Genomic DNA, 113,390 nt, shown 5'->3' with positions numbered 1-113,390 from the left:
GTTTTGGCATTGGATAACGGCTTCTTTATTCATAGCGCAAGGCCTCTGCGGGTTGGGTTTTGGATGCGCGCCAGCTGGGCAGCAGGGTGGCCACGAAGGAGAGGCCGAGGGAAATAGCAACAATCGCCAGCACGTCGGACAGCTTCACTTGCGAGGGCATGTAATCGATGAAATAGATGGCGGAAGTAACCAGCTTGCGGCCGGCCATTTGCTCGATGGCGGAAACGATAGCGCCCACGTTCAGCGCTACGGTTACGCCCAGCACTACGCCGATGGCGGTACCGACTACGCCCAAGAGCGTACCCTGTACCAGGAAAATCTTCATAATACCGCGTGGAGGCAGGCCGAGGGTGCGCAAAATGGCAATGGCGGCCTGCTTTTCGGTTACGGTCATGATGAGGGTGGAAATCAGGTTGATGGAGGCGACAAGGCTGATGAAGAACATGATGACGAACATCATCTTTTTCTCGACTTCCACGGCTTGGAAGTAGTCGCGGTTTTGGTAGGTCCAATCGAAGGCAGCGATACGGTTGCGCTGCTCGGCGGGCACGATGGTGGCGGTTACGTCGGGTGCGGTTTCCGGCTGAGAAAGGCGCAGCTGAATGCTAACATCGCCATCCCCGGCGCGATACAGGGTTTTGGCGTCTTCAATATGGATGATAGACAAGCTGTTATCTACAGCAAAAATGCCGGTGGAAACGGTGGAAGCCACAGTGAATTGCTTCATGCGCGGCACCATGCCCACCGGCGTAACGTTGCCTTCGGGCGAAATCAGAGTAACTTTTTCGCCCGGCTGCACGCCTAAGCGGTCGGCAATATCTTTGCCTAAAATCATTTCAAACTGGCCGGGTTTGAGCTGCTGATACAGCTCATTGGGCAGCTTTTCGCCGTATTCTGACACTTTCGGTTCTTCAGCCGGGTCGATCCCCTTTACCTGCACGCCCTGCACCTCGCCGGAATTGGCCAGCAGCGCCTGCCCGCTCACATAAGGTGCTACACCCAGCACGCGCGGGTTGGCTTGGGCGATTTTGGCCAGGCCCTGCCAAGTGTCACCCGGATCGGCCTGTAGATAGCTCATCTGCATGTGGGGGGTAACTTGCAGCAGCTGGCCGCGAATTTCTTTTTGAAAACCATTCATTACGGAAAGCACCACAATCAGCGCGGTTACGCCGGTGGCAATGCCGAGAATCGAGATGATGCTGATAACAGACATCAACCCGTTGCGTTTTTTGGCGCGCATATAGCGCAGGCCGATCCAAGTTTCTAAGGAAAGCATAGTGGAATGGGCTCCGCAGTCTGCCGAAGCAGGCTGCAATCGTGGGATTGGCGGGGTTTCAGGTAGCCTTTATCCGGCTAAAAATCACTTCATGCAGCATCAGTTCGCTTCATTTGCAAAATATGCTTCAGCAGTGTATTTGATACGGCAGCAAGGCACATACTACGCAAACTTGGGCAAGCATTAGATTTGCAAAAAGCGGCGCACAGTATACAGGCTCTTTGCCGGGCAGGGCATTGGTATTACGCGCATTTGCCCTATTTAACGGCAGATGTGCCCTTAGTGGGGCAGATATAGAAAACTGCATTCTCTGCCAAGCAGAAAATGCAGTCTGGGTAGAAAGTGTGGCTGAAGGATTATTTCAGCTTGGTTTCTTTGTAAACCACGTGCTTGCGGGCAACCGGATCGAATTTTTTGATTTCGAATTTGCCGGGGGTAGTCCGCTTGTTTTTGGTGGTAGTGTAGAAATGGCCGGTGCCGGCGCTGGATTCCAGCTTGATTTTATCGCGCATGACTCTAATTCCTTAAATAATGTGATTAGGCTTCGCCGCGTGCGCGCAGATCGGCCAGAACGGCATCAATGCCAACTTTGTCAATCAGACGCAAAGCCGCGTTGGAAACGCGCAAGCGCACCCAGCGGTTTTCGCTCTCAACCCAAAAACGGCGCGATTGCAGGTTCGGCAAAAAACGGCGCTTGGTTTTGTTGTTGGCGTGCGATACGTTGTTACCGGACATCGGCCGCTTTCCGGTTACTTTGCAAACTCGTGCCATGGTTAATTCTCCAAACTTCAAAAAATATTAGATAGAAACGAAACTTGCTTTATACCATAGAAAGCATTTCCGGTTCAAGTTTTATCGCGATGAAATTGGCGGATGTGCTGCTGGATACAACATCTTGCGGGCACCCCATCCTAAAGAGGTATAGTTAATCCTTCAGTTTATTGTTTCAAAAAACATTTGCTTTTGCTCGGTACGTTAATTTTCAGGTAGCCTTAATCGTGGGGCAATTATTTATCTTATGCAGTGGACGGCACTGGGCGCAACCCAGCCGGTATTGACACCAAAATAACGGTTGTAGTGATTAGGTTTACCACGCCATCTGACCAGCGTCCAGTTTTTACCATGATCATCGGGGCTGCGTTCAAACAGGGTAACATTTAGGTTAGCAGGCAGACTGCCTAAAATACGGCCGCCAGGCGTTTCACGTACTGGGGCAGCAGCGGCAATGCGGCAGCTTTCTGCATGGGTGGCAGCGGAAACTAGCGCAAACAGAACGAACAAGCTAAGGTGTTTCATTTTGAATCTCCCATGGTCAAGGACAATTAGGATACCTGAAAAATAGCCTATCTGGGTAGGTAATTAGTTAGATGCCCTGTTGTAACAAAGCAGAATTGAGGTAACTCTTGTTTTTCGCGGACGCAGCTTTGCAGATGCAGACGATCGTCTAATATTTCACTTTTCAATCATATAACTATAACGAAATTATAATTGAATTGGCTTGACATAAGGCCGAAAGGTAACCGTACTGAAGTAAAGCAAGACAACTCAATGCTGTAGCTGAATCTAAGTTAATTCGCTATAACACATACTTAAGACTCAACCAAACACTAAATTTAAAGGCAACACAATGGACAAATCAACTGCCGGCGTGAGCAAATTCCTCAGTTATATCCTGCGCCACCATCCCGAAGCCATCGGTTTGACGCTGGATGGTGAAGGCTGGGCAGATGTGGATGAGCTATTAACCCAGGCGGCGGCACACGGGCGCAATATCAGCCTGCCGCTATTGCATGAGGTGGTGGCTACCAATAATAAAAAACGGTTTACGCTGTCTGCCGATGGCGGCAAAATCCGTGCCGAGCAAGGGCATTCCACGGCACAAGTGGATATTGCCTACACCGAAACCGAGCCGCCGGAAATCCTGTATCACGGCACGGCGCAGCGTTTTGCCGAAGCTATTGAAGAGCAAGGCTTGTTGCCGGGCAGCCGGCATTATGTGCACTTGTCGGGCGATGTGGAGACGGCTGTGTCGGTGGGTAGCCGCCACGGCAAGCCGTTGGTGTTGGAAGTTCAGGCCGGGCTGATGCGTCAGCAGGGTTTTGTGTTTTATTTAACAGCCAATAAAGTGTGGCTGATTAAAGAAGTGCCGTCACAGTTTTTACGGCGAATGTAAGAGGCTACCTGAAAAATTTCTACTGCTCAGGCAGGCTTTCAGGTAGCCTGTTAGCTATGGATTAACAGGGCTCCCTGAAGGTACAAACTTTAACCTAGAGCAAACATTTGGCCGACAATATTCTTGAATAATCTAAGGCGTGCCATTTCGCTGTTGAGTAAAACCTTTGTTAAAATCCGCCATTTCCGCCGCACGAGCAAACAATCTACTTGCCACTTACGCCTTGTGGCTTTACAGTTCAGCCTGTGCGAAATGGCACGTTTTTCCGGAGTAACCCATGCAACAAATAAAAAACCAAGAATGGCTGCTGGTAGACGGCGGCAATCTTGAAGTGAGTGTAACCCGCGAAGCAGATGCCGTGGAAGAAGCGCAGCGCTTACGTTTCGACATCTTTGGCCGTGAGATGGGCGCCGGTATACACGGTGAAGACGGCCGCGATATCGACCGTTATGATGAATTCTGCCGCCATCTGATTGTGCGCGACAAAACCAGCGGCCGCATCATCGGCACCTACCGCTTGATCACCGAAGAAGCGGCCCAAGCTGCCGGCGGCTGGTATTCCGATTCGGAATTCGACCTCTCCCGCATTCGCCATATCCTGCCCAAAACTGTGGAGCTGGGGCGTGCCTGCGTACACAAAGACTACCGTACTGGTGGCACGATTTCGCTGCTGTGGATGGGTTTGATCAGTTTCATGCAAGCACATGGTCTGGAATACATGATCGGCTGTGGTAGCGTGCATGTGGACGACGGCGGACACTATGCCGCCAGTCTGTTTAACCAGCTCAAACAAACCCATTACTCGCCCGAGGAATATCGCGTATTCCCGAAAGTGCCGCTGCCGTTGAATGAACTGCGGCAGGATTTGGAAGTGGAAGCACCGCCTCTGATGAAGGGCTATCTGCGCGCCGGCGTATGGATTTGCGGCGAGCCGCATTGGGATAAGGATTTCGGCAGTGCCGATATGCTGGTGATGATGCCGATGGCCAATATCCATCCGCGTTATGCCAAACATTTTGTTAAATAAATCAGAAGACAAGGTTAGCTGATGCGTAGGCTCAGACTGATTGTCAGGCTATTTGGGGTGGCTGCCGTTTTGTTGTGGGGCTGCCTTCAGGTAGCCTTGTTTTTCGGCCGTGAAGATAAGGCCAAACGCCAATGGCGGATTCAACGCTGGTCGCGCCAGTGCATGAAAGTGTTTGGTACCAAGCTGACCGTGCACGGAGCGGAACGTTTTTTCGCCGAAGGTGGCCAGTTTATGGTGGGCAACCACATCTCCTGGCTGGATATTTTTCTCATCAACTCCGTGCAGGCTGTACGCTTTGTAGCCAAGCAAGAAGTGCGCGACTGGCCGGTAATCGGCTGGCTGGTGGCGCGAGTCGATACAGTATTCATCAAACGCGGCAACCGCCAATCATCACAGCAGGTGATGGATGTGCTGTTGCAGATTTTGTCGGAAAAGGATTACGCGGTTGTATTCCCCGAAGGAACAAGCACCGACGGGCGGGGCATCAAGCCATTTAAGAGCGGGCTATTCGATACCGCCATCATCGGCCAATATCCGGTGTGGCCGGTGTTGGTGTACTATCCAAATGAAGACGGCAGTCCGAACACGGATATGGCCTATTGCGGCGAAATCAGCTTGTGGGAATCGTTCTGCCGCATCCTGCCGCAAAAGCGCAGCGAAGGCGTGCTGTATTTTCTGGAACCGATTTCGCCGGAAGGCAAAACGCGGCAAGAGCTATGCGCCGCCGCCCAGGCGCAAATTGCGGCCAAGATGGGCGAACTGCGCGGCCTGCCACCCGAGAGCGTGGTGGAAGAAAAGGGTGCCGTGTTTGAGCGGACTTAATCTGTTGTGATGATTGTTGAGCCGTCCCGTTTGTTGGGACGGCTTTTTGTTTGATGGGTGGATTTGATTGGTGGCGGTATCCATTGTTTTGCATACTAGCTGGTGAGAGCTGTAGGCAGTACAGAAATATGGCGAGATGAGTTTCTATTGGAATGGCGATAAAACCTTTTCAGGTAGCCTTGGTAAGGCGATATGGAGGCTACCTGAAAACGGATGCAAGCCAAATACGAACCGGCTGCCTGACGAGTTCGGGCAGCCGGTGTTTATGTGTGGATTACTTGAAGAAGTTGTCCATGCCGGGGGGTAGGCCGAGGCCTTGGGTGAATTGCGACATATGCTGTTGGGCGGCGGCTTCTACTTTGCGGGTAGCATCGTTGAAGGCGGCGGCAATCAGGTCTTCCAGCATTTCTTTGTCGGAAGCGGCATCGGCGGCGAGGCTGTCGTCGATGTGCACGCGTTTAACGGCGTGGTGGCAGCTGAGGGTGATTTTCACCATGCCGCCGCCGGCTTCGCCTTCCACGGTGATGTTGGCCAATTCGGCCTGTGCCTGTTTCATTTTTTCCTGCATTTTTTGTGCCTGTTGCATCAGGTTGCCGAGGCCGGCTTTGTTGAACATGAGTGTGCTCCTATTTAAAGAGTGGGTGGGAATAAAAAAGTGCGGGAGCAGCCTTAGGTTTGGCTGTTTCCCTGCAATACAAGGCTTTCAGGCAGCCAGCGGGCGCCGAATAGATTGAGGATATCTTGCGCGGCGGAGTCTTGCTCCAGCAGGCTTTGTGCTTGATCGCGGGCAGCCTGGCGCAGGCGCTGTTGGCGCATGGCGGGAGTTTCGGCGGCGTTGCCGTCGGCCGGCCAATCGATGGTGCGGATGCTGACGGGATGGCCATAGGCGGCAGCCAGGTGCTGCTCAATGCGCTGGATGTGTTCGCGGCTGATGCTGACTTGCCCGGCTTCGGCCACGGCAAGGGTGAGCAGGTGTTGCTGCGGGTCGTAGCCGAGGCAGGCGGTGTGCTGGGCGCTCATTTGGGCGGCACCGATTTTGGGGGCGATGGCGGCGACGATGTGCGGCCAGGTGTCGGCATCGGGCAGGGGCAGGGCAGCCGTGCCGGTGTGTTCCGGGGTTTCGGCAGCGGCCGATTGGGCTTCGGTTTGCCCGTTTGGGCTCTGTAAAAATCCGCTTTGTTCGGTTTCAGGTAGTCTTTCGCTGCCTAATCCGGATTCGTTTCGGGATGCGGCATCATGTTTGTGCTGGGGCAGGCTGTCATTTTGGTTTCGGCTATGCGGAAACTCGTTTGCGGGGTTTTGGCTGGGCTCGGTTTCAGCTAGCCCTGAGCTTGGGGGGCTGTCGGGCTGCCGGGTTTCAAAACCGGCGGGCGGCGGGGCATCGTCCCACGGCGGGTTGCTTTCGAAGGCGGTAGGGACGGCTTCTGTCTGAGTAGGTTGCGGCTCGCTAGGGTAGGGGCGGCCGGGTTCGGCCAAACCGGGCGCAGGGTTGCCGGATGCGTTTGGGTTGGGCGAAAGCTCGTGCCGGCTGTTTGGACTGCCTGAAATATTTTCAGGTAGCCTTTCGGTATGGCGGGCAGCGGTGGCAGTTGCTTGCGGCAGGGGGTTGTTTTGCGAAAGCCTGCCGTTGTTGTTTGGGCTACCTGAAAAGCTGCCGTGTTCATTTTGGCTGTTATGCCCGCTTTCAGGTAGCCTTGGTTCGGCTTGGGCGGGAGGGGCTTCTGCTATATGGTTTTCAGCCAGTCTGGGGGGCTTATCCGGCTGCGGTGTGGCAGCCGGACGGGGCTTTGGGGCGGGGTCGTGCAGTTCGCTGCCGCTGATTTGGCTGCCTTCGGGCAGTTCGGCTGCGGCCAGGGGGGCGAATGCGAGCAGGCGCAGCAGGGTCATAACGAAGCCGGCGTATTCGTCGGGCGCGAGCGGCAGGTCTTGCTTGCCGTGGATAACACATTGGTAATACAGCTGGATTTGTTCGTCGCCCAGTTGGCCGGCGAGCTGTTGCAGGGTATCGCGCTCGGGGTCGTCTGCGGGCACGGCGGCGGGGATGGTTTTGATGAGGGCGAGCTTTTGCAACAGGAGGGCGAGCTCGCTCAAGGCGCTGTCGAAACCGATGGCGCGGCCGGCCATTTCCTGTGCGGTGGCGAGCAGGACGGCGCCGTCTTGGTTGGCGGCGGCTTGCAGTAGGGAATAAAGGTAGTGTTGGTCGACGGCGCCGATCATTTGGCGCACGTCGGCTTCGGTTACGCTGCCAGAACCCATGGCGATGGCTTGGTCGAGCAGGCTGAGCGCGTCGCGCATGGAGCCGGCGGCGGCACGGCCGAGCAGGGCGAGGGCGGGGGCTTCGTAGGGGATTTGTTCGCTGGTCAGAACGTGCGCAAGGTGCTGCGATACCTGCTGGGCGGTCATGTTGCGCAGCACGAATTGCAGGCAGCGGCTGAGCACGGTAACGGGCACTTTGTGCGGGTCGGTGGTGGCCAGGATGAATTTGACGTGTTCGGGCGGCTCTTCCAGCGTTTTGAGCATGGCGTTGAACGCGCTTTTGGAGAGCATGTGCACTTCGTCGATGATATAGACTTTGTATTTGCCGGCGGTGGGAGCGTATTGGGCGTTTTCCAGCACTTCGCGGATGTTGTCGATGCCGGTGTTGGAGGCGGCGTCGATTTCCAGCAGATCCACAAACCGCCCGGCGTCGATGTCGCGGCAGGATTGGCATTGTCCGCAAGGCTCGCCTTCGTGCGGGGTTTCGCAGTTGAGGCTTTTGGCGAGGATGCGGGCGATGGTAGTTTTGCCCACGCCCCTCGTGCCGGTAAGCAGATAGGCGTGGTGCAGGCGGCCTTTGCCCAGGGCGTTTTGCAGGGCTTTGACAACGTGTTCCTGCCCGACTAAATCGGCAAAGGTTTTGGGGCGCCACTTGCGGGCGAGAACTTGGTAGGCCATGTGGGATGCTTTGATGGGGTTGTTCGGGCGCACGGATGCGCGGGGGCGCGCATGGTGGTGCTAAAGGTGGTATTTTAGCATTATCGCCGCTATTCTTGGGGGAGGGAAAAAGCAAACAGGCTACCTGAAAACTGGATTTCAGGTAGCCTGCCTGTTTGGCCGGGCGGGGCTTATTTGTTGTTGGCGCGGTAGTATGCCCATTCCTCCACTTCTTTGCCGTCTGGCAGGATGCACACGCCGTATTCGCTGCCGTCTTGGTTTTTGCGGATTTCAGACTTGCCGCCTTGCTGCACGCAGTATGCGCTGGCGGGGTTGGGCGTGCCGATGGCGGGCGCTTGGGCGTCGGCTTGGGCGGAAGTGGTGTGGCTGCCGGCGCAGGCGGCCAAGCCGAGGGCGGCCATCAGGGGGAAGAAACGTTTCATGGGTTATCCTTTTTGGGTGTGGTGAATAAATTTTCAGGTAGCCTTTATCCGGTTTTATAGTGAATTAACAAAAACCAGTACAGCGTTGGCTCGCCTTGCCGTACTATTTGTACTGTCTGCGGCTCGCCGCCTTGTCCTGATTTAAATTTAATCCACTATAGCTTGCTCTGATAAAGGTTACCTGAAAGATAACAGACAAACGGGAGGTAGAACGTTAATCCGAGTTCGGTCAGGTAAAAGCGCGGTGTGTTACAGCTTAACCTTGCGCACGGCGCGGCAGCACTGGCGATACCAGCGTTTTTGCGCGGCTTTCGGGGGCAGGCCGTCATCGGCGTAGTTCCAGCGTTCGTATTGCGCCAGCAGGCTTTCCAGCTCGGGGCTGAGGCATTCCTGCTCACGCAGGATGTTGGCGGTTTCGGCGGGGCCGAGGGCGGCGGGGTCGATGCCTTCCACGTCGAGCAGGCGTTCTTTGATGCGGGCAAAGCCTTCTTCCAACAGGTTGGCATAGCGCCGGCTGCTGCGCCGCCACCACAGCCACAGCGGAATCAGGGCTAGGGTGCCGCCGATGAGCAGGAATACGAGCAGGCTCAATAGGTTGAAGCCGCCCAAGCCCAGGCTGCGGAACAGGCTTTGCTGCGAGCTGCTGTCGTAGTTCACCACCCATTCCTGCCAGTAAAACTGGCCTTCGGCGCTAAGTTTGCTCCACCACTGCCAATTGCCGCTGCCGGCCACCAGCTCTTGCTCGCCGCCCTCCAGCGCGGAGGAGAGACCCTGTTCAATGCGGTTGCTGCTCACGGCGGCGGTGGGATCGACGCGCAGCCAGGCTTCTTCTTCGGGCAGCCACACTTCGGCCCAGGCATGGGCATCTTTGCCGCGCACCTGCCAGAAGCCGCCATCAGGATTGTATTCGCCGCCCTGATAGCCGGTAACCACGCGGGCGGGCACGCCGGCGGCGCGCATGATGACCACAAAGCTTTCGGCGTAGTGTTCGCAGAAGCCGCGGCGGCTGTCGAACACGAAGTTGTCGATGCGGTCGGGGCTGCGGTCGAGCGGGGGATTGAGGGTGTAGGCGAAGGATTGGTTGCGGTAGTAGGCCAGGGTGCGGTTGACGAAATCGACGGTGTTGGCAGATTGGCCGCGCAGTTGGCGGGCGAGCGAGCGGATGCGCTGGTTGCTGTAGCCGGGCAGGCGGCTCAGCTGGCGCTGGCGAGAGGGGGAAAGTTTTTCAGGTAGCCTGTTGCCGATGGCAGCCTGCAAGGAAAATCGGCGTAAACCATCATGGCTGCGTACGCGCACGGTGTGGCCTTGAGCAAAATGCATTTTGCTGCGCGAATTGGCAGCACTGGAATTGATGAATGGATAATCCAACGCGGGGATACGGCCTCGTTCATCGCGCATAATAATGCTGTAGGACACGATGGATTGGGTAAGCTCGGTGGTGGCGTTGCTTTCAATAAAATCATCATCGGCACGCCATTGTTCGCCGTCAAATTGGCTCATGGTGATGGCACGCCAATAGAGGTCGGCTGGATTTGGGGTGTAGCCCTCGTCGAAAGTAGCATTGAAAGCCAGCTCGTTGCTTTGCACCAAATTGCTGATGCTGCCCGGCTGCATGGTATCGGACAGACCGGTTTGGGCTTGGCCCGGCTTTGGCGGCTGCGGAATGCGCCACAGCGGTTCGCTCATGCGCGGCACAGCGATAAATAATACGGCGGCCAGCGGCAGGGTGAGCAGCAGGGCGGTAACGGCGTGGCGGGCGGCCAGGCGCAGCGGCATATTGAAGAGGGCGATGCAGGTGGCGGTGCCGAACAGGCCGGCCAACAGCCACAGGCCGATGAACATGCCTTGGTTGAGCAGCACAGTGGCACCCATCAGGAACACCATGGCGGTAAGCAGCATATGCCAATCGCGCAATACGCGGCTTTCATAGGTTTTCAGCAGCACCAGCAGCAGAAGCAGCGCGCTGCCGCCCTCGCTGCCGAGAAACGTGCCCAACTGCGAAAACACGAAGCCAAACACGGCCAGGCCGCCGATGGCAGTGGCCCAAGCGGGCAGGCCGCGGCTGCCGATAAGTGTGAGCCCGAGTTGGATCAGCCACAGCACGCCGAAGACGATAATGACACCCACAGGCAGGGCAAAAGCCAGCGGCAGGGTGATCCATAGCAGCAGCAATAGAACGCCCAAACGCGGCAGGCGTTCGGGCGGTCGGTCGATGTATTCGGGGTTGAAAACGAGCATGGTGGTTGGGGTTGGATGGCGGCTTGGTTGTTTGATTTGCAGAAACTTGGTTTGCTTGGGCAAACTTCGTTTCAGGTAGCCTTTTTATCAGATGGTGTGTTTTGTGCGCCTGTAGCCGCCAGCCTGTGTTCAACCGGTAATCAGATTGGGCAGGCTGTGGCTCAGTTGCAGCGAATTGCCGATTATACCCAAATCCGCATCGGCAAAGCAGGCGTTTTCCAAAATCAGCCCGCCCTCAGGGCGCGAGGCGTGCAGGCTCATGCGCATTTGCGCGGGGGTGAAGGGTAATCCGTGTTTGCGGGCGTATTCGGCAGCGCGGCGGTTGGCGGTTTGCAGCATCGGAATCAGCGTGATGTCTAAATGAAACACGCGCACGCCCAACACCAAAATACGGGCGGCAAACCAATCGGCTTCTTCCGTGAACACTTCCGGGCTGTGTTGCTCAAAATTGTGCCGCTCGGCAGCAATCAGGCAGGCCAGGGAGCGGATTTGCGGCAGCAGGGCTTCGCACAGCATGAAATCTTGCTGCTGCGGCGTATCGGCCTGCAAATCGGCACGGTGCTGGTTGCCGTCCACGGCCAAATACCAGCGCTGCAGCTCGGTGCGGGGCTGGGCGGGGGGAAGCTGGCGGAGTTGGCGGGCTAGGGCAGACATTTTATGTTCCTGTTCGGCTTGGCGGTTCATGGGAGGGGTTTCCGTGGGTGAGCGGCCTTGCCGGAGCAAATAAAAAACCGCTCGGGGTTTCCGGGCGGTAGCTTTTCTTTCGGCTGGTGTGGCGCAAATTAGGCGCGCAGCAAAAGATACCGCTCGGCTGGGCGGTACCAATAAAACGGGGCGAAAGAGAAGTTTTGCGTATTCATGGAGAGGGAGTGTAAATGGAGTAGAGTAGGCTGTCAAGTGCCCGATGGTGGCGGGATTGGCGTTTTCAGGTAGCCTTGCTACTTGGGAACCGCTGGTTTGAAAACTGTAAAAATAATATTGAAGACAGTATGTTGGAGTAAAACCGGGTTAAACGGTTTCGAAATTGCTTGTTCCGCTGCTATCATGCCCAGCTTTGTGGATACCGCACGGGCATTCCGAATTCTGTTCCAAATCAGCCGGGCTTGATCAGGTTTGGCTGGCTGTAGGAGAAAAAAGTTGAAATATTCAAATTTATTGTGGCTGCTGCCGCTTTTGGCGCTGGCCGGTTGCGTTTCGCCGGAAGCGGCGGGTATCCGCCGGCAACAGTCGAATATCAATTATGATGACGATGTGAAAATCGGCAGTTCGCGCATGGCCTACGGCTTCCGCAGCCAGCCTACACGCGGCAGGCCGGAGGTGGAAGTGCAGAGCAACAAAGCGCCGGGCGAGGCAGCGCAATGCCTGCAACAACAGCTGCAAACCCGTTTGCGTTTACCGGAAAACTTTATCCAAGTGCGCAGCTACACTAATTCGGCCTACACTGTGGCGCTGCACAACCCTTTCACGAATAAAGATGGCGTGGTGATGGATGTGCGCCAACGCGGCGTGAGAAGCTCGGAGATTAAACTGTATGCCAACGGCACCACGCTTTCGCGCGTTTGGCGCAGCATACCGACGGCGTGCAAGTAGCCGAGCGTTTGCCAAGACATTATAATGGCAACGTTTTAATCCGACTAATCACACAGGCAGACGAAACATGAAAAAATATTTACTGGCTTTGCTGCTGGCCTTGAGCAGCACCGCTTGGGCGTACCGCTTCCCTATCGACAGCATGGAAGTGGCCGTGCTGAAATCTGCTTCTTTCCCGCAGGTTACGCTCACTACCGACGGCTTTTCCTGGCTGCGCACCCTGACTTTGGGCTGGCTGGATGATGGCGCGAAAACTGTGGACATGGTGCAGGGAGTGCGTATTAAAGACGAGAATAACCGCTTCATTACCCATGGCCAGCTGCAAAACTACACCGGCCGCATCGTGGCTCTGCGCCGCAACGGGGTGGGCAATATCGTGGAAATGTGGATACTGACCCCGCAGGAAAACGAAGCATTCAAAGAACGTGCTGCCTTACTGCAAAACCAGCAGCGTTAAGGCTGGATGAAAAATGAAACCTCCTGCTGCCCGAATGGGGCGGCGGGAGGTTTTGGTTTGAATGGAGTTGAGATTTTGCTTTCAGGTAGCCTTTGGGAAGAGGCTACTTGAAAAATTGAAGGCATTGTTTTTGCTTGTTCAGGTTTCGTATTTCAGGCGTTTGATAGATAACTTCTCCACTATGATTTATGATGTTACGAAATTTAGGTAAAAGGGAAAATGATGGCTGCACTGGGAATGTTGCTTGTATTGTTTGGTGTGTTTTGTTTGGTTTGTATCGCACTTGGTGTTGTAATCGGTTGCTTGTACGGTATTTTTGAATGCTTGTGGATGATGGGATGGTTACCTAAGAGTTGGTGGGGTTTAAAACGCGGTAATCACCCTTGAGTTGTTGAGGAGGCAGCCCGTCTAAAACTTAGACGGGCTGTTTCTTGCTGAATCGGTAAATGCTATGTTTGGCAACTGCCACTCCCGTTATACACATCAAACCGGGTTGATTTGCCCGTGTATTGGTAATCTGGCTTGCGGCCGCACAGGAAATCGCCCAGACGCGGGCGTTTGACCACCACGCGGGCAGTGGCTGTGGCGAGGGCGGCATCGAGCAGGGCAGCATCGTTTTGCGCGGTGCCGACCAGCTCGTGGAAAAAAGCCATTTCTTTTTTTACCGCTGCCGATTTGCGCCGTTCGGGGTACATCGGATCGAGATACACCACTTGCGGGCGGCCGATTTCGGCTGCCAGGCGCGGCATATATTCGGCAGCATCGGCGTGGTGCAGGGTAAGGCGGGAAGCGGTTTCGGCAGTATCGGGGTGGAGCAGAGCTCGTGCGAGGCCGTCGGCCAAGAAGCAGTATACGGCGGGATGCCGCTCGAAAATATGCACGTTCAGCCCCAAACCGGCCAAAACAAAACTATCGCGGCCGAGCCCGCCGGTGGCATCCCATACAGTGGGCTGTTTGCTGCGGCCGACGGCTTTGGCCAGCAATTCGCCGCCGCCGTGCAGCCGCCTGTGCTGCGCCGCGCCGGCAGTGAAATCTACCCAAACGCTGCCTTTGTTGCCCGCGCGGTGCAATACGATGCCGTGTTCTTCAGCGGCCAGGTAGAGGCCGGAAGCAGGTGGGGTATTGGAGACAGTCAATGCGGGATGGCGGGCGTAGTCGGGCAGGGTGTGTGGGGTGTGGGTGATGAGTGGGATGGGGTGCATGGTGGCTTATTGTCTTGTGTGAGGAGGTAAGAGTTTCAGTTGTAGCGGTGAGTGTGTTTGTTAGAACAATGAGGCAAAACAGGCAAGCGCAAAACCTACTCCTGTCATCAGAAACCCTCGCCAAAATGCGCCTTTATTGCTGCCTTCCCAATCATGCTGGGTGATCAACAGCCAGAAAAAGCCGAGAGACCAGGCACACATCCCGATAAGATAAATAAACAGCGCGTCTGTGTTGGATTGCAGGAATACCCACCATAGCGCCATATTGGCACTGAGTGAAATGCCTGAGGTCAGATAGGGTTTGAATTCTTTCCATTTGAGGCCGAACACGTACACAACTAGCGTGGGCAGCATCAATAAGAGAAACAGGCTCAAACCATACCAATCGGCATAAACCATAAACAATACCAGCATCGGCACATAGAACAGTGCGGCGAGCAAGCCGTCCAGTGTGCGAGGATTCGGTTTTTTCCACATTGGCTTCTCCTTGTGTCTGGATTTTGACTTTCAGGTAGCCTTATCTGCAGGCTGGTGATTGCCTAAAAAGATAGCGGTTATTTTACTCCTTTGGATTGGAGCCTGAATGGGAACGAGTACTGGGAGCTTCGAAGGTTCGGTTATAAATATGTTTTTATATTTATGTGGATAAACTTTCAGGTAGCCTCAAAGGCTACCTGAAAGTTTATTGCTTCATTTCAGTCAAGTTATGCGGCTACTCGATTTCCAAGCGTTCCATCCGGTAGCGCATGGATCGGAAGCTGATGCCGAGCAGTTTGGCGGCCTGGGTGCGGTTGTAGCGGGTTTTTTGCAGGGCTTGCTCGATAATCAGCCGCTCTACGTCGTCTAGATAGTCCTGCACTTGGGTGCGGCCGAGGACGAAACCGGGCAGGTTGTCGAGCTGGCCGCTGTTTTCTGGAGCGGTTGTTTCGGCGGTGTCGGCGCTGCTGCTGTTTTGGCTGACGGCGGCGATGGCGCTGCCCCAGTCATCGTCTTCATCCAATAGCGGGGAGCTGGAGAGCTGGAGGTCGGCGGCATCGATGGTGTTGTTGGCGGCCAGGGCGACGGCGCGTTCGAGGATGTTTTCCAGCTCGCGGAAATTGCCGGGATAGCTGTATTGCAAGAGGGCTTGTTTGGCGGGCTGGGTGAGGGTGTAGTCGCCGCCTTGGCGGTGTTTGCGCAAGAGCTGGGTGATGAGCTGGGGCAGGTCTTCGCGCATTTCGCGCAGGGGCGGCATAGTGAGGGAGACGACGTTTAGGCGGTAGAACAAGTCTTGCCGGAATGCGCCCTTGGCCACGAGGCCGGCGAGGTCTTTATGCGTGGCGGAGATGATGCGCACGTCTACTTTCACTTCTTGCGCGTCGCCGATGCGGCGCACGGCTTTTTCCTGAATGGCGCGCAGGAGCTTCACCTGCATATGCAGGGGCAGGTCGGCCACTTCGTCGAGGAAGAGGGTACCGCCGTGGGCATGTTGGAAGAAGCCGAGGCGGTCTTGGTCGGCGCCGGTGAAGCTGCCTTTTTTGTAGCCGAAGAATTCGCTTTCCATCAGGTTTTCGGGGATAGCACCGCAGTTTACAGCCACAAAGGGGCGGTCGCGCCGCTCGGAGAGCTCGTGGATACTGCGCGCGGCCTGTTCCTTACCGGAACCGGATTCGCCGGCGATATACACGGGCACGGTGGTGCGGGCGAGTTTGCGGATCATCTGCCGGGCTTCTTCGATTTGCGGGGAGCGGCCGATGAGGCGGGGGATGTCTTCGGGATTGGCGGCAGGCTGTTTGTCGGCTGTAGGCTGGAGCTTGCGGCCGGCGGCTTTGCTCTCTTCCTGCGGCTCTTCGTTTTCAGGTAGCCCTTCGTCTGCGCCGTCTGCTTGGGGCGGAGGTTCTTCTTTGGCCGGTGCGGGGGCGGGGAGGCTGTCTTCTTCGTGGATTTTGATGGCGGATTTCACCAAGGTGCGCAGTTGCGCCAGGGTGATGGGCTTTTGCAGGTAGTCGAAGGCGCCGGTTTTGATGGCTTGTACGGCTTGGTCGGCATTGCCGAAGGCGGTGATCACGGCCACGGGCACGTCGAGCTCTTTTTCGTTGATGTATTCCACCACTTCGAGCCCCGAACCGTCGGGCATGCGCATATCGGTAAGCACGAGGGAGAATTTTTTGCTGTCGAGCCACTTTTTGGCGGCATTGACGCCCTCGGCGGTTTCCACCGACAAGCCCATTTTCATCAGGGTCATTTCCATCAGGTCGCGGATGTCTTGTTCGTCGTCCACAACCAACACTGGTTTTTGCAGGCTTTGTTTACTCATTGATATCTTTCGGCATGATTAGTTCGAATCCCTTGACTTCGGGATGATAGTGAAGCTGGCCGGAGTTGGCGTGAGCCAATTCGCGTGCCACATACAGCCCCAGTCCGGTGCCTTCGGAGCGGGTGGTGAAAAACGGTTCGAACAGGCGTGGCTGGTTTTCTGGCGAAACCCCGGGGCCGTCGTCCATCACGGTAAGCGATACGGATACGTTGTCGTCGGTGGGCTTCACCAAAACGGTGATGGAATCGGCCTGCTTACTGCCATGCTGCCAGGCGTTGTTGATGAGGTTCCATATAATCTGCTGCAGGTGCATTTTGTCGAAATACACTTTCAGCGCACCGCCCTGCATATAAAGGTGCACGGCGTTTTTGGCTTCGGGTCGGGTGAGCAGGAATTCCTGCTTGAAATCGAGCCAGAATTTCATCAGGTTGATGGATTGGGCATCGAGCCGGTCGCTCTTGTTCAGGCTGCTCACTTCTTCCAGCATTTTATCGATGCGCTGGATGTTGTTGTCGATGATGCCGCGCAGCTTGGTGGTCATCGGATCTTCGTCTTCCTCAGCCAACAGGCCGTTGGATTGGCGGATGGCGGAGAGCGGGTTTCGGATTTCGTGCGCCAGATTGGCAGTGAGCTGGCCGAGCGCGGCCAGTTTGGTGGCCATGGCTTCCATGGCCACTTCCTGGTCGGAGCGGATAAACAGCATCAGCAGCGATTCGTCTTCGCGCACCAGCGGGCGGGCGCGCACCTGCACGCCTTGCCCGCCCAGCTCGGCATGGGTGATGAAGTTGCGTGTAGGCGCGCGCTGCCAGCGCTTCACCAAAAGGGTGAACATTTCTTCATGTCGGTCGAGCTTTACATAAGGAAAATAGAGGCCGGCTTGGCGGTTCATCAGCCAGATACGGCAGCCGGTGTCCACCACCACCACGGCCTCGGCCACATGGTTGAGCACCAGTTCGTTTAGACCTTTGAGGCGGTCGAAAGCGCGGCGGTGTTTGCTCAGGGTGTTGGCGGCGCGGTTGAGGAAGGAGGCATAAAACGAGGTGAGCAGTGCAACCAGATAGCCCACTGCCGAGAGCACGATAGTGTGGATAATCGCATTGCTGCCGGCCTGGCTGTTGGCTTCAAACGGCCAATAGTTTAGCCAAGTACCGATCAATAGCAAGAGGGCAACATAGGAGGCATACAAGAGCGGATAACGGCCGTGGCTGAGCAGGCAGGACACGCCGATAAAAGGCAAGATTAGGATGCCGAAGCCGGAAGAAATGCCGCCGGCCAGGTGCATCAGTATCACCATCATGGTGATATCGACCACCGCGCTGATGTTGGGCAGGTTGTTTTTCTGTTGTTGCCAGTTGGGAAAAACCATACTGAACACAATCAACCCGCCATACACCGCCGCCCAGATATAGAAGCGACTACCGAAAATGGGCATCGAAGCCAACTTGGCCATGCCCACATTCGAGCCGTAGGCGTTTACCAACACGTGGAAGGTGAGCAGCGAGAGCAAGAGGCTCACGCGGGCGATGTTCATCAGCGAAGGCAAGCGGTCGAGTTGGCTATCCCATTCGTTGGGGGTATACGATTTCGGCAGCTGGATCATGCTTCGCCCTCCTGCGTGCTGCTCAGGCTGATGAGGCTACCTGAAACATCCAACATCCGGCCTTTGCGGCCGCGTTTGCCTTCAATGTCCTGCACGCGTAAGCGTTCGCGGTGTGCCGCACCGCGTTTGCCGCGGCTGCACACCCAGAAATCGGGGGTGGATACCAAGGCGGTCAGTTGCAGCGTGTCGTTGCCACGTAAAGACATCAGTTGCAGGCCGCGCCCTTTGGCCATCACTTTCAATTCGCCGATCGGGAAGGCGAGCAGGTGTTTTTCCGCGCTGGCCAGCACCAAGCGGCAATCGGGGTTGATCAGCGCAGACTGGTGCACCGGCTGCGGCATCAGCAGGGTTTCGCCCGCTTCTAATTTCACCACTTCCTTGCCCGCCTTCACGCGGCCGACCAAATCGCCCAGTTTGGCGATGAAGCCGTAACCGCCGCTGCCGGCGAGCAGGTAGTGCTCTTGCGGCTGCCCGGCCAGCATGGCGAGCACCGACGCGCCCGGCTGCAATTCCAAGAGCGAGGCCAGCGGCACACCGTCGCCGCGCCCGCCGGGGATTTCGGCCGGATCGATGGTGTAGCTGCGGCCGAGCGTGTCGAGCACCACCACCGGGTCGACAGTGCGCGTTTCCAGCGTTTGCTGCAATTCGTCGCCTTCTTTAAACGCGGTGGCCGACAAATCCAGCCCGTGCCCGGCCCGGCTGCGAATCCAGCCCTGGCGCGACAGGATGAGCGTTACTGGCTCGTCGGCCGTGGTGTGGGTGAGCGCGGCGCGTTCGGCTTCGGCCACCAGTGTGCGGCGCGGGTCGCCAAATTGCTTGGCATCGGCCTGCATCTCTTTGATGATGAGTTTTTTCTTCGCGCCCTCGTCGGCCAATAAGTTTTTCAGGTAGCCTTCTTCCTCGCGCAAATCGGCCAATTCCTGCTCCAGTTTGAAACCTTCCAAACGGGCGAGCTGGCGCAGGCGGATTTCCAAAATATCTTCGGCTTGGATTTCGGAGAGGCCGAAGGCGGCCATCAGTTCGGGCTTGGGCTCGTCGGCTTCGCGGATAACGCGGATAACCTCGTCGATGTGCAAAAAGGCGGTCATGCGCCCGTCGAGGATATGGATGCGTTTGAGCACCTGTTCCAAGCGGTGTTGCAGGCGGCGGGTTACGGTGGATACGCGGAAATCGAGCCATTCCTGCAGGATGGTTTTCAGGTTTTTCTGCGCGGGGCGGTTGTCGAGCCCGATCATCACCAGATTGGCCGGCACATTGCCTTCCAGCCCGGTTTGTGCCATTAGGGTGTTGATGAAGTTATCCGGCTCGATGCGGCTGGATTTGGGTTCGAACACGAGGCGCACGGGGTGTTCGCCGTCACTCTCGTCGCGCACTTTGTCGATGAGCTCGAGCATCAGCTTTTTGGTGTTGAGCTGGTCTTGGTTGAGCTGTTTTTTGCCGGATTTGGGCTTGGGGTTGGTTTGCTCTTCGATTTCGGCCAGGATTTTCTGCGCACTGGTGTTGGGCGGCAGCTCGGTGATGACGAGGCGCCATTGGCCGCGTGCCAGTTTTTCGATTTCGTAGCGGGCGCGCACGCGGATGCTGCCTTTGCCGGTTTCGTAGAGCTGGAGCAGGTCTTTGGCCGGGGTGATGATGTGGCCGCCGCCGGCGAAATCGGGGGCGGGAGTGTGCTCCATCAGCTCGGCGGTGGTGAGCGTGGGCTTTTTGAGCAGGGCTACAGCGGCGGCGGTAACTTCGCCCAGGTTGTGCGGCGGGATTTCGGTGGCCATGCCCACGGCAATGCCGGAGGCGCCGTTGAGCAGCACCATGGGCAGGCGGGCGGGCAGGGCAACGGGCTCTTCAAACGCGCCGTCGTAATTCGGCACAAAATCCACCGTGCCTTGATGCAGCTCGGAAAGCAGCAGTTCGGCAATCGGGGTGAGGCGGGCTTCGGTGTAGCGCATGGCGGCCGCGCCGTCGCCGTCGCGCGAGCCGAAGTTGCCGATGCCGTCGATTAAGGGATAGCGCAGGGTGAAGTCTTGCGCCATGCGTACCATGGCGTCGTAGGCGGAAGCGTCGCCGTGCGGGTGGTATTTGCCCAGAATTTCGCCCACCACGCGCGCAGATTTCACCGGCTTGGAATTGGCGGCCAGCCCCATTTCCTTCATGGCAAACAGGATGCGCCGCTGCACGGGCTTTTGGCCGTCGCCCACGTCGGGCAGAGCGCGGCCTTTTACCACGCTCATGGCGTATTCGAGGTAGGCGCGTTCGGCGTAGGGGGCGAGCAGCAGGATGTCGCTGTGTTCGGCGGATGCGGTGTTTTCTGGCATGGTGTGGCTGGTGTTTCGGTTGCTAAACGCCGTAATTGTAAAGCAAGCAAGGGTTTTCAGGTAGCCTGCGGGGCGGTGGGGCTGACTGAAACCATCGCGGGAGAACAGGTTAAGTTTTGTAGTGTGCCTTGCGGACGGCGGGGGAGGGAGTTTTATAATTGCACGCTTTCAGCCAGCATGAATACAGGCTACCTGAAACCGGGAAGCCGGCGCATACCGGCATGAAACGCCTGACTCACTCTTTATTAAAGAGGCAAATAATGAACGAAAAGCAAATCCGCATTCTGGCCGTGGTGGCCACTGTGATGGCCGTGGGCATGTATGTGGCCTATATCCCGCAGATTGCCAACAACCTGGCCGGGCATAAAGGTAGCCCGATCCAGCCTTTGGTGGCCGCCGTAAACTGTACGTTGTGAGTCCTCTACGGCCTGTTTAAGAAACCGCGCGACCTCCCCGTGGCGCTGGCCAACGCGCCCGGCATCGTGTTCGGGCTGGTAGCCTTCATCACCGCGCTGTAAGCCTTTTTACCATCGCAGCAGCCAAGTTTTCAGGTAGCCTTTTGCCAACACGGCAGGCTACCTGAAAACATTGCACGGTTCCTGCCCAATGCCATCCAACCCCAAGCCCATGCTCTATCTGCACGCCTTCCCCTCGCCCTTGGGCAATATCCTTGCCGCCGCCAGCGAACGCGGCCTGTGCCTACTCGAGTTTGCCGGCAGCCGGCGCATCGACGATGAATTGCGCGATCTCCAGCGCCTGATCGGCTGTCAAACCAAACAAGGCGAAAACAAACACACCCGACTGGTGAAAACCCAGCTGGGCGAATATTTCCAAGGTACGCGCCGCGAGTTTAGCGTGCCGCTGCATGCCCCCGGCAGCCCGTTTCAGCGGCAGGTGTGGAACGCGCTGCAAACCATCCCCTACGGCGAAACCACCCATTATCAGGCGCTGGCCGAACAGCTCGGCAACCCTGCCGCCGTGCGCGCCGTGGCCGCCGCCAACGGTGCCAACCGCCTCTCCATCCTCATTCCCTGCCACCGCGTCATCGGCAAAGACGGCAGCCTCACCGGCTACGGCGGCGGCCTGCAGCGCAAACAATGGCTGCTCGACCACGAACAGGGCAGGCATCAGGTGCAGCCCGATTTGCTGGGCTAAATAGATAGAGACATTTCAGGTAGCCTGCCCGTGCGCTAAAGGCTACCTGAAATTCCATCCGCTTCATTTTTCACGTATCATCCCTTCCCCTACACCAATCGACAACACCATGACCACTTTCACCCACCAACACACCGCCCACTGCGAAAGCGGTGTGATGTCCACCCTTCTTACCCACCACGGCTGCGCCATGAACGAAGCCATGGTGTTCGGGCTGGCTCATGCGCTCACCTTTGTGTATTTGCCCGTGGTCAAACTCAACGGTATGCCCCTGATTTCCTACCGCATCGCCCCGCGCGGTATCATCAAAAACGTTTGCCGCGCCCTCGGTGTGAAGCTGGATATGCGCAAATTCGCCCAAGCCGAGCGTGGTGCGGCTGCGCTGGATGAGGCGCTGTTGCGCGGGCAGATTGCCGGTTTGCAAACCTCTGTGTATTGGCTGCCTTATTTTCCGCCCGAAATGCGCTTTCATTTCAATGCCCACAACCTTTTGGTGTATGGCCGCGAAGGCGAGGATTATTTAATCAGCGACCCTGTGTTTGAAACGCCCCAGCGCTGCGCCGCCGCCGATTTGCAGCGTGCCCGCTTTGCCAAGGGCGCCTTGGCCGGCAAAGGCCTGATGTACACGCTCGATACCGCCAGCCTGCCACAAAAGCAGCAGCTGGCCGAACGCCTGCCAGCCCTGCTGTATGCCGCCATCCGCAAAAACGCCAAACAAATGCTCGCCCCCGTGTTTTTCGTGGGCGTGCGCGGCATCCGCACCGTGGCCAAGAAAATCGAACGCCTGCCGCAAGAGCCGGAAAAATACCAAAAGCTGTGGCTAGGCCATCTCGTTCGCATGCAGGAAGAAATCGGCACCGGCGGCGCCGGCTTCCGCTATCTTTACGCCTATTTTTTGGAACAGGCCGCCGATATTTGCGCCAACCCAGCCCTGCAAACCGCCTCGCAGGAAATGACCGCCATCGGCGACCAATGGCGGCAGCTGGCCAGCCAGTGCGTGAAACAATGCCGCCGCCCGAGCGAACAAGGCTGCGCCCAAATCGCCGCCTTCCTGCGTGAAATTGCGGATAGGGAAGAAAAACTGTGGCGCGGCTTGCTGCATATTGCGAAATAAGATAGAGGGAAAGATGAAAGGCTACCTGAAACTTCAGGTAGCCTTTTATTTTCAGGTAGCCTTTCTGGCATTTCAAGCAACCTGTTAAAGGCTACCTGAAACTTATCTGCATTATTTAGCCTGTTGTGCGGCCAGTTTTTGCGAGAAAGCGGCCACTTCTTCGCGTTTGGCACGGGCTTTGCTGCTGTCGATGGCTTCGCGTGCCATGTCAACGCCTTCGTCGAGCGTGGCGGCCACGTTGCCGGCATAGAGGGTGGCGCCAGCGTTGAGCAGCACGATGTCGCGGTGGGCGCCGGCTTCGCCTGCGAGCACGCGATCCATCATGGCGAGCGATTCGGCGGCGGAGGCTACTTTGATGTCGTTGAGGTTGGCGCGTACGGGCAGTCCGAATTGTTCGGGGTGGATGTCGTATTCGGCAATCAGGCCGTCTTTGAGCTCGGCCACGCGGGTGGGGCCGGTGAGGGTAATTTCGTCGAGCCCGTCGCTGCCGTGCACCACGAGGGCGTGTTTGTTGCCCAGCTGCTGGAACACACGGGAGAGGATGCCCACCAAATCAATGTGGAATACGCCGATGAGCTGGTTGGCGGCGCCGGCGGGGTTGGTGAGCGGGCCCAATATGTTGAACATGGTACGCACGCCCAGCGCGCGGCGCACGGGGGCAACGTATTTCATGCTGCTGTGGTGGTTGGGGGCAAACATAAAGCCGGCGCCGCATTGGTCGATGCATTGCCCCACTTGTTCTGGCGAAAGGGCGAGGGAGATGCCGGCCAGCTCCATTATGTCGGCCGAGCCGCTGGAGGAGGACACGCTGCGGTTGCCGTGTTTGGCCACTTTGGCGCCGGCAGCGGCGGCCACGAACATGGCGGTGCTGGAAATATTGAAGGTGTGCGCGCCGTCGCCGCCGGTGCCGACCACGTCGACGAGTTTATTTGGCTCGGACACGGGCACTTGGGAGGCAAATTCGCGCATCACTTGGGCGGCGGCGCTGATTTCAGACACGGTTTCCACTTTGATGCGCAGGCCGATGAGGATGGCGGCAATCAGCTCGGGGGCTACTTCGCCGCGCATGATTTGGCGCATGAGGTCGGTCATTTCATCGTGGAAGAGTTCGTTGTTGCTGAGCAGGCGCTGCAGGGCTTGTTGGGGAGTAAACATCGGGTTTCCTTGTGTGATGGTTCGGGTGATTTCAGGTAGCCTTTGCGGGGGAAAGAAAGGCTACCTGAAAAAGGGGGGTGGTTAATATCGGTATGTGGGTTTTTCCAAGGCAATCGGCTCGGGGTTGCGGCACACCCAAAGGGTGGCCAGCTCGCACAGACGGCTGCTGCCGGTGCCGTCGTCTTCCAACATGTGTTTGGAGATGTGGGCTACTTCGGCCAGTTGGCTTGCCGACAGGGCGTTGCCTTGTTGCAAATAACCGCCGAGGGCGGTGAGCATTTTGCGGTATTCCTTATCCCAGTTGCCCATGGCGTTGCGCAGGAGTTCGTCGTTGATCTTGCCCGCGATGCGTACGGCTTCGCCCTGCATGGTGCCGGCCTGGCCGCTGCCAGGTACGAGCAGCACCCAAGCTTGTTCGTAGCGTTGTTCCCAGGTATCGCCAGCGAGCATGATGGGGGATTGGCCGTCGTGTTGGATGCGTTTGGGCACGGGCGGCACGGCAAACAGGCGGTAGAGCTGTTGCAGGCCGGCTTCGGTTTCGGCCAGGAATTCGGGGTTGAAGCCGGCGCGGTGGAATTCGAAATCTTCGCCGATACGGACAACCTGCTCTTTAGCCAGCTTGGTGGGCTTGTAGCCCGCCTGCAAATACACTGCGGCGGCTTGGGCGGCACGGGCGATTTCGCCGCTGCTCAGTCGGCTGAGCATACGTTCCACCACGTCGTGCCTCCTGTCGCCTTTGGCTTTGATGTCGGCACCGTGTTCGATTAACAGGCGGGCGGCATCGGCATGATATTCGGCAAAATGCAGCGGGGTGTTGCCGTAGGTGTCTTGGGCGTGAATGTCTGCACCTTGTGCCAACAAGAAGGCGAGCTGCGCCGTGTTGTTCACTTGGGCGTGATAGTGGAGCGGGGTGCGGCCGTATTCGTCTTTTACATTGATGTCGGCACCTTGTTCCAACAACCAGGCCATCAGCTCCACGGGAATGTCGTAGAAGGAGAGGGCGGGTTTGTTAAATGCATAGCGATCGTAGGCATTGGGCTCGCATTGGCTAAGCGCGGCTTTGAGGGTGTTTAAGTCGTTGGCGGCTAGCAGTTCGGTGAAATCTTTGGGCAGGGTTTTCTTTTTCTTGGCCATGGCGTGATGGGGTGAATATGCAGTACTGCGTTTCAGGTAGCCTTTGCGGGGAAAAGAAAGGCTACCTGAAAGCTGTCGGCATGTTCAGGTAGCCTGTTGTGTCTTATTTCTGCAGGGCAGCTTTGAGTAGGCGGCTCACGTCGCTCATGTCGGCCTGGCCGGCAAGGCGTTTTTTTAGCACGCCCATGGCTTTGCCCATATCGGCCATGCCGGATGCGCCGGTTTGGGCGATGGCTTCGGCCACGGCGCATTGGATTTCGGCTTCGGAAAGCATTTCGGGCAGGTAGCGCTGGAGGATGGCTACTTCGGCCAGCTCTTTGTCGGCCAGGTCTTGGCGGCCGGCTTCGTGGTAGATGGCGGCGCTTTCTTTGCGCTGCTTAATCATTTTGCTGAGCATGGCGGTGATTTTGGCATCGTCGGCTTCGGTGCGCTCGTCCACTTCGTAGCGTTTGATTTCGGCGTTGGCCAGGCGGATGGTGGATAGGGCGAGCGTGTCTTTGGCGCGCATGGCGGTTTTCATGTCTTCGGTGAGGCGGGCTTTCAGGCTCATGGTGTTCTCCTTATTTATTTGAGGTTTGAATTTTGGGTTTCAGGTAGCCTTTATTGTTGCAACGAGGCGAGCCGACGCGAGAATGAAAGTTCGGCTCACTGGCTACGTACGGGCAGCGTGCTCTTTGAGGAAGTTGGCCAGCATATCGTGGCCATGTTCGGTGAGCAGGGCTTCGGGGTGGAATTGTACGCCTTCCACGGCGTGTTGTTTATGGCGCACGCCCATGATTTCGCCGTCTGCCGTCCAGGCGGTGATGTCGAGGCATTCGGGCAGGCTGGTACGGTCGATGGCGAGGCTGTGGTAGCGGGTGCAGTTTACGGGGTTGGGCAGGCCGGCGAATACGCCGCTGTTGGTGTGGTGCACGGGCGATACTTTGCCGTGCATCAGCTCTTGCGCGCGCACGATGCGGCCGCCGAAGGCTTCGCCGATGGCCTGGTGGCCGAGGCACACACCCAAAATGGGAATCTGCCCGGCAAAACGGCGCAGGGCGGGCACGGAAATGCCGGCTTCTTTGGGCGAGCAGGGGCCGGGGCCAATCACGAGGTATTGGGGTTGGAGTTCGGCAATTTCGTCCAAGGTGATGTCGTCATTACGGCGCACGCTGATTTTTTGGCCGAGCTCGGCGAAATATTGGACGATGTTGTAGGTGAATGAATCGTAGTTGTCGATAAATAACAGCATGATACAGTTTCTTTACAAGGCTACCTGAAAACAGAGGTTGCTTGGCAACAATCGGTTTGGTTCGTTTCAGGTAGCCTTTGGTTTGGCTAGGCTTGTTCGTTTTTCACGATAAAGGCTTTGTTGATGCGGATGCGTTCGCCGCGCCCGGCTTTTTTGATTTCCACCCAGTCGCTGTAGATGGAGTGGATGAGGTCGCGGCCGTTGGCGCAGCCGTATTGGATGGGATCGATGGCGGCGGGGAGCTGTTTGACTACGTCGCCCAGCCGCGCCCAGCCGTCGGGGTCGGCGGTGGCTTGGATGGCCTGCTGCACGGCGGGGATGAGCTTGGTGAAGGAGGGTTTGGCGGCTTTGGCCGGGCTGCTTTCGGCTTTGGCGGGGCGCTGGCTGCGTTTGGCGGGTTTGCTGTCGGCAGGCGGGTTGTTTGGCTGGCGCGGCTCGTTTGGGGTGGAGCGGGCTTCGTTTCGTTCATTTTGGCTTTGGCGAGCCTCGCGTTGCTCGGTTTGATTTTCAGGTAGCCTTTCGGGGCGGGATTCGGTTTTGCGGCGCACTTGGAGTTGGTTGTTGTCGGTGCGGTGTTCGAAGATGTCGAAGGATTTGATGAGGTCGGAGAGTTTGCCGTAGCCGTAGAGGCGGGAGTCGAAGTCGGGGTTGGTGTTGTTGATGTAGCTGCCGATGGGGCCGAGGTTGGCCCAGCCGAGGTCGTCGGCGTTTTCGCGCACGGCGCGTTTGAGCAGGGGCAGGGCGTCGGGGGTGTTGTTGCCCTCATCGGCGGCGTGGGCGGGGGTTTTTCCGTTGCCGCGCTCTTTGTGGGCGCGTTGTTTTTCGGGCAGGAAGATTTCGGTGTAGATGAATTTGTCGCAGGCTTTGCGGAAGGCGGTGGGGGTTTTCTTTTCGCCGAAGCCGTATACGGTGAGCCCGCTTTCGCGCAGGCGGCTGGCGAGGCGGGTGAAGTCGGAATCGCTGGATACGATGCAGAAGCCGTCGAAATTGCCGCTGTAGAGCAAGTCCATCGCGTCAATCACTAGGGCCATATCGGTGGCGTTTTTGCCTTTGGTGTAGGCAAATTGCTGCACGGGGATGATGGCGTGCGGCAGGAGGGCGGCTTTCCATTTGGAGAGGCCGTGGCTCCAGTCGCCATAAATGCGTTTCACGCTGGCGATGCCGTATTTGGCGATTTCTTCGAGCAGACGGTCGATGATGTCGGCGGGGGCGTTGTCGGCGTCGATGAGGACGGCGAGGCGGGCTTGTTGGTCGTTTTTCTGCATGGTGTTTGGTTTCTGGGTTGGGGCTACCTGAAAAACAGTTTTCAGGTAGCCTTTGGTGTTAAGGCTGTTGGTTTAACAGGGTTTTGAGGTCTTCTGCCAGTTGGGTGGCGGTTTGGCCGAAGGCTTCCATCACCACGGGGCGGCCTTGGCGGTTGATGAGGAAGGTGGCGCTGCTGTGGTCTACGCTGTAAAAGCCGTTGGGCTGCGGCGGCTGTTTTACGGCGGTGGCGCCGTAGAGCTTCATCACGGCTTGGGTTTCAGCTTCGCTACCATCGGCGCTGGTGAGCCCGATAAAGCTGGGATTGAAGGCGGGCACATAGCGCGCCAAGAGCTCGGGGCGGTCGCGCGCGGGGTCGATGGAAACGAACAAGAGCTGTACCGCTTCGGCCTGCTCGGGCGGCAACTGGGCAATGGCCTGGGCATAGGTGAGCAGGTGGGTGGGGCACACGTCTGGACAGTGGGTGTAGCCGAACACGAGCACCACTATTTTGCCGCGAAAATCGCTTAAGGATACGGGGCGGCCGTTGTGGCTGGTGAGGGTGAAATCGCCGCCGATAGGATCTTGGCTGATGTCTGTGCCGTGAAATTGGTTGGTAACGGCAGAGGTGGCGGAAGCCGAAGATGCCGACGCCTCAGGCGTGGCAGGCGGTTCGGAAGGGCAGCCGGCCAATAGCAGGAGGGCTGCGGAAAGGAGGATTGTTGTGCGCATGCGGCGATTATATATAGTGGATTCACTTTAAACCAGTAGCGCATAGGTTTGCCTTGCCATATAGGCTGCACTTTGTGGCTTATTAAACTGTCCTGATTTCAAGCCAATCCGCTATAATGTGCACAAATTCAAACTCCGCCAGCGCACAACAGGAGGCTTTGACCAGCCAAAAGGTAATATGGTGGAGCAGGGCTGTGGTTTTATTGCCATTGAAAACACGGTTTTAAACGGCAAAGCGGCAGATATGCAGGTAAAAAACTTTACAAACGTGGAAAAATGCCTATAATGCCGTTTCTTCATCACCTGCCCAGGTGGCGAAATTGGTAGACGCAGGGGACTCAAAATCCCCCGCCGCAAGGTGTGTCGGTTCGAGTCCGACCCTGGGCACCAAATAATACAGCAGCCTGAAATGTTTAGCGTTTCAGGCTGTTCTTCGTTAGCTGCTAAGTTTCAGGTAGCCTTTGCTATATGCCGCTGCAGGCTACCTGAAAATGTCCACACACACATCGCATAAATCGAAGGGGAGCCGGAATTGCATAAGCCATCAGATGTTTATATCAAACGCGCTGCTGCGTTTCTGCCGAATCCGCCGGTGAGCAATGAGCAGATGGAAGCCGTGCTCGGTATGACGGGGGATACGCCTTCACGCGTACGCAAGATGATTTTGCGCTCCAACGCCATTACTTCCCGCTACTACGCCATCGATCCGTACACCCGCCGTGCCACCCATAGCAACACGGAGCTGGCTGCGCTGGCGGTGTGCGGTTTGTTGGAGCAGGGTTTGCGTGCGGGCGAAATAGGCAGTCTTGCCTGCGGCACGTCTTACCCGGACCAGATTTTGCCCGGCCATGCGGTGATGGTGCATGGGCTGCTGCCGCAGATTCCGCCCTGCGAGGTGGTGAGCACGGCTGGCGTGTGTGTGGCGGGGATGGCAGCGATGAAGCAGGCCGAACGCGCGGTGCGCACCGGGGAATGTCGCGAAGCGGTGGCAGCGGCTTCGGAAACGGCTTCGGTGGTATTGCGCGGCGAGCGTTTCCGTTGTGAAACCGACAGCCTGCGCCTGCAGGATGCCAAGCCGGAAATTGCGTTTGAAAAGGATTTTTTGCGCTGGATGCTGTCGGACGGTGCCGGTGCGGTGCAGCTGGGCAGTGAGCCGCTGGCCGGGCAGTTGAATTTCAAAATCCATTGGATTGATTTGCTGTCGTATGCCAACGAGATGCCGGTGTGCATGTATGCCGGCGGCGAAGTGGGGCAGGGCGGGGAATGGCTGAGCTGGAAAGACGTTGATGCCGATGAGTGCGCCAAGCGCAGCCTGATGGCGGTGAAGCAGGATGTGAAGCTGCTGAACGAAAATATCGTGGCTTATACAGTGGAAAAGCCGCTGCGCCGCTTGATTGCTAAATATGGCCTGCAAGCCGACGAGATTGATTGGTTTCTGCCGCATTATTCCTCCGGTTTCTTCCGCAGCAAACTGGCCAACGGCCTTGCCGCAGCGGGGCTGCCGATCGCTGAAGAAAAATGGTTTACCAACCTGCACTATAAAGGCAACACCGGCTCGGCAGCGATTTACATTATTTTGGAAGAGTTTATGCGCCGTGAGGATGTTAGGCACGGACAGAAAATCCTGTGCTACATTCCCGAAAGCGGCCGCTTTTCCACTTGTTTTATGCTGTTGGAAGCGGTGTATGCCTGAGGCTACCTGAAAACCGCCTATCTGTTCTTGGCAAGGCTACCTGAAAACCAAATTCTGCTTGTTTGGAACTATTCAGCATGGATATCAACGACATTCCGCAAGACGACAGCCCCAGTTATCGAGGGCATCAAAAAATTATCTACGGTACGCACAATGGCCGCTACCAGGCTGCCACCAGCACCGGCTGGCAAGATGAGTCCTACGCCACCGTGCAGGCTGTGGCCGAGCTGGAGGAGCAGACTGAAGCCGCCAAGCAGGCCGTGGAACGCGGCGAACGCTCCGCTTTGTATTACCACATGTTCCGCAGCCGTCACGACGAAACCAGCCTGGCCATGGCCGCCGGCGTGTGGCGCTGGCAGCTGCGCCGACATTTGCAACCGGCCGTGTTTAAGAGGCTGCCTGAAAAAACTTTGGCCAAATATGCTCAAGCTTTGGGCATCAGTCTGAGTGAATTGCAGCAGCCGTTTTAAAGAGAGAGATTTGTAAAAACGGGTGTTGAAAATTAGTTTCTTACGTTAATGGCTTAAAAAGCTTGCTTGTCTAAATGATAAGCAAGCTTTTTTATGGCTTATTCAGTTGTATTGGATTGTGTGCGCAGGATTATGCAGCATCCTGTGTGTGTAGGCTTGTGTGGTGCCGTGATGGAACTTTTACTGCATAGGGTGATAAAGGCTACCTGAAAACTAGGTAAGTAGAACAATCAATACAATATTTTGATTGATTTTTTATTTCATGTAGTAGAGGGTTTGAGAACGGATATTGCTGTTAGGCTACACTGGGTAAATTAAACTGGAAATAACTTGCAATTTACCTAGTGAGGCTACTCAATAGAAGCTGAAATTTCATTTGGATGACAGAATGCGGGAGTGTTCTATAGTTTGATTTTCAGGTAGTCTGAATTGTTAAGTGATTGTATATAAGAAAACTTGAAAGTATTTTTGTTGTTTAAGATTGGGTGAGAAGCGCAGCTGGTATAGCTTCTACAGAAAAATGTGTTGCAAAATAGTTGTAAACTTTTGTAATGGAATACAACCAATCGATAAGCGGCTAGGATGATGCGTTAATTAGCTGTATCATCCAACCTCAATTTGCCCGCAGGTTTTAGAATACGTAGTCAATTGAATTTATTTGAATAAAGTAAATTCGCTCTGCAAGAATAATTTAATAATTTAAGTTTTGTGTAATTTGGCAAGCGTAGGAAGAAATAGATAGCGAGATTGATGTAAATCAACCTATGGGCTCTATTCCACTATTTTTTTGATTTTTTTTGAAAGTTAGGGAGCTGAGTATATGAACAAAGTTTACCGTACTGTATGGAATGAACATACCAACACTTGGGTGGCTGTGCAAGAAACAGCCAAGGCGCATGGCAAGTCCGGGCGCAGCAGCATGGTTGCTGCTGTGGTGGACGGCATTTTTCTGAATAAGAAAGTATTGGCGATTTCTGCTTCTGTCGCCGCTGCCTTTATGTCGCAGACCGCAATGGCGGATAATGCTCGCATTGAGAATGGATCTGCTCAATGGACGATTGCTATTAGCCCGAGCGACAGTACTGCGGGGAATGGTGGTGCTAAAGCTACAGGCAAAACTTCTATCGCAGCTGGTTGGGATGCTAAGGCCGACGGAGAAAATTCAATTGCGGTGGGTTACGGTGCATCAACAGAGACTAACTCGGCAACTTACTACCGAATACAAAATGTTCCTGATAAGACAATGAATAATATCGCGATTGGTAAGCAAGCCAGATCGGGCGGGTTGCAGACGATTGCATTTGGTGCTGAGTCCGTAGCTTCTAAATCACAGTCTATTGCTTTTGGCTTTGATGCTCAGGCAACAGGTGATCAGTCTGTGGCGCTTGGTGCGAATACCCGTTCAATGGGAGATTCTTCGGTTGCAATTGGTGGTGATGATTTGGATTCGGTCGCTTCCACGGTATATCGCGCAACTTCTCCATCTGCGGATAATAATGCATATAACGATACTCCACTGGCACAAAAATATCGAGATTTAACGGGCCACAACTTGGTTGATTTTACGCCTGGTAATCGCTATATCGGCACATCTACCGGCCAGGCTGGGGTTGCTGTGGGTGTTTCTGCTAAAGCGGCAGATTTGGCAACAGCAGTGGGTACGAAATCGCATGCTACGGGTGATTATTCGGTTGCATTCGGTGTAGGGGCAAATGCTGAGTTGGCAAATGCCGTTGCTTTAGGTGCAGGTAGTACAACGAAAACTAATGCTACTGATGTAGCGTCTGCTACGATTGGTTCTATCACCTATGGCAGTACGGCTAGCCCGTTTGCAGGTAGTGGCAAGGTGGGTGCCGGTGACCAAGTTTCTGTTGGTGCGGCAGGTTTCGAGCGCCAAATTAAACATGTTGCTCCAGGTGCTATTACTGATGCGAGTACGGATGCCATTAACGGTAGCCAGTTGTTCTATGTGGCCAAGGGGCTACAAGATCAGATGGGTGCTGCGGCTACGCATTATTACAGCGTAAAAGGCAGTGGTGCTACTGATGGTAACTACAATAACGATGGTGCAACCGGTACGCATGCCTTGGCCGCTGGTGTAGGAGCAAGTGCTTCTGGAGAGCATGCTGTTGCTGTAGGTTCTGATACTAATGCGGCAGCAAAAGGTGCGATTGCGATTGGTAATACAGCTAACGCACAAGGCCAAGATGCTATGGCAATTGGTAAAGCTAGCTCTGCGGCTGAGAAAGATGCAACAGCTGTAGGTAATACCGCTACAGCCAGCAAGGAAGCGGCTACTGCAGTAGGTACCAATGCTCAGGCATCAGCACATCATGATACTGCTGTTGGTACCGGTGCTAAAGCTTCAGGTGGCGCAAGCTCTGCCTTTGGTAATGATGCCAAAGCTGGCGGATGGGCGTCTGTGGCCAATGGTCGTGCTGCTAATGCAGCCGGCGCATCTGCGGTTGCCATTGGCGAGGAAGCCTCTGCTCCAACTAGCAATTCTATTGCAATCGGTGCCAAGGCTTCTGTTGATGTGGGTACAGCTACCGCTACTGCCGATTCCGGTACAGTTACTGGTGTTGGTTCTGTGGCTGTAGGTGCAAGTAGCTCTGCTAAAGGTACTAATGCCGCTGCATTTGGTCAAAAAGCTGAAGCTTTTGGTCAAAACTCTCTGGCTGCTGGCCAAGATTCCCATGCAACTGGTAAATCTTCTGTTGCTTTGGGTGATGGTGCCAGAGGCAGTAAAGATTCTGCAACGGCAGTTGGTGTATATACCAAGGCGAGCGGCGTTGGTGCTACGGCAATTGGTAGCAGTGCTGAAGCCAAGACTTGGGGTGCAACGGCATTGGGTTTAGGTGCTAAAGCAATTACCAATAGCAGCACTACGGCAATTGGCCATGCAGCCAAAGCAACTGGTTCTTCTGCTACAGCTGTTGGTGCAGCGGCAGCGGCAGAAGGTAATAATTCGGTTGCTGTGGGTAATGATAGTAAGGCAGCTGGAGCCAGTTCTTTTGCTGCAGGGCATGGCGCTGAGGCTGGTGCTGTGAATAGTGTATCTATTGGTCTTAATGCAGGTAAGGGTGCGAGCAATAATATTCGCACTATTGCGATTGGCGATTCTGCAGCAATCAATAGCAATGGTAACAACAATGTTGCAGTAGGCACCCAAGCCATGAATGGCTATGTAGGTAATGCCAGTATTGGTATTGGCGAACAAGCTGGTTTGGAATCGAAGGGTCAGCATAATACCGTGATTGGTTGGACTGCTGCACGCCACTTGGATGGTGATGACAATATTGCTATCGGTACCCGTGCCAATGATGCTACTGCTGCAACTCCTCGGACAGTTGCTAAGACTGTAGCTTTAGGTTCGGACACCAAAGCAACCGTAAATGGTGCTGTTGCTGTGGGTAATAAGTCCGTTGCTTCTACCGCTGCTGGTGTGGAAGGAGTTGATCCGCTGAATGCAGTTACAGCTAAAAATAACGCTACTTGGACTTCTACTGAAGCAGCAGTATCTGTAGGCGATGTTGCAAATAATATTACTCGCCAGATTACGGGGGTAGCTGCAGGTAAGGAAGATACTGATGTAGTAAACGTTGCTCAGTTGAAAGCTGTGGCGAGTCAAATTACTACGCAAGCCGTAGCCACTACACCGTTGAAAGTAGGTGATGGTAACAACGGTAACCCTGCCGGTAAGGTGATTACTCCGACTGGTGCAGATGCCAATAAACTGGCCACTGCCGGCGACATTGCCAATGCCATCAACAACAGCGGCTTCAACATTGATGCCGGCGGTAATGTAGTAGGTAGTCATACTGTTACTACTGCCAAACCCGGCAGCACCCTGACCCTGAAGGCAGGTGATGGTTTGACCGTAAAACAGGAGTTGGACGGTAATGGCAACCAGAGCTACACCTACGCTTTGGATGCCCAAACCGTGGTACAGAACGCCCAAACCCCGGTGGTATACACCAAAGCTGACGGTACGAAGGTGTACAAACGACCTGACGGCAAGTTCTATGATGCGCCGACAGGTGGTAACGAAGTTGCTGCTGGTGACGTGATTGCCAGCATGCAGGATGCAGACGGCAGCACTACCGCCCCGACCACCTTGGCCAATGTGAAGAGCAACCTGGCTAATACTGCTACTGCTACAGGTAACCCGAACGGCAACGATCGTGCTACCTTGGCTGCTGGTAACAAAGGCAACAACGCTGCCACCGTTAATGACGTATTGAACGCCGGTTTCACCGTACAGGGTAACGGTCAAGACAAAGACTTCGTGACCCACGGCGACACCATCAACTTTGTGAATGGTCAAGGCACCGTAGCCAAAGTCAACACCACCAACGGCGTAACCGAAGTTAAATTCGATACTCCGATGACTTACGTTAACAATGCAGGAGTCCCCACCAGCGACCCGAGCAACAAAGTGAATTTGGTAGGCGATGCTGCAGGTGGTCCAGTTACCTTGGGTAATGTTGCCCCCGGTACGCTGAGTGCCACTAGCACGGAGGCTGTAAACGGTAGCCAACTGCATGCCACCAACCAAAATGTGGCCAAAGGCATTAACTTCGGTGGTACTACCGGTAGCAACAACTACCAGCTGGGCGACACCATCAATGTGAAAGGTGACAACAACATTACCAGCACTACTGTAACTGGCGGTGCACAATTGGCGTTGAATCCGAACCTGAGCGTAACCAGCGTTACCACCACTGATGCAGCCGGTAACCAAACCGTCACCAACGGCGGAGGAGTAACCATTACTCCGGCAGGCGGCGGCAACCCCGTAAGCCTCACCACCGGCGGCTTGAATAACGGCGGCAACAAGATTACCAACGTAGCGGCCGGTACGGATCCGAACGATGCAGTCAACCTCAGCCAGTTGCAGGCGATGGGTAGTGCAGCTAAAACGCACTACTATAGTGTCAACAGCAACCAGCAAGCTGCGGGCAGCAACTACAACAACGACGGTGCCACAGGAACGGACGCACTAGCCGCTGGCGTCAAAGCCCAAGCGGCACAACGCAACTCCATAGCCATTGGTAATGAGGCGAAAGTAGAGAATTCGCCGGCCAATCCATCTAGTAGCTCGATTGCCATTGGCGATAAAGCCAAAGCACAAGGCGATTTGGCGTTGGCTATTGGCCCGGGTGCCACAGTAAGCGGCGAAAGCGCAGCGGGAGGCATTGCCATCGGCTCGGCTGCCACATCGAACAACGGTGGTATGGCGGTGGGTAGCGGTGCCAATGCCGGCAACGGCACCCCCATGATCCCCGGTCTGCCCGTGCGCTTGAACAACAACGTTGCCTTGGGTGACAGCGCACTGGTCAAAGATGACACCAACTTCCGCGTTGCCCTTGGGTCCTTTTCCATTGCTGGCGAATCAGACCTTACCGCCGCGCCCTATAAACCAACGGCAAGCGCCAACGTTGCCGGCATTGCTGGATCCGGTGTAGAGCTGGGCGAAGTATCGGTTGGTGGCGACAATACGGCCGGGATGGGGAAAACCCTTTACCGCCGCATCACCAATGTAGCGGCCGGTGCGGCCGACACCGACGCAGTGAACGTAAGCCAGCTGAAAGCTGCTCAAGCTGCTGCTACCAGCAAGGTAGCAGCCGGCAACGGTATTAGCGTTACACCGACCGTAGATACGACTACCGGCAGCACTACTTATACTGTAGCGGCAGATACTACTGCACTGAATGTAGGTGACGGTAACAACGGTAACCCTGCCGGTAAGGTGATTACTCCGACTGGTGCAGATGCCAATAAACTGGCCACTGCCGGCGACATTGCCAATGCCATCAACAACAGCGGCTTCAACATTGATGCCGGCGGTAATGTAGTAGGTAGTCATACTGCTACTACTGCCAAACCCGGCAGCACCCTGACCCTGAAGGCAGGTGATGGTTTGACCGTAAAACAGGAGTTGGACGGTAATGGCAACCAGAGCTACACCTACGCTTTGGATGCCCAAACCGTGGTACAGAACGCCCAAACCCCGGTGGTATACACCAAAGCTGACGGTACGAAGGTGTACAAACGACCTGACGGCAAGTTCTATGATGCGCCGACAGGTGGTAACGAAGTTGCTGCTGGTGACGTGATTGCCAGCATGCAGGATGCAGACGGCAGCACTACCGCCCCGACCACCTTGGCCAATGTGAAGAGCAACCTGGCTAATACTGCTACTGCTACAGGTAACCCGAACGGCAACGATCGTGCTACCTTGGCTGCTGGTAACAAAGGCAACAACGCTGCCACCGTTAATGACGTATTGAACGCCGGTTTCACCGTACAGGGTAACGGTCAAGACAAAGACTTCGTGACCCACGGCGACACCATCAACTTTGTGAATGGTCAAGGCACCGTAGCCAAAGTCAACACCACCAACGGCGTAACCGAAGTTAAATTCGATACTCCGATGACTTACGTTAACAATGCAGGAGTCCCCACCAGCGACCCGAGCAACAAAGTGAATTTGGTAGGCGATGCTGCAGGTGGTCCAGTTACCTTGGGTAATGTTGCCCCCGGTACGCTGAGTGCCACTAGCACGGAGGCTGTAAACGGTAGCCAACTGCATGCCACCAACCAAAATGTGGCCAAAGGCATTAACTTCGGTGGTACTACCGGTAGCAACAACTACCAGCTGGGCGACACCATCAATGTGAAAGGTGACAACAACATTACCAGCACTACTGTAACTGGCGGTGCACAATTGGCGTTGAATCCGAACCTGAGCGTAACCAGCGTTACCACCACTGATGCAGCCGGTAACCAAACCGTCACCAACGGCGGAGGAGTAACCATTACTCCGGCAGGCGGCGGCAACCCCGTAAGCCTCACCACCGGCGGCTTGAATAACGGCGGCAACAAGATTACCAACGTAGCGGCCGGTACGGATCCGAACGATGCAGTCAACCTCAGCCAGTTGCAGGCGATGGGTAGTGCAGCTAAAACGCACTACTATAGTGTCAACAGCAACCAGCAAGCTGCGGGCAGCAACTACAACAACGACGGTGCCACAGGAACGGACGCACTAGCCGCTGGCGTCAAAGCCCAAGCGGCACAACGCAACTCCATAGCCATTGGTAATGAGGCGAAAGTAGAGAATTCGCCGGCCAATCCATCTAGTAGCTCGATTGCCATTGGCGATAAAGCCAAAGCACAAGGCGATTTGGCGTTGGCTATTGGCCCGGGTGCCACAGTAAGCGGCGAAAGCGCAGCGGGAGGCATTGCCATCGGCTCGGCTGCCACATCGAACAACGGTGGTATGGCGGTGGGTAGCGGTGCCAATGCCGGCAACGGCACCCCCATGATCCCCGGTCTGCCCGTGCGCTTGAACAACAACGTTGCCTTGGGTGACAGCGCACTGGTCAAAGATGACACCAACTTCCGCGTTGCCCTTGGGTCCTTTTCCATTGCTGGCGAATCAGACCTTACCGCCGCGCCCTATAAACCAACGGCAAGCGCCAACGTTGCCGGCATTGCTGGATCCGGTGTAGAGCTGGGCGAAGTATCGGTTGGTGGCGACAATACGGCCGGGATGGGGAAAACCCTTTACCGCCGCATCACCAATGTAGCGGCCGGTGCGGCCGACACCGACGCAGTGAACGTAAGCCAGCTGAAAGCTGCTCAAGCTGCTGCTACCAGCAAGGTAGCAGCCGGCAACGGTATTAGCGTTACACCGACCGTAGATACGACTACCGGCAGCACTACTTATACTGTAGCGGCAGATACTACTGCACTGAATGTAGGTGACGGTAACAACGGTAACCCTGCCGGTAAGGTGATTACTCCGACTGGTGCAGATGCCAATAAACTGGCCACTGCCGGCGACATTGCCAATGCCATCAACAACAGCGGCTTCAACATTGATGCCGGCGGTAATGTAGTAGGTAGTCATACTGCTACTACTGCCAAACCCGGCAGCACCCTGACCCTGAAGGCAGGTGATGGTTTGACCGTAAAACAGGAGTTGGACGGTAATGGCAACCAGAGCTACACCTACGCTTTGGATGCCCAAACCGTGGTACAGAACGCCCAAACCCCGGTGGTATACACCAAAGCTGACGGTACGAAGGTGTACAAACGACCTGACGGCAAGTTCTATGATGCGCCGACAGGTGGTAACGAAGTTGCTGCTGGTGACGTGATTGCCAGCATGCAGGATGCAGACGGCAGCACTACCGCCCCGACCACCTTGGCCAATGTGAAGAGCAACCTGGCTAATACTGCTACTGCTACAGGTAACCCGAACGGCAACGATCGTGCTACCTTGGCTGCTGGTAACAAAGGCAACAACGCTGCCACCGTTAATGACGTATTGAACGCCGGTTTCACCGTACAGGGTAACGGTCAAGACAAAGACTTCGTGACCCACGGCGACACCATCAACTTTGTGAATGGTCAAGGCACCGTAGCCAAAGTCAACACCACCAACGGCGTAACCGAAGTTAAATTCGATACTCCGATGACTTACGTTAACAATGCAGGAGTCCCCACCAGCGACCCGAGCAACAAAGTGAACCTGGTAGGTGGTGATACAAACAAACCGGTTACCTTGGGTAACGTAGCGGACGGTAACATTGCTGCAGGCAGCAAAGAAGCCATAAACGGCGGCCAACTGCACGACCTGAAAGAAAACGGCTTCAAGATTGCTGCCGACAACGGCACAGCTGATACCGTTAAACTGACCGAGACCGTAACTTACAAAGGCGACAGCAACATTGTTACCACCGTAACCGACAACCAAATCGGCTTCAAGCTGGCCGACAGCATCACCGTAGGCCCGGCCACCGGTGGCAACCCGGTTAAGATTGACGGTACTAACGGCACTGTAACTGGTTTGACTAACAAGACCTGGGATCCGAACAACATCACCAGCGGTCGTGGTGCAACTGAAGATCAGCTGAAAGCTGCTCAAGCTGCTGCTACCAGCAAGGTAGCAGCCGGCAACGGTATTAGCGTTACACCGACCGTAGATACGACTACCGGCAGCACTACTTATACTGTAGCGGCAGATACTACTGCACTGAATGTAGGTGACGGTAACAACGGTAACCCTGCCGGTAAGGTGATTACTCCGACTGGTGCAGATGCCAATAAACTGGCCACTGCCGGCGACATTGCCAATGCCATCAACAACAGCGGCTTCAACATTGATGCCGGCGGTAATGTAGTAGGTAGTCATACTGCTACTACTGCCAAACCCGGCAGCACCCTGACCCTGAAGGCAGGTGATGGTTTGACCGTAAAACAGGAGTTGGACGGTAATGGCAACCAGAGCTACACCTACGCTTTGGATGCCCAAACCGTGGTACAGAACGCCCAAACCCCGGTGGTATACACCAAAGCTGACGGTACGAAGGTGTACAAACGACCTGACGGCAAGTTCTATGATGCGCCGACAGGTGGTAACGAAGTTGCTGCTGGTGACGTGATTGCCAGCATGCAGGATGCAGACGGCAGCACTACCGCCCCGACCACCTTGGCCAATGTGAAGAGCAACCTGGCTAATACTGCTACTGCTACAGGTAACCCGAACGGCAACGATCGTGCTACCTTGGCTGCTGGTAACAAAGGCAACAACGCTGCCACCGTTAATGACGTATTGAACGCCGGTTTCACCGTACAGGGTAACGGTCAAGACAAAGACTTCGTGACCCACGGCGACACCATCAACTTTGTGAATGGTCAAGGCACCGTAGCCAAAGTCAACACCACCAACGGCGTAACCGAAGTTAAATTCGATACTCCGATGACTTACGTTAACAATGCAGGAGTCCCCACCAGCGACCCGAGCAACAAAGTGAACCTGGTAGGTGGTGATACAAACAAACCGGTTACCTTGGGTAACGTAGCGGACGGTAACATTGCTGCAGGCAGCAAAGAAGCCATAAACGGCGGCCAACTGCACGACCTGAAAGAAAACGGCTTCAAGATTGCTGCCGACAACGGCACAGCTGATACCGTTAAACTGACCGAGACCGTAACTTACAAAGGCGACAGCAACATTGTTACCACCGTAACCGACAACCAAATCGGCTTCAAGCTGGCCGACAGCATCACCGTAGGCCCGGCCACCGGTGGCAACCCGGTTAAGATTGACGGTACTAACGGCACTGTAACTGGTTTGACTAACAAGACCTGGGATCCGAACAACATCACCAGCGGTCGTGGTGCAACTGAAGATCAGCTGAAAGCTGCTCAAGCTGCTGCTACCAGCAAGGTAGCAGCCGGCAACGGTATTAGCGTTACACCGACCGTAGATACGACTACCGGCAGCACTACTTATACTGTAGCGGCAGATACTACTGCACTGAATGTAGGTGACGGTAACAACGGTAACCCTGCCGGTAAGGTGATTACTCCGACTGGTGCAGATGCCAATAAACTGGCCACTGCCGGCGACATTGCCAATGCCATCAACAACAGCGGCTTCAACATTGATGCCGGCGGTAATGTAGTAGGTAGTCATACTGCTACTACTGCCAAACCCGGCAGCACCCTGACCCTGAAGGCAGGTGATGGTTTGACCGTAAAACAGGAGTTGGACGGTAATGGCAACCAGAGCTACACCTACGCTTTGGATGCCCAAACCGTGGTACAGAACGCCCAAACCCCGGTGGTATACACCAAAGCTGACGGTACGAAGGTGTACAAACGACCTGACGGCAAGTTCTATGATGCGCCGACAGGTGGTAACGAAGTTGCTGCTGGTGACGTGATTGCCAGCATGCAGGATGCAGACGGCAGCACTACCGCCCCGACCACCTTGGCCAATGTGAAGAGCAACCTGGCTAATACTGCTACTGCTACAGGTAACCCGAACGGCAACGATCGTGCTACCTTGGCTGCTGGTAACAAAGGCAACAACGCTGCCACCGTTAATGACGTATTGAACGCCGGTTTCACCGTACAGGGTAACGGTCAAGACAAAGACTTCGTGACCCACGGCGACACCATCAACTTTGTGAATGGTCAAGGCACCGTAGCCAAAGTCAACACCACCAACGGCGTAACCGAAGTTAAATTCGATACTCCGATGACTTACGTTAACAATGCAGGAGTCCCCACCAGCGACCCGAGCAACAAAGTGAATTTGGTAGGCGATGCTGCAGGTGGTCCAGTTACCTTGGGTAATGTTGCCCCCGGTACGCTGAGTGCCACTAGCACGGAGGCTGTAAACGGTAGCCAACTGCATGCCACCAACCAAAATGTGGCCAAAGGCATTAACTTCGGTGGTACTACCGGTAGCAACAACTACCAGCTGGGCGACACCATCAATGTGAAAGGTGACAACAACATTACCAGCACTACTGTAACTGGCGGTGCACAATTGGCGTTGAATCCGAACCTGAGCGTAACCAGCGTTACCACCACTGATGCAGCCGGTAACCAAACCGTCACCAACGGCGGAGGAGTAACCATTACTCCGGCAGGCGGCGGCAACCCCGTAAGCCTCACCACCGGCGGCTTGAATAACGGCGGTAACAAGATTACCAACGTTGCCGATGGTACAGCCGGTACAGATGCAGTGAACGTGGGCCAGTTGAACGCAGCCTTGGGTGCGATTAACAGTGCCGGCAATGCTAATATCGCTGCTTTGGATGCCAAGATTAACGATGTGGCCGATACCGCTAATGCCGGTGTAGCCCAAGCCATTGCTACTGCTGGCTTGCCGCAGGCTTATCTGCCTGGTAAGAACATGGTGGCTGTGGGTGGCGGCTACTACAAAGGCGAAACCGGTTATGCAGTCGGCTTCTCCACTATCTCCGACAGCGGTAACTGGATTATCAAAGCCACCGGCAGCGGTAATTCACGTGGTAACTTCGGTGCCTCTATCGGTGCCGGCTATCAGTGGTAAGCTAAAAGAGGCTACCTGAAAATCTAGATATAGAGTTTTCAGGTAGCCTTACCGGGTTCTCCAAAATAAACCAATTCAAAGGAAAAATTATGAAATTGTCTCAAGTAGCTCGTCGTACAGCAGTTGTGGCCGCTGCCGCGGTGGCATTGTCTGCCTGCTCCTCATTAACAAAAGTAAGCTCAAGTGGCACTACTGATCAGCCGGTATGGCCGAAGTGGGATCGGGTAACACTCAATAAAACCCGTGGTACCTTCCCCGATCTGGGTAGTCTGAGACAGGTGAGAGCTGGTCTGACCAAAGACGATTTGTACTACTTGATTGGCCGCCCGCACTACGGCGAAATGTGGCGTCCGCGCGAATGGAACTACCTGTTCCACTTCCATACTCCCGGCCAAGGTACGAACGGCGTAACCACTTGCCAATTTAAAGTACTGTTCGACAAAAACATGTTCAGCAACGAAACCTACTGGCACGCAGTTGATCCTGAAAACGCCACTTGCCCGCCGCAGCAGCCGGCTCCTGCCGAACCTATGCAACAGCAACATCATCGCTACACGCTGAGCGCAGACGTACTGTTTGCGTTCGATCGCAGCAGCGAACAAGATTTGCAACCGCGTGGCCGTGAAGAGCTGACTGAACTGGCCGCTCAGTTGAGAAACTTTGAACAGCTCAATAGCATTACCGTAATTGGTCATACTGATTACCTTGGTTCAGATGCCTACAATCAAAACCTGTCACAGCAGCGCGCCGAAACCGTGCGCCGTTATTTGGCAGCCCAAGGCTTGCCGGCTGACAAAATCCGCGCAGTTGGCATGGGTGAATCCCAGCCGGTTAAACAGTGCGACAACCACGGTGGCCGCAGTCAGCTGATTGCCTGCCTGCAGCCCAATCGTCGTGTGGAAATCCAAGTAGACGGCTACGGCCGCCGCTAAACCTGTGAGTGCCGGTAGTTTTGCCGGTATTCTTGCCGGTAATCAATAAACCTTTCTGTTTCGGCAGAAAGGTTTATTTACGTCAGAAGAGGAAGCTGGCATAATACTTGCTAGGAAGAAATAGGAAGATTATTACAAATTTGTTTTCCATGCTGCCGCAGTTATGGTTGGCAGGTTTTCGGTTATATGAAGGTTGCCACCAGGCAAGGGAGTTAAATGCCGGGTGCAATCAATTTTTTGTTTACTTGATGAGGGATACGCTATGCCTTTTGTATACTGGACTTCCGATTTGGATACTGGATTCGACGATATCGATGCACAACACAAGCAGCTAGTTGATTATATTAATAAACTGTATGATGCTAGAGAAGCTAACGATAAAGAAGCTGTCGAGCAGGAATTCCAACACCTGATTGACTACACCGTAGAACACTTCAGCTACGAAGAAATGATGCTGGAAGAGGCGCAATACCGCCTCGTAGAGCAGCACAGAAAAGTGCATCAGAACTTTGTAAACCGAATGACTACCCTGCAAGCCCGTTATCACAACGGCGATGCTGAAGCTTTAAATGAAGTAATCGATTTGTGCGAAGGCTGGCTGTTCCGTCATATCCGCATTAATGATCACGGCTACATCGACAGCGTGAAAGCATCTGGTATCCGTTCTTAATTCGAGCAGATTTTGCCTCTACAGGCTACCTGAAACTATTTTCAGGTAGCCTGTTTGTATGTATGGAGTAGATTCCAACAGAATGCAGAAATGATTTGCCGCGCTGGTATATAATGAACCTTATTGATTTCTGCATCAATTTGCGGCTCCACCCACAACTATCGAAGGAAACTTTCATGAATCTACTCAATGAAATAATTGATCACAACAAGCGCTTCGTTGAAAGCGGCAAATACGTAGAATTTTTTAGCGATAAATATCCTGAAAAGAAACTGGCCATCCTGTCCTGCATGGATACGCGCATTCTTGAGCTGCTGTATGCCGCCTTGGGCTTGAAAAACGGCGATGCCAAAGTGATCCGCAATGCTGGCGCGGTAGTGCTGCACCCCTGGGGCTCGGTCATGCGCAGCCTCTTGGTGGGCGTGTTTGATTTGCATGTGGAAGAAATCATGGTGGTGGCACACCACGACTGCGGCATGTGTGGCTTTTCCCCTGAACGCCTGCTGAACAAAGCCCGGGCTGCCGGCATCCCAGAAGCCAATATCAACACCTTGCGCCATGCCGGTATTGACTTGGACGGCTGGCTCACCGGCTTCGATAATGCCGATGACAGCGTGCGCCATACCGTGAATCTCATCAAACAACACCCGCTGATGCCCGCGCACATTGCCGTACATGGTTTGGTGATCCATCCCACCACCGGCAAGCTCACCGTGGTGGTGGACGGCAATAAAAAAACTGCTGAGTAAACCTGGTTTCAGCTAACAGCTTGCGCCTTGTATCCAGCGCTTCAGTTTTCAGGTAGCCTTACGTTTAATGGGCTACCTGAAAACCTTTGGCATAAACGTTCATATTAGACAGCCGGGTAGGTGGCTCAACCATCTCGCCATTTCAATTTTCAGGTAGCCTTTCCACCGCTGATACAGGATTCCCATGCCCACCCAATTCAACTCCCAACCCGTACTGACCACTGCGCTGGCTCATCGCTCTATCCGCAAATTCACTGCCGAGCCCGTTGCGCCGGAGCAGCTTGCCGCTGTGCTCGAGGCTGGTCACGCCGCTTCTTCGTCCAGCTTCATGCAGTGCATCCATATCATCCGCGTTACCGACCCTGCCGTGCGCGAGCAGCTGTATCAAATTGCCGCCCAACAAGAATATGTCCATCTTGCGCCGGAATTCCTCGTGTTCTGCATCGACTACACCAAACACCGCCACCTTGTGCCCAACATCCAAACCGACTATACCGAAGCCCTGCTGCTTGGCGCTGTGGATGCCGGCATTACCGCGCAAAATGTTTTGCTGGCTGCCGAATCGCTCGGCCTGGGCGGCGTGTATATCGGCTCCCTGCGCAACGATATTGCCTCTGCCGCCGAAGCCCTCGGCCTGCCCGATACTGCTGTGCCGCTGTTCGGCCTCTGCCTCGGCCACCCCGCACAAGACCCGCTGCACCGCCCACGCCTGCCGCTTGACGCCATCGTGAGCGAAAACCGCTACCGCGAATGCGGCAGCGATACTCTTGATGCCTACAACCGCGAACTGGCCGCCTACTATCAGGCCCGCAGCGGGCTGGATTTGGACTGGCGCGGCCAAATTGCCCGTACCCTGGCCCAACCCTTGCGCCCGCATATCCTGCCTTTTCTGCAGGCACGCGGTTTTGCCAAAAAATGAGGACAGGCTACCTGAAAACGCAAATGTGCAGGTTTGCTCCTAGCTGGCGGCAAGTTGCAGACAGTGCGGGGGAAGGGTAGGGCGAGCTTAGGCCGCATAAAGTGAAGAGTTGTCGTGTGAATGGAAACAAGCATGCCACGGCGTTGGCTCGTCTGGCGATCAGTATTACCGACTGCGCCTTGCCGCCTTGCTCCATGCTCGTTTTCATCCGCGATAGCGACAAGCTGTGATGCATCTATGCTGCCTGCCCTAAAAAAGGCTACCTGAAAATTTCAGGTAGCCTTTGTTGATGCCTGCGGCGGGATATTTAGTGCCCGCCCACGGTATCGGCAGCGCGGTTGAGGCCTTGGGACAGGGATTCCACCATGGCGGGGTAGCCGTCGCCTTGCTGCGGGGTTTGGATGTTGAACGGGGTGGTTCGGCCGTTTGGCCATTGGGCATAGCCGCTCACGAGGGTGTGGCCTTGGAAGCTGCCTTGGAATTGCTCGATGTAAATCTTGAGCACGGGCAGGCCGTTGCCGCGGCCGTAGGGCACGAAGCGGGCGCTGCCGCGTCGGTTGAGCCGGTTGCTGAAGGCAGCGGCAAGGCTTTGATCCAGTGGGGCGGCCCATAGGTGGTGGCGGGCGAAGTTGAGGCGGTGGGCGTCGGTTTGGTAAACGAGGCCGCCTTGACCGAGCGGCTCGGCCAGGATGATTTGCACGGCGGTTTGGCCGCTGCTTTGGCCGGCAGGCGGCACGAAGGCGCTGTCGGGCAGGCTGAAATACTGGGTGGCGGGGGTAGAGGCGCAGGCGGCCAGCAGCAGGGCTGTGGTGGCGGCGGACAGTTTGGCAAACAAGGACATCAGCGGCTTCCTTTCGGGGTGGGGTCGGTGGCGGAAGAGTTGAAAATCAGGGCGTTGGGCTGCTCTTTGAGGGTGTTGAGCACGGGCGCGGCCTGCTGCAGGGTACGGTCGATGCTGCGCAGGGTTTTCTGCACATCGCCATATACGGGCGATTGCGGGGATACGCCCTGCAGGGTGGTGCGCAGTTCGGCCAGGGTACGGTTGAGCTCGCCGGGCAGTTGTTGGGTTTGCGGCTGGCCGAGCAGGCGGTTGGCTTGGGCGAGCGTGCCTTTCAGCTCGGTCAGGCTGCCGTTGAGTTCGCGCACGGTTTTATCCAGCGGCAGGCGGTTGAATTTGTCGAGCAGGGTGGATATTTGCTGTTGCAAATCGCCCAGGCTGCCGCCGTTACGGCTGGCGATCACAGTATTGCCCTGATAGTTGGCGGCAGGTTTGAGCACGCTTTGGCCGGGGGCTTCGGAAAGTTCGACAAATAGGGAGCCGGTGAGCAGATTGTTGCTGGATAGGGTGGCGCTGAGGCCTTTATTGAGAGCACGGTTGATTTGGTCGGCCCAGGCTTCTTTGCTTTGGCTGTCGGCGTTGATTTCGAGGCGGGAGGGGTCGATGCGGATGCGCACGGGAATCCAGCCGTTGTCGAACAGGTTGAGGCTGTCATTGCGGCTGAAATAGGGCACGTCGGTTACCGTGCCGATGGGGATGCCTTTGTATTCTACGGGCGCACCGGCGGCCAGACCGCGCACGCTTTGTTTGAAGAAGACCACGTAATACAGCGAGCGCGCGTCGGCCTGGTTGTCCACGTCGGCACGGCTGTCGTAGAGAGGGAAGAGGGTGTTGTTGCCCACCTGGCTACCTTTGTCGCCGCTGGGTGGGTCGTCGAAGGCTATGGCACCGGAAATCAGGGCGGGCAGGGAAGGGGTATCCACTTTGAGGCCGCTGCCGCCGAGCTCGATTTTGAGGCCGCTGTGCAGCCAGAAGCGCACGTTGCTGCCGATGAGTTTGTCGTTGGGGTTGCCGATGAAGATTTGGTAGTCGGTGGTTTTGGATGCGGGATCGAATTTCGCGCTCTCCACGATGCCCACCACGATGTCGCGGTACATCACCGGGCTGCCGCTGCTAAGAATTTTGCCGCTGCCGCCTTTTAAGCGCAACCGCAGGCCGCCTTGGGCGAAGGCAGACACGGGTGGCACATCGGCCACGGTGAATTCGCGTGCTTCTTCCGGGCTTTTCCCGGGCATCAGGGCGATATACGAGCCGGACACGAGCGTGCTCAAGCCGGTGATGCCGCTTTGATCCACGCGCGGTTTCACCATCCAAAATTGGCTGTCTTTGCGAACCATGTCTTTCGCTTCGCCGGTGAGCTGGGCGGTGAGCGCCACGCCTTCCTGGCCGGGGCGCAGGTGGATGGCGGTAACGCGGCCCACATCTACATCCAACACCTTAATCACGGTGTTGTTCACTTCAATGCCCTCGGCATTGCTCATATACAGCGTGACTTCCGGGCCGGTGTTGCGGATGTGGTCGAACAGCAGCCAGCCGCCGGTGAAGAGGGCAATGAGCGGAATCAGCCAAACCATAAAGGAAAAACTGCGGTTGCGGCGGATTTTTGCCTGTGATTCGCGTGTGGAAGAAGGTTTATTCATTGTGCGATGTTGAGTTTTATGGAAGAGGTTTTCGGGTAGCCTATGCTGCGTTGGGGCTACCTGAAAATGGTTCGGGCAGCCTTAATGGTTTCAGGTAGCCTTTGTGTTGCGCTGGGCAGCTTTGTCCCACATCAGGCGCGGGTCGAAAAAATGTGCCGACAGCATGGTGAGCAGCACCACCAAGCAGAAATACAGCGCCGCCGGCCCGGGTACTACCCGCGCCATGTGCGTGCGGAAAGTTGACATTAGCATGATGATGACGAAAATATCGATCATCGACCAGCGTCCGATGGATTCCGTAATCAAATACAGCTTGGCAAGCTTCTGCGGCGCCATCTTGGTGCCGAACTTCGCCGCATACAGCAGCACGCCCATGGCGATGATCTTCAGCCACGGCACCATAATGCTCGCACTGAAAATAATCATGGCGATGTAGTGGTCGCCGTCGCGCCACATAAACTGAATGCCGCTGAAAATCGTGCTGCGTTCGATAACGGTGGGGTTGGACGACACCATAATCGTCATCAGATTGGCCGGCAGTAGCAAAATCACAGAAGTAATCAGCAGCGCCAAGCTCAAGCTTAGGCTGTTTGGCCGCCGCTTATGCAGCCCTGAGCCGCAAATTTCGCATTCGGTTTCGTGTGCCGGGCGTTCAAACAAACACTTGCCGCAAAACACCGAGCCGCCCTCGGGCCGCACCAAATCCTTATCTCCGCGCAGCCGCCGGATTTGGTAATACACCCAATGCTCCGGCACGGAAAGCGCAGTGCGGATAAGCAGCACGGACAGCACAAACATCAAATAAAACGCCGGCCCAAAATGCACTTCCGCCACTTTGCCCAGCTTGATATAGGCCACCAGCGTGGAAATAAAAAACACATCCACCATCATCCAGCCGCGCAGCCGCACCAACCAGCGCGTGGCGCCCAGCACACCGGGCGGCGGTTTGCCCCACAGCAGCCCGCCATACACATACAAACACAACAGGCAGAAGAAAAACGGCGCGCCGAAGGTGAGCACAAACATCACCTCGGCTAAAAAGCCGGATTTTTGCAAAATCAGCACCTTCATCATTTCCGGCATGGTAAGCGGCACCTCTAAGCCCAACACCGTCACATGCATATACAGCCCGGAAAACACCACCGCCAGCATAATCAGCGAGGCCAAGGCCAGCGCCGGCGGCAGCAGAAACGGGTTGGCTTCCACCCGCGCCAATGGATGGCCGCAGCGCGGGCAAAACGCTGCTTTCCCCGGCTTGAGCGGCGGCAGGCGCAGCTCAAGCCCGCAGGAATGGCAGGAAATATAGTGTGCCGGCATTACTGCCTTCGGCTGATATGGCCGGTAGCGGCGCGCGCGGCGCAAGCGGGTGGCGAATTTCAAAAGGAAACCGGAAGATAATGAAAAATGGCGATTATAGCCTAAAGCGGATTGGCAGCAATAGCTTAGGGGCTGTTGACAACTGCTGGTTTCCGCGTCTTTTTACCCCAAAGGCGGCATCTTCCGCGTTGGAAATCCTCGCAAGGTGTCCAACCTTGCTGCGGTTTCCGCCTTAAATCTGCCGCCTTTGGGGCAAAAATCTGCTTGGAAAAGTAGCTGTCAGCAAACCCTAGCAGGTTTTCAGGTAGCCTTGGCTGGGGAGAAGGCTACCTGAAAAATAATCGGTATTGGAAAAAAGAGTTGGGCAGATAGTGTTCAGGTAGCCTCTTTGTGTAAAAGACAGGCTACCTGAAAATTGCAGAAGCGGTATCTGCTGCCCGCAAAAAAAAGGCTACCTGAAAAATTGTGGCTGTTGCGGATAGGAGTTTGGTGCGGAGTGCGGCCAATTATTTTCAGGTAGCCTAAAGCAGCAATTGAGGGTTGAGTTTAGACGATGGCGGTGGCCAGCCACAGTTTGGCTGCGAAGAAGATAAACAGGGCACCGGCACCGCTTTTACCGAACGCAGCCACACGGCTGTATTTGGTGCCCACACGGCCGACTGAGTTCGCCATCAGAATCAGCGTGCCCATGCACAGCAGGCTGCACAGCTGGAAGGTGCCGCCCAAGAGCAGGAAGCTCAGGTGCGGGTGTTCGTAGCGGATATCGACAAACTGCACCATGATGGCGGGGAAAAACAGCAGGCTTTGCGGATTGAGCAAGGAAATGGTGAGGGATTTGCGGAACACTTGCAGCAGGGTGCCTTCAGCAGTATGGCCTTCGGCTTTGGCAGCGGCAGCATGATGCAATTTGAGCCAGCCTTCACGCAGCAGCATGATGCCCAAATAGGCCAAGTATGCGCCGCCGGCCAGTTGCAGCGCGTTAAATAAAGAAGGATAGGTTTGCAGCAGGGCGCTGGCGCCGAAAGTGGAAGCCACAATCAACACGCCGTTGCCGACAAAGATGCCGGCGAAGGCGCTCCAACCCGTTTTGGTGCCGTATTGCCCGGCCACTGATAAGCAGTAAATCATATTCGGCCCGGGCAGCAACACCAGCAGCAACACGGCGAGCAAATAAGCAGAAAAATTAATAATACCGAACATTTACATACTCCCAAATACTCAGGTAGCCATACTATACAACCGGTTTCTTGATATATAAAATACTGCTTAAGGAAGCCTGTGATAGGGAAAGCAGATGATAAATTTCCGCCTCATTCGCCATTTGTGGATGTTTCTTGCCGTGGCCGAAGAAGAACATTTCGGGCGTGCCGCCGAGCGGCTGAATATGTCGCAGCCGCCGCTCACCGAACACATTAAACAGCTTGAACAGGCCTTGGGTATGGTGCTGTTTGAACGCTCGCGGCGCGGCACCAAACTCACCGCCGCCGGTTATTCCATCCTGCCTGCCGTGCGCAAATTTGTCGAGCAGATGCAGCGGCTGCAAACCACCGTGCAGGAAATCGCCGCCGGCCACAGCGGCATTCTGCATATTGGCGCGATTACCGTGGCGCTGTTGGAAGTGGTGCCGCCGCTCATCGAACACATCCACCGGCACTATCCCACGCTCACTGTGCGGGTGCGCGAAATCGACAGCGGCGACGCCGAGCCGTTGCTGCAGGCGGGCGACATCGACCTCGCCTTCGCCCGCCTGGAAATCCCATGGGACAGCACCATCCGCCTGCACACTCTGCGCCGCGAGCCGCTGGCCGTGGTGTTGCCGAAAAGCCATCCCTTTGCCGAGCGCGAGTCGATAGATTTAAAAGACCTGGCTTGCGAAGGCTTTGTGATGTTTGAGCGCGCAGTCAGCCCCGATTCTTTCGACGCCCTGCTCGCCGCCTGCCAACGCGCCGGCTTTGTGCCCAATATCCTGCACGAAGTGCGCTCCATCGCCTTACAGGTAGCCTTTGCCGGTTGCGAGCAGGGCGTGGCACTGGTGCCCGTGTCTTCCGAGCGCTACCTGCCCGATAACGCCGTGCTGCGGCCGCTGAACGACGATATCCAAATTACCAGCGTGACTCTGGCCTGGCATGAGGGGCAGCACGACCCGCTGTTGGAGAATGTGCTGGATTTGGTGCGAGGGTATTTCGGTGGTGTAGCAGAAAGAGTGGAGGCTACCTGAAAGTGGTGGCGCACCAAGTTTCAGGTAGCCTGTGAACTGAATAGGAAGAAGCAAAATGGCTTGGTTTGAACCGAATGAATGGGAGCCGTGGAATAAGTTGGCATTGGTGGTGGCGGTGTTGCTGGGATCTCTTTTGCTGCTTACCCGGCCGCTGGTTTGGAAGGCAGATGCTTCGTGGCTGGGCATCATTGTGTTTGTGCCGCTGGCGGTGTGCTGCGTGCGTTGGCTGCTGCGCTGGCCGGCGAGCGGAGGGCAGGGCGGTGCGGGTGCGGATAATAAGTTTAAATCTAAGATGTTGCGCGTGATGTGGGGCGTGTTGCTGGCTTGCGTGATGACGCGGGTGGCAGTAAACGGCATTGTGCTGGCCACATTGCTGCCGATGCCGCCAGTTTTAGTGCAAGCCCGGTTGTTGGAAACACGGGGAAGCCGAAGTGGGTTCAATACGTGGGTGCTGGAGCTGGAGAACGGTACGCAGTTTGATGTGGAATACGGTTTTTTGCGGAATGCGCCGCAGGAGATGATCGGGCAGACGGTGCGGGTGAAAGTGCGGGAGAATCGGCTGGGGTATTATGTGGAGGCTGAGTAAGCATGGGGATGGGAAATGGGAAAAGGCTACCTGAAAACATAGCGCGTGTTTGAATTTCGTTGACGCTGTGCTTTCAGGTAGCCTTTATGCCGTGCGGGCGTATCAGGCAGCCAAATGTGGGGCGATGGTTTGCAGCATTTGTGCCAGCACTTTGGGTGGGGCGGCCACGATGTCGCCGCTTTCGAGCCAGCCTTCGTTACCGCGCATATCGGTTACGATGCCGCCCGCTTCCTGTACGATCAATGCGCCGGCGGCGATGTCCCAGGGTTTGAGGTTGAATTCGAAGAAGCCGTCGAAGCGGCCGCAGGCCACGGCGCACAGGTCGAGCGAGGCGGCACCTTCGCGGCGGGCGCCGGCGGTTTTGGCGAGAAAGTCGCGCAGGATATTCAGGTAGCGTTCCATCATGCTTTGATCGACCACGGGGAAGCCGGTGCCGATCAGGCAGCGGTTGAGCTCGATGCGGCTGGATACGCGGATGCGGCGGTCGTTGAGCAAGGCGCCTTCGCCGCGTGAGGCGAGGTAGAGGTCGTTGCGTTCGGGGGCATACACGAGGGCTTCCTGCAATACGCCTTTATGCAGCAGAGCCATGCTGATGGCGTATTGGGGGTGGCCGTGCAGGTAGTTGGTGGTGCCGTCGAGTGGGTCGATAATCCATTCGTATTCGGCTTTTTCAGGGCCGCTGCTGCCGCCTTCTTCGGCGGTGATTTTGTGCTGGGGATAGGCTTCCTGCAGGATTTCGCGGATGGTTTCCTCGGCAGTGCGGTCTATGTCGGAAACGAAATCGTTGAAAGCTTTACTGTCGATTTTCACGGCGGGCAGGTTGTTGGCGGCACGCAGCATCATGTCGCCGGCGCGGCGGGCGGCTTTGACAGCGGTGTTGAGGACGGGATTCATATTTCTCCGATTTGGGTGGTGGGGGCAGGCTGCCGCTGGCAGGCTACCTGAAAATGGAAAGGCTGTGCAGAAATGGCAGCCGATGTTTGGGGCGGCATTATACCTTGGGCGGCAGATGGGCAAAAGCGCCCGGGCTTTAAATCGGTAGCGGCGGCCTTATTTGATTGGCATGCGGGAATTTGCCTGCCTTGTTTGATAAAGGAATTTAATGATGACGACTTTGCTGATTATTTTGGCGCTGGTGTTGCTGCTGGCGGGTTTGGCGGGCTCGATACACCCGCTGCTGCCGGGGATGCCGCTGATGTTTGCGGGCACTTGGCTCTTGGCCTACAGCCAGGATTACGAGGTAATCGGCACCACGGCGCTGACGGTGTTGGGGCTGATTATGGCGCTGGCCTGGACGCTGGATTATGTGGCGGGGCTGTTGGGGGCGAAGTTTACCGGGGCGAGCAAACAGGCGCTGTGGGGCTCGCTGGCAGGCGGTGTTGTCGGGCTGTTTTTTGCGCTGCCGGGCATGGTGCTGGGCCCGCTGGTTGGCGCGGCAGTGGGGGAATTTGCGGCACAACGCAGTTTGTGGGCCGCCGGCAAGGTGGGCTTGGGTACACTCTTGGGCTTTGTGGCAGGCGTGGTGGCGAAGTTGGGCTGTGCGCTGGTGGTGCTGTTTAGCATTTTCGGGCTGTATGTGTATTATTGGTTGAGTTAGAGTTTTCAGGTAGCCTGTTGCCAAGCAGAGGCTACCTGAAATTTTGTTATTGTCTAAGGGCTGGCTAAAACCGTTTAACACGGTGATTTCTGGCGGCTGTCGCCTCCTAATTTATCGCAAGGCTTGCCGCATCTGCTTGCTGCCTGCCTGTTGCCAAAGGCTACCTGAAAACGGAAAATGCCCGATTAAACACTTTCAGGTAGCCCCCAGCCTGTTTAGCGTTACCCATTTAACCGGCTCAAGGCTACCTGAAAAAAATTTTGCAATGGAATGAGAAACACATGATTGGTTTGATGATTATCACGCATGAAACGCTGGGCGAGTCGTACACCAAGCTGGCCCGGCATTTTTTCGGGCAGATGCCGGCGCATTTGGCGATTGTGGGCGTGAACCCGGATGACGATGTGGATGCGGCCGCCGCACGAGCCCAAGCAGCAGCGGAGAGTTTGGCGTTTGCCGACGGCATTTTGCTTTTGGCCGATGTGTTTGGCGCCACGCCGTGCAATATCGGCCGCCGGTTACTGTCGCACCACCGCATGGTGATGCTCACCGGGCTGAATGCGCCGATGATGGTGAAGGCGGTACAGGAGGCGGAAAAGGCCGATGATTTGCTGGCGCTGGCCGAATCGGTGCGCCAATCGGCCTTGGCGGGGATTATGCTGTTGCTGCCGGAAGAGGAGCAGGGCGTATGCTGAAACAGGAAGTGGAGATTATCAATAAACTGGGACTGCACGCGCGTGCGTCGAGCAAGTTTACGCAAACCGCAGGCGCGTTTGCGGCGGAAGTACGGGTGTGCCGCAACGGCAGGTGCGTAAACGGCAAAAGCATCATGGGCTTGATGATGCTGGCGGCAGCCAAGGGCTCGGTGATTGAAATTGAAACCGAAGGCGCCGACGAACAGGCGGCCATGCAGGCGCTGGTGGCTTTAATCAACAATTATTTTGACGAAGGCGAATAAATATGAGCGTGGTGTTGCACGGATTTGCAGCAGGCGGCGGGATTGCCATCGGGCGGGCACATTTGGTGGTGCGCGGCATGGAGGAAGTGCCGCAGCTGGATTTGGCGCCGGAAGAAATTGATGCGGAAGCCGAACGTTTCGATGCCGCCATCAAGGCCACGCGCCGCCAACTGGAGCAGCTGCGCAGCGCCATTCCGGAAAATGCGCCAACCGAATTGGGCGCGTTTATTTCGTTGCACCTGATGCTTTTGACCGACGTTACGCTTTCCCGCGAGCCGATTGATATTTTGCGTGCGCAGGCCATCAATGCCGAATGGGCGCTGAAGCTGCAAACTGACAAGCTAGCCGAGCAGTTTGATGCGATTGAAGATGAATACCTGCGCGAACGCAAGCAGGATATGCTTCAGGTAGCCGAGCGGATTTACCAAAACCTGATGGGGCAGAACACCGATTTCATGCCCGAAGAAGGCGAGTTAGACGACGACATCATCCTGATTGCCCACGATTTGTCGCCTGCCGACGCAGTATATTTTAAAGAACACCATATTGCCGGCTTCGCCACCGATGCCGGCGGCCCCACCAGCCACACCGCCATTTTGGGGCGCAGTCTGGATATTCCTTCCGTGATCGGGCTCTACAACGCACGCGAACTCATCAGCCAAGACGACTGGATTATCGTGGACGGCATCAGCGGCGTGCTGATTATCAACCCCGACGATTTAATCCTCAGCGAATACCGCAAGCGCGACCGCGTATACCGCAGCCAACGCCGCCTGCTCAACAAGCTCAAAGACATCACCGCCACCACCAAAGACGGCGTAGACATCGAGCTGTTGGCCAATATCGAATCCGCACAGGATGTGCGACTGATGCACCGCCTCTCTGCCGACGGCGTAGGGTTGTTTCGCAGTGAATTCCTGTTTCTCAACCGCGATAACCTGCCCGATGAAGACGAGCAATACCGCGTGTATGCCGGCATTGTGAAAAAGCTCAAAGGCAAACCGCTTACCGTGCGTACCGTAGATTTAGGCGTGGACAAAAACCCGCGCTGGTTCGGCGAGGGCCACGCGCTCAATCCCGCACTGGGTATGACCGGTATCCGTTTATGCTTGGCCGAGCCGACGATGTTCCGCACCCAAATGCGCGCAATTTTGCGTGCAGCGGCACACGGGCCGGTGAAAATCATGTGGCCGATGATTACTTCGGTGGACGAAGTGAGACAGTGTATCAATCATTTGGCCGTTGCCCGTAAGCAGCTGGACGAACGTGACACAGAATATGGTGAAGTGCAGGTGGGCGCGATGATTGAAATCCCCTCCGCCGCGCTCACAGTGGGCCATATCCTGCAACACCTCGATTTCATCTCAGTTGGCACCAACGATTTGATTCAATACACCTTGTCGGTAGACCGCGGCGACGATAGCGTGAGCTATCTCTATCAGCCCGCCCATCCGGCTGTGTTAAAACTGTTGCACCATATTTTCAGCACCGCCAAACGCATGGGCAAGCCGGTGTCGGTATGCGGCGAGATGGCCGGTGATTTACATTTCACCCGCCTGCTGCTCGGCTTGGGCTTGCGTCGCTTCTCTATGAATGCCAGCAATCTTTTGGCTGTAAAGAATGTGATCATTCAAAGCCATGCCAGTGAGCTGGCGGCACAGGTGAAAAAGCTGCTGCGCCTAAGCGATCCAGAGAGGGTGCGGCAAGCCGTTAAAAAGATGAATACAGCAGATGATGACAAAAATGCAACACTTGAAATTGCATAACATTGCACGGCATTGCCAGGTAGATAGTGAAGAAGTGTTAAAAAATACTGTTTAAATACCGATATTAATCTTAATTAAAGTAAACACTCGTTTTGTTGGCAAATTGTGTTTTTATGCAATTTTATCGCAGCAGATTGCCGTGTTTGGGTAAATAACGACAATAAGTGGCGACAAGGTGAAAAGTGTTCTATATAATGCGCCGCATCTGTGCTGCTTCTTGGTAGGCAGCATGGATAGTAAGTAGACGTTTTCCCGCAAGTTGGCCATCAATACTTCCTCCCTTGGTATTGATGGCTTTTTTTTGTGCGGGCTTGATGGAAGAATCATTTATATCAGCCAACCAAAGCGCTGGGATCAGTTTATTCAGGCTGGTGCTTTCGGGTAGCCTCTGCCCACGGAGAAATGTGGCCAGCTTATTTCAATCTGTATACTTGTCAGAATCACTAAATTGCCCCGGGCAGCTGTTTCAAGCAACAGCTGCCCGATTGTTTTTTCTACTACTAATCCTGTTTGGCGTAGCCCCCGCTGCTGGCTTATAATTCGCAGCTTTCCAATCTATCCGAAATCATCGGCAAAACCTCATCATGCAAGAACACTACCAACCCTCTCTCACCGAGCCCGCCGCCCGCGAAAAATGGGAGGCACACCGCGTTTTCAACGTTCAAGAAGACAGTAGTAAACCCAAATTCTACTGCCTCTCCATGTTTCCCTATCCCAGCGGCAAGCTGCACATGGGGCATGTGCGCAACTACACCATCGGCGACGTGCGCAGCCGCTTCAAAAAGATGCAGGGGTTCAACGTGTTGCAGCCGATGGGTTGGGACGCGTTCGGCATGCCCGCCGAAAACGCGGCGATTAACCACCAGGTCGCGCCGTCCAAATGGACGTATGAAAACATTGCCTATATGCGCAAGCAGTTGCAGAGCCTCGGCTTTGCGCTGGATTGGGAGCGCGAAATCGCCACCTGCCGCCCCGAATACTACCGCTGGGAGCAGCTTCTGTTTACCAAGCTGTTTGAAAAAGGCATTGTGTACAAGAAGTTGGGCACGGTGAACTGGGACCCGGTCGACCAAACCGTGCTGGCGAACGAGCAGGTGATTGACGGGCGCGGCTGGCGTTCCGGCGCGCTGGTGGAAAAGCGCGAAATCCCGATGTACTACTTCAAAATCACCGATTATGCCGAGCAGCTGCTGGCGGATTTGGACGGCTTGGACTGGCCGGAGCAGGTGAAAACCATGCAGCGCAACTGGATTGGCAAATCGCGCGGCATGACCGTGCGTTTTCAGGTAGCCGCCGACAGCCGCGAAGGGCTGCCTGAAAGCCACCGCGAGTTTGTGCAGGTGTACACCACCCGCCCCGACACGCTGATGGGCGCGACGTATGTGGCCGTGGCCGCCGAGCATCCGCTGGCCGCCGCCGTAGCCGAAAAGCAGCCTGCACTGCAAGCGTTTATTACCGAATGCAAGGCCGGCAGCGTGGCGGAAGCCGACATGGCGACCATGGAGAAAAAAGGCATGCCCACCGGCCGCTTCGTCATCAATCCGCTCAACGGCGAGCGGCTGGAAGTGTGGGTGGCGAACTATGTGCTGTGGGGCTACGGCGACGGCGCGGTGATGGCCGTGCCCGCACATGACGAGCGCGATTTTGCCTTTGCCAAACAATACCATCTGCCGATGAAACAAGTGATTAGTGTGGATGACCAGCCATTTGACACAGAAAACTGGCAAGATTGGTATGCCGACAAAGAAAATGGCGTACTGGTGAACAGCGGCGATTTGGACGGTTTAAATTTCCAAGGAGCCTTCGATGCCATCGCCGACAAGTTGCAGGCTGCTTCTGCGGGCGAGCCGAAAACGCAATACCGCCTGCGCGACTGGGGCATTTCGCGCCAACGCTATTGGGGCTGCCCCGTGCCGATTATCCATTGCGATACCTGCGGCGATGTGCCCGTGCCGGAGCAAGATTTGCCCGTTGTGCTGCCTGAAAATGTCGTGCCCGACGGCGCAGGTTCGCCGCTGGCCAAAATGCCCGAATTTTACGAAACCACCTGTCCAAAATGCGGCGGCGCGGCCAAGCGCGAAACCGACACCATGGACACGTTTGTCGAATCGAGCTGGTACCAGTTCCGCTATATGTCGCCGCGCGACGACGCGCACATGGTTGCGCCCGAAGCCGCCGCGTATTGGGGGCAGGCCGACCAATATATCGGCGGTATCGAACACGCCATTCTGCACCTGCTGTATGCCCGCTTCTTCACCAAACTGATGAATGATGAAGGCATCGTGTCCGTGCGCGAGCCGTTCAAACAACTGCTTACGCAGGGCATGGTGCTGGCGGCGACGTATTACCGCGAAAGCGCGGACGGCAAAAAAACCTGGTTCAACCCCGCAGAAGTGCGCGTGCAGACCGACGACAAAGGCCGCCTCGTGTCCGCCGTGCTGGAAGCGGACGGGCAGCCCGTGGTCATCGGCGGCGTGGAAAAAATGTCCAAATCCAAAAACAACGGCGTGGATCCGCAAGAGCTCATCGAAGCCTATGGTGCGGACACCGCCCGCCTGTTTATGATGTTCGCCAGCCCGCCCGAACAGTCGCTGGAATGGTCGGATGCAGGCGTGGAAGGCGCGCACCGCTTCCTGCGCCGCCTGTGGCGCACCGTGTACGAATTCGTGCAAAACGGCGGCAGCGGCGCGAGCAAGTTTTCAGGTAGCCAGGAAGCCCTGTCGGGCAGCCTGAAAGACCTACGCTTCAAGCTGCACAGCACCATCGCCAAAGTAACGGACGATTACGACCGCCGCCAGCAGTTCAACACCGCCATCGCCGCCGTGATGGAGCTGCTGAACCAATACGATAAAACCGACACCTCCGGCGAACACGGCCAAGCCGTCGCCCGCGAAGTGCTGGAAGCAGTTGTCCTGCTGCTGTCGCCCATCGTGCCGCACATCTGCGAAACCCTGTGGGGCGAACTGGCCGGCGGCAACCTGTGGCAGCAAAGCTGGCCTGCCGTGGACAACGCCGCACTGGTGCAGACCGAGATAGAAATTAGGGTGCAGGTGAACGGCAAGTTGCGCGACAAAATCCAAATCGCCGCCGATGCGGACGAAGCCGCTGTGAAAGCCGCCGCCCTCGCCACCGCCGGCGCGCAGAAGTTTATGGAAGGCAAAGCGCCGAAGAAAATCATCGTGGTGCCGAAACGGCTGGTGAATATCGTGGTGTAAGGCCGTTTGGCTGAATAAAGGCTACCTGAAAACCAATTTGGCTTTTTCAGGTAGCCTTAAATATAGTAATCAAGGAGTGAGCTATGTTTAGAAAAATTCTAACCTTATCCATCCTGTTTCCCTCCTTGGCCGTGGCTCAACCGCCTATCCAGGATTGTCGAGCTTTTCTGTTGGATATGAGTGCGTTGGGTTTTCGCGCCGGAGTATGCCGGAAAAATGTTGAGCAGCTGGAAGTAATCCGTTTGCGGGAAAGGCAGCAGGAGTGTTCAGCTATCTCGGCCGATCCAACATTACAAGTAGAAATTAGGGCGCTGCATCTGACCATGCACGATGAATTCATTAATGAAGTGGTAACACAGGATGCGCTTGAGGCAGCCTTGGCCGGCAAACAGATAGATGCTAGCCAAACGGAGTTCTGTAAGGCATACGACAAGCAGCTAGAGGAGATGGCACGGCATTATTTGCAACCGTGAGCAACAAAAGGCTACCTGAAATTTTCAGGTAGCCTTTTCTTAATCGGCAGATGCGGTTTGCATCAGTTATATGGGTTGTGCACGCTGCGCACCAAATCTTGCAGGAATTCGCGCACTTGTTTTTCGCTGCAGCCCATTAGTAGGGCGTCTTCGAAAGTGTCTTGCGCAAGCTGATAGAGCTCTTGCATGTTTTCCTGCATCACTTTCACTTTTTCGGTGCACGATACGATGCTGCCATCGTCGCTGTGCCATTTGGGCATGGTGGGCATATTCATGATGCAGGCCTTTAGCGGGTGAAGCGGGTGGAGCGGTCTACCCGGCGGGCGGTGATGTAGCGGTTTTTCCAGTAGGTGCCGTTCATGCTGGTGATTTCGATGTCGCGGCCGGTGCGTGGGGCGTGGATGAAGCGGTCATTGCCGATATACATGCCAACGTGGGAAACACGGCCGCCGCCGCCGAAAAATACCATATCTCCGGGCTTGAGGTTGGCACGGTCTACCTGCTGGCCTACGGTGGCCATCTCGGCGGAAGTGCGCGGCAGGGTAATGCCCATGCTGCGTTTGAAGATATATTGCATGAAGCCGCTGCAATCGAGGCCTTGGGTGGGAGAGTTGCCACCGAAGCGGTAGGAGAGGCCGATGAGGCTCATGGCATTCATGATGAGGTCGCCGGCTTCGTCTTGGCTGCCTGAGGAGGAGCGGCTGCCGGAAGATGAAGACTGTCGGCTGGATGCGGGGGCATTGTTGCTGTGGCTGGTGCGTTCGCGGATCAGGCGCTCGAGTGCGTCGTTATCCAATCCTTCCGGGGCGGCGTATGCGGCGGGAGCGAGGCCGAAAGCAAGGGCGACCAGGGCGCAGAGGGTTGCTTGTTTTATCCACTTCATCAATCTGAAACTTTCTTGTTTTGCCCATGTTATAGCATAGTGCGGTAAGGCGCGGCAATGTGTTTGGCCGGGCAGTGTGCAATAGGGGCAGTTTGTGCGCACCGGTGGGCGCGTATGTTATGCTGTGTATCTGTTTGTGCGGACACTGGTTCCGCAAGGGGGCTGTATGGTTAGATCTGCCATGCCCGCTTTGGGCGACATCAATCGTTTGCGTCAAATCGTGGCCACGCTGGCGCGGCACGGTTTGGGCGGTTTTCTCAGCCGGATTAAGCTGAACCGGGCTTCTTGGCTCGGCGGCTCAGCCGCGCAGGAAGATGCTGGTGATTCGAGCACGGCGCATCGTTTCCGGCTGGCGTTTGAGGAGCTGGGGCCAACCTTTATCAAGCTCGGCCAGATTTTGGCCACCCGGGTTGATATTTTTAGCGCCGAATGGATTGAGGAATTCGAGCATCTGCAAAGCAGTGCGAATCCTTTGCCTTTCGAGGCGATTCTCTCCCTGCTCACCGAGCAGCTGGGCTGCCCGCCGGAGCAGGTGTTCCGGCACATCGACAGCGAGCCTTTGGGCAGCGCCTCCATCGCGCAGGTGCACCGCGCGGTGCTGCTCGACGGCAGCGAGGTGGCGGTAAAGGTGCGCCGACCGGATATCGAACCGCTCATCCGGGCGGATTTGCGTATTCTAACCCATCTGGCGCAGCTCACCGAATCGGAAATGCCGGAAACCCGCCGCTATCAGCCGGTGCAGATGGTGCAGTATTTTGCCAAAAGCCTGGCCAGGGAAACCGATTTGCTGGCCGAAATGCGCCATTTGCAGCGGTTTGCCGCGCTGTATGCCGGGCATCCGGCGGTACATATTCCCAAGGTCTATCCCGAATACAGCAACCGGCAGGTGCTGGTGCAGGAATACGTGGCTGCCACCCTGCTGAAAGATACCGACATCGAATTGCTGGGCGCAGAAGAGCGGCATATTCTGGCTTGCCGCATCACCGACGTGCTGCTCGATATGATACTGGGGCAGGGCCTGTTTCATGCCGATCCACACCCGGGCAACATCTTTGTCTATCCCGATTTGCGCATCGGCCTGATCGACTTCGGCATGACAGGCTACCTGAATCCGGTGCGTCGGCAGGAAATCAATGCGCTGATTGAAGCCCTTATCCACCGCGACCCGTTTGCCGTGCAATATATTCTGAGCAACTGGGCACAGGGCGATGTTCCCGATGAGGATCTGCTCGGCGCCGATGTGATGGAAATGCTGCTCGACTACGAACACACCGCCGTGCGCGATTTGCGCGTCAGCCAGGTGATCAACGATTTAACCCGCATCATGCGCGAGCACGAGCTGGTCTTGCCGGGCGATTTGGTGATGCTGTTCAAAGCCCTGCTCACCCTCGAAGGCGTGGTGAAAAGGCTGGACGGCAGCTTCCAACTGCTGGAGCACGCCAAACCGATTGTGCAGAAAGTTATCCGTCAGCGCCTTTCGCCGCAGCAGCTTTGGCGCAGAAGCCGCACGCAAAGCCGTATGCTGGGGCAGATGCTGGGCGATTTGCCCAAAAACCTGCTGCGTCTCAACCGCAATCTGCAAAGCGGCCGGTTAAACGTAAACCTGGATTTGAAACGCCTCGATACCCTGAACCGGCACTTGGAATATAGCGCCAACCGGCTGACCATGGGCATGGTAACGGCGGCTCTGATTATCGGCTCGTCCATCCTGCTCAGCAGCAATATCGGCCCGAAGCTGTTCGGCCTCTCGTTTCTGGGTTTTCTTGGCTATCTCTTGGCCTTTGCCAACAGCCTGTGGATTATCTGGTCTATCTGGCGTTCGGGCAAACATTAAAACAAAACTTTTCAAGCGCGTAAAAAAGTGTATGGTAAAGGATGGCGGCAGTTGGGAGAAAACGGGTAACAGGCAAACCGTTAATATCGTATAGCTAAAGCGTTTCATTCCCGCTGGAGTAGGCGCGCTTTGCAAGTGGCTTTATTGTTTGTCGCTTGGCAGGGAGAATAATTGTTTTGGCTGTGGCTGCAATCAGAAGGCTACCTGAAAAATCATTTTCAGGTAGCCTTCTCGTCTCTGCGGCACTAAACAGCATTAAGTCTCAACACATCACATGCACCACATGCGTGGCCAAGCCGCCGGTGGAGGTTTCGCGGTATTTCGGGTTCATATCTTTGCCGGTTTCATACATGGTTTTGATTACTTCATCCAGTGACACTATGGGATCGGTGGTGCGTTGTAGCGCCATGCGTGAGGCATTGATGGCCTTGATGGAGGAAATGGCGTTGCGCTCGATGCACGGCACCTGCACTTGTCCGCCCACCGGGTCGCAAGTGAGGCCGAGATGGTGCTCCATGGCGATTTCGGCGGCAATACATACTTGTTCGACAGTGCCGCCTTGAATCTCGGTCAGCCCGGCAGCGGCCATGGAGCAGGCCACGCCCACTTCGCCCTGGCAGCCTACTTCCGCACCGGAAATGGAGGCATTCATTTTATACAGGCTGCCGATGGCGCTGGCCGTGATTAAATAACGCAGGATGTGTTCGTCATCGGCTTTGAAAATAAAGTGGTCGTAGTAGGCCAACACGGTGGGCACGATACCGCAGGCGCCGTTGGTGGGCGCGGTAACCACCCGTCCGCCCGCCGCATTTTCTTCGTTGACGGCGAAGGCCACCATATTTACCCAGTCCACCGCAGCCATCGGGTCTCTCTCGTTTAACCCATTCTTTTCAAATTGTTTGCGTGAAAGCGGCGCACGCCGTGGTATTCGCATGGGACCCGGCAGTACGCCTTCGGCGTGCAGGCCACGCTGAATGCAATCGCTCATGGTCTGCCACACGGCACGCACATAGTCGCGCACTTCCTGCTCCGGCCGCAGGGCGCATTCGTTGCGGAACATCAATTCGGAGAGGGAGAGATTATGTTCGTTGCACTGACGGATGAGGTCATCTGCATTGGTGTATGGATAGGGCACGTTGACGGGGGCAGATTGCTTGCCGCTGTCGGCAAACTGTTTTTCGGTTACCACAAAACCGCCGCCGATGGAGTAAAACACTTCTTGCATCGCCAACTCATCGCCGACATAGGCTTCCAGGCGCATGCCATTTTCGTGCAGTGGCAGGAATGAAGAATGGAACACGAAATCGTGTTCGTAGTCGAATGGAGTTTCGTGGCCGCCAATGTCGGTGAGGGTTTTGCTGCTCAATACTTGCGCAATGAATTTTGGGAAAGCGGTGGTGTCCACCGTATCCGGCTCGTAGCCCGCCAAGCCGCCAATGATGGCATGGTCTGTGCCGTGGCCTTTGCCGGTAAATGAGAGCGAGCCGTACACATGGGCGCTGAAGCGGGTAATCTTATCCAGCAGTCCCTGTTCGATAAGCTGTTGGCGGAACAGCACACCGGCACGCATCGGCCCCACGGTATGCGAACTGGACGGACCGATACCGATTTTGAACATGTCGAAAATACTGATCATTTTTTCCACCCCTTTAATTCATAGTGAGCCAACCAGAATCAGAACAAGGCGGCCGGCTGCAAATAATACATATACACAGCATGGGGAGCCAATACCTTACTGATTTGAAGTTAATCCACTATAGTTATTCAACTTTTCGTATCCATCAATATCTTACCAAATCTGCCTGTGGCAGCATAGGGTGTACCGCTGTGTGCCGAGCAGCGCGAATGCAGTTTTCCCTTGAATAATGCTGGACAAGTTGCCGCTACCTAGGCAAAATGCGCACATTGCCTGTTTGATGTAGCTAGGATGTTGTGGGAAGCGTAAGGAATTTGGGCAATATTTTTTATGATGCATACTGCATAATTGTACAAAAACAGTGCAGTATGGAGAGCTGTTTATTTTTAATCAACTACATTATTTAGAGGTTAATATGCCACAAATGTTGATTCAAGTGTCCGGTATGAAGAATAAAACGGATGGAGACCGCTTGGTGCTGAAGGGTGAAACTGTTGCGGGTGTGAGAATGGTGAATGCCAATCATGACGACGGCCGCGTAGTGATTACACACGGTGATGGCTTCGATCTTGAAGCATTCAAAGCCGCCCTCTCGGCAGAAGGTTTTACCGTGGCATAACCGTATCGGTCAAACAACCACAAACGGCTTCCTTTGCGGAAGCCGTTTTGCTTTTTCAGGTAGCCTTTTGCAGAGAGGCTACCTGAAAAACGATAGCTCAAGCGATGATGTTTTTAATTGCATGGGCTTGCTGTTTCGCAGGAAAAACTGCTGCAGCAATCTCTGTACGCGCTAATCAAACAAATCCTGCTGCCCGGTACGCTGCGGCAGCACCTGCGCCTTGGCTGTGCCGGTTTCAAAATGCAGCTGCAACACCTGCCCGCTGTGCAGCCTGCCCGCATCACGCACCACTTTGCCTGTACGGTCGGTAATCACGCTATAGCCGCGCGATAGCGTGTGTTGCGGCGAGAGGGCATCCAAAATGCCCGCCTGCTTTTGGCATTGCGCTTGTTTTTGCGCCAAGAGCGCGGCCATGTGGCGGTTGAGTTGTGCCGCCTGTGTGTGCAGCTGCCGCGTAGCGGTTTGTACTTGCGGCCGGCTGCGGCGGCACAGCTCGGCCAAATAGGCCAGCTGCTCCTGTTTGCGGTGCAGGTGGCGCAGCATATGGTCAGCCAGCATTTGGCGGCTGCGCAACAAGCCGGTCTGCTGTTCCTGCCATTTCTGGCGTGGATGGCGCAACTGTGCGGCATGCCAGTCAAGCCGTTGCGCCGCGTCTGTGCAGCGCCGTTGCAGCGTGTGGCGCATATGGCTGTGCAGGCGGCACATTTTGTCCAGCTGCTCCGCACGGTTCGGGCTGGCCAGCTCGGCGGCGGCGGTGGGCGTGGGCGCGCGCACGTCGGCGGCGAAATCCGTGAGCGTGAAATCGGTTTCGTGCCCCACCCCGCTTACCACCGGAAGCGGCGATGCCGCCACCGCGCGCACCGCCGCTTCTTCGTTAAACGCCCACAAATCCTCAATGCTGCCCCCGCCACGGCACACAATCAGCACATCCGCCTGCGCGTGTTCCGCCGCCGCTGCAATAGCCGAGGCTACCTGAAACTCGCTGCCCGCGCCCTGCACCGCTGTGGGATATACCACCACGCGCACATCCGGCGCACGCCGCCGCAACGTGGTGACCACATCGCGCAATGCCGCCGCTGCTAGGCTGGTGACCACGCCGATGCACTGCGGCGCGGCAGGCAGAGGCCGTTTGCGTGCTGCATCGAACAAGCCTTCCGCCTGAAGACGCTGCTTCAGCCGCTCATAAGCCTCAAACAGCTGCCCCAGCCCCTTGCGCCGCACTTCCTGCACGTTAATCTGAAATTCCCCGCGCGCCTCATACAGCGTGATTTTGCCCAACACCTCCACTTCCTCGCCCTCGCGCAGCAGCGCGGCCAGCGAACGGGCGGCATGCTTAAACAAAGTGCAGCGCACCTGGGCGCGTTGGTCTTTTAAAACAAAATAATAGTGCCCGCTCGCCGCCTTCACCAAATTCGACACCTCTCCACCCACCCACAACCCGGCAAGCTGGTCTTCCAGCAGGTTTTTGGCCAAATGGTTGAGCTCGGAAACAGAAAGCGCGGCGGGGGCGAATAGGTCGGACATGGCAAGAAGGCGGGAAAATAAACAAAGGCGGCATTATACAAGGGGAAGGCTACCTGAAAAATCGGGCGGATAGATTTTTAACTTCGTTGCTGTCCATATTTTCCGGTAGCCTTTCCCTACGCCGCAATATGTTAAAATACGCCATTTTCAATTCGGATTTTCCGCCATGTCTAATATTCCAGACCAAGTGCGCCGCCGCCGCACGTTTGCCATCATCTCCCACCCCGACGCGGGTAAAACCACGCTGACCGAAAAACTCTTGCTGTTTTCAGGTGCGATTCAAAGCGCGGGTACGGTAAAAGGCAAGAAAACCGGCAAATTCGCCACCTCCGACTGGATGGAAATCGAGAAGCAGCGCGGCATTTCCGTGGCATCAAGCGTGATGCAGTTCGACTACAAAGACCACACCGTCAACCTCTTGGACACGCCGGGACACCAAGACTTCTCCGAAGACACCTACCGCGTTTTGACCGCCGTGGACAGCGCGTTGATGGTCATTGACGCGGCAAAAGGAGTGGAAGCGCAAACCATCAAACTCTTGAACGTCTGCCGCCTGCGCAATACGCCGATTGTGACGTTCATGAACAAATACGACCGCGAAGTGCGCGACTCTTTGGAATTGCTGGACGAAGTAGAAAATATTTTAAAAATCCGCTGCGCGCCCGTTACTTGGCCCATCGGCATGGGCAAAAACTTCAAAGGCGTGTACCACATCCTGAACGACGAAATCTATCTCTTCGACGCGGGCGGCGAACGTTTGCCGCACGAGTTCGACATCATCAAAGGCATCAATAATCCCGAATTGGAACAACGCTTTCCGCTGGAAATCCAGCAGTTGCGCGACGAAATCGAATTGGTGCAGGCGGCATCTAACGAATTTAATCTCGACGAATTTCTCGCCGGCGAGCTCACGCCCGTGTTCTTCGGCTCGGCGATTAACAACTTCGGCATTCAGGAAATCCTCAATTCATTGATTGACTGGGCGCCCGCGCCGAAACCGCGCGACGCGACCGTGCGCATGGTCGAGCCGGACGAGCCGAAATTTTCCGGATTTATCTTTAAAATCCAAGCCAATATGGATCCGAAACACCGCGACCGCATCGCCTTTTTACGCGTCTGCTCCGGTAAATTCGAGCGCGGCATGAAGATGAAACACCTGCGCATCAACCGCGAAATCGCCGCGTCCAGCGTGGTTACATTTATGTCGCACGACCGCGAGCTGGTGGAAGAAGCCTACGCGGGCGACATCATCGGCATCCCGAATCACGGCAACATCCAAATCGGCGACAGCTTCTCCGAAGGCGAACAACTGGCATTCACCGGCATCCCCTTCTTCGCACCCGAACTGTTCCGCAGCGTCCGAATTAAAAACCCACTGAAAATCAAGCAACTGCAAAAAGGTTTGCAACAACTCGGCGAAGAAGGTGCGGTTCAAGTCTTCAAACCGATGAGCGGCGCAGATTTGATTTTGGGCGCGGTCGGCGTGTTGCAGTTTGAAGTCGTTACCTCGCGACTCGCCAACGAATACGGCGTAGAAGCCGTGTTCGACAGCGCATCCATCTGGTCGGCGCGCTGGGTATCGTGCGAAGACAAGAAAAAGCTGGCGGAGTTTGAAAAAGCCAATGCGGGCAATCTGGCTGTGGACGCAGGCGGCAACCTCGCCTACCTCGCGCCTAACCGCGTGAATTTGAACCTGACGCAGGAACGCTGGCCGGATATTGTGTTCCATGAAACCAGGGAACATGCGGCGAAGCTGAGTTGATAAAGAGGCTACCTGAAATAAGATTTTCAGGTAGCCTTTATGTTCGGTGGATGTGGGCTGGTTTGCGCATCTTTGCCTTGTATTGTTTAACTATTTTTTGGAGATAGCTATGAAGATGAAAAAATTGGTTTTAGCTGCCGTATTGGGTCTGACAACTTCATTTGTTGCCGCTAAATTGCCAGTTGTGGTGCAACGGGCAATTAATGAAGATACGCAGAATTGCCGTAGCTCGGGTGGGCGGTTTTCTTATAGTAAAGCAATACAAATCATTGATTTGAATGGTGATGGATACCCAGATTATGTTTATGATTCGGGCGAAACTGTGTGCGCCGGCGGTGCTGATTTGGGCGGCTCTGGTGGTTGGCCGGTAACCGTGTTTGCAGGGCAGCCGGACGGCTCGGCCAAGGAGGTGTTTAGTAATGGCGCAATAGGGGCGCGGATGATAAACGGCCGCCTGTATTTAGGCGTGGGTGGGGCATACTGCGGGCAAAATACGCGTGGTAGGGTGCGAGCCCAATACGACAACTGCATTCGCCCGCTGCAATGGAATGCACGTAGAAAAGTGTTTGAGTTCGCACCCGTGTCGCAGAAAAGACCATTTCCGGCAAGCTGGGAGCGGTAAGGAGAAAACTATGCTGGCTTTGCCAGTCTAAGAAGTAAGCTGCTGATCAAGAAGAGGCTACCTGAAAATTTTCAGGTAGCCTCTTTCAATGCGATGGGTATAGCAGGAGTAAGCCCGGCAAGCTGTTAATCCAGTGTAGCTGCCGGGCTTATTCTTGTTAAGTCAAGAAGAAGTATGCCCAAGCCGATACCACGATGATGGATAGGATATTCAGCAGGAAGCCAACCTGCATCATTTCTTTCTGCTTAATCAGCCCCGAGCCAAACACAATCGCATTGGGCGGCGTGGCCACGGGCAACATAAAGGCACAAGATGCACCGATGCCGATAATCAGCACCAACACTTCCTGATTCATGCCCATTTTGGCGGCAATGGTGGCAAATACCGGTACCAATAGTGCGGCAGAGGCGGTGTTGCTGGTGAATTCGGTGAGGAAGATGATGAACGCGGCCACTACCAAGATAATCACCAAGGGAGAAGCATGGCCGAAAGAAGCCGCCACTTCATTACCCAAGGCGGCAGAAGCACCGGATTTTTCCATTAATACGGAAAGGGTGATGCCGCCGCCGAACAGCATCAGCGTACCCCAGTCGGTGTTGCGTGCCACTTCGCGCCAGCTCACCACACCAAACATCACCACGGCCACAGCCGCCACCATGGCGATGAAGCTGTCGATGGATTTGATGCCGGTGGCTTTGCCCAGCTCTCCGCCAAAAATCCAGCACAGTGCAGTAATCACAAAAATGATGACGGTAATCACGCGGTGCAAGGTCCACGGAATGTCTTCTTTTTGTTGGAAATCCACTTTTTCGGCAAAGTTCGGTTTCAACACCACAAACAGGGAAAACAGCATCAGCGGCAGCAACACCAGCATCATCGGCAGGCCGTGCTTCATCCAGCCGGCGAAGTCCAAATTGAGCGCTTTGGCGGCAATCGCATTGGGCGGCGAGCCCACCAGCGTGCCCAAACCGCCGATACTGGCGCAGTAGGCAATGCCCAGCAGCACGAATACATAAGTTTTGCGGTCCTTTTCCTTATCGACGTGTCCCATCAGCCCCATGGCCAACGGCAGCATCATCGCGGCGGTGGCGGTGTTGCTGATCCACATGGAAAGGCCGGTGGTAACGGCAAACACCATCATCACCGCCGCCAGCATATTGCCGCGCGAGAGCGAAATCACCAGCATGGCGATTTTTCTATCCAGCCGCTGCACGTGCATGGCTGCCGCCAGCGCGAAACCGCCGAAAAACACATAAATAATCGGATCGGAAAAGCCGGCAAAGGCTTCTTTGGTGCCCATATCCGGAATTTTGAAGAAAATCGCTAATAGTGGCACCGTAAGCGCGGTAACGGTGATGTGCACCGCTTCGGTAAACCATAAAATGGCCACAAACAGCAAAATAGTCAGTCCGGCATTGGGAAAATGCCCATAGGGCAGAATTTGGTAGGCAATAGCAGATATCACGGCCGCAATAATGGCGATAATCAGCCCGCGAAAGCTGGTTACCGGTACTTGCGCACTTTGCAGCTCAAAGTTTTCTGGCAAATTGGTTTGGCTTGGGTTCTCTAGGAAGTTCATTAATCCTCTCCATCAAGGTGGTTAAGCTTTATCTTCACGTTTTTATTGTTTCAACCATGAGTGTGTGTTCACTCACGGCGGCAGAATAAGAGCTGGTAAAGGTTCTGTCAATTATTGATACTTTTGTTTTAATCTATTTATATATTTGTATATCAGCTTGGCTGTTGAATAAGCTACCTGAAAGGTTCATTTTACCGAAACTCCGCTGCATTGAGTTTTCAGGTAGCCTATAATCCGCGCCGTTCCCGCCACTTAAACACATCCATCATGAGTTACACCGAATCCCCATCCGAAACCCAAACCCAAGCCGAAACCCAAACCCAAGCCGAAACCTGTTTCCACTGCGGCCTGCCCGTGCCGCGCGGCTTGGATTTGCCGATTGAATTTGAAGGCGCGCGCCATCCGGCCTGTTGCGCGGGCTGCCAGGCGGTGGCGCAGAGCATTATTGCCGCCGGGCTGGGCAGCTATTACCACCGCCGCACGGCGGAGGCGGAGCAGGCGGTGTTGCCGCCGCCGGAAGTGTTGGAACAGCTGAAACTGTACGACCTGCCGGACGTGCAGGCGGAATTTGTGGAAGTGAAGGCGGAAAACGAGCGTGAGGCGGTGCTGATGCTGGGTGGGGTAACTTGTGCGGCCTGCGTGTGGCTGATTGAGCAGCAGCTTCTGCGGCTTTCGGGCGTGCTGCGTGCGGAAATCAACTACAGCACGCTGCGCGCGCGGGTGGCGTGGGACTGCTCGCAGGTGGCGCTGTCGGACATTTTGCTGCGGGTGCGCCAGAGCGGCTATGAGGCTTCGCCTTATGACGCGCAGCGGATGGAGACGCAGGCAGCAGCGGAGCGAAAGCAGGCGCTCACGCGCTTATGGGTGGCCGGGCTGGCCATGATGCAGGTGATGATGTATGTGGTGCCCACTTATCTGCATGCAGGGGAAATTGAGCCGCGTTTTTTGTGGATGCTGCATTGGGCGAGCATGATTCTCACGCTGCCGGTGTTGCTGTATTCGGCAGTGCCCTTTTTCAAAGGGGCGTGGCGCGATTGGAAAAACCGCCGCGCGGGCATGGATACGCCGGTGGCGATTTCGATTGCGGCGGCGTTTTCAGGTAGCCTTTGGGCGCTGTTTCAGGGGAGGGAAGAGGGGATTTACTTCGATTCGGTGTCGATGTTTGTGTTCCTGCTGTTGGGCGGCCGCTATTTGGAACAGCTGGCGCGGCGCAAGGCGGGCGATGCGGCCGAGCGGCTGGTGAAGTTGGTGCCGGCGTTTTGCCACCGGTTGCCGGATTATCCGGATACGGCGTGGGTGGAAGAGGCGGTGGTGGCGCGGTTGTCGGGTGGCGAAGTGCTGCTGGTGAAGCCGGGCGAGGTGCTGCCGGCCGACGGAGTGGTGCTGGAAGGCGAGAGCGAGTCGAACGAGGCCATGCTCAGCGGCGAGAGCCTGCCTGTGCCGAAAGCGGCGGGCGATGCGGTAACCGCCGGTACGCTCAACGGCGGCAGCCCGCTGATTATCCGCGTGGAACAGGCGGGCAGCCAAACGCGGCTGTCGCATATTGTGCGCCTGCTGGATCGGGCGCTGGCGGAAAAACCGCGCATGGTAGAGCTGGCCGACCGTTATGCGGCTTGGTTTGTGGGCGCGCTTTTGCTGCTGGGCGTGCTGGTGTTTACCGGCTGGGCTTGGTATGCCGATGTGCAAACCGCGCTGTGGATTACCGTGTCGCTCTTGGTGGCCACCTGCCCGTGCGCCTTGTCGCTGGCCACGCCTGCCGCGCTGGCGGCTTCCACCGGCCACTTGGCGGGCGAGGGCGTACTCATCAGCCGCGGGCACAGCTTAGAAACTTTGGCGCGAATCGACACCGTGGTGCTGGATAAAACCGGCACGCTCACCACCGGCCAGTTGGCCGTATGCGCCGTGCACACCGCCGAAGGCATCAGTCAAGATTTGGCCGTGTCGCTGGCGCAACTTCTCGAGCGGCAGAGCGAGCACCCCGCCGCCCGCGCCATTGCCAACCTGCCGCCCGCCAATTTGGCATTGGAAGCGGAAAACTATTTAAACCGCGCCGGGCACGGCATCAGCGCGCAAGTGCGGCATGAAGGGCAGCTGGAACAATGGCGCATCGGCCGTTTGGATTACGTGGCCGAACTTTCGGGCACGCTACCTGAAAGTTTGCAGGCCGAGCATACCGGCGGCGCGGTGTATTTGGGCAGCGCAGCCGGCTTTGCCGCCGTGTTCCTACTGCAAGACCAAGCCAAACCCGAAGTGCCGGCCATGCTGGTCGAATGGAAACGCCAGGGCTTGAGCCTGCACCTGCTCAGCGGCGACAGGCAGGCTGCAGCCGATGCCGTGGCCGCCGCTTTGCCGCTGGATGCGGTGCGCGCCGAAGCTACGCCGGAAGACAAGCTGGCTTATGTGCAGGATTTGCAGGCAAAAGGGCATAAAGTGCTGATGGTGGGCGACGGCATCAACGATGCGCCCGTGCTGGCACAGGCCGATGTATCGGTGGCCGTGGCCGAAGGCGCCGATGTGGCGCGCGAAGGGGCGGATGTGTTGCTGCTCAACGGCAATATGCGCACGCTGCCCTACCTTACCACCCAAGCCAAACGCACCGCGTGGATTGTGCGCGAAAACCTGTGGTGGGCGGCCGGCTACAACTTGATTATGGTGCCGCTGGCAGCGGCGGGCTGCGTAACGCCATGGGTAGCCGCGCTGGGCATGAGCCTGAGCTCGCTCTTGGTTTCCGCCAATGCCCTGCGCCTGCTGCGGCGGGCGAAATAGGGGAAGGCTACCTGAAAATAGGTATGGCAGGGTGGCGAGGATGGAATGCTTAGTAAATCAGCCGCTCGCTGTTTTGCCTGGTTGCTAATTCAGTACGACTAAAAATCAAGGAGAAACGCCATGGACATTAAACGGCTGAAATACTTCTGCACCGTGGTGGAATGCGGCAGCTTCACCAAGGCGGCGGAAATGCTGTATATTTCCCAGCCGCCGTTGAGCAAGCGGGTGCAGGAGCTGGAGCAGGAAATCGGTACGCCGCTGCTGTTTCGCGACGGCGGGCGCATTCGCCCCACTCCTACTGGTTTTTTCCTTGGGGCTGTACTAGATTAGCCCTAAATTCCACACCACTCCCGCAAGATTTTTAGTTGCCGGGATGGTGTGCCGAAGTTAAATCGAAATTCGCATTCTTTCAAGAACAGCGGGAAAGATTTGCGATCGATTCCGTTGTACTTGCGTAAGACGCGTTTTGCCTGATTCCAAAAGTTCTCAATGCCGTTGATGTGGTTCTGGCGGTCTGCAAATTCCTTGGAATGGTTGATGCGGTAATGGATAAAACCGCTCACGTCCAACTTGTCGTAACTGCTCAGACTATCGGTATAAACAATACTGTCCGGCATGATTTTCTGTTTGATAACAGGCATCAAAGTATCGGACTTGGCATTATCCACCACAACGGTATAGACCCGTCCGTTGCGTTTCAGAATGCCAAAGACAACCACTTTTCCTGCCGCACCGCGACCACGTCTGCCTTTACGCCGTCCGCCGAAATAGCTTTCGTCCAATTCGACAGAGCCATCGAAAACCTCATCGGCAGCTAAGGCCAAATGATGGCTGATGACCATACGGATTTTGCGGTAGAACAGGGCTGCCGAATTGGGATGGATACCCAAAATATCGGCGGCAGAACGGGCGGTAACTTCGAGTACAAAAAAGCGGAGCAGTTCTTTCTGTACTTTCTTCCTTAATTTGCAGTGTGTTATCTTCATATTTCGAGGGTAACATATCTGCTAATCTAGTACAGCCCCTTTTCCTTTATGAGCGGGCGCTGGAGATTTTGGTGGACATCGGCAATATTGAGCGCGATACGCTGATTTTCGCCCAACAGCAGCATGTGTTGCGTATCGGGCTAACCCATCTGTATCAAAAATATTTCACGCCGCTGATTATGGCCATCCATAGCCAGTATGCCGATACGGAAATTAATGTGTTGGTATCGGATTCCAGTCATTTGGAAACATTGCTGAATAATCAGCTGATAGATGTTGCGCTTATTCAGCAGCCGAAACGGCTGGAGCGATACCGCTATTTGGCGCTGCCGGCGGTGCAGATGGCGGCGGTAGTACACCGCAGCCTGCTGCCGGACGGGGTGCCCGATACGATGACGCTGAAACAGCTAGGCGGGCTGCCGCTGATTCTGCTGCGCCGCAGCAGCGGGGTGGGCACGTTTGAGCAGCTGATGGACCAGCTGCTCAAGAGCGGCACTACGCCGCAGGTGATTATGCACGTGTCGCAGCCGAGTGTAATTGTGGATTGGATTGAGTCGGGCATTGAGGCGGCGGCGCTGCTGCCGGAATCGGAAGTGTGCCCTTCGCAGCTGCGCAACAGCGTGTTGGTGCGGGTGTCGCCCGATCCGCAGGTGTTTTTCCCGGCCTTGGTGAAGCTGACGACAACACCGGAAATCCGCGGGCTGGAGGAAGTGATGGCCAATGGCTATCCGTTTGTGGCGCCGAAGTGCCGCTAAGAATTTGCTTAGGAACACTTTCAGGTAGCCTTTCGGTGGGGATATATCCGCTGAAAGGCTACCTGAAAATATTTGGCTGGTTGAGGATTGGGTTAGCTGTTTTCTTCATTGCGCCGCCAATGGGTTTTGTGTGCGAAGATGGGGCGGTTGCTGGTGTATTTGATGTATACAAGCTGGAGCTGCCAAATATCGCTGGGAAAAACTTTGGCGATGGGGTGGGCTTGGGCGTAGAGATCGAGTGCGGCGCGGCGTTCGGCAGGGTGGGCAATGCATGCGGCGCGGGCAGCAAATTGGATGCCGCAGATATCGCGGATGCGTGCGGGCTGGCCGGCGATGGTGCCGGCAATATGCGGGTTGTGCAGCATCAGGCGGCCGTGTTGGGTGTTTTTGCCGGTGAGCACGATGAGGCGGGCAGCAGCGGGATCGAATACGTAGAAGCAGCTGGCACTCCACAGCTCGCCTTCGTGGCAGGCGGCCAGGCTGACAACGTGGTGTTCGGTGAGGAAGGCGTGGATATTGGCGGGCAGGGGCGGCATGGTGTTGCTCGATTGGGAGGCAGGGCTGGTCGAAAACAAAGCTTCTGCGAAACTAAAAGGTGGTGCCGGCAGGCAGGGAAACAGACGGAACTGGTTACGGTATGGCGAATGGTATCAGGCGGCAGGGCTGCGGTATATGAGGCTACCTGAAAAATAATCATGTGTTCGGCCCGCAAACGGAAACGGCGTGGCAGGTTTCAGGTAGCCTGCCGCGCCGTTTTGTTTCGCTAGGAGTTTGACGTTGGATTGCAAAAACCGGGTTCAGCTAAGCCTCTTGATGGAGGCGGTTAGTGTGTGGCGATATAGGTTGCCCACAAATAGGAGATGGGCATAATCAGCAGCAGCGAGGGCAGCATATTGGCCACGGGGAAGGATTTCATGCCGGTGATGCGGAAGCCGGTGGCCAGCATGATCAACCCGCCGGCGGCAGCGAAGTCGGCACGCATTTCGGGCGTGGTGAGCGGCACGATGAGGGTGGCGAGGAAGAACAGCGAAAGTTGGATGGCCAGCTGCGGCACGGCAATGGCGGATACGGCGTAGCCCAGCGTAATGGCGAAGATGCCGGCGGTAAAGAAATCCAAAATGGTTTTGATATAGAGGATGGAGGGGTCGCCGGTCATGCCTTCGTGCATGGAGCCGAACACACCGGTGCCGCTGGCGCAGAACAGGACGACGATGGCAACGTATTTGTCGAGGAATTCTTCCTGGCTGATGCCTTCTTTGGGCGGAAAGATTTTGTCGATCAGCCCGCGTGCGCTACCGGCGGCTTTGCCGATGCCTTTTTCCAGGTAGCACAATTCACCAATCACGAGGCCGAGCACGGCGGCCAGCACCACGGCGGCATAGTATTTCACGCCGGGGATGCTCATTACGCCCAGGCCGATGGAAGTCAGGCCGAATAGCGGATTGAGGCTGGTGCGCACTCGTTCGGGCAATTTTGCGCCCATCCATGCGCCGAGTAGGCCGCCGAGCACGACGGCGCTGCCGTTAACAAAAGGACCGATTGGCATTGTCATGATGTATCTCCTTGGTGGGTTGCAGGCCATTTTTAGGTAAAGCTCGCCCCAGCCTGGCGCCGGCAGGATGCCATTGGCTCGCTTGGGAAACGGGAAATGCTGATGGCCTTGCGGGTGGGATTGGGTTTTAGCTGGCCTTCAATATGGTTTGGGCTACCTGAAAGCTTTATTTATCTTCCTTACCGCCGCTCCAGCGCGGCAGGTGTTTCACCGAAATGCCGAACAAATCCAGCGCACGGCCCACGCTGTGGGTAAGGATGTCGTCCACCGTTTGCGGGCGGTGGTAGAGCGCGGGCACAGGCGGGAAGATGATGCCGCCCATTTCGGTTACGCGGCGCATGTTGTCGATATGCGCGAGGTTCAGCGGTGTTTCGCGCGCCATCAGCACCAGCCTGCGGCGGTCTTTGAGCACCACATCAGCCGCACGGGTGAGCAGGTTATCGCTCAGGCCGTGGGCAATGGCGGCCAGGGAACGCATGGAGCAGGGGGCAACGAGCATGCCGAGGGTTTGGAACGAACCGCTGGAAATAGATGCGCCCAAATCCTGAATCGGATGGACTACGTCGGCCATGGCCAACACTTCTTCACGGCTGTAGGGCGTTTCCAGCGAGCGGGTCATTTCCGCGCCTTTGGAGATAACGAGGTGTACTTCCAAGTCTTCCACGGCTTGCAAAAGCTGCAAGGCTTTATAGCCGTATTGGAAGCCGCTGGCACCGCTGATGCCGAGGATGATGCGTTGTTTGCCCATGATTGCTCCTTGAGTGGATGGTGCGGGATGCGCTTTGGTTTTCAGGTAGCCTCTACGGCTTGGCCGTATAAGGCTGAGTGAGGCTACCTGAAACCGTTTTGCCTATGCTTCAAAGTCAGGCAGGAAGCGTTTTACGTCTACTTCCATAAACTTGCAGCGTTGGAAGTGCTCTTTCAGGTGAAGCGGCACGGTGCAATCGAAGATTGTTTTACATGATGTGCCTTCCTGAATCAGACGGTTGCTGAACGCCGGCGATTGTGATGGGTCGAGCGGATGGCAGCGCACGCCGGGGATAAAGATGGTGTCGTTATCGCCCTGGTAGCGCGTTTGCATAGCCCATAAAACATCGTCGGTATCGAAAATATCCACATCTTCGTCCACCAGAATCACGTGTTTCAATTCAGGGAACGCGGAGAAGGCGAGTAGGGCGGCTTGGCGTTGGCGGCCTTCGTCGGCCAGCGTGATTTTCTTAAACTGCATTACAGCCAAAAGTTTTCCACCGCCGGAAGAGTGGGCAAACACGTTTTGCAGGCGGCCGGGCATGGCGCGCTCAACCATATCCAGAATGCTGGCTTCGGTGGGGATGCCGGCCATGTTCACATGCTCTTCGCCCGGGCCCATGGTGGTGCGCAGAATCGGATTTTTGCGATGGGTAACCGCTTTCACTTTGATTACGGGCAGGGCGGGCTTGGCATCGCCGGTATAGCCGGGGAATTCAGGCATGGCCTTGCCGGTGTTGCTGTTTTGATCTTCGCGCACGCGCACATCGGGCAGCAGTTCGCCTTCAATCACCACTTCGGCATGGGCGATGGCGCGTTCGTTGATGGTGAGGCATTTGGCCATTTCCACTCCGTGGCCGCGCAGCGCGCCGGCAATGCTCAGTTCGTCGAAGCCCAGCGGCGTGGTGGGCGGCTCGAAGCAGGCGGCGATTTCAATGGCGGGATCCACGCCGATGCTGATGGAAATCGGCAGCGGTTTGCCGGCGGCTTCGGCTTTTTGGCGGAAGGCGTCGATGTGGCGGCCGGGGGTAAGCCACATGGAAAGCTCGTCTTTGCTCTGCACGCACAGGCGGTGGATGGTGATGTCAGATTTGCCGGTTTCTGGGTCGGAGGCATAGCACAAACCCATCGTGAAATAAGGGCCGGCGTCTTCCACGGTGTTGGTGGGTGCGGGCAGCAGGGTGCGCAGGTCGAAATCGGGATCGCTGGCTAGGTGCACCACTTCCTGACATTGCGGTTGCTGCCCTTTGCCGAGCAGCACCGGCGGAATGGGATTTTGTACGGAGTCTTTGAGCAGGAAGCCCAGGCGTTCGGGAGCACAATTGAGAAACTGGCCAACACGTTTGCGCGAGCCAACCAAGCCGATGGCTACCTGAATGCCGGGATAGCCTTTTACTTTGTTAAACAGCATGGCCGGACCGTTTTTACGGGTGGGGCGCTGGCAGGTGCCGCCGGCACCAACGTAGCGGTATACGCCGGAGAGCTCGGCAATCGGATCAACTTCCACATCGGTGGACACCAATTCGCCGGGCAGGGTTTTTAAAAGCTCGAGGGCGGAGCGCAGGTCGTGAACGGGGGATTTTTGCGGGTTCGGCATTTTCTACACCTCTCTGTTGCGTTGGGGGAAAGTTTTGAATGCCGTTGCAGTATAGGCGGCGGGCAACCAATAGAAAAATACCGTTTTATTTGATGGGGGATACCAAAAAGATATGGGGAGAAATAGGGATAGGGAAAGCTTATTATTAGGCTGGTTTGTTTTAGAAAGGCTACCTGAAAACTGTTTGGATGGTTTCAGGTAGCCTTTTTGTTGTTCGGTATTGTTATTCAGCCTCGGCACATCAGGCGTTGGGTTTCGTGCCACATGCCGTCGGGGCGCTGTTCGACCACGGCGATGAGGCCGTGGACTTGGCGGGCGAGCTCGGCGGCGCTGATGGTTTGCTCAAACGGAATGCGGGCGGGGGCGAGGTAGGCGAGGCGGGGCAGGGGGTAGAAGCGTTGTGTGGCTTGGGCGGGGTAGTCTGCCCATTGTGGAAGGAGGAAGTCGCTCCAGCCGAGGGGGTTGAGGGGGCTGCCGTTGAGGATGCCATTTGGGGTGAAGCCGATGCCGCGGATGATGGTGGCGGTGTTGAGGGCTTGGCTAAAGTTTTGGGGTTGGCGGCAATCTGTTTTGCTCGTATTGACTTCGCAAGGACTCGCTTCGCTCGTTTTCAGGTAGCCTTGGAGTGGGGTGGGTAGTTGGGCGCTGGCTTGGGGGGTGTGGAGGAGGCGGCATTGTTGTTGCAGTTTGGCGGCTTTGCCGAGCAGGGTGTCGGTGGGGTTGAGGCCTTGGAAATTGTCGGGTGTGGTGCCGCCGTAGTATTTGCAGGTGAGTTCGAGGTGGTAGGGGGTGGAGTCGAGCAGGCAGAGGAAGTCGGCGGCGCCGAGGGTGTGGCAGTTTTTGCTGCGGATGGGGTGGTTGCGGGCGATGAGTTGGCAATGGGGAGCGTGGGCAAGCCAGAAGGCGAGCAGGCTTTCGGCGTAGTGGCCTAGGCGGTGGCCGAAAGGGGCTTCTTGTTCGAGCCATTGCGTCAGTGGGGCAGGGGCATCGTCGAGGCTGAGCAGGAAGCGGAAGCCTTGGCTGCCGAGCAGGCGGGGGATGGGGAGTTCGCAGCCGCTGTGCCACAGGGGTGGGGCGGTGAGTAGGGAGGCGAGGTCGCGCACGGCGGGGTGGCGCAGCCGCCACCAGATGGCATCGAGGGCGTAGTTCATGTTTGAGCGGGAATGGAGTGGGATGGAGGGAATGTAGCGATGGCGGGGTGGGCAGTCAAGTTGTCTCAAGAGGCTACCTGAAAAGAGGGCGTGGTTTCAGGTAGCCTTGGCTTGTGGATTGTGTGTGAAATCATTTGTTTTTTATGGGTTGACACCGGATAATGCGCGCGACGCGGCGTGTGCCGGATGAATTAAAGAGATTGTGTATGTATAAAACGAAAAAGCGTGGCTGGCTGCCGTGGGTGGTTGGGGTGTCGCTATTGTTGGCGGTGGTGCTGTTAATTGTGCAGATGCGCGATGTGCTTTCGCCGTTTGTGGTGGCTGCGGTGTTGGCCTATATTTTGAACCCGCTGGTGGAAAAGCTCTGCCGACACAGGGTGCGGCGTGCGACGGCGGCGATGCTGGTGATGGTGTTTGCGCTGCTGCTGCTGGTGTTGTTGCTGCTGATTGTGGTGCCGATGTTGGTGCAGCAATTTGGCAGTTTGCTGGATAAACTGCCAGAATTGGTGGCGTTTGCGCAAAATAAGGCGCTGCCTTGGATTAATCATATGCTGGGCACGCATTGGGTGTTGAATGACCAATCGGTATCGAAATGGCTAAGCGGCCATGTGGGCAGCGTTCAGGCAGGGCTTTCCAAGGCGCTGCCAGCCTTGCTGGAACAGGGTGGCAGTTTGGTAACCAGTTTGGGTAATTTGATGGTGCTGCCATTTTTGCTGTATTACTTCTTGCTGGATTGGTCGCGCTGGGCAGAGGGAATTAACACCATGATTCCGCGCCGCTATCTGGCGGCTTATACGCGCATTGGCGGTAATATGGATACGGTGTTGGGCGAATTTTTGCGCGGGCAGCTGATTGTGATGTTGATTATGGGCCTGCTCTATGGTTTGGGCCTGATGCTGGCTGGGTTGGAATCTGGCTTTGCTATTGGTATGGTGGCCGGGCTGCTGGTGTTCGTGCCGTATTTGGGCGCGTTCACCGGCCTGCTGCTGGCTACAATGGCTGCGCTGTTGCAGTTTGGCACTTGGCAGGGGCTGATTACGGTGTGGGCGGTGTTTGCTGTGGGACAGTTTTTGGAAAGTTTCTTCATCACGCCGAAGATTGTGGGTGACCGCATCGGGCTTTCGCCGTTTTGGGTGATTTTCGCCCTGATGGCTTTCGGTAGCCTGCTGGGCTTTGTGGGCATGCTTCTGGCGCTGCCTTTGGCCGCAGTAACGCTGGTGTTGCTGCGGGAGGGCGTAGCGGCATATATGGATAGCGGGTTCTACCGGCGCGAGAAATAGTCGGGCAGGGCAGGCGTTGTTTGCAAAGGCTACCTGAAACGCAGCACAGCGAAGTTTCGGCGCAGCTAAAGTTTCAGGTAGCCATTTGTTTGGCTTTGGAGGCTGGCTGGAAAATGCACTAGGCCGCCTCGGTTTTGTTGTATCGGGCAAACGTTCTTTCCCTACTTGCCCTCCGTTTGCCGAAAATAGCTCGTGGCTGCTTGCATTTAGGCAACATCGCCAGTAAAATGCCGCGCTTACGGATTTTATTTTACTTATCAGGAGATTTTTCATATGGCCAATAGCGCCCAGGCACGCAAACGCGCCCGCCAGTCGCAGAAAAACCGTGCACACAATGCCAGCCTGCGTACTGCTTTCCGTACCGCAGTGAAGAAAGTTTTGAAGGTTGTGGAAAGTGGCGATAAAGCCGCTGCCCAAGCCGAATTCGTGGCAGCCACCAAAGTGATGGACCGCATCGCCGACAAAGGCGTGTTCCACAAAAACAAAGCCGCCCGCCACAAAAGCCGCTTGGCTGCCAAAATCAAAGCCATGGCCTAAGCCGCTTGCTGCATAAACGCTGCCGCATCTTGCAAATAGATGCGGCTTTGTTTTGCGCGGAAGATTTGCAGAACGGCTGTGAGGCTACCTGAAAATATGCCAATCCCGGCAAGCCTCTGCCGCCCCACCTGTAAGGCTGCGGCCAAAATGCGCTACAATGCGCCCACTATCTTGCACAACAGGAATACTCAATGATCTACGGCATCGGCACCGATATCCTGCGTATCGAGCGTATCGAGCAGCTATACGACAAATACGGCCAGGCATTGGCCGAACGCCTGCTCAGCCGCATCGAACTTTTGGAGTGGCGCTCCGTCGGCAACAAGGCAAACTTCCTGGCCAAGCGGTTTGCCGCCAAAGAAGCCTTTGCCAAAGCCGTGCACACCGGCTTGCGCTCGCCGGTAACGCTGCACCACATTTCCATCGCCCACGACAAACTCGGCCGCCCGGAATTCGTGGTGGAGCCGCCCTTGCAGGAATGGCTGCGCCAACAAGGCATCGGGCGGGTGCATTTGAGTCTGAGCGACGACAACGGCGCGGTGGTAGCCTTCGTCGTGGCCGAAAAAGGGTAGGGCAAGGCAGTTTATAAAAATAATAAAAACAATCGCATCAAGTTTTAGTTTCGCAGAAGCTAGCAGGGCTTGTTTTAGCTTCGTTAAAGCTGCGCTTTCAGGTAGCCTGCTGCATGGGCTGCCCGCTAAAACCATTTAATCCAAAGCAAATAGAGAAAGGAAACACCATGTTCTATAGCCGAAACGTCGTCAGCAACACCTTGCTATACGAACGCCCCGCCGACAGCATGGACGCCTTCAGCCAAAGCTTGGCTGAAATGCGCACCGCCCAGCGCCGCTTTGCCGCTGCCGGCGTGCAGGCGCGGGTGGCTATGCTTGCTGCCTTTGCCGACCGGCTCGAAGCTGAAAAAACCAAGCTCGCCCGTATGATTTGCGAAGAAGTCGGCCGCTGCCTGCGCGAATGCGAAGCTGAGATGGACAAATCCGTTTCCCTCATCCGCTATTATGTGAAACTCGCCCCCCAGCTTCTGCAACACCAAACCATCGCCACCCAGGCCAGCCTCAGCCAAGTACGCTTCGAGCCCTTGGGCGTGGTGCTGGCCGTGATGCCGTGGAACTACCCCGTGTGGCAGATTATCCGATTTGCTGTGCCAGCCCTCTGCTCCGGCAATGCCTGTTTGGTGAAACCCGCGCCCAGCGTGGCTCGGGTAACCGCTGCCTTGTTTGATATTGTTGGCAGCGAATTGCCCTGGCGCGTTACTTGGCTGGCACACGAAGATGTGGAATACGCCATTGCCAAAACCGATGCACTGGCCTTCACCGGCTCTGCCGACGTCGGCCGCCGCCTGGCCGGCTACGCCGGAAGCCACCTGAAAAAATCCGTGATGGAACTTGGCGGCAGCAACGCCTTCATCGTACTCGACGATGCCGACATCGCCCAAGCCGCCGCCGATGCCTGCTATGCCCGTTTCCGCGATGCCGGCCAATCCTGCAACGCCGGCAAGCGCATCATTCTCACCAAAGGCATCGCCGCAGAATTCACCCAACTCTTCCTCGAACACTGCCGCCGTCTCACCCCCGGCTGCCCGCTCGATCCCGACACCACCCTCGCCCCGCTGCATCGCAAAGACCTGCAGCTGCAAGTGCACGAACAAGTGCAAGACGCGCTCGAACACGGTGCCAAACTGCTGCTCGGCGGCGAGCTGCCCAACGAAGCCGACACCACCTTCTACCCCGCCACCGTGCTCGACAACATCACCCCCGCCTGCCGCATGTACCGCGAAGAAGTGTTCGGCCCCGCCGTGGGCATTTTCCACGCCCGCGATGCCGCCGACGCCGTGCGCCTGGCCAACGACAACCCCTTCGGGCTCGGTGCCAGCATCTACTCCGCCAACCTCGACAAAGCCTGGGAGCTTGGCCAGCAAATCGAAGCCGGCAGCGTATTCATCAACCGCCACACCAGCAGCGACCTGCGCCTGCCCTTCGGCGGCGTGAAAGACTCCGGCTTCGGGCGCGAACTTTCCGAATTCGGCTTGTATGAATTTGTGAACGTGAAGGCATATTGGCAGAAATAGCGTGGCAGAAGGTTACCTGAAAATGCGAAACCCGTTTTTCAGGTAGCCTTATATATTTTGCGCAGTAGGTCGGGTATTTATGCCCAACATTAGCCACCACAACATAAAATCGGCGTCCACACACAAATCACACTTTTTCAGGTAGCCTCCCCGCTTTGAGGCTACCTGAAAACACACTAAGGACACATCATGTCAGTCGGACACTACGAAAATTTCCCCGTCGGCTCGCTGGTTTTACCGCACCGCCTGCGCCGACCGGTGCACGCCATCTATGCGTTTGCCCGCACTGCCGACGATATAGCCGACGAAGGCGATTTGCCCAACGAAGAGCGCCTGCGCCAGCTCGATAATCTGCGTACCGAGCTCGACCGCCTTGCCGCTGACCAAACTACGCACAGCGAATTGATGCAGCGGCTCGAGCGCGAAGCCATCCGGCCGTTCAATCTTCCGCTCGAGCCCTTCTACCACTTGCTTTCCGCCTTCAGCCAAGACGTGGTGAAAACCCGCTATCAGCACTTCGGCGAGCTGGTGGATTACGCCCGCCGCAGCGCTAATCCGATCGGCAGATTGCTGCTGCACCTCTACGGCCACACCGACCCGCTCAGCCTTGCCCAAAGCGACGGCATCTGCACCGCCCTACAACTGATTAACTTCTGGCAAGACGTGGCTGTGGATTGGCAGAAAGGCCGCGTTTATCTGCCACAAGACGATTTAGAGAAATTCGGCGTGAGCGAAGCGCAAATCGCCGAAGGCCGCGCCGATGCCGCCTTCCAACGCCTGATGGCGCACCAATGCCAGCGTGCCCACAAAATGCTCAAAGCTGGCTCCCCGCTGGGCAAAACTCTGCATGGCCGCATCGGTTTCGAGCTGCGCCTGATTATCCTCGGCGGGCAAAGCATCCTGCGCAAGCTGGAGGAAAACCGCTACAACGTCTTCACCCGCCGTCCCGTACTCGGCGCGAAAGATTGGTGGCTGATGCTGAAACGGGCTTGGCTCAAGAAGTGAGTGGCAGTATTCAGCCCAGCCAAAAGGCTACCTGAAAATTTTAGCTTCGCAGAAACTTGTGATCTCGTTTTAACTTCGTTGAAGCTTCGCTTTCAGGTAGCCTTTTTGTTGCGCGGCAATATTGTTAACTTTAAGGATACTCAATCAGCGCATAGGCCGAATGGTTGTGGATGCTTTCGAAGTTTTCGCTTTCCACGCTGAAGCGGTCGATGCGCGGGTCGTTTTTCAGCGCCACGGCGATGTCGCGCACCATGTCTTCCACGAATTTGGGGTTTTCGTAGGCGTGCTCGGTAACATATTTCTCATCGGGGCGTTTGAGCAGGCCGTAGAGCTGGCAGGAGGCTTTGTTTTCCACCAAATCGATGATTTCTTCAATGGAAACTTCCTGTTTGTGGCAGGTGAGGGTAACGGTAACGTGCGAGCGCTGGTTGTGCGCGCCGTATTGCGAAATTTCCTTGGAGCAGGGGCAGAGGCTGGTAACCGGAGCCAATACTTTGATTTGGTGGCTGTATTCTCCGCTGGCCGGCACTTCGCCCTGCCAGGTTACGGCGTAGTCGAGAAACGAGGTGATGCCGCTCACGGGGGCGGCTTTTTTGCGGAAGAAGGGGAAGCTGATATGGATGCGGCCGGCTTGGGCATCGAGCCGCTCCAGCATATCGAGCGTAAGCTGGTGCAGGCTGGTGAAATCGAGCACCAGGTGCTGCCGCTCTTCCATCAGCGCCACAAAGCGCGACATATGCGTGCCTTTTTGCGAGGCGGGCAGGGCAACGGTCATGCCGATGCGGGCGATGGTGTGCTGCACGCCCTCTGCGCTCTGGATTTGCAGCGGGAAGTGCAGGTCTTTGATGCCCACTTGGTTGATGGGCATATTGCGTTGGTCGGGGCTGCTTTGCACGTCGGCAATGGCATTCATCCGTGGTTTCCTTATCGGGTGTGTGTGGCGGTGGATTAAGGGGTCGAAGTATAGCCCTGCCGCCGTCGCGGGGCAATTGTTGGCGCGAGTTTATAGCGCAGATTTATGGCCGCGATTTTGCTGCCCGCCCCAGCGGCGGGTGTTGCTTGCGCTTTTGGTTTATCATATTGCTTTATCTGCATACTGCCGAGAACATCCTCTTTGCAGCCAGAAACCCCAAACACCCACACATAAGGAAGCTATCATGCCGCAACCGCAACTGACTAAACTACACCGTTCCCGCCAACACCGCATACTGGCCGGCGTGATGGGCGGCATTGCCGAATACCTCGGCTGGTCGCCCACGCTGACGCGCATCCTGTTCGTCATCATTTCCTGCGCCAGTGTGGCCGTGCCGGGCATTCTGATTTATATCATCCTGTGGTTTATCATGCCGAATGCCACGCCCGATTCCTACCGCTAGCCCGTTTCAGGTAGCCTGCACAACCATTTTCCTCTTCTACGCACGGAAAGCTCAATGAAACACGCCGCCCTGATTTTAACCGCAAGCCTGCTGCTTGCCGCCTGCCAAAGCACCGGCACGGTGGCCGAACACCAAAACGCCGCTTTCTATCCCTTAGTCCAAGGCGAAAACAGCCACGAAGAATTCGTACGGCACTGCGCCGCCGAACAAGGCACATTGGGCGTGGTGCAGGCTGCCGACAACCGACATGCCTACACGTTGGTCTGCCGCAGCGCCGACGGAACGCTGGCCTATGGCTACGGCATCGGACGCAGATAATTCAGCACGCCCCCATTCCCACACAAGGACACCCCATGAACATCCTCTTTATCGCCGACCCGTTGGCCACCTTCAAAACCTACAAAGACACCACCTACGCCATGATGCGCGAAGCCGCCAAGCGCGGGCACAAATTGCACCACACCCTGGCCGGCGAACTCTCCGTGCAAAAAGGCCAAGTGGTGGTACAAGCCGCGCCTTTCCAATTTATTGGCGCAAAAGACGACCACGACCACGAATGGTTCAAACCGCAAGGCAAAGTGCAGGCTGCCTTAACTGAGTTCGATGCCGTGATTATGCGCACCGACCCGCCGTTCGATATGCAATACCTCTACAGCACCCAGTTGCTCACCCTCGCCGAACAGCAGGGCGCAAAAGTGTTCAACAACGGGCAGGCCATGCGCGATTTCAACGAAAAACTCGCCATTTTGAATTTTTCCCGATTCACCGCGCCCACCCTTGTTTCCACCCGCGCCGCCGATGTGCGCGCCTTTTTGGCCGAACACGGCGACATCATCGTCAAACCGCTCGACGGCATGGGCGGCATGGGCATTTTCCGCCTCACCGAGCGCGACCCGAACATCGGCAGCATTCTCGAAACCCTGATGAGGCTGGATACGCGCACCATTATGGCGCAACGCTACATCCCCGAAATCGTGCACGGCGACAAACGCATCCTCGTGATTGACGGCGAAGTCGTGCCCTTTGCCCTTGCCCGCATACCGCAGCAGGGCGAAACGCGCGGCAATCTGGCCGCCGGCGGGCGCGGCGTGGCGCAGGAATTGAGCGCGCGCGACCGCGAAATCGCCGAAACCCTCGCCCCAGAGCTGAAACGGCGCGGCATTTTGCTGGCCGGATTGGACGTGATTGGCAGCCATCTAACCGAAGTGAACGTGACCAGCCCCACCGGTTTCCAAGAAATCACCAAACAAAAAGGCTTTGATGTGGCCGCCAAATTCATCGATTCGGTGGAATGGAACGCGTGATAGGCGTTGCTCAATTGAAGCCCGGCTTTCAGGTAGCCTACGGTAGTGATAGAGGCTGCCTGAAAAACGAAGGTTTTTTGTATACAAGTATTTGTATACTGTATACCCACGATTGAAGGCTACCTGAAAATTTCAGGGCGGCAAACCATAGTTTGGCTCCATGCCGAGCTGTATATTTTCAGCGTCGTTGAGCAGGATTGCCCGTTTCCACTTTGTTGCCGAACTTATTTTTCAGGTAGCCCCGCACATCATTCGGAGCACGCCAATATGACCAAACCACTTACATTATTGCTGTCCGGCTTGTTTGCCGCGCTGTGTTGGACGGCGGCGGATATGCTGCTGGTGGGCTTTGTGCAGTCGCCGGAGCAGTATCCGTTGTTTTCGCACACACTGGCCTCCGCCTTAGGCGACGATGTGGATTTGGCGGTGCTGATGCTGGCCGGATCGCCGCAGCGGCTGTTTTGGGGCGTGTTGCCCGCCACTTTCAGCCTGCCGTTTTATTTGGCCTCAGCTTTCGGTGTGCGCCGTTTGCTGCGAGGCAAGGCGGCAGGTGCGGTGTTGAGCCTGCTCTCGGCAGGCTATGCACTCTCGCCCTTGGGGCATGCGGGCTTTTATTATATGGGAATCAGTGCGCAAACCCTGCTGCATAGCCCGCCTGAAGCCTATCCGATGTTGCTGGCACAATTTCGGGCATTTCATGCCATGTTGGCGGTACATTGGTTTGCCTCGGTGGGGCTGCTGGCTGCGGGCTGGCTGGTGCTGCTGGTGCAAACCGTGCGCGGACAAACTGTCTTGCCGCGTGCTTCTGTATGGGCAAACCCCTTGCCGGTGGGCGCTGTGGTGGCGGGCGTGTGCAGCCTGTTTCCACAATCGGCCGCAGCGGCCTGCATCGGCGGAGCAACATTCAATATCGCCCAGGCGGTGTTTTTCGCCTTCGCTTGGTATTGCCTTTATTCCAACTACCAACATCAAAAGGAGCATCGATGAAACCCGGCAAACGCGGCCTCGCGCACCTGATCGCCGCCGCCCAATATTCCCGCGACGGCCTCGCCGCCGCCTACCGCAACGAAGCCGCCTTCCGCCAGCTGGTGTGGCTGCACGCCGTGCTGCTGCCCCTGGTGTTCTGCTTCGATTTTGATACGCCCGTGCGCATGCTGCTGGTGGGCGCATCGCTGCTCTCGCTGATTGTGGAGCTGTTCAACACTGCCATCGAAGCTGTGGTGGACAGGATTTCCGAAGAGCTGCACCCGCTCTCTAAAATCGCCAAAGATGCCGGCTCCGCCGCGCAACTGGTGGCGCTGTTGCTCGTTGGCATTTTTTGGCTGATGGCCTTAAACACCCTGTAGTCCAACCCCGTTTGATAGAAAGGAAAGCATATGAAGCTTAAGCAAATCGTTATCCTCTCCGGCCTGCTCTTGGCCGCAGCCGCCCAGGCAGAAGTGCGCGCCAGCGAGGCTTGGGCGCGGTTTACCGTGCCCGGCATGAATTCCGGCGGCGTGTTTATGCAGCTGGAAAACAGCAGCCCCGCCGACGCGCTGATCGGCGGCAGCAGCCCCGTGGCCGAAAGCGTGGAAATCCACGAACACGTGATGGCCGGCGGCAATATGCGCATGCAGGCCATGCCACAAGGCCTGCCGCTGCCCGCCAACGAGCGCACCGAGCTCAAGCCCGGCAGCTACCACGTGATGCTGATCGGCCTCAAACAGCCCCTTACCGCAGGCAGCCGTTTCCCGCTCACGCTGAAATTCCGCCACGCCCCCGAGCAAACCGTGCAGGTGGAAGTGAAAAGCCCGAGTGATGAAGCGGGCGGCGGGCATCACCACCATCATCATCACCATCACACGCACTAGCCGATAAGGTTTCAGGTAGCCTCTTGGTTGGGATGGAGGCTACCTGAAAATAGATTGTGCTGTTTTTCAGAAGAAGGCTGGGGGATTGATGGATAATAAAATTGTCCGGTTTTTAACAGCTTTATTTATGACGGCAATAATTGTTTATGTGGCTGGCCACTTTTTGATCTGGCCAGCAGTAATGCTGATGTTTATGTTCGGTGATGGCATTATCCCTCTGATCATTTTGGGTTCGATTGTGCTGGTGTGTTTGGTATTCGTTGGTGTGTTTAAACTCACGGGCAAATGAGCTGTAGCTTGGGTTAGGCTGCAAGCCGTAACCCAACAATTGGATACTCTTTATATTGGGTTACGCCTGTGGCTAACCCAACCTACTTTTACTACGCCGAAACATCGTTTTAACTGCGTTGCAGCACACGCTTTCAGGTAGCCTTATCTGCCGGATATAGGCTACCTGAAACCACAACTACCTAATTCAACATCATGAAAGACAACTTCCAGCTCCTCGACGATACCCGGCATATGTTGCAATGGCTTGCCGATGAACCCTATGCGGAAATCCGACGCAGCATCGAAAGCATTCTGCGCGAACAAGTGGCCGACAGCCGCTTGCTCGATTTTGCCGTTACCTCCCCGCCCGATTGGCTCACCGTCGGCACCCGCTCCGAAAGTAATCCCGAAGCCGTAACCATAAACCGCACCGCCGTGGCCTTTGAATTTTGCCTGCACGTGTCCGGCGGCAGCCGCACCCACGAGCTCCAAGGCGTGTATAGCTGGGCGGCTTGGCATCTGGATGGCAGCGGCGAACCCAACCAGCAAGTCTGGTTCGATATCGGCGGCACGCTGGCCGAATTCGGCAAAAACGGCGCACTGCTTGAGCGGTTGAAACAAGGGGCAGCGGCATGAGCCGGGCGGATAATCGGGTTTGGGTGTTTCAAGGCAGCGGCAGCCGGAATGTGTCGGCCTGCTTTTCCGGTAAAGAAAACGCAGAGCGCTGGATTCGGCAACATGCCCTCAGCGGCCTGCTCACCGCCTATCCGATTGACCAGCCGGTGTATGATTGGGCAGTGCAAAGCCAAATCATCCGCCCCACCAAAGACGAGCAACAAACTGCCCAATTCATCCAAAATTTCAGCAGCGCCCATTTGGAGCACTATCACTACGAAGCAGGCAAAGAAGCCTAAAGGCTACCTGAAAACCGAATCTTCAATTCAGTGGAAACGAGCCATGTGAGTTGCGACGAAGCCCGGATAGATGCCAACCCATGAATAAAAAACCGCTACTTGCCCTGTTCGGCACCATTCTTCTGCTGCTCGGCGGCTATGTTTTTCTGCGGCACAGCAGCAATCCGCCCGGCAGCCTGCCCAACACAGGCAACAGTGCCGGCCTCAGCCCCAGGCAGCAAAGCCTATTGCAACAGCCCGCCCTGCCGCCGGGCAGCGAAATTGCCAAACTCGTTGTGCGCAAAGCCGAGCGTGAAATGGATGCCTACGATGCGCAAGGCAATCTGCTGAAAACCTATCCCATCGCACTCGGCTTTAGCCCGGTTGGCCACAAACAATTTGAAGGCGACGGCAAAACCCCTGAAGGCCGCTACACCATCAACGACCGCAATCCCCACAGCAGCCACCATAAAAATCTCGGCATTTCCTACCCCAACGCCGCCGACCGCACCCATGCCTCCGCACAAGGCAAAAACCCCGGCGGCGACATCAAAATCCACGGCCTGCGCAACGGCTTAGGCCTTATTGGCGCGCAACACCTGCGCCGCGATTGGACCCACGGCTGCATTGCTGTAACCGATGGCGAAATCGACGAACTTTACATCCATGTCAAACCGCAGGCTGAAATTGAGATTTTGCCTTAGCGGGCAGGGTAGTCCGGCATGGCAAAAGGCTACCTGAAAACGGTAAATCGTTTTTCAGGTAGCCTTTTATGTGGTTCAGTTGTTTCTATTCCCGCTTCTGCGCCACCGCCCACTCATACAGCGCCTTCTTGTTTGCCCCGCTGATTTCCGCCGCCAGCGCGGCGGCTTTTTTCGGTGGCAGTTCGGCGGCGAGCAGGCTCATGATGTGCCGCGCCTGGTCGTTCAGTTCGTTGGCAGCGGCGGCTTCGGGCGGGTGCAGCACCAGCACCATTTCGCCGCGCGTTTGGTTGGCATTGGCACGAACGGCAGCCAACACGTCGGCCACGCTGCCGCTGATGAAGGTTTCAAATGTCTTGCTAATTTCGCGTGCCAGCACCAAATGCCGGTTGGGCAGGATTTCGGCCATTTGGGTGAGTGCCGCCTCGATGCGGTGCGGCGTTTCAAACATCGCTACGGCATAGGGCACTTCGCGCCAGCGCTCAAACCATTGCGCCCGTTCGCCCGCCTTGGGCGGCAGAAAGCCGGCAAAATAAAAATCCGACTGCGTTACCCCGGCCACGCTCAACGCCGCCATCACCGCGCTGGCCCCTGCCACCGGCACTACCTTGAAGCCTGCTTCCCGCACGCCTGCGGCCAGCCGCGCCCCGGGGTCGCACACTGCCGGCGTGCCCGCATCCGATATTTGCGCCACCACCTGCCCGGCAGCGAGCGCGGCGGTGATGGTGTCGGTCATTTGCCGCTCGTTGTGTTCGCGCACGCTCACGAGCTTGGCGCGGATGCCGTAGGCGGAGAGCAGCTGCTGGCTCACGCGTGTGTCTTCCGCGCACACCAAGTCTGCCCGTTGCAACACCGCCAGCGCGCGCAGTGTGATGTCGGCCAGGTTGCCGATGGGCGTTGCCACCACATACAGCGTTTGCGGCTCAATCTGCGCGGCCGCCTTATCCAATATTTTTTGCCACATGATCTTCGGGTATGATTGCGTTTGAAACGCCGCAAACTATAGCAAATTAAACTAGCTTCCGATACAAGGCGGAGTAGGCCGTGGCGGAAGCGGTGCTGATTTGCGGTATCGCACGAAAGGAAAACCATGCGCCTCAACCACGCTGCCGGCCAAGCTGCCGAAGATACCGCCGCAGGCTACCTGAAAAAACAGGGTTGCCGCATCCTGGCGCGCAACTGGCATTGCCGCTATGGCGAAATCGATATCATCGCCGAACAGGGCGGGGTGTATTTGTTTGTGGAAGTGCGGCAGCGGCGCAGCCAAAGCTTCGGCGGCGCAGCAGCGAGCATCACTCCGGCCAAATTGGCCAAACTCAGCCGCAGCGCCGAAACCTGGCTCCAGCAAAATGCGCCGAATCAACCTTGCCGTATCGATGCCATCTTGATTGAAGGCGATCAGCCGCCGCAGTGGTTGCAGAATATCGGCGGGTATTGAAGCTGGCGGTTGTGGAGCAGACAGGCTAGCTGAAAAAGGATGAGGTTTTTGGCTTGGTTGAAACTTGTGGTTGTGTGTTGCGCTTCGCCGAACTAGCGCTGCTTGTTTTGGCCGTGTTGCAGCCGATGCTTTCAGCAAATCTCTTCCCGCTTACCTGTTGTCGGTAATTGTTCAAACCAGCATATGCCGCTACAATAGCCGGCGTTCTCATTTACTATTTTCAGGTAGCCTGTTGTGAACCCAGCCGCCCAACGCGTATTGCAGCATTTTCAGGAAAGCATTGCCGCCAAACAGCAGTGTGCCGAACAATTGGCCGAGCCGACGGCACGGGCAGCGGCTTTGCTATTGGATTCGCTGATGGCCGACGGCAAAATTTTGGTGTGCGGCAACGGCGGTTCGGCAGCCGATGCGCAGCATTTTGCCGCCGAGCTCACCGGCCGTTTTGAAAAAGAACGTATGCCGTTGGGCGCCATCGCGCTCACCACCGATACTTCCGCGCTCACCGCCATCGGTAACGATTATGCCTTTGATCAGATTTTTGCCCGCCAAGTGTCGGCACTCGGCCGCCCGGGCGATGTGCTGGTGGCGATTTCCACTTCCGGCAATTCCGGCAATGTGCTTGCCGCCATCGAAGCCGCCCGCGAGCAGGGTATGAGCGTGGTGGCGCTCACCGGGCGCGACGGCGGCAAAATCGCCGGTATGCTGGCAGAAGGCGATGTGCTGCTCAACGTGCCGCATAAGCGCACGGCGCGGATTCAGGAAATCCATATCCTGCTGATTCACGCCCTGTGCGATCATATCGATACCGCTTTGTTTGAAGAATAAACGCTTCACCCATTTCCGCCCAATTAAGGACAATAAACCATGAAAAAAAGTTTCCGCTTCCTGCTGTTGTGCCTGCTGCCGTTGTCGCTCTCCGGCTGTGTTACCGCGCTGGTGGGTGCTGGCGCATTCGGCGTGATGTCGGCCACCGACCGCCGCAGCACCGGCGCGCAGGCCGACGACCAAGTGATGGAAGTGCGCATCCAAAACACGGCACTCACTCATCTGCGCAACAACAACACCATGCAGGGCTTTGAGCCGAAGCTTTCTGTGGTGAGCTTCAACCGCCAGGTGCTGTTGATGGGCTTGGTGGCCAGCGAGGCCGACAAGGCATTTGTAGAGCGCGTGGCGCGTGCCCAGCCCAATGCCGAGAAAATTTACAACTATATTCAGGTAGCCACCAGCGCGCGCGGTTTTGGCGAGGTAAGCAACGATTCGTGGGTTACTTCCAAAGTACGCACCACTTTGCTCGGCACCAAGGGCGTGTCGTCCAACCATGTGAAAGTGGTAACGTATAACGGCGTTACTTATGTGATGGGCATCCTCACGCCTGAAGAGCAGGCGCTGGTGAGCAACACCGTGAGCACCACTGCCGGTGTGCAGCAAGTGGTTACGCTGTATGAAACCTTCGTGCCCAGCAATGTGCGCTAATACGCTTAACTTTGAATTGTAAGGAAAGTTCATGACCGGCAAAGAAATGCCTTCTTCTTCCAAAAAGCTGCCGCGCAGCACGTTTAGCCGCATTGTGTGGATCGCGTTTATTGTGGCCTTTATCGTGGTGCTTGCGCTGGTGGCCATGGCTTGGCTCACGATGCAAAGGTCCGATTCAGTGCGGAGCCCCGGAGATGCTTCCGCACCGCAGCAGGGCGTGGAAATTTGGCAGCCCAATGGCGCATCGGCCGCGGCCGGCCAAACCTACAGCCTGCCGCCTGCTGCCGATATGAATGCCGCTTCCCAAGCGTCCGAGCCGGCACAAGAGCGCCCCGCTGCGTCGCGTCGCGCCACACCGGCCACCCCTGCAGGGGAAGAAGTGCCGATTCAGCCGATTGCCCCGCAGCAGGAAACCGAAATCCGACCGATTGAGGTGCCGGTGAAACCCGCGCCGCAGCCTCAGCCGCGCCAGTCCGGTGGAGATGGCGGCGGTAATCCGGTGGATAGCCTGTTTTAAAACGGAGGCTACCTGAAAGCAAAACTGCAACGCAGTTAAAGCGCAGGGCAGCTAAGTTTCAGGTAGCCTGTTTATGGCCATGATGTGCGGCAATGCTTCATGGCCGGTATCAGAGGAGAGAAATAATGAAAGTTTACCGCTTGCTCACCGGCACAGACGATTCCGTGTTCTGCCGCCGCGTAACCGAAGCCCTGCAACAAGGTTGGGAACTGCACGGCAGCCCGACCATGGCGCACACCGACAACGGTGTGCGCGTGGGGCAGGCGATTGTGAAAGAAGTGGCGCAATACGACCCGAATAAGCCCTTGAGCGAATATTGATGTGCAGCAAATAGCAAAGGCTACCTGAAAACTTTTCAGGTAGCCTTTATGGTGTCTGGGTGTGCAATTAATTGCTCTGCACCTGAACCCGGCTCGGAAACTTCGCGGCCACTTGGGTGATGATGCTGTGCGTGCGGGCACCGCGTTCAATCACCTGTTTCAGCCGCGCCTCGTCCAGCCCTTGTTTTTCCACTTCTTGCAGCACGCTGTGGTATTCGCTAAAGGCACTGGTGCATTCGGCCAGCAGGGCATCATCGGGAATCGAGTGGCAGCCGCCTCGGTCGGAATTGGCCATAAAACCGGCACTATGCCGCACCGGCATCATCACGGCTTCGGGCACACTACCGAAATCGGTACGCTCATTGAGATGGGTGAGGAAGCGGTTTTCGTTGTTGATGAACACATTGTAGTGCTCGACAAACTCTTTCAATTTCACGGTTTTAACGGCATCGTAGCCGCGCCAGCCTAAAAGGGCGAGGGCCATGGCGCCACCGATGAGGATTTTCTTGGCTTTAGGGGACATGGTTTCTCCTTTGGTTGAGGGAAATGAGGAAATAAAGTCTTTGGCTTATGCTGGACTTTAAATAAGGAACGAATTTTACATTAGTCACAGTGGAAGTTCTGCAGCTACTACGGCATGGGATGACTTTGCTACATGCTTGCTATTGCCTGTAGTCCGTTAACTTGTATGGAAACCAATGATACTGATATATTTGATTTCCACACCGTATGATTCTGTTTTATATTATTTAACGCACTTTTAGCGAGTCCAAACTGCAGTCAGGTTGTCTGAATCGACAAAATGAACTGGTTCAATTCTTCTGCCTGCGCCTGCCAGCCGTTTGGCACGGAGAGGTGGTAATGGGTTTGCAGGTTGGAGGCGGCGAGGCAGCCATGTTGTTCGTGCACCCACATCGGCCATAGGGCGCGCATGAAGGGGGGCACTTTTTTTTCCTGTAGCAGGCGGCTGATTTTTTTGCGGCCGTGCGGCAGGGGTAGGGTGTCGCCGGGTTGCGGGGTGCGCCAGATACCGCTGTTGGGTTGAATCAGGTTTTCAGGTAGCCCGTGGGCGGCAGGTTGCCACACGGGTTGGACAAGCAGTTTGCCGGGGATCCACTCGGCAGGAATGGGAAACAGACAGCCGGCGTAGAGGATGGCGCGGCTGTGCGGCAGCGGCCATTGGGCTTGCCGCACGGCGGGATTAGCGAGGGTGGCGGCGAATTGGCGCACGCTGTCGGCACGGGGGCTGCCGAGGCGGTGGTTGCGGGCGAACAGGTGCAGCTGGTGGGTTTGCCGCAAGGGGGGAAGCTGCCGCCAAGAGGCTACCTGAAAACGGCCGGCGGCGTCATACAGGCTGTTGTGTTCGGCTTGGCCGTAGTCTTCCAATAGTGCCAAGTCGTGCTGTAGGCGGCCGACGGTGGCGAGCAGTTGGCGGGTGAGATGCGGCACGCGCTCTTGCCACGGGGGCAGGGCTTCGCGGCGCAGCCAGTTGCGCAGCAGGGTAGTGTCGGCGTTGCTGCTGTCTTCCACCCATGTCAGCTTGTGTTCTTGGGCGTAGGCGAGCAGCTCGGTGCGGGAAACAGCGAGGAGGGGGCGCCACAGACTGATGCGCTCATTCAGCGCCCGCAGGGCTGGCATGGCGGAAAGTGCGCGCAGCCCGCCGCCGCGCAGGGCGGCCAGCAGCAGGGTTTCGGCCTGGTCATCGGCATGGTGGGCAAGGGCGACCGCATCAGCGTGGCTTTGGGCGAAGCAGCGATAGCGTTTGGCGCGGGCGGCGGCCTCCAGCCCTAAGCGGCCAAATTCTACCTGCACGCGTTCTATACGCAGCGGCACTTGCCATTGGGCGCACAGCTCGTGGCAGAATTCCGCCCATTGGTCGGCAGGGGCGTCGAGGCCGTGGTGGACGTGCACCGCGCTCAATTCCAGCGGCAATTCGTTGCGCAGGCTGCATAACAGGTGCAGCAAAACCACGGAATCGAGCCCGCCGCTGAAACCGACTTCCACGGCAAAACGGCCGGCGTTTGGCGCCGGCCATTGTTGGGCAAGGTATTGCCGCAGGGGGTTATTTGTTGGTGAATTTTCCATAGGCCATGATGCGGTCGAAGCGTTTGGCCAGCAGCTGCTCCACCGGCTGGTGTTCCAAATCGGCCAGTTGCTGGCGGATGGTTTTGCGCACGTTGTTCATCACAGTTTCGTAATCGCGGTGGGCACCGCCCAAGGGCTCGGCGATGATTTGGTCGATCAGCTCGAGGCTCTTCAGTCGCTTGGCAGTGATGCCTAGGGCTTGCGCGGCATCGGCGGCCTTTTCGGCGGTTTTCCACAAAATGGAAGCGCAGCCTTCGGGCGAAATCACGGAATAGGTGGCGTATTGCAGCATGTTCACGGCATCGCCCACGGCAATAGCCAGCGCGCCGCCGGAGCCGCCTTCGCCGATGACGGTGCAGATAACGGGTACGCGCAGGCGGGTGAGTTCATACAGATTGCGGCCGATGGCTTCGGATTGGCCGCGCTCTTCGGCACCGATGCCGGGATAGGCACCGGGGGTGTCGATAAAGGTCAGCACGGGCAGGCCGAATTTTTCCGCCATCTTCATCAGGCGCAGGGCTTTGCGGTAGCCTTCTGGGCGGGGCATGCCGAAATTGCGACGGATTTTAGCCTTGGTATCACGACCTTTTTGATGGCCGATAACCACCACGCTCTGGCCTTCAAACTTGGCCAGCCCGCCCACGATAGCATAGTCGTCGGCATAGTGGCGGTCACCGTGCAGTTCTTCAAAATCGGTACACAGTGCTTCGATGTAGTCGAGGGTGTAGGGGCGCTGCGGATGGCGCGAAACCTGCATAATCTGCGCGGGAGTGAGCTTGGCAAAAATGTTTTTGGTGAGCTCGTTGCTTTTCTTTTGAAGGCGTTCGATTTCTTCGGAAATATCCAATACCGAGTCGTTTTGCACGAAGCGCAGCTCTTCTATTTTCTGCACCAGTTCGGCAATGGGTTGTTCGAAATCGAGAAAAATCTGTTTCATGTGTCTGTTTCCTTGTTGTGGCTGCACCGATTGACGGAGGCAGCCCAAGCTAAGCACGCTTAGGGAGGCTAAAACACTTTATTTCCTACGGCATGGGTTCTGCTGTGCAGAAAAAATGTGCTTTATCTATAGCTGTAGCGCGGAGACGGTTTCTTAACATTACTTTGCGGTCTGAACCGCTGCAATGATACGCTAAGATGCGCAGTTTGTGCAGCTGTTACTGCTGATTTTTCGTGGGTCAGGTTGGTTTCAGGTAGCCTTTAAAGTAGCTAACTATTTTGTTGTATTGGGGCTTTTGCTAATTTTTGTTATGTTTATAAATGGAGGCAGCTGGTTTTAGCTGGGCAGCAACTCGGCTTTCTTCGGAGCCCTGGTTTTTATTTCTAAGCCGTGCTTTCAGGTAGCCTGTTGGTGGATGTTGCGAATAGGGCAGCTGCTAAATAATGCTACAGGCTACCTGAAAACCGTTGGATGGGATTTTCAGGTAGCCTGATTGGGCGGAACTATTTATTATCGTTGCTGCCTCGGCGGGAGAATTGAATGCCGAGCTGTTTGAGCTTGCGGTACAGGTGGGTACGCTCAAGGCCGACTTTCTGCGCCACTTTGCTCATGTTGTGCCCTTCTTGGGCAATGTGGTATTCGAAATAGCGGCGTTCCAAATCTTCGCGCAATTCGCGCAAGGGCAGGTCGAAGTTGAAGCCGCCCACTAGTTCGGAGGGTTGGTTGAGCGTGAATTGGCTGAGCACGGCCTGCACGTTTTCCAAACCGATTTCTTTGCTCTCGGCGGTGAGTACGATGCTTTTCACCACGCTGCGCAGCTGCTCGAAGTTGCCCGGCCAGTCGTATTGGCGCAGGGCATTCAGGGCTGCGGTGTTGAATTTAACGGCGGTTTTGCGGCTTTCGGAAAACTCTTGAATCAGCTGCTCTACCAAGAAAACAATATCTTCCGGCTGGTTGCGCAATGGAGGGATGCTGACCATGATGGCCGAAAGATTGTTGAGCAGGCGGCTGTCGTAGTCTGGGCTGGTGATCAGCTCTTGCACCGGCTGGCTGCAGGCGCAGATGATACGCACGTTGTAGCGATCGGCCTTGCCTAAGAGGAAGAGGATGCCTTGCTGGATACTTTTGCCATATTGGGCGATGTCGCCCAGATAGAGCACGCCGTTGCTGGCTTTTTGCAGCAATTCGATGGGGCTGCTGCTGATTTGCTCGATTTTGCCGGGTTCCACCCAGGGGGCGTTGCCGGTTTGGAAGTAGTGCGCCACCAGTTCGAACGGTGAACCGGGCTCGCCGGAGAGCAGCACGGGGGTTTGGGTGCGGGCGGCGCGTTCGAGCTGCTGGTTGAGCTGCTTCACGGCTTCGCTGGTGCCGAGTTTATCCAGCGACATGGTGGAGGAGGCCTGCATGGCGCTATGCTTGAAGGCGCGTTCTACGGCAGCCAAAAGCTTTTGCAGGGCGATGGGTTTTTCCAAGAAATCCAGCGCGCCGATTTTGGTGGCTTCCACCGCGGTGTCGATGCTGGCGTGGCCGCTCATCATCACCACGGGCATGTTGAGCTGGCCGGATTTGGCCCACTCTTTGAGCAGGGTAATGCCGTCGCAATCAGGCATCCAAATGTCCAGCAACACCATGGTGGGGCGGGTTTGGTTTCGAAGTTGGCGGGCTTCTTCGGCATTTTCGGCCAGAGTAACCGAATAACCTTCGTCTTGCAGGATTTCCGACAGCAAATCGCGGATGCCCACTTCATCATCTACAATCAAAATATCACTGCTGCGCATCGTTTTCCATCAGTAGGGGTAAAGTAATTTTCACACAAGCCCCGCCTTCCGGGCGGTTGGCCAGCGATATGCGGCCTTTGTGCTCTTCAATGATTTTTTTCACCACCGGCAAGCCCAAACCGGTGCCGCTGGGTTTGTCGGTAACGTAGGGGTCGAAGGCGTGGAGAAGCATGTCTTCGCTGAAACTTTTGCCGTTATTGCAAATGTTTAGCGCCACTTTCTCATCTTGCACCGCTGTTTGGATGAATACTTTTGGCTGTTCATCTGCAGCGGCAGCTTCGGCACCGTTTTTCAAAATATTGTGCAACACCTGGCGCATGGCGCCGGCATCGGCTTCGACCACGGCTTCTATATTACTGAAATCCGCTTCAAATGTACAATTTGAGCCCTCATACAGCACCAAAAGCTCGGCAGCCAAAACATTTAAATCGATACGTTCCAGTTTGAGTTTTGGGGCTTTGGCGTAGTTGCGGAAGGCTTCAACCATGTCTTTCATGGCAGCCACCTGGTTGACGATGGTGTTGGTGGCTCGCTCAAGCATGGCGGCGTCTTTATCGTCCAGCTTGCCGTCGAGCTTCCAGGCCAGGCGCTCGGCGGAAAGTTGGATGGGAGTGAGCGGATTACGGATTTCGTGCGCCAAGCGCTGGGCCACTTCGCCCCAGGCAGCTTCTTTCTGCGCCTGCACCAGGGCGGTTACGTCGTCGAACACGAGTACGGTGCCGGCGCCGTTGTCTTCAGGCAGACGGGTGGCCTTGCCCAGCAGGATACGGGATTCGTCGGGTGCGGCGTAGGTGAGCTGCACGGGTTTGTCGCTATCGACAGTAGGGAGGATAGCAAGCAGTACTTGGGCGGCTAGCGCCTCGGCTACGCCGAGCTTATGCCATTCGTGCACGCTGGTTTCGCTGCAGGCGGCCAAATCGAGCATCAGGATTTGTCCGGCGCTGCTGTTGCAGGCTTTCAGGTAGCCTTGGTTATCGAGCGTAACCACGCCGCTGGTCAGGCTGGAGAGCACGCATTCGAGATAGTGGCGGGCAGCCTCCTGGCGGATATGGGAGGAGTTGAGCTCGGCGGTCATGTGGTTAAACAGGGTGGTGAGGCGGCCGAGCTCGTCGTTGCGGTATACGGCCAGCTGCTGTGAATAATCGCCCTGTGCCACGGAGCGTGCACCGGCAGCCAAGGAGAGAATCGGCGCGGTGAAGCGTTGGGCGAAAAACAGGGCAATCACCAGCGCGAGCAAAATCGCCAGCAGGGTAGCCATCAAGAGGGTGAACAGGAAGAAGGTTTGCAGGCCTTGTTTGGCATAGCTGATTTCGGCGTAGCGGGCGCGGGCGGCTTCAATCAGGGTGACGTCGTCGGCCACTTGTTTCTGCACCGGCTGGCGGAAGAATAAAATATAGTGTTGGCCGTGCAGCTCTGGCAGGGCGAGCCAGCCTTGGGCATAGAGCGTGTGGCCGACGTTAGCCACGCTACGGGCACTACCGGTGGTTTTCACCTGTTCAAGAATGTCGCGTGTGAGCTCGGGTGGCGGCAATTTGTCGGCATCCGGCTGGCGGTATTCGGCGGCAGGGCTTAAGGTTTTGCTGTCGTAGAGCGCGAGTTGGTCGAAGTCGCTGTTTGCAGAAAGCTGCCCCAGAGCCTGCTTTGCATCTTGCTGCAACGACATTTCGCCGATTAAGGCTACCTGAACGGCGGCAGCCTTGCGCACCGAGGTATCCAGCGCCAAATCCAGCGCAGATTTGCTTAGATTCAGGCTGCGTTCTAGCGCTTGTTCGGTTTCATTGCCAAACCAGGAATCGATACTGTGTGAAATAAATTGAGCCGACACGCCGAATAAGAACAGGCCGGGCAGAATGGCCACCAACATAAACATTTTGGCCAGGCGCAGGGCGGTTTGCGAGCCGAACACCCGCCTGCGTCGGTCGAGCCAGAGTTTCCACAGCTGGGAGATAAGAATGGTGAGCAGAATGCCTAAGAGGGCGGCACTGAAGGTGAGAATCCACCAGAAATACTGCGCCAGCTTGCTGGCGTGGCCGGTAGCGAGCGCCAGCACATACAGGGCGAGCATGCCCAGAACAGCGATGAAGGTGAGCAGACGGCGCATGGTTTCCCTTTATTGCTGGCTGATGAGCAGTTTGCGCCAGCCGGAATCGAGCTGCCAGCTCTTTGAAGTTTCGCCGTTGATTTGGAAGGGGCGCGGCAAATCGCTGATGCTCAGGCTTAAGCGGATGTCGGCAGCCACGTCGGCGGGGGCGGTGTCGGAGAGTGTGCCTTTGTCGAGCACTTGCCAGTTGGCTACCGCGCCAACGGCCTTCAGTGCGGTGGGCAGGGTGCCGTATTCGGTGGAAAACGAGCCGACGCTGACACGGTAGCGGTCGGTGAGCGGGTGGTAGGCGAGTTTGTAGTTGATGGTTTGCGCTGAACCGACCAGCTGGCCGAGTCGCCAGCGGTAGGCGGCCAAGGTGGGCGATTGCAGGCGGTAACTGAGCTGGAAGTTGAGCGGTACGCCTTGTTTGAGGGCTACCTGAAGCTGGCCGGGCAGCTCGGTTTGGAAGCGGCTGTTTACCGACAGGCGACCATCGGTGGTGAGCGTGGCGCTGGAACGGGTAACGTTGATGCCTTCCGCCCGCGCGCCCATGGCTGCAAAGGCCAGCAGGCAGCAGGCGAGCAGGCTAAGCAGTTTTGTGGATAAGCGCGTAATAGAAGCCATCTTGGTGCGGATTGGGTAACAGGGTTTCGCTACGTGTGCAGGCAGCGTCGGGGTGGCGTTGCAAAAAGGCTTGCAGCTGGCTGCCGTTTTCTTCGGTAAACAGCGAGCAAGTGGACAGGAGCATCCTGCCGCCAGGCTTGAGCGTGCGCCACAGGGCATCGAGCAGATCAGTTTGCTGGGCAGCTGTGTTCTTGGCATCCTGCGGCCGGCGCAGCCATTTGATGTCGGGATGGCGGCAGGCAACGCCCGAGGCGGTGCAGGGCACGTCCGCCAGCACTGCGTTGAACAGGAGGCCATCATAACACGAAGCCCATTGCCGTGCGTCGGCTGCGTGCAGCTCGGCGCTTAGATTGAGGCGGCTTAGGTTGTCACGTACTTGTTGCAGGCGGGTGGGGTCGATATCGATGGCGGTAAGTGTGCAGTCTGCCCATTCGAGCAGGTGGCCGCTCTTGCCGCCGGGTGCGGCGCAGGCATCGAGTACGCGTTCGCCGTTTTGCACATTGAGCCAGGCGGCGGCTTGTTGTGCGCCCCAATCCTGCACGGATACGACACCTTCGGCAAACAGCGGCAGGGCGGACACGGGCACGGGCGTAGCCAGCATCACAGCGTGGCTACCGAGGATTTCGGCCTGCATACCGTGTTCGTCCAGGATTTTCAGGTAGCCTTCCGCATCGGTGTGACGGCGGTTGATGCGCAGGGTCATCGGTGGATGGCTGTTGAAGGCTTCGGTGATTTGCAGCCAGTGTTCGGGGTAGTCTCGCTGCAGCCGTTCGAGCCACCAGTTGGGCAGGTTGTAGCGGCCTTCGGGGCTTTGTTGCGCCTGCTGCATCAGGCTGTCGCGCTCGCGTAGGAAACGGCGGAGCAGGGCGTTGGTGAGGGCTTTGTATTGGCCTTTGCCGATTTTGCCAGCGGCACGTACGGCTTCGTTTACCACGGCATGGGCGGCGTTGCGGCTGTAGGCGAGCTGGTAGAGGGCGGCCAGTATCAGGCTGCGGATGTCGGCGCGGGGCAGGGGTTTGTTCAGCATCAGGTCGAGCAGGGCGCGCAGGCTACCTGAAAAACGTTGGCAGCCGTAGGCAATATCTTGCAGCGCGCCGCGTTCTTGGGCAGAGAGCTGCGGGTGGTCGCGCCAGATTTCGGCCAGTACGTCGGACAGGTTGCACCCGGCTTCAACGGCGGCCACGCTGTGGGCGGCGAGGGTTTGTACGTTGGACAGGCTCACGTGCTTTCCGCTCCGAATCGGCTGCCGGCGGCGACAGGGTGGCCGGCCAGAAAGGCGGCGGCTTCCATGCGGGCGCTGCCGGCAGGCTGCAGGATTTGAATCAACAATGAGCCGCTGCCGCAGGCTACCTGAATACCGTTTTTATCGGCTTGTAACACGCTGCCAGCCACGCCGCCAGCGGAACTAACTTGTGCAGCCCAGATTTTCAGTGGTTTGCCATGGTAGTCGCACCAAACGCCGGGCACGGGATTGAAGGCACGGATGCGGCGTTCGATGGCTTCGGCGGGCTGTGTCCAATCGATTTGGGCATCGGCTTTGCTTAATTTATGGGCGTAAGTGATGCCGTGTTCAGGCTGGGGCTGGGCATTGCGTTGAGAATGGTGTTGCAAATCGGCAACAATGGCGTGCGCACCAATTTCGGCCAGTTTGTCGTGCAGGGTTTGGGCATTGTCGCTAGGGAGAATTGGGCAGGGATGGCGGCTGATGACGGCACCGGTGTCGAGCCCGGCATCCATTTGCATGATGCAGATGCCGGTTTCGCTATCGCCTGCTTCAATAGCACGTTGGATGGGTGCGGCACCGCGCCAGCGTGGCAATAGCGAAGCATGGATATTGAGACAGCCGTGGCGCGGAATATCGAGCACGGCTTGCGGCAGTAACAGACCGTAGGCGGCCACTACCATGATGTCGGCTTCCACGGCACGTAGCATTTCTTGTGCGGACTCACTTTTCAAGCTTTCGGGTTGGGCTACCTGAAAACCAAGTTCGAGCGCGGTTTTTTTCACGGGTGAAGCTTGCAGCTTCATGCCGCGCCCTTTAGGGCGGTCGGGCTGGGTGAGCACCAGCGGGATATCGAAGCCGGCCTCGGCAATGGCGCGCAGGGCATCGACGGCGAAATCGGGGGTGCCGGCAAAAATTACTTTGCGAATCATGGTTTCAGGTAGCCTCTTGCTTGGATTAGAGCGTGTGTTTGTCGAGTTTCTTCATCTTGGTTTTGATGCGTTCCTGCTTCAGACGCGACAGATATTGCACGAAAACTTTGCCGTCGAGGTGGTCGATTTCGTGCTGAATACAGATGGCTTGCAGGCCGTCGGCATGGATGGTGTAGGGCTTGCCTTCTGCATCCAACGCTTCAGCCACGATGCTTTCGGCACGGGTTACCTTGTCGTATACGCCTGGTACAGAAAGGCAGCCTTCTTCATATATGGTTTCGCCATCGCGTTCGATAATCACTGGATTAATCAGTACTTGCAGTTGGTCGCGGCTTTCAGATAAGTCCATCACCACCACACGTTCGTGCACGTCCACCTGAGTGGCGGCCAGGCCGATGCCTTTTGCTTCGTACATCGTTTCGGCCATGTCGGCCACCAGTTGTTTGATGCGCTCGTCCACCTGTTCTACTGGTTTGGCCACCAAGTTCAGGCGGGGGTCGGGATAGCGCAAAATATTCAGTAAAGCCATTTGATTTCTTTCTTAAGTGTGCATAGATAGATACGTTCTTGTTGCAGTTGTAACGGTTTTTTCGCCTGAATACTGGCGCAAGATACCTAAAATGTTCTATGATTCCGTTAATTTCATCAACAACAACGTAAATAAAGCGTTATCAGGTTCGTTAATCCTAACGTTAATCCTAAAGGGAAACTCTCTCATGAGAAAACATATTATAACCTTGCTTTGCGCCATTGGCTTGACTGTTTCTGCATTGCCCGCCGAGGCCGGGCCTCTGCGTGTGCGCCCCAACGCTCCTGCACGCTACACCGTGCGTACCGGCGACACCTTGTGGGGCATTTCCGGCAGATACCTTTATCGCCCATGGAAATGGCCGCAGCTGTGGGGCGCCAACCGCCGCACCATCCGCAATCCTCATCTGATTTATCCGGGCCAAGTGCTGGTGTTGCACTATGTAAACGGCCAGCCGCGCCTGCGCGTAGATAACGCTGGTGGTATCCCCACCGTTAAATTGCAGCCGCGCGTGCGTGAAACTTCTTCCGGCTACGGCATCTCCACCCTGAATCTGAACTACTACCGCATGTTCATGAAACACCCGCAGGTGATTGCCCGCCGTACCACTCAAGATGCACCGCGCATCATCGCCGGTCCGGAAGGCAAAACCATGTACTCCTTGGGTGACCGTATTTATGCCTACGGCATTACTGAATCGGGTGAATACTTGGTTTACCGCCCGGTTAAAGACATTATTGATCCTGAAACTGGCAAATTTATCGGTCAGCTGGTTGTGTTCAGTGGCAAATTGGCTACTCTGCCGGTAACCAGTACTGCTTTGGCCGAACGTTCTGAAAGCGATCGTCAAGCCCTGCCGGACAACCAATATTACACCCGCCATCATCCGCTGGTGAAAGTGCCGACCGAAACCGCACAAGCTTTGCAGATTCGTGAGCAAGTGGCTGAAATCCGCCAAGGCGACTATCTGTTGCGCTATAACGGCGAAGAAAACGCCTTTAATATGATGCCGCATGAGCCGGAAAACCAAGTGCGTGCCCGTATCGTGGACGTACTGGATGGTATCAGCGAAGCCGGCCGCTTCAGCACCATTATCTTGAACAAAGGTTCTGCTGATGGTTTGGATAAAGGTACCGTGGTAAGCCTGTACCGTCAGAGCCGCCAAGTGCGCACCGATATCAATCCGAGCCCGACTGTGAAATATGTAAGTATTCCGGCTGAAGAAATCGGCTTGGCTATGGTGTATAACGTGGGCGAACATGTTTCTTCCGCCATCGTGCTGGAATCTAGAGTAAACGTATCAGTGGGTGATTTGGCCACCGAGCCCGGTCACGATTTGGATGATATGGGGCATCAGTACCGCCATGTACCCAATAATCCGCAAGGCCCGTATGAATACGACCATCACCAATACGACTTACGCAGCAATATCGATCCAACCCGTTAAGCGTGAAGAAGTGTGATGGAATCAAAGGCTACCTGAAAATTCAGGTAGCCTTTTGTTATAGGGCATGGTGTTGGAATAGGCAGAAATACTGTTGGGATGCCTCCAAAGGTAGCGGGTATAGTGGGCTTGAATTTATTGTATCGATGTTGTATTTATCTTTTTCAAGTTTCAGGTAGCCTTGAGTAAGCATTGTACCGGGCACAGGTATCCAAGTGATGGCTAGCTGAAATGTTGCGCCCATAGTTTCCGCATGATAGGGGTGATGGGAAATTCATCATCCAAGTCTTCATCCAGCAGCGACCAATAGCGCACGAGCGGGTGGAAATCCTGCCATTGCTGTTCTAGTAAGGCACAAATAGAGTGTTCGATTGCCGAATCGGGTGCGGCTTCTTCAGCCAGGTAATCATTGAATGAGGCAAGGATGAGCCCCATCAAGGCGTGCTGTTCGTGGTATGAGAAGCTGCTGGTTTGGTAGGCATGGATGAACTCGGGCAGGCGATCCGGGTTGGCGTTTTCCAATTCCCAGTCTTGCATCTTGGGGTGGCAGGCTAGGCCGAGAAGGCTGCTGAGTTTTTCGTAGAAGTGCATAGCTGAGATGAGTTTGCTATTGGCTGGCTGGATGATAAAGGCTACCTGAAAATTGCTTGCCGGCATTTTCAGGTAGCCTTTTACTGTTTGGGCTGGCAGAACCTGCCCGCCAAACTGATTTAATAGTTCAGCCGTTGGAGGCGGGCAATGCGGTCGTCGAGGGTGGGGTGGGTGCTGAACAGGGAGCGCAGGGTGCTGTCGTTGATGCCCATGGCGGCCATTTGCGGCGGTAGGCTGCTTTGGCTGCCTTTGAGCCGTTGCAGGGCGCAGATCATTTTGGGCGCGCCCACCAATTTGGCGGCGCCGGCATCAGCACGGTATTCGCGCTGGCGGCTAAACCACATCACGATGATGCCGGCCAGCCAGCCGAAGATCACTTGCAGCACCATGCTGACTATAGTTTGGATGGCGTTGCCGCCGCTGTCTTGCTGCCGATTTTGGCGCAGGGAGGAGGCAATCACGGAAGCGATAATTTGGGAGAAAAACAGCACGAAAGTATTCACCACGCCTTGAATCAGGGTGAGCGTAACCATATCGCCGTTGCCGACGTGGGCCATTTCGTGCGCGAGCACGGCTTCCACCTCATCGCGGCTCATGAGCTGCAAGAGGCCGGTGCTGACGGCAACCAGCGAGCTGTTGCGGCTAGCGCCGGTGGCAAAGGCATTGGGCTCGGGCGACTCATAAACGGCCACTTCGGGGGTTTGCAGGTTCCATTGTTTGGCCTGGGCTTCCACCACACGCACGAGCCAATCTTCGGTTTCGTTGCGCGGCTGGCGGATAACGTAGGCACCCACGGCCTGCTTGGCGCTGCTTTTCGACATGAGAAGGGCAATCAGCGAGCCGGAAAAGCCGGTGATGGCGGAGAGCAGCAGCAGGCCGGAGATGTCTTGCGGATTGAGTCCGAGCAGCCCGAACAGCAGGCGGGCGGCCAGGAGCACGGCCATATTGGTGAGGAGGAAGAGGATTATGCGCTTCACGGTATCAGTCTGGGTGGTTTGGTTTCAGGTAGCCCTTGGGCTTCTGCTTTATGTTTACTACTGGCCGCTGCGGCATGATGTTGTTGTGCCGCTTTGGCGGGAATGTTGTTGGGTGTGCTGTTGGATGCGGTAGTTTCTTGGCGAAACTGGTTTATTGCTTTTATGTGGTAAAGCCGAGGTTTCAGGTAGTCTTTTATTGTTGCGGCAATCAGGCAATATATTGCCACAAAATCGCTGCTTTGAGGCTACCTGAAAATCAGTTTCTTGGTTTCTTATCGTTAAATCAACCGCCCATCAATCCAGCTGGGCGACGGTTTTGCCGATGCCGCGCAGTTGGGCGAGTTTTTGTTCCACAGTTTGCTGCTGGCGGCGGAATTCGGCCAGCTCGGCAGTGGTGAGCCGTTTGGCGGGCAGGGCGACACCGGCGGGGTTGACCGGCACGCCGTTGAGGCGCACTTCGTAGTGCAGGTGCGGGCCGGTGCTGCGGCCGGTGGTGCCGATGAAGCCGATGATGTCGCCGGCGCGTACGCGCTGGCCGGGGGCGGCATTGGCGGAAAACGCGCTCATGTGGCCGTAGAGCGTTTGCATACTGTCGCTGTGGCGCAGGATCACGGTATTGCCGTAGCCACCTTTGGGGCCGCGGAATTCCACAATGCCGTCGGACGGGGCGTGAATCGGCGTGCCGGTGGGGGCGGCGTAGTCGATGCCGGTGTGCATGCGCAAATAGCCTAATATCGGGTGGACGCGCACGCCAAAGGGCGAGCTGATGCGGCTGCCCGGCACGGGCTGTGTTTCAAAACCTTTCTTCAGCGGCTGGCCGTGTTCATCGTAGTAGCGGCCGTTGCCGTCTTCGCCGAAGTAGTAGGCGCGGTAGAGCTTGCCTTGGTGGCTGATTTCTACGGCGAGGATGTCGCCCATGGAAATTTGCTGACCGTGAAAGTAGTTTACCTGATAAAGGATGCGCACGGTATCGCCGGCTTCGAGTTTGTAGAGATCAAGCCGGTTGCTGAACAGTTCGCGCAGTGAATCACGGACTTCGGCAGGAATTTCGGCACGCGACATGGTGCCGGCGGTGGTGCCGCTGGAGCGGATGATAACGGATTTGAGCGTGGACAGGGTGGTGGTTTTCACGTCGTCGGTTTTGGCCTGCCAGCGGTTGCCGGCATAGGCTAAATCAACCAGTTGGGTTTCGCCGTTGTCGTCGTCGTTGAAAAACTGCACCTGCACGGGGCGGCGCTGGGCATCGAGTCTGAGGCTGACGGTTTGGTCGGGGTGCAGGTGGGGCTGTTTGCCTTCTGAGGCGGCAGCTTGGGTGATGTCTTGAATTTGCTGGGCGGAAAGGTTGAAACGCTCCAACACGTTGCGCAGGGAGTCGCCGGGCTGGATGACTTCATCGCTCCAGTAGCCGGTGGCCGGGGTTTTGCCTTTGGCGCGCACGGTGGCGAGTTTTTCCACAATGCGTTTGCTCTGCATCGCGCCTTCCGGCTTGGCCGAGGCGGCAGCGATGATGGCAATTAAAATGAACACGCCCAGCAGCGCAGCGGCCGCAACAAGGGCGATGCGGGCACGGCGTGGCAGGCGGGAAAATAGGGCGGATGGGGACACGATTTGGCAGGATGCCGTTGCGGCAAACGGGTCTATCAGAAGCGCGCTATTTTAATGGATAGGCAGGGCAGGGCGGGTGCCGCTTTGCGGTTTTTTACTTGTTATTGAACTAGGGTGCGGCTGGAAACCGACACAGGCTCGGCAAACGGCTGGGTTTGATTGGGAATTTTGGCTTCAGGTAGCCTGTTCTTTGCGTAAAGGCTACCTGAAAAATGTTATGAACGCTGGATAGCGGCGGAACATGGTATCGGCTTATACCTTTACTGAATAATTTTCAGGTAGCCTTTATCGTTTGTAAAAGGCTACCTGAAAAGCAAAACAACGCCTTGTGTATTAACTATCCTGCTGTTGATTGAGCCGGATAAATTCGGCCATGGTCATGTCGGCGGCGGTGATGGCGGGCGTCATGATTTGTTGCACGGTGCGGCCGATGGAATCGTTAGTGTGGGTATGGCTGCCATACACGAACAGCTGGAATAAGTCGGCCACGCGGATGGCTTCGGGGCTGGTTTTCAGCATCCAGCCGTTGCGCAGGCTTTGCGCAATGTAGCCGCGTCGCGCGAGTTGTTCCAGCAGGTCGCCCAGTTCGTCGTAGCCCAGCTGGATGTGGCGGCGGAACTGTTGGGTTTTCAGGCTTTTGCCTTGGCTTTGTGCTTGGGCGAGCAGGGTGAGGATGCCTAAAGCATCGTGAAACCGCGTGCCGTGGCAGCCTTGGCGGCGGAAGGCATTGCCTTCCCAATAGGAAAGCGAGGCGGCCAGGAGCGCGCCGCTGAGGATGACAATCCAGTTTAAGTTGAGCCACAGCAGGAACATTGGCACGGCGGCAAAGGTGCCGTACACCAACTGATAGCTGTTGAAGTTGGCCACATACAGACCGAAGCCGCGCCGCAACAGCTCGATAGACACGGCCGCCAACGCAGCGCTGATCAGGGCGTGGCGGAGGGGCACATAGCGGGCGGGCACGAGCTTGTAGAGCAGGCAGAGCATGCTCCAGGTGGCGGTGAGGGCAACCGTGAATTGCAGCAGCGAGGCGAGCAGCGGGTAGTGCAGATAAAACAGGGTGCGCCGCCACACCACGCCCCATAGCGACATACCCACGCCCACCAGCAGCGGCCCCAGGCTGAGCAGCGCCCAGTACACCAGCACGCGGGTAACGATGCTGCGCGGGCGTTTCACCCGCCAAATTTGGTTGAATGTGCGCTCTATGGTGTGCACCAGCATTAGCGAGGTGATGATCATCATGGCGATACCGATAGCGGTGAGGCGGCTGGCGTGGTCGCGGAATTGGAAAATATAGTCGCTTACTGCCGCCACGCCGGCCGGCATCATGATTTCCGATACCAAGCGGTGAAATTGGGCAGAAAAATCGGCAAACACGGGAAAAGCGGACACCACCACCACGACCACGGTAAACAGCGGCACCAAGGCCAGCAGCGTGGTAAATGTGAGGCTTGACGATACCTGCGGAATGTTCACTTCATAAAAGCGCGCATAGAGGAAACGGGCAAACGCCAGCGTCCGCGAGCGGCGCAGGGGTTCGGGCAGGGAGAATTTTGGCAGTAGGCGCATGGTGTGTTGGGGCTACCTGAAAACCCGTTTTGGTTTTTCAGGTAGCCTGTGTATTTGGTTTAAATGATGGCGGCTGAATGTTTTAAAATAATAGCGTTGCGGGCCAGCCGAATCAGTCGGCCTGCCGCATTGTAAAATAATGTTATTGAAAAGACAAAACCATCCTGCCAGGGCAGGGCGGGAGCGAGGCAAACCATGAACATCACCGTATTGGCCGTGGGCAACAAAATGCCCGGTTGGGTGGACGAAGCTGTGAAGGAATACGCCAAACGTTTCGGCCGCGACATCAAATACACCTTGAAAGAAATCAAGCCGGAAAAGCGCGGCGCGGGCGTGAATGCGGCGCAGGGCATGGCGGCGGAAGAAAAACGCATCTTGGAAGCCATGCCGGCCGATGCGTTTTTGGTGGTGTTAGACGAGCGCGGTGTTGCGCCCACTTCGCAGGAGCTGGCAGGCTACCTGAAAAAATGGCAGCAGAACGGCCAGCATGTTTACATGGTAATCGGCGGGGCAGACGGGCTCACCGAGCGCATCAAACAACAAGCCGGCCTGATGCTGCGCCTCTCCAGCCTTACCCTGCCGCACGGCATGGTGCGCGTGTTGCTCACCGAACAGCTGTATCGGGCGGTGTCGATTCTGCATAATCATCCGTATCATCGTGAGTAATAGTTTGGTGAAAACCGCGCATAAAAAATCGCCCCGACAAAAGCGGGGCGCAAAAGGAACACAAACCACTACCAAAATTGGGCATCCCGCCATCAGGCAGAATGTTGAAATTTGGCGGTTCGGCACAAGGCAGAGCAACCTTGCTTTGCCGAACGTGAATGCATCATACCGAAAAACAACCGAATTAGCAAATGATAATTATTTTTATTATATTAAAATGATGTAATATCTTGTTAATTTGGTATGTTATAATTTTCGAAAGATAAGCTAAATCAACGTAATAAAACCCAAATCTGCCTATCAATAGCTACTCTAGCATTTTCCGTCAGCTCACTCTAAATCAACGCATCGTTGGCACGACTGCCAATCCTGATTCAAAGTTAATCCGCTATGGGGTAAGATGCCGACCGTTTGCCAACATTATAAAGCTCTGCCCTGATGAAACATTTGCGCCAAATCATTCTTGATACAGAAACTACCGGTTTCTACTACGACCGTGACGACCGCCTCATCGAATTTGCCGGTCTGGAAATGATCGACCGCCGCCTCACCGGCAACTATCTGCATTTATACGTCCATCCCGAACGCGATATTCCAGAAGAAGCCGCCAAAGTGCACGGCATTACGCTAGACCAGCTCGAAGGAAAGCCCAAGTTTGCCGAAATCGGGCAGCAGATCGCCGACTTTATTGCCGGCACCGAGCTGGTTATCCACAACGCCCCGTTCGATGTGGGCTTTCTCAACGCCGAATTCCGCCGTGCCGGGTTGCCGAGTGTGGAGGAGCTGACTGCTAATGTAGTGGATACGCTGGTGATGGCGCGCGCCATGTATCCCGGCCAGAAAAATTCGCTGGATGCCTTGTGTACCCGCCTTGAAGTCGATCGCAGCAAACGCGTATTCCACGGCGCATTAATCGACTGCGAACTGCTGAGCGAAGTTTATCTGGGCATGACCCGCTCGCAATTCAGCTTGGCCGACCAGTTTGCCGAAGAAGAAAGCGCCGAAGCCGATGCGCCCGCCGTGGTAATCGCGCCTACCGAGCGCCCAGCGCAGCTGAAAGTGCTGGCCGCCAATGCCGAGGAGAATGCCGCTCACGAAGCCTATCTGGACGAACTGGACAAAAAAGTCGAAGGCGGCAGCATCTGGCGGAAAACGCCATGAGCCGCTATTTCGCCCTCGTGCCCGCGGCCGGCGTGGGCAGCCGCTTCGGTGCCGCCCTGCCCAAACAATACGTGCAGATAGCCGGCCGCACCG

The 113,390-nt window shown here is 56.2% G+C and carries 106 protein-coding genes, 1 tRNA gene and 2 pseudogenes (2 of these 109 only partly in view); 57 read left to right on the top strand and 52 right to left on the bottom strand.

Annotation, left to right across the window (positions count from 1 at the left end; translation table 11 throughout):
- The 5 genes from lolD to CKV94_RS11045 form a co-directional block, all read right to left on the bottom strand.
- A protein-coding gene (gene lolD / locus CKV94_RS01955; RefSeq protein WP_003822327.1) for a lipoprotein-releasing ABC transporter ATP-binding protein LolD crosses the window boundary here: on the bottom strand, nt 1-33 show its beginning. Its footprint begins 648 nt before the window's first position; 33 of the gene's 681 nt are visible here — the first part of the coding sequence; the start codon lies at nt 31-33; the stop codon falls past the left edge of the window.
- A complete protein-coding gene (locus tag CKV94_RS01950; protein WP_003822326.1) occupies nt 26-1,276 on the bottom strand; it encodes a lipoprotein-releasing ABC transporter permease subunit in 1,251 nt (416 codons plus the stop codon). Before CKV94_RS01950 ends, lolD begins: the two co-directional genes overlap by 8 nt.
- A 356-nt stretch (nt 1,277-1,632) precedes the next feature.
- The gene (gene rpmG, locus CKV94_RS01945; RefSeq protein ID WP_003822324.1) at nt 1,633-1,788 is read right to left on the bottom strand and encodes a 50S ribosomal protein L33; all 156 of its coding nucleotides are present in this window, start codon (nt 1,786-1,788) and stop codon (nt 1,633-1,635) included.
- Nucleotides 1,789-1,813: 25 nt separating this feature from the next.
- The gene (gene rpmB, locus CKV94_RS01940; protein ID WP_035579964.1) at nt 1,814-2,047 is read right to left on the bottom strand and encodes a 50S ribosomal protein L28; all 234 of its coding nucleotides are present in this window, start codon (nt 2,045-2,047) and stop codon (nt 1,814-1,816) included.
- Between the two features lie 240 nt (nt 2,048-2,287).
- A complete protein-coding gene (locus CKV94_RS11045) occupies nt 2,288-2,572 on the bottom strand; it encodes a hypothetical protein (RefSeq protein ID WP_003822320.1) in 285 nt (94 codons plus the stop codon).
- Nucleotides 2,573-2,903: 331 nt separating this feature from the next.
- Here CKV94_RS11045 and CKV94_RS01935 point away from each other — a divergent pair, with 331 nt between their 5' ends.
- From CKV94_RS01935 to CKV94_RS01925, 3 genes are all read left to right on the top strand, one after another.
- A complete protein-coding gene (locus CKV94_RS01935; protein ID WP_003822319.1) occupies nt 2,904-3,449 on the top strand; it encodes an RNA 2'-phosphotransferase in 546 nt (181 codons plus the stop codon).
- 277 nt (nt 3,450-3,726) lie between these two features.
- Nucleotides 3,727-4,476 (top strand): GNAT family N-acetyltransferase, encoded by a 750-nt coding sequence (locus CKV94_RS01930; RefSeq protein WP_003822318.1) that lies wholly within the window; start codon nt 3,727-3,729, stop codon nt 4,474-4,476.
- A gap of 21 nt (nt 4,477-4,497) precedes the next feature.
- Nucleotides 4,498-5,298, top strand: coding sequence for a lysophospholipid acyltransferase family protein (locus CKV94_RS01925; protein WP_003822317.1), 801 nt, complete (start codon nt 4,498-4,500; stop codon nt 5,296-5,298).
- A gap of 274 nt (nt 5,299-5,572) precedes the next feature.
- Here the strand turns inward: CKV94_RS01925 and CKV94_RS01920 are convergent, their stop codons facing one another.
- The 5 genes from CKV94_RS01920 to CKV94_RS01895 form a co-directional block, all read right to left on the bottom strand.
- Nucleotides 5,573-5,914 (bottom strand): YbaB/EbfC family nucleoid-associated protein, encoded by a 342-nt coding sequence (locus tag CKV94_RS01920; protein WP_003822314.1) that lies wholly within the window; start codon nt 5,912-5,914, stop codon nt 5,573-5,575.
- Between the two features lie 53 nt (nt 5,915-5,967).
- The gene (gene dnaX / locus CKV94_RS01915; protein ID WP_003822312.1) at nt 5,968-8,232 is read right to left on the bottom strand and encodes a DNA polymerase III subunit gamma/tau; all 2,265 of its coding nucleotides are present in this window, start codon (nt 8,230-8,232) and stop codon (nt 5,968-5,970) included.
- A gap of 170 nt (nt 8,233-8,402) precedes the next feature.
- Complete coding sequence (locus tag CKV94_RS01910; RefSeq protein WP_003822311.1) at nt 8,403-8,654, bottom strand: putative hemolysin; 252 nt, start codon at nt 8,652-8,654, stop codon at nt 8,403-8,405.
- Nucleotides 8,655-8,903: 249 nt separating this feature from the next.
- Nucleotides 8,904-10,892 (bottom strand): transglutaminase family protein, encoded by a 1,989-nt coding sequence (locus CKV94_RS01900; protein WP_003822310.1) that lies wholly within the window; start codon nt 10,890-10,892, stop codon nt 8,904-8,906.
- 129 nt (nt 10,893-11,021) lie between these two features.
- Nucleotides 11,022-11,546, bottom strand: coding sequence for a hypothetical protein (locus CKV94_RS01895; protein WP_035580224.1), 525 nt, complete (start codon nt 11,544-11,546; stop codon nt 11,022-11,024).
- A 483-nt stretch (nt 11,547-12,029) separates the two neighbouring features.
- Between CKV94_RS01895 and CKV94_RS01890 the strand changes: the two genes are divergently transcribed.
- On the top strand, nt 12,030-12,482 hold the full coding sequence (locus tag CKV94_RS01890; RefSeq protein WP_143336518.1) for a hypothetical protein: 453 nt from the start codon (nt 12,030-12,032) through the stop codon (nt 12,480-12,482).
- A gap of 67 nt (nt 12,483-12,549) precedes the next feature.
- Entirely contained in the window at nt 12,550-12,939 is a 390-nt protein-coding gene (locus tag CKV94_RS01885) for a hypothetical protein (RefSeq protein WP_003822306.1), read from the top strand.
- A gap of 449 nt (nt 12,940-13,388) precedes the next feature.
- Here the strand turns inward: CKV94_RS01885 and CKV94_RS01880 are convergent, their stop codons facing one another.
- From CKV94_RS01880 to parC, 5 genes are all read right to left on the bottom strand, one after another.
- Complete coding sequence (locus CKV94_RS01880) at nt 13,389-14,141, bottom strand: class I SAM-dependent methyltransferase (RefSeq protein ID WP_003822304.1); 753 nt, start codon at nt 14,139-14,141, stop codon at nt 13,389-13,391.
- A 60-nt stretch (nt 14,142-14,201) separates the two neighbouring features.
- Nucleotides 14,202-14,618 (bottom strand): hypothetical protein, encoded by a 417-nt coding sequence (locus CKV94_RS01875; RefSeq protein WP_003822303.1) that lies wholly within the window; start codon nt 14,616-14,618, stop codon nt 14,202-14,204.
- Nucleotides 14,619-14,853: 235 nt separating this feature from the next.
- Nucleotides 14,854-16,437: a sigma-54-dependent transcriptional regulator gene (locus CKV94_RS01870; protein WP_003822301.1), complete on the bottom strand. Its 1,584-nt coding sequence runs from the start codon at nt 16,435-16,437 to the stop codon at nt 14,854-14,856.
- Complete coding sequence (locus CKV94_RS01865) at nt 16,430-18,037, bottom strand: sensor histidine kinase (protein ID WP_003822300.1); 1,608 nt, start codon at nt 18,035-18,037, stop codon at nt 16,430-16,432. The genes CKV94_RS01870 and CKV94_RS01865 overlap by 8 nt, the downstream gene beginning before the upstream one ends.
- Nucleotides 18,034-20,346, bottom strand: a complete 2,313-nt coding sequence (parC, locus tag CKV94_RS01860) for a DNA topoisomerase IV subunit A (protein ID WP_003822299.1) — start codon at nt 20,344-20,346, stop codon at nt 18,034-18,036. The genes CKV94_RS01865 and parC overlap by 4 nt, the downstream gene beginning before the upstream one ends.
- Nucleotides 20,347-20,606: 260 nt before the next feature.
- On the opposite strand from parC, the pseudogene CKV94_RS01855 reads away from it, so the two are divergent.
- From CKV94_RS01855 to CKV94_RS01845, 3 genes and pseudogenes are all read left to right on the top strand, one after another.
- Nucleotides 20,607-20,864, top strand: a pseudogene (locus CKV94_RS01855) (SemiSWEET family transporter).
- 88 nt (nt 20,865-20,952) lie between these two features.
- Complete coding sequence (locus CKV94_RS01850) at nt 20,953-21,501, top strand: methylated-DNA--[protein]-cysteine S-methyltransferase (protein WP_153715821.1); 549 nt, start codon at nt 20,953-20,955, stop codon at nt 21,499-21,501.
- Between the two features lie 109 nt (nt 21,502-21,610).
- Complete coding sequence (locus CKV94_RS01845) at nt 21,611-22,615, top strand: BtrH N-terminal domain-containing protein (RefSeq protein WP_003822293.1); 1,005 nt, start codon at nt 21,611-21,613, stop codon at nt 22,613-22,615.
- A gap of 111 nt (nt 22,616-22,726) precedes the next feature.
- On the opposite strand, the gene trpD is transcribed toward CKV94_RS01845, so the two are convergent.
- The 6 genes from trpD to CKV94_RS01815 form a co-directional block, all read right to left on the bottom strand.
- On the bottom strand, nt 22,727-23,770 hold the full coding sequence (trpD, locus tag CKV94_RS01840; RefSeq protein ID WP_003822292.1) for an anthranilate phosphoribosyltransferase: 1,044 nt from the start codon (nt 23,768-23,770) through the stop codon (nt 22,727-22,729).
- 81 nt (nt 23,771-23,851) lie between these two features.
- Nucleotides 23,852-24,904 (bottom strand): ankyrin repeat domain-containing protein, encoded by a 1,053-nt coding sequence (locus CKV94_RS01835; protein WP_003822290.1) that lies wholly within the window; start codon nt 24,902-24,904, stop codon nt 23,852-23,854.
- A 103-nt stretch (nt 24,905-25,007) separates the two neighbouring features.
- Nucleotides 25,008-25,454 carry a GatB/YqeY domain-containing protein gene (locus CKV94_RS01830; protein WP_003822288.1) on the bottom strand — a complete coding sequence of 149 codons (447 nt, stop codon included), beginning with the start codon at nt 25,452-25,454 and terminating at the stop codon, nt 25,008-25,010.
- Between the two features lie 102 nt (nt 25,455-25,556).
- Nucleotides 25,557-26,135 carry an aminodeoxychorismate/anthranilate synthase component II gene (locus CKV94_RS01825; RefSeq protein ID WP_003822287.1) on the bottom strand — a complete coding sequence of 193 codons (579 nt, stop codon included), beginning with the start codon at nt 26,133-26,135 and terminating at the stop codon, nt 25,557-25,559.
- Nucleotides 26,136-26,221: 86 nt separating this feature from the next.
- On the bottom strand, nt 26,222-27,400 hold the full coding sequence (locus CKV94_RS01820; RefSeq protein WP_003822286.1) for an NYN domain-containing protein: 1,179 nt from the start codon (nt 27,398-27,400) through the stop codon (nt 26,222-26,224).
- 58 nt (nt 27,401-27,458) lie between these two features.
- Nucleotides 27,459-28,109, bottom strand: a complete 651-nt coding sequence (locus CKV94_RS01815) for an SCO family protein (RefSeq protein ID WP_003822285.1) — start codon at nt 28,107-28,109, stop codon at nt 27,459-27,461.
- Between the two features lie 118 nt (nt 28,110-28,227).
- Between CKV94_RS01815 and CKV94_RS11040 the strand changes: the two genes are divergently transcribed.
- From CKV94_RS11040 to nfsA, 10 genes and pseudogenes are all read left to right on the top strand, one after another.
- Nucleotides 28,228-28,395, top strand: a complete 168-nt coding sequence (locus tag CKV94_RS11040; RefSeq protein ID WP_003822284.1) for a hypothetical protein — start codon at nt 28,228-28,230, stop codon at nt 28,393-28,395.
- A gap of 19 nt (nt 28,396-28,414) precedes the next feature.
- Nucleotides 28,415-28,499 (top strand) — tRNA-Leu (locus CKV94_RS01810).
- Between the two features lie 142 nt (nt 28,500-28,641).
- Nucleotides 28,642-29,802 (top strand): beta-ketoacyl-ACP synthase III, encoded by a 1,161-nt coding sequence (locus CKV94_RS01805; protein WP_035579960.1) that lies wholly within the window; start codon nt 28,642-28,644, stop codon nt 29,800-29,802.
- A 77-nt stretch (nt 29,803-29,879) separates the two neighbouring features.
- Nucleotides 29,880-30,272 (top strand): hypothetical protein, encoded by a 393-nt coding sequence (locus CKV94_RS01800; RefSeq protein ID WP_003822282.1) that lies wholly within the window; start codon nt 29,880-29,882, stop codon nt 30,270-30,272.
- Nucleotides 30,273-31,092: 820 nt separating this feature from the next.
- Nucleotides 31,093-33,882 (top strand): annotated as a pseudogene (locus tag CKV94_RS11570) (ESPR-type extended signal peptide-containing protein); the annotation flags it as partial.
- A gap of 9 nt (nt 33,883-33,891) precedes the next feature.
- Nucleotides 33,892-42,153, top strand: a complete 8,262-nt coding sequence (locus CKV94_RS01795) for a YadA-like family protein (protein WP_231934025.1) — start codon at nt 33,892-33,894, stop codon at nt 42,151-42,153.
- 89 nt (nt 42,154-42,242) lie between these two features.
- A complete protein-coding gene (locus CKV94_RS01790; protein ID WP_035580203.1) occupies nt 42,243-43,085 on the top strand; it encodes an OmpA family protein in 843 nt (280 codons plus the stop codon).
- 262 nt (nt 43,086-43,347) lie between these two features.
- Nucleotides 43,348-43,755, top strand: a complete 408-nt coding sequence (locus CKV94_RS01785) for a bacteriohemerythrin (protein WP_003823408.1) — start codon at nt 43,348-43,350, stop codon at nt 43,753-43,755.
- Nucleotides 43,756-43,931: 176 nt separating this feature from the next.
- Complete coding sequence (locus CKV94_RS01780) at nt 43,932-44,504, top strand: beta-class carbonic anhydrase (protein ID WP_023886937.1); 573 nt, start codon at nt 43,932-43,934, stop codon at nt 44,502-44,504.
- Nucleotides 44,505-44,688: 184 nt separating this feature from the next.
- Nucleotides 44,689-45,423: an oxygen-insensitive NADPH nitroreductase gene (gene nfsA / locus CKV94_RS01775; RefSeq protein WP_035580200.1), complete on the top strand. Its 735-nt coding sequence runs from the start codon at nt 44,689-44,691 to the stop codon at nt 45,421-45,423.
- Between the two features lie 307 nt (nt 45,424-45,730).
- On the opposite strand, the gene CKV94_RS01770 is transcribed toward nfsA, so the two are convergent.
- The 4 genes from CKV94_RS01770 to leuE all read right to left on the bottom strand — a co-directional run bounded on the left by CKV94_RS01770 (nt 45,731) and on the right by leuE (nt 50,418).
- Nucleotides 45,731-46,264 carry a PqiC family protein gene (locus tag CKV94_RS01770; protein WP_003823405.1) on the bottom strand — a complete coding sequence of 178 codons (534 nt, stop codon included), beginning with the start codon at nt 46,262-46,264 and terminating at the stop codon, nt 45,731-45,733.
- Nucleotides 46,264-47,901 (bottom strand): intermembrane transport protein PqiB, encoded by a 1,638-nt coding sequence (gene pqiB / locus CKV94_RS01765; protein ID WP_035580197.1) that lies wholly within the window; start codon nt 47,899-47,901, stop codon nt 46,264-46,266. Before pqiB ends, CKV94_RS01770 begins: the two co-directional genes overlap by 1 nt.
- Nucleotides 47,902-47,991: 90 nt before the next feature.
- The gene (locus CKV94_RS01760; RefSeq protein ID WP_080543241.1) at nt 47,992-49,218 is read right to left on the bottom strand and encodes a paraquat-inducible protein A; all 1,227 of its coding nucleotides are present in this window, start codon (nt 49,216-49,218) and stop codon (nt 47,992-47,994) included.
- Between the two features lie 546 nt (nt 49,219-49,764).
- Nucleotides 49,765-50,418 carry a leucine efflux protein LeuE gene (leuE, locus tag CKV94_RS01755; RefSeq protein WP_003823397.1) on the bottom strand — a complete coding sequence of 218 codons (654 nt, stop codon included), beginning with the start codon at nt 50,416-50,418 and terminating at the stop codon, nt 49,765-49,767.
- A 94-nt stretch (nt 50,419-50,512) separates the two neighbouring features.
- On the opposite strand from leuE, the gene CKV94_RS01750 reads away from it, so the two are divergent.
- On the top strand, nt 50,513-51,436 hold the full coding sequence (locus CKV94_RS01750; RefSeq protein ID WP_003823396.1) for a LysR substrate-binding domain-containing protein: 924 nt from the start codon (nt 50,513-50,515) through the stop codon (nt 51,434-51,436).
- 55 nt (nt 51,437-51,491) lie between these two features.
- Entirely contained in the window at nt 51,492-52,022 is a 531-nt protein-coding gene (locus CKV94_RS01745; RefSeq protein WP_003823395.1) for a hypothetical protein, read from the top strand.
- Between the two features lie 102 nt (nt 52,023-52,124).
- Here the strand turns inward: CKV94_RS01745 and CKV94_RS01740 are convergent, their stop codons facing one another.
- On the bottom strand, nt 52,125-52,916 hold the full coding sequence (locus tag CKV94_RS01740; RefSeq protein ID WP_003823394.1) for an inositol monophosphatase family protein: 792 nt from the start codon (nt 52,914-52,916) through the stop codon (nt 52,125-52,127).
- A 211-nt stretch (nt 52,917-53,127) separates the two neighbouring features.
- Between CKV94_RS01740 and CKV94_RS01735 the strand changes: the two genes are divergently transcribed.
- From CKV94_RS01735 to CKV94_RS01710, 6 genes are all read left to right on the top strand, one after another.
- Entirely contained in the window at nt 53,128-53,619 is a 492-nt protein-coding gene (locus CKV94_RS01735) for a DUF456 domain-containing protein (RefSeq protein ID WP_035580192.1), read from the top strand.
- 281 nt (nt 53,620-53,900) lie between these two features.
- Nucleotides 53,901-54,314, top strand: coding sequence for a PTS sugar transporter subunit IIA (locus CKV94_RS01730; protein WP_003823391.1), 414 nt, complete (start codon nt 53,901-53,903; stop codon nt 54,312-54,314).
- Nucleotides 54,308-54,577 carry an HPr family phosphocarrier protein gene (locus tag CKV94_RS01725; protein WP_003823389.1) on the top strand — a complete coding sequence of 90 codons (270 nt, stop codon included), beginning with the start codon at nt 54,308-54,310 and terminating at the stop codon, nt 54,575-54,577. Before CKV94_RS01730 ends, CKV94_RS01725 begins: the two co-directional genes overlap by 7 nt.
- Nucleotides 54,578-54,579: 2 nt before the next feature.
- Nucleotides 54,580-56,343 (top strand): phosphoenolpyruvate--protein phosphotransferase, encoded by a 1,764-nt coding sequence (gene ptsP / locus CKV94_RS01720; protein ID WP_003823388.1) that lies wholly within the window; start codon nt 54,580-54,582, stop codon nt 56,341-56,343.
- Between the two features lie 584 nt (nt 56,344-56,927).
- A complete protein-coding gene (gene leuS, locus CKV94_RS01715; protein ID WP_003823384.1) occupies nt 56,928-59,558 on the top strand; it encodes a leucine--tRNA ligase in 2,631 nt (876 codons plus the stop codon).
- A gap of 83 nt (nt 59,559-59,641) precedes the next feature.
- Nucleotides 59,642-60,031 carry a hypothetical protein gene (locus tag CKV94_RS01710; protein WP_003823383.1) on the top strand — a complete coding sequence of 130 codons (390 nt, stop codon included), beginning with the start codon at nt 59,642-59,644 and terminating at the stop codon, nt 60,029-60,031.
- A 62-nt stretch (nt 60,032-60,093) separates the two neighbouring features.
- Here the strand turns inward: CKV94_RS01710 and CKV94_RS01705 are convergent, their stop codons facing one another.
- Nucleotides 60,094-60,306, bottom strand: coding sequence for a hypothetical protein (locus tag CKV94_RS01705; protein ID WP_003823382.1), 213 nt, complete (start codon nt 60,304-60,306; stop codon nt 60,094-60,096).
- 11 nt (nt 60,307-60,317) lie between these two features.
- Entirely contained in the window at nt 60,318-60,914 is a 597-nt protein-coding gene (locus CKV94_RS01700; RefSeq protein ID WP_003823380.1) for a C40 family peptidase, read from the bottom strand.
- Between the two features lie 166 nt (nt 60,915-61,080).
- Between CKV94_RS01700 and CKV94_RS01695 the strand changes: the two genes are divergently transcribed.
- A complete protein-coding gene (locus CKV94_RS01695) occupies nt 61,081-62,748 on the top strand; it encodes an ABC1 kinase family protein (protein ID WP_035580190.1) in 1,668 nt (555 codons plus the stop codon).
- Between the two features lie 262 nt (nt 62,749-63,010).
- Here CKV94_RS01695 and CKV94_RS01690 read toward each other — a convergent pair whose 3' ends face one another.
- Nucleotides 63,011-64,384: an L-serine ammonia-lyase gene (locus CKV94_RS01690; RefSeq protein WP_003823377.1), complete on the bottom strand. Its 1,374-nt coding sequence runs from the start codon at nt 64,382-64,384 to the stop codon at nt 63,011-63,013.
- A 415-nt stretch (nt 64,385-64,799) separates the two neighbouring features.
- Between CKV94_RS01690 and CKV94_RS01685 the strand changes: the two genes are divergently transcribed.
- The gene (locus CKV94_RS01685) at nt 64,800-65,003 is read left to right on the top strand and encodes a hypothetical protein (RefSeq protein WP_023886918.1); all 204 of its coding nucleotides are present in this window, start codon (nt 64,800-64,802) and stop codon (nt 65,001-65,003) included.
- A 171-nt stretch (nt 65,004-65,174) separates the two neighbouring features.
- On the opposite strand, the gene xseA is transcribed toward CKV94_RS01685, so the two are convergent.
- Nucleotides 65,175-66,527, bottom strand: a complete 1,353-nt coding sequence (gene xseA / locus CKV94_RS01680; protein WP_003823375.1) for an exodeoxyribonuclease VII large subunit — start codon at nt 66,525-66,527, stop codon at nt 65,175-65,177.
- Nucleotides 66,528-66,693: 166 nt separating this feature from the next.
- Between xseA and CKV94_RS01675 the strand changes: the two genes are divergently transcribed.
- Together CKV94_RS01675 and CKV94_RS01670 are read left to right on the top strand one after the other, a co-directional pair.
- Nucleotides 66,694-68,289 (top strand): peptide chain release factor 3, encoded by a 1,596-nt coding sequence (locus CKV94_RS01675; protein WP_003823373.1) that lies wholly within the window; start codon nt 66,694-66,696, stop codon nt 68,287-68,289.
- 109 nt (nt 68,290-68,398) lie between these two features.
- Nucleotides 68,399-68,911, top strand: coding sequence for a hypothetical protein (locus CKV94_RS01670; protein ID WP_223417329.1), 513 nt, complete (start codon nt 68,399-68,401; stop codon nt 68,909-68,911).
- A gap of 157 nt (nt 68,912-69,068) precedes the next feature.
- On the opposite strand, the gene CKV94_RS01665 is transcribed toward CKV94_RS01670, so the two are convergent.
- Entirely contained in the window at nt 69,069-70,490 is a 1,422-nt protein-coding gene (locus CKV94_RS01665) for an SLC13 family permease (protein WP_003823368.1), read from the bottom strand.
- A gap of 267 nt (nt 70,491-70,757) precedes the next feature.
- On the opposite strand from CKV94_RS01665, the gene CKV94_RS01660 reads away from it, so the two are divergent.
- Both CKV94_RS01660 and CKV94_RS01655 read left to right on the top strand, forming a co-directional pair.
- Entirely contained in the window at nt 70,758-73,256 is a 2,499-nt protein-coding gene (locus tag CKV94_RS01660; RefSeq protein ID WP_003823366.1) for a heavy metal translocating P-type ATPase, read from the top strand.
- Nucleotides 73,257-73,376: 120 nt separating this feature from the next.
- On the top strand, nt 73,377-73,586 hold the full coding sequence (locus CKV94_RS01655) for a LysR family transcriptional regulator (RefSeq protein WP_003823365.1): 210 nt from the start codon (nt 73,377-73,379) through the stop codon (nt 73,584-73,586).
- A 2-nt stretch (nt 73,587-73,588) separates the two neighbouring features.
- Here the strand turns inward: CKV94_RS01655 and CKV94_RS01650 are convergent, their stop codons facing one another.
- On the bottom strand, nt 73,589-74,242 hold the full coding sequence (locus CKV94_RS01650) for an IS1595 family transposase (protein WP_064086049.1): 654 nt from the start codon (nt 74,240-74,242) through the stop codon (nt 73,589-73,591).
- 71 nt (nt 74,243-74,313) lie between these two features.
- Here CKV94_RS01650 and CKV94_RS01645 point away from each other — a divergent pair, with 71 nt between their 5' ends.
- The gene (locus CKV94_RS01645) at nt 74,314-74,997 is read left to right on the top strand and encodes a LysR family transcriptional regulator substrate-binding protein (RefSeq protein ID WP_064103668.1); all 684 of its coding nucleotides are present in this window, start codon (nt 74,314-74,316) and stop codon (nt 74,995-74,997) included.
- Nucleotides 74,998-75,089: 92 nt separating this feature from the next.
- On the opposite strand, the gene CKV94_RS01640 is transcribed toward CKV94_RS01645, so the two are convergent.
- The 5 genes from CKV94_RS01640 to CKV94_RS01620 all read right to left on the bottom strand — a co-directional run bounded on the left by CKV94_RS01640 (nt 75,090) and on the right by CKV94_RS01620 (nt 80,044).
- Nucleotides 75,090-75,533, bottom strand: a complete 444-nt coding sequence (locus CKV94_RS01640) for a PNPOx family protein (RefSeq protein ID WP_035580187.1) — start codon at nt 75,531-75,533, stop codon at nt 75,090-75,092.
- 287 nt (nt 75,534-75,820) lie between these two features.
- A complete protein-coding gene (locus tag CKV94_RS01635) occupies nt 75,821-76,549 on the bottom strand; it encodes a DUF554 domain-containing protein (protein WP_003823360.1) in 729 nt (242 codons plus the stop codon).
- Between the two features lie 166 nt (nt 76,550-76,715).
- The gene (locus tag CKV94_RS01630) at nt 76,716-77,297 is read right to left on the bottom strand and encodes a UbiX family flavin prenyltransferase (RefSeq protein ID WP_003823359.1); all 582 of its coding nucleotides are present in this window, start codon (nt 77,295-77,297) and stop codon (nt 76,716-76,718) included.
- 102 nt (nt 77,298-77,399) lie between these two features.
- On the bottom strand, nt 77,400-78,893 hold the full coding sequence (locus CKV94_RS01625; protein ID WP_035580184.1) for a UbiD family decarboxylase: 1,494 nt from the start codon (nt 78,891-78,893) through the stop codon (nt 77,400-77,402).
- Between the two features lie 227 nt (nt 78,894-79,120).
- Entirely contained in the window at nt 79,121-80,044 is a 924-nt protein-coding gene (locus CKV94_RS01620) for a DUF1853 family protein (protein WP_003823353.1), read from the bottom strand.
- Between the two features lie 206 nt (nt 80,045-80,250).
- Here CKV94_RS01620 and CKV94_RS01615 point away from each other — a divergent pair, with 206 nt between their 5' ends.
- The 5 genes from CKV94_RS01615 to hpnC all read left to right on the top strand — a co-directional run bounded on the left by CKV94_RS01615 (nt 80,251) and on the right by hpnC (nt 84,952).
- A complete protein-coding gene (locus CKV94_RS01615) occupies nt 80,251-81,324 on the top strand; it encodes an AI-2E family transporter (protein WP_003823351.1) in 1,074 nt (357 codons plus the stop codon).
- 273 nt (nt 81,325-81,597) lie between these two features.
- Nucleotides 81,598-81,861, top strand: a complete 264-nt coding sequence (gene rpsT, locus CKV94_RS01610; protein ID WP_003823349.1) for a 30S ribosomal protein S20 — start codon at nt 81,598-81,600, stop codon at nt 81,859-81,861.
- Nucleotides 81,862-82,052: 191 nt separating this feature from the next.
- Nucleotides 82,053-82,433, top strand: a complete 381-nt coding sequence (gene acpS / locus CKV94_RS01605) for a holo-ACP synthase (protein WP_003823347.1) — start codon at nt 82,053-82,055, stop codon at nt 82,431-82,433.
- Between the two features lie 167 nt (nt 82,434-82,600).
- Nucleotides 82,601-83,947, top strand: coding sequence for an aldehyde dehydrogenase family protein (locus tag CKV94_RS01600; RefSeq protein WP_035580182.1), 1,347 nt, complete (start codon nt 82,601-82,603; stop codon nt 83,945-83,947).
- Between the two features lie 189 nt (nt 83,948-84,136).
- Nucleotides 84,137-84,952, top strand: coding sequence for a squalene synthase HpnC (gene hpnC / locus CKV94_RS01595; protein ID WP_003823342.1), 816 nt, complete (start codon nt 84,137-84,139; stop codon nt 84,950-84,952).
- Nucleotides 84,953-85,082: 130 nt separating this feature from the next.
- Here hpnC and folE2 read toward each other — a convergent pair whose 3' ends face one another.
- Nucleotides 85,083-85,865, bottom strand: coding sequence for a GTP cyclohydrolase FolE2 (gene folE2 / locus CKV94_RS01590; protein WP_003823341.1), 783 nt, complete (start codon nt 85,863-85,865; stop codon nt 85,083-85,085).
- A 244-nt stretch (nt 85,866-86,109) separates the two neighbouring features.
- On the opposite strand from folE2, the gene CKV94_RS01585 reads away from it, so the two are divergent.
- The 10 genes from CKV94_RS01585 to CKV94_RS01540 all read left to right on the top strand — a co-directional run bounded on the left by CKV94_RS01585 (nt 86,110) and on the right by CKV94_RS01540 (nt 91,349).
- Nucleotides 86,110-86,328: a PspC domain-containing protein gene (locus tag CKV94_RS01585; RefSeq protein ID WP_003823339.1), complete on the top strand. Its 219-nt coding sequence runs from the start codon at nt 86,110-86,112 to the stop codon at nt 86,326-86,328.
- 54 nt (nt 86,329-86,382) lie between these two features.
- Nucleotides 86,383-86,646, top strand: a complete 264-nt coding sequence (locus tag CKV94_RS01580) for a hypothetical protein (RefSeq protein ID WP_003823338.1) — start codon at nt 86,383-86,385, stop codon at nt 86,644-86,646.
- A 35-nt stretch (nt 86,647-86,681) separates the two neighbouring features.
- Nucleotides 86,682-87,632, top strand: coding sequence for a glutathione synthase (gene gshB, locus CKV94_RS01575; RefSeq protein ID WP_003823336.1), 951 nt, complete (start codon nt 86,682-86,684; stop codon nt 87,630-87,632).
- A 267-nt stretch (nt 87,633-87,899) separates the two neighbouring features.
- Nucleotides 87,900-88,619, top strand: coding sequence for a hypothetical protein (locus tag CKV94_RS01570; RefSeq protein ID WP_003823335.1), 720 nt, complete (start codon nt 87,900-87,902; stop codon nt 88,617-88,619).
- A complete protein-coding gene (locus tag CKV94_RS01565) occupies nt 88,616-88,978 on the top strand; it encodes a diacylglycerol kinase (RefSeq protein WP_003823334.1) in 363 nt (120 codons plus the stop codon). Before CKV94_RS01570 ends, CKV94_RS01565 begins: the two co-directional genes overlap by 4 nt.
- Nucleotides 88,979-89,008: 30 nt before the next feature.
- Nucleotides 89,009-89,482 carry a copper chaperone PCu(A)C gene (locus tag CKV94_RS01560; RefSeq protein WP_003823333.1) on the top strand — a complete coding sequence of 158 codons (474 nt, stop codon included), beginning with the start codon at nt 89,009-89,011 and terminating at the stop codon, nt 89,480-89,482.
- 88 nt (nt 89,483-89,570) lie between these two features.
- Nucleotides 89,571-89,771 carry a hypothetical protein gene (locus tag CKV94_RS01555; protein WP_003823332.1) on the top strand — a complete coding sequence of 67 codons (201 nt, stop codon included), beginning with the start codon at nt 89,571-89,573 and terminating at the stop codon, nt 89,769-89,771.
- 194 nt (nt 89,772-89,965) lie between these two features.
- Nucleotides 89,966-90,388 carry a hypothetical protein gene (locus CKV94_RS01550; protein ID WP_035580174.1) on the top strand — a complete coding sequence of 141 codons (423 nt, stop codon included), beginning with the start codon at nt 89,966-89,968 and terminating at the stop codon, nt 90,386-90,388.
- The gene (locus CKV94_RS01545) at nt 90,385-90,666 is read left to right on the top strand and encodes a DUF7710 domain-containing protein (RefSeq protein WP_003823330.1); all 282 of its coding nucleotides are present in this window, start codon (nt 90,385-90,387) and stop codon (nt 90,664-90,666) included. The genes CKV94_RS01550 and CKV94_RS01545 overlap by 4 nt, the downstream gene beginning before the upstream one ends.
- A gap of 80 nt (nt 90,667-90,746) precedes the next feature.
- Nucleotides 90,747-91,349 (top strand): L,D-transpeptidase family protein, encoded by a 603-nt coding sequence (locus tag CKV94_RS01540; protein ID WP_003823329.1) that lies wholly within the window; start codon nt 90,747-90,749, stop codon nt 91,347-91,349.
- A gap of 85 nt (nt 91,350-91,434) precedes the next feature.
- Here CKV94_RS01540 and rsmI read toward each other — a convergent pair whose 3' ends face one another.
- Nucleotides 91,435-92,310: a 16S rRNA (cytidine(1402)-2'-O)-methyltransferase gene (gene rsmI / locus CKV94_RS01535; RefSeq protein ID WP_003823328.1), complete on the bottom strand. Its 876-nt coding sequence runs from the start codon at nt 92,308-92,310 to the stop codon at nt 91,435-91,437.
- 126 nt (nt 92,311-92,436) lie between these two features.
- On the opposite strand from rsmI, the gene CKV94_RS01530 reads away from it, so the two are divergent.
- The 5 genes from CKV94_RS01530 (at nt 92,437) to CKV94_RS01510 (ending at nt 95,094) form a co-directional block, all read left to right on the top strand.
- Complete coding sequence (locus CKV94_RS01530) at nt 92,437-92,784, top strand: YraN family protein (RefSeq protein WP_003823326.1); 348 nt, start codon at nt 92,437-92,439, stop codon at nt 92,782-92,784.
- 234 nt (nt 92,785-93,018) lie between these two features.
- Nucleotides 93,019-93,609, top strand: coding sequence for a phosphoheptose isomerase (locus tag CKV94_RS01525; protein ID WP_003823323.1), 591 nt, complete (start codon nt 93,019-93,021; stop codon nt 93,607-93,609).
- Nucleotides 93,610-93,648: 39 nt separating this feature from the next.
- Nucleotides 93,649-94,257, top strand: coding sequence for a BON domain-containing protein (locus tag CKV94_RS01520; RefSeq protein WP_003823321.1), 609 nt, complete (start codon nt 93,649-93,651; stop codon nt 94,255-94,257).
- Between the two features lie 31 nt (nt 94,258-94,288).
- Nucleotides 94,289-94,774, top strand: a complete 486-nt coding sequence (locus CKV94_RS01515; protein ID WP_003823320.1) for a hypothetical protein — start codon at nt 94,289-94,291, stop codon at nt 94,772-94,774.
- Nucleotides 94,775-94,899: 125 nt separating this feature from the next.
- Entirely contained in the window at nt 94,900-95,094 is a 195-nt protein-coding gene (locus tag CKV94_RS01510) for a DUF1737 domain-containing protein (RefSeq protein WP_035580172.1), read from the top strand.
- A 67-nt stretch (nt 95,095-95,161) separates the two neighbouring features.
- Here the strand turns inward: CKV94_RS01510 and CKV94_RS01505 are convergent, their stop codons facing one another.
- From CKV94_RS01505 to def, 9 genes are all read right to left on the bottom strand, one after another.
- Nucleotides 95,162-95,617 (bottom strand): SH2 domain-containing protein, encoded by a 456-nt coding sequence (locus CKV94_RS01505; RefSeq protein ID WP_003823315.1) that lies wholly within the window; start codon nt 95,615-95,617, stop codon nt 95,162-95,164.
- A 257-nt stretch (nt 95,618-95,874) separates the two neighbouring features.
- Entirely contained in the window at nt 95,875-97,179 is a 1,305-nt protein-coding gene (tilS, locus tag CKV94_RS01500) for a tRNA lysidine(34) synthetase TilS (RefSeq protein WP_050754438.1), read from the bottom strand.
- Nucleotides 97,157-98,116, bottom strand: coding sequence for an acetyl-CoA carboxylase carboxyltransferase subunit alpha (locus tag CKV94_RS01495; protein WP_003823313.1), 960 nt, complete (start codon nt 98,114-98,116; stop codon nt 97,157-97,159). Before CKV94_RS01495 ends, tilS begins: the two co-directional genes overlap by 23 nt.
- 503 nt (nt 98,117-98,619) lie before the next feature.
- A complete protein-coding gene (locus CKV94_RS01490; protein WP_003823311.1) occupies nt 98,620-99,894 on the bottom strand; it encodes a sigma-54-dependent transcriptional regulator in 1,275 nt (424 codons plus the stop codon).
- On the bottom strand, nt 99,881-101,995 hold the full coding sequence (locus CKV94_RS01485; RefSeq protein ID WP_003823310.1) for a sensor histidine kinase: 2,115 nt from the start codon (nt 101,993-101,995) through the stop codon (nt 99,881-99,883). The genes CKV94_RS01490 and CKV94_RS01485 overlap by 14 nt, the downstream gene beginning before the upstream one ends.
- A gap of 9 nt (nt 101,996-102,004) precedes the next feature.
- Nucleotides 102,005-102,601 (bottom strand): DUF4390 domain-containing protein, encoded by a 597-nt coding sequence (locus tag CKV94_RS01480; protein WP_035580169.1) that lies wholly within the window; start codon nt 102,599-102,601, stop codon nt 102,005-102,007.
- On the bottom strand, nt 102,564-103,823 hold the full coding sequence (gene rsmB, locus CKV94_RS01475) for a 16S rRNA (cytosine(967)-C(5))-methyltransferase RsmB (protein ID WP_003823306.1): 1,260 nt from the start codon (nt 103,821-103,823) through the stop codon (nt 102,564-102,566). Before rsmB ends, CKV94_RS01480 begins: the two co-directional genes overlap by 38 nt.
- Nucleotides 103,820-104,755: a methionyl-tRNA formyltransferase gene (gene fmt, locus CKV94_RS01470; RefSeq protein ID WP_003823305.1), complete on the bottom strand. Its 936-nt coding sequence runs from the start codon at nt 104,753-104,755 to the stop codon at nt 103,820-103,822. The genes rsmB and fmt overlap by 4 nt, the downstream gene beginning before the upstream one ends.
- A 25-nt stretch (nt 104,756-104,780) precedes the next feature.
- Complete coding sequence (gene def, locus CKV94_RS01465) at nt 104,781-105,284, bottom strand: peptide deformylase (RefSeq protein WP_003823304.1); 504 nt, start codon at nt 105,282-105,284, stop codon at nt 104,781-104,783.
- Nucleotides 105,285-105,471: 187 nt separating this feature from the next.
- Between def and CKV94_RS01460 the strand changes: the two genes are divergently transcribed.
- On the top strand, nt 105,472-106,731 hold the full coding sequence (locus CKV94_RS01460; RefSeq protein WP_003823303.1) for a LysM peptidoglycan-binding domain-containing protein: 1,260 nt from the start codon (nt 105,472-105,474) through the stop codon (nt 106,729-106,731).
- A gap of 219 nt (nt 106,732-106,950) precedes the next feature.
- On the opposite strand, the gene CKV94_RS01455 is transcribed toward CKV94_RS01460, so the two are convergent.
- The 4 genes from CKV94_RS01455 to CKV94_RS01440 form a co-directional block, all read right to left on the bottom strand.
- Nucleotides 106,951-107,385, bottom strand: a complete 435-nt coding sequence (locus CKV94_RS01455) for a hypothetical protein (protein ID WP_003823301.1) — start codon at nt 107,383-107,385, stop codon at nt 106,951-106,953.
- A gap of 53 nt (nt 107,386-107,438) precedes the next feature.
- On the bottom strand, nt 107,439-108,296 hold the full coding sequence (gene htpX, locus CKV94_RS01450; RefSeq protein WP_003823300.1) for a protease HtpX: 858 nt from the start codon (nt 108,294-108,296) through the stop codon (nt 107,439-107,441).
- Nucleotides 108,297-108,590: 294 nt separating this feature from the next.
- Nucleotides 108,591-109,901, bottom strand: coding sequence for a M23 family metallopeptidase (locus CKV94_RS01445; RefSeq protein ID WP_003823297.1), 1,311 nt, complete (start codon nt 109,899-109,901; stop codon nt 108,591-108,593).
- A 333-nt stretch (nt 109,902-110,234) separates the two neighbouring features.
- On the bottom strand, nt 110,235-111,470 hold the full coding sequence (locus tag CKV94_RS01440; protein ID WP_003823295.1) for a YihY family inner membrane protein: 1,236 nt from the start codon (nt 111,468-111,470) through the stop codon (nt 110,235-110,237).
- Between the two features lie 195 nt (nt 111,471-111,665).
- On the opposite strand from CKV94_RS01440, the gene rlmH reads away from it, so the two are divergent.
- The 3 genes from rlmH to ispD form a co-directional block, all read left to right on the top strand.
- Complete coding sequence (gene rlmH / locus CKV94_RS01435; RefSeq protein WP_003823293.1) at nt 111,666-112,136, top strand: 23S rRNA (pseudouridine(1915)-N(3))-methyltransferase RlmH; 471 nt, start codon at nt 111,666-111,668, stop codon at nt 112,134-112,136.
- A gap of 438 nt (nt 112,137-112,574) precedes the next feature.
- Entirely contained in the window at nt 112,575-113,297 is a 723-nt protein-coding gene (gene dnaQ / locus CKV94_RS01430) for a DNA polymerase III subunit epsilon (protein WP_003823291.1), read from the top strand.
- On the top strand, nt 113,294-113,390 hold the beginning of the coding sequence (ispD, locus tag CKV94_RS01425; RefSeq protein WP_003823290.1) for a 2-C-methyl-D-erythritol 4-phosphate cytidylyltransferase. 611 nt of this gene lie beyond the right edge of the window; 97 of the gene's 708 nt are visible here — the first part of the coding sequence; the start codon lies at nt 113,294-113,296; the stop codon falls past the right edge of the window. The genes dnaQ and ispD overlap by 4 nt, the downstream gene beginning before the upstream one ends.

Origin of the sequence: Eikenella corrodens (genome assembly GCF_900187105.1) — a bacterium.
Lineage (GTDB): Bacteria > Pseudomonadota > Gammaproteobacteria > Burkholderiales > Neisseriaceae > Eikenella > Eikenella corrodens.
This window is presented reverse-complemented; position numbering and strand designations above follow the sequence as displayed.

Bases quoted from the DNA above. Each gene is read 5' to 3' on its own strand.
- CKV94_RS01930 (WP_003822318.1), top strand. From the start codon at position 3,727: ATGCAACAAATAAAAAACCAAGAATGGCTGCTGGTAGACGGCGGCAAT.
- pqiB (WP_035580197.1), bottom strand. From the start codon at position 47,901: ATGAATAAACCTTCTTCCACACGCGAATCACAGGCAAAAATCCGCCGC.
- rsmI (WP_003823328.1), bottom strand. From the start codon at position 92,310: ATGTGGCAAAAAATATTGGATAAGGCGGCCGCGCAGATTGAGCCGCAA.
- CKV94_RS01690 (WP_003823377.1), bottom strand. From the start codon at position 64,384: ATGATCAGTATTTTCGACATGTTCAAAATCGGTATCGGTCCGTCCAGT.
- CKV94_RS01815 (WP_003822285.1), bottom strand. From the start codon at position 28,109: ATGCGCACAACAATCCTCCTTTCCGCAGCCCTCCTGCTATTGGCCGGC.
- CKV94_RS01780 (WP_023886937.1), top strand. From the start codon at position 43,932: ATGAATCTACTCAATGAAATAATTGATCACAACAAGCGCTTCGTTGAA.
- hpnC (WP_003823342.1), top strand. From the start codon at position 84,137: ATGTCAGTCGGACACTACGAAAATTTCCCCGTCGGCTCGCTGGTTTTA.
- CKV94_RS01725 (WP_003823389.1), top strand. From the start codon at position 54,308: ATGCTGAAACAGGAAGTGGAGATTATCAATAAACTGGGACTGCACGCG.
- CKV94_RS01485 (WP_003823310.1), bottom strand. From the start codon at position 101,995: ATGCGCCGTCTGCTCACCTTCATCGCTGTTCTGGGCATGCTCGCCCTG.
- CKV94_RS01770 (WP_003823405.1), bottom strand. From the start codon at position 46,264: ATGTCCTTGTTTGCCAAACTGTCCGCCGCCACCACAGCCCTGCTGCTG.
- CKV94_RS01455 (WP_003823301.1), bottom strand. From the start codon at position 107,385: ATGCCGGCAAGCAATTTTCAGGTAGCCTTTATCATCCAGCCAGCCAAT.
- CKV94_RS01730 (WP_003823391.1), top strand. From the start codon at position 53,901: ATGATTGGTTTGATGATTATCACGCATGAAACGCTGGGCGAGTCGTAC.
- CKV94_RS01540 (WP_003823329.1), top strand. From the start codon at position 90,747: ATGAATAAAAAACCGCTACTTGCCCTGTTCGGCACCATTCTTCTGCTG.
- ptsP (WP_003823388.1), top strand. From the start codon at position 54,580: ATGAGCGTGGTGTTGCACGGATTTGCAGCAGGCGGCGGGATTGCCATC.
- CKV94_RS01675 (WP_003823373.1), top strand. From the start codon at position 66,694: ATGTCTAATATTCCAGACCAAGTGCGCCGCCGCCGCACGTTTGCCATC.
- CKV94_RS01790 (WP_035580203.1), top strand. From the start codon at position 42,243: ATGAAATTGTCTCAAGTAGCTCGTCGTACAGCAGTTGTGGCCGCTGCC.
- CKV94_RS01515 (WP_003823320.1), top strand. From the start codon at position 94,289: ATGACCGGCAAAGAAATGCCTTCTTCTTCCAAAAAGCTGCCGCGCAGC.
- CKV94_RS01785 (WP_003823408.1), top strand. From the start codon at position 43,348: ATGCCTTTTGTATACTGGACTTCCGATTTGGATACTGGATTCGACGAT.
- CKV94_RS01665 (WP_003823368.1), bottom strand. From the start codon at position 70,490: ATGAACTTCCTAGAGAACCCAAGCCAAACCAATTTGCCAGAAAACTTT.
- CKV94_RS01900 (WP_003822310.1), bottom strand. From the start codon at position 10,892: ATGCTCGTTTTCAACCCCGAATACATCGACCGACCGCCCGAACGCCTG.
- CKV94_RS01830 (WP_003822288.1), bottom strand. From the start codon at position 25,454: ATGAGCCTGAAAGCCCGCCTCACCGAAGACATGAAAACCGCCATGCGC.
- trpD (WP_003822292.1), bottom strand. From the start codon at position 23,770: ATGTTTACTCCCCAACAAGCCCTGCAGCGCCTGCTCAGCAACAACGAA.
- nfsA (WP_035580200.1), top strand. From the start codon at position 44,689: ATGCCCACCCAATTCAACTCCCAACCCGTACTGACCACTGCGCTGGCT.
- rpmB (WP_035579964.1), bottom strand. From the start codon at position 2,047: ATGGCACGAGTTTGCAAAGTAACCGGAAAGCGGCCGATGTCCGGTAAC.
- CKV94_RS01585 (WP_003823339.1), top strand. From the start codon at position 86,110: ATGCCGCAACCGCAACTGACTAAACTACACCGTTCCCGCCAACACCGC.
- tilS (WP_050754438.1), bottom strand. From the start codon at position 97,179: ATGGAAAATTCACCAACAAATAACCCCCTGCGGCAATACCTTGCCCAA.
- folE2 (WP_003823341.1), bottom strand. From the start codon at position 85,865: ATGAATGCCATTGCCGACGTGCAAAGCAGCCCCGACCAACGCAATATG.
- xseA (WP_003823375.1), bottom strand. From the start codon at position 66,527: ATGTCCGACCTATTCGCCCCCGCCGCGCTTTCTGTTTCCGAGCTCAAC.
- CKV94_RS01625 (WP_035580184.1), bottom strand. From the start codon at position 78,893: ATGCCGAACCCGCAAAAATCCCCCGTTCACGACCTGCGCTCCGCCCTC.
- CKV94_RS01505 (WP_003823315.1), bottom strand. From the start codon at position 95,617: ATGTCCCCTAAAGCCAAGAAAATCCTCATCGGTGGCGCCATGGCCCTC.
- CKV94_RS01870 (WP_003822301.1), bottom strand. From the start codon at position 16,437: ATGAGTAAACAAAGCCTGCAAAAACCAGTGTTGGTTGTGGACGACGAA.
- CKV94_RS01620 (WP_003823353.1), bottom strand. From the start codon at position 80,044: ATGAACTACGCCCTCGATGCCATCTGGTGGCGGCTGCGCCACCCCGCC.
- CKV94_RS01935 (WP_003822319.1), top strand. From the start codon at position 2,904: ATGGACAAATCAACTGCCGGCGTGAGCAAATTCCTCAGTTATATCCTG.
- CKV94_RS01635 (WP_003823360.1), bottom strand. From the start codon at position 76,549: ATGACAATGCCAATCGGTCCTTTTGTTAACGGCAGCGCCGTCGTGCTC.
- CKV94_RS01630 (WP_003823359.1), bottom strand. From the start codon at position 77,297: ATGGGCAAACAACGCATCATCCTCGGCATCAGCGGTGCCAGCGGCTTC.
- CKV94_RS01865 (WP_003822300.1), bottom strand. From the start codon at position 18,037: ATGATCCAGCTGCCGAAATCGTATACCCCCAACGAATGGGATAGCCAA.
- CKV94_RS01750 (WP_003823396.1), top strand. From the start codon at position 50,513: ATGATAAATTTCCGCCTCATTCGCCATTTGTGGATGTTTCTTGCCGTG.
- dnaX (WP_003822312.1), bottom strand. From the start codon at position 8,232: ATGGCCTACCAAGTTCTCGCCCGCAAGTGGCGCCCCAAAACCTTTGCC.
- CKV94_RS01560 (WP_003823333.1), top strand. From the start codon at position 89,009: ATGAAGCTTAAGCAAATCGTTATCCTCTCCGGCCTGCTCTTGGCCGCA.
- rpsT (WP_003823349.1), top strand. From the start codon at position 81,598: ATGGCCAATAGCGCCCAGGCACGCAAACGCGCCCGCCAGTCGCAGAAA.
- CKV94_RS01845 (WP_003822293.1), top strand. From the start codon at position 21,611: ATGACCACTTTCACCCACCAACACACCGCCCACTGCGAAAGCGGTGTG.
- CKV94_RS01600 (WP_035580182.1), top strand. From the start codon at position 82,601: ATGTTCTATAGCCGAAACGTCGTCAGCAACACCTTGCTATACGAACGC.
- leuS (WP_003823384.1), top strand. From the start codon at position 56,928: ATGCAAGAACACTACCAACCCTCTCTCACCGAGCCCGCCGCCCGCGAA.
- CKV94_RS01480 (WP_035580169.1), bottom strand. From the start codon at position 102,601: ATGGCTTCTATTACGCGCTTATCCACAAAACTGCTTAGCCTGCTCGCC.
- CKV94_RS01685 (WP_023886918.1), top strand. From the start codon at position 64,800: ATGCCACAAATGTTGATTCAAGTGTCCGGTATGAAGAATAAAACGGAT.
- CKV94_RS01850 (WP_153715821.1), top strand. From the start codon at position 20,953: ATGCCATCCAACCCCAAGCCCATGCTCTATCTGCACGCCTTCCCCTCG.
- CKV94_RS01920 (WP_003822314.1), bottom strand. From the start codon at position 5,914: ATGTTCAACAAAGCCGGCCTCGGCAACCTGATGCAACAGGCACAAAAA.
- CKV94_RS01760 (WP_080543241.1), bottom strand. From the start codon at position 49,218: ATGCCGGCACACTATATTTCCTGCCATTCCTGCGGGCTTGAGCTGCGC.
- CKV94_RS01695 (WP_035580190.1), top strand. From the start codon at position 61,081: ATGGTTAGATCTGCCATGCCCGCTTTGGGCGACATCAATCGTTTGCGT.
- CKV94_RS01820 (WP_003822286.1), bottom strand. From the start codon at position 27,400: ATGCAGAAAAACGACCAACAAGCCCGCCTCGCCGTCCTCATCGACGCC.
- CKV94_RS01700 (WP_003823380.1), bottom strand. From the start codon at position 60,914: ATGAAGTGGATAAAACAAGCAACCCTCTGCGCCCTGGTCGCCCTTGCT.
- CKV94_RS01745 (WP_003823395.1), top strand. From the start codon at position 51,492: ATGGCTTGGTTTGAACCGAATGAATGGGAGCCGTGGAATAAGTTGGCA.
- CKV94_RS01740 (WP_003823394.1), bottom strand. From the start codon at position 52,916: ATGAATCCCGTCCTCAACACCGCTGTCAAAGCCGCCCGCCGCGCCGGC.
- CKV94_RS01825 (WP_003822287.1), bottom strand. From the start codon at position 26,135: ATGCTGTTATTTATCGACAACTACGATTCATTCACCTACAACATCGTC.
- leuE (WP_003823397.1), bottom strand. From the start codon at position 50,418: ATGTTCGGTATTATTAATTTTTCTGCTTATTTGCTCGCCGTGTTGCTG.
- parC (WP_003822299.1), bottom strand. From the start codon at position 20,346: ATGCCAGAAAACACCGCATCCGCCGAACACAGCGACATCCTGCTGCTC.
- CKV94_RS01670 (WP_223417329.1), top strand. From the start codon at position 68,399: ATGAAGATGAAAAAATTGGTTTTAGCTGCCGTATTGGGTCTGACAACT.
- gshB (WP_003823336.1), top strand. From the start codon at position 86,682: ATGAACATCCTCTTTATCGCCGACCCGTTGGCCACCTTCAAAACCTAC.
- acpS (WP_003823347.1), top strand. From the start codon at position 82,053: ATGATCTACGGCATCGGCACCGATATCCTGCGTATCGAGCGTATCGAG.
- CKV94_RS01910 (WP_003822311.1), bottom strand. From the start codon at position 8,654: ATGAAACGTTTCTTCCCCCTGATGGCCGCCCTCGGCTTGGCCGCCTGC.
- CKV94_RS01460 (WP_003823303.1), top strand. From the start codon at position 105,472: ATGAGAAAACATATTATAACCTTGCTTTGCGCCATTGGCTTGACTGTT.
- CKV94_RS01550 (WP_035580174.1), top strand. From the start codon at position 89,966: ATGAAAGACAACTTCCAGCTCCTCGACGATACCCGGCATATGTTGCAA.
- CKV94_RS01555 (WP_003823332.1), top strand. From the start codon at position 89,571: ATGGATAATAAAATTGTCCGGTTTTTAACAGCTTTATTTATGACGGCA.
- rpmG (WP_003822324.1), bottom strand. From the start codon at position 1,788: ATGCGCGATAAAATCAAGCTGGAATCCAGCGCCGGCACCGGCCATTTC.
- CKV94_RS01655 (WP_003823365.1), top strand. From the start codon at position 73,377: ATGGACATTAAACGGCTGAAATACTTCTGCACCGTGGTGGAATGCGGC.
- dnaQ (WP_003823291.1), top strand. From the start codon at position 112,575: ATGAAACATTTGCGCCAAATCATTCTTGATACAGAAACTACCGGTTTC.
- CKV94_RS01650 (WP_064086049.1), bottom strand. From the start codon at position 74,242: ATGAAGATAACACACTGCAAATTAAGGAAGAAAGTACAGAAAGAACTG.
- CKV94_RS01565 (WP_003823334.1), top strand. From the start codon at position 88,616: ATGAAACCCGGCAAACGCGGCCTCGCGCACCTGATCGCCGCCGCCCAA.
- CKV94_RS01615 (WP_003823351.1), top strand. From the start codon at position 80,251: ATGTATAAAACGAAAAAGCGTGGCTGGCTGCCGTGGGTGGTTGGGGTG.
- CKV94_RS01835 (WP_003822290.1), bottom strand. From the start codon at position 24,904: ATGGCCAAGAAAAAGAAAACCCTGCCCAAAGATTTCACCGAACTGCTA.
- CKV94_RS01490 (WP_003823311.1), bottom strand. From the start codon at position 99,894: ATGCGCAGCAGTGATATTTTGATTGTAGATGATGAAGTGGGCATCCGC.
- CKV94_RS01800 (WP_003822282.1), top strand. From the start codon at position 29,880: ATGGATATCAACGACATTCCGCAAGACGACAGCCCCAGTTATCGAGGG.
- CKV94_RS01580 (WP_003823338.1), top strand. From the start codon at position 86,383: ATGAAACACGCCGCCCTGATTTTAACCGCAAGCCTGCTGCTTGCCGCC.
- CKV94_RS01495 (WP_003823313.1), bottom strand. From the start codon at position 98,116: ATGAAACAGATTTTTCTCGATTTCGAACAACCCATTGCCGAACTGGTG.
- CKV94_RS01705 (WP_003823382.1), bottom strand. From the start codon at position 60,306: ATGAATATGCCCACCATGCCCAAATGGCACAGCGACGATGGCAGCATC.
- CKV94_RS01640 (WP_035580187.1), bottom strand. From the start codon at position 75,533: ATGCCGCCCCTGCCCGCCAATATCCACGCCTTCCTCACCGAACACCAC.
- CKV94_RS01710 (WP_003823383.1), top strand. From the start codon at position 59,642: ATGTTTAGAAAAATTCTAACCTTATCCATCCTGTTTCCCTCCTTGGCC.
- CKV94_RS01950 (WP_003822326.1), bottom strand. From the start codon at position 1,276: ATGCTTTCCTTAGAAACTTGGATCGGCCTGCGCTATATGCGCGCCAAA.
- CKV94_RS01895 (WP_035580224.1), bottom strand. From the start codon at position 11,546: ATGTCTGCCCTAGCCCGCCAACTCCGCCAGCTTCCCCCCGCCCAGCCC.
- CKV94_RS11045 (WP_003822320.1), bottom strand. From the start codon at position 2,572: ATGAAACACCTTAGCTTGTTCGTTCTGTTTGCGCTAGTTTCCGCTGCC.
- CKV94_RS01530 (WP_003823326.1), top strand. From the start codon at position 92,437: ATGCGCCTCAACCACGCTGCCGGCCAAGCTGCCGAAGATACCGCCGCA.
- CKV94_RS01735 (WP_035580192.1), top strand. From the start codon at position 53,128: ATGACGACTTTGCTGATTATTTTGGCGCTGGTGTTGCTGCTGGCGGGT.
- CKV94_RS01570 (WP_003823335.1), top strand. From the start codon at position 87,900: ATGACCAAACCACTTACATTATTGCTGTCCGGCTTGTTTGCCGCGCTG.
- rlmH (WP_003823293.1), top strand. From the start codon at position 111,666: ATGAACATCACCGTATTGGCCGTGGGCAACAAAATGCCCGGTTGGGTG.
- CKV94_RS01660 (WP_003823366.1), top strand. From the start codon at position 70,758: ATGAGTTACACCGAATCCCCATCCGAAACCCAAACCCAAGCCGAAACC.
- def (WP_003823304.1), bottom strand. From the start codon at position 105,284: ATGGCTTTACTGAATATTTTGCGCTATCCCGACCCCCGCCTGAACTTG.
- CKV94_RS01510 (WP_035580172.1), top strand. From the start codon at position 94,900: ATGAAAGTTTACCGCTTGCTCACCGGCACAGACGATTCCGTGTTCTGC.
- CKV94_RS01545 (WP_003823330.1), top strand. From the start codon at position 90,385: ATGAGCCGGGCGGATAATCGGGTTTGGGTGTTTCAAGGCAGCGGCAGC.
- CKV94_RS01520 (WP_003823321.1), top strand. From the start codon at position 93,649: ATGAAAAAAAGTTTCCGCTTCCTGCTGTTGTGCCTGCTGCCGTTGTCG.
- CKV94_RS01875 (WP_003822303.1), bottom strand. From the start codon at position 14,618: ATGTGGAAAAAACCGAATCCTCGCACACTGGACGGCTTGCTCGCCGCA.
- CKV94_RS01440 (WP_003823295.1), bottom strand. From the start codon at position 111,470: ATGCGCCTACTGCCAAAATTCTCCCTGCCCGAACCCCTGCGCCGCTCG.
- CKV94_RS01880 (WP_003822304.1), bottom strand. From the start codon at position 14,141: ATGCACCCCATCCCACTCATCACCCACACCCCACACACCCTGCCCGAC.
- fmt (WP_003823305.1), bottom strand. From the start codon at position 104,755: ATGATTCGCAAAGTAATTTTTGCCGGCACCCCCGATTTCGCCGTCGAT.
- CKV94_RS01925 (WP_003822317.1), top strand. From the start codon at position 4,498: ATGCGTAGGCTCAGACTGATTGTCAGGCTATTTGGGGTGGCTGCCGTT.
- CKV94_RS01885 (WP_003822306.1), top strand. From the start codon at position 12,550: ATGAAAAAATATTTACTGGCTTTGCTGCTGGCCTTGAGCAGCACCGCT.